The organism is Catellatospora bangladeshensis, assembly GCF_016862575.1.
In the GTDB taxonomy this organism is placed as follows: Bacteria; Actinomycetota; Actinomycetes; order Mycobacteriales; family Micromonosporaceae; genus Catellatospora; species Catellatospora bangladeshensis.
Window position 1 is genome coordinate 1 of record NZ_BONF01000046.1, and the last position, 100,812, is coordinate 100,812.

89 protein-coding genes, 1 tRNA gene and 1 pseudogene are annotated in these 100,812 nt (G+C 72.8%); 32 read left to right on the plus strand and 59 right to left on the minus strand.

The genetic code is table 11. The features are described from left to right. Positions 1–37: 37 nt before the first annotated feature. The gene (locus Cba03nite_RS33170) at positions 38–400 is read right to left on the minus strand and encodes a DUF3499 domain-containing protein (protein WP_203755033.1); all 363 of its coding nucleotides are present in this window, start codon (positions 398–400) and stop codon (positions 38–40) included. A 120-nt stretch (positions 401–520) separates the two neighbouring features. Between Cba03nite_RS33170 and Cba03nite_RS33175 the strand changes: the two genes are divergently transcribed. Next, positions 521–967 carry a metallopeptidase family protein gene (locus Cba03nite_RS33175; RefSeq protein WP_203755036.1) on the plus strand — a complete coding sequence of 149 codons (447 nt, stop codon included), beginning with the start codon at positions 521–523 and terminating at the stop codon, positions 965–967. A gap of 73 nt (positions 968–1,040) precedes the next feature. On the opposite strand, the gene Cba03nite_RS33180 is transcribed toward Cba03nite_RS33175, so the two are convergent. Next, positions 1,041–1,298, minus strand: coding sequence for a WhiB family transcriptional regulator (locus tag Cba03nite_RS33180; protein ID WP_203755039.1), 258 nt, complete (start codon positions 1,296–1,298; stop codon positions 1,041–1,043). A gap of 319 nt (positions 1,299–1,617) precedes the next feature. Beyond that, entirely contained in the window at positions 1,618–4,176 is a 2,559-nt protein-coding gene (locus Cba03nite_RS33185) for a bifunctional FO biosynthesis protein CofGH (protein WP_203755041.1), read from the minus strand. A gap of 58 nt (positions 4,177–4,234) precedes the next feature. Between Cba03nite_RS33185 and cofD the strand changes: the two genes are divergently transcribed. From cofD to Cba03nite_RS33210, 5 genes and pseudogenes are all read left to right on the plus strand, one after another. Beyond that, entirely contained in the window at positions 4,235–5,191 is a 957-nt protein-coding gene (gene cofD, locus Cba03nite_RS33190) for a 2-phospho-L-lactate transferase (protein ID WP_203755043.1), read from the plus strand. Continuing rightward, positions 5,188–5,943 (plus strand): annotated as a pseudogene (locus tag Cba03nite_RS33195) (coenzyme F420-0:L-glutamate ligase); the annotation flags it as partial. The gene cofD and the pseudogene Cba03nite_RS33195, both read left to right, overlap by 4 nt. Positions 5,944–6,219: 276 nt before the next feature. After that, entirely contained in the window at positions 6,220–6,639 is a 420-nt protein-coding gene (locus tag Cba03nite_RS33200; protein WP_203755047.1) for a hypothetical protein, read from the plus strand. Beyond that, positions 6,636–7,883: a hypothetical protein gene (locus Cba03nite_RS33205; RefSeq protein WP_203755049.1), complete on the plus strand. Its 1,248-nt coding sequence runs from the start codon at positions 6,636–6,638 to the stop codon at positions 7,881–7,883. The genes Cba03nite_RS33200 and Cba03nite_RS33205 overlap by 4 nt, the downstream gene beginning before the upstream one ends. Continuing rightward, positions 7,880–8,944, plus strand: a complete 1,065-nt coding sequence (locus tag Cba03nite_RS33210; protein ID WP_203755051.1) for a S8 family serine peptidase — start codon at positions 7,880–7,882, stop codon at positions 8,942–8,944. The genes Cba03nite_RS33205 and Cba03nite_RS33210 overlap by 4 nt, the downstream gene beginning before the upstream one ends. Here Cba03nite_RS33210 and Cba03nite_RS33215 read toward each other — a convergent pair. The 4 genes from Cba03nite_RS33215 to Cba03nite_RS33230 all read right to left on the minus strand — a co-directional run bounded on the left by Cba03nite_RS33215 (position 8,927) and on the right by Cba03nite_RS33230 (position 13,854). After that, a complete protein-coding gene (locus Cba03nite_RS33215; protein WP_203755053.1) occupies positions 8,927–9,925 on the minus strand; it encodes an ArsR/SmtB family transcription factor in 999 nt (332 codons plus the stop codon). The genes Cba03nite_RS33210 and Cba03nite_RS33215 overlap by 18 nt on opposite strands. Before the next feature lie 545 nt (positions 9,926–10,470). Then, positions 10,471–11,499 carry a hypothetical protein gene (locus Cba03nite_RS33220; RefSeq protein WP_203755055.1) on the minus strand — a complete coding sequence of 343 codons (1,029 nt, stop codon included), beginning with the start codon at positions 11,497–11,499 and terminating at the stop codon, positions 10,471–10,473. Between the two features lie 10 nt (positions 11,500–11,509). Beyond that, a complete protein-coding gene (locus Cba03nite_RS33225; RefSeq protein WP_203755057.1) occupies positions 11,510–12,610 on the minus strand; it encodes a mannose-1-phosphate guanylyltransferase in 1,101 nt (366 codons plus the stop codon). A gap of 92 nt (positions 12,611–12,702) precedes the next feature. Next, positions 12,703–13,854: a glycosyltransferase family 4 protein gene (locus tag Cba03nite_RS33230; protein WP_203755059.1), complete on the minus strand. Its 1,152-nt coding sequence runs from the start codon at positions 13,852–13,854 to the stop codon at positions 12,703–12,705. A 157-nt stretch (positions 13,855–14,011) separates the two neighbouring features. Between Cba03nite_RS33230 and Cba03nite_RS33235 the strand changes: the two genes are divergently transcribed. Then, on the plus strand, positions 14,012–14,725 hold the full coding sequence (locus Cba03nite_RS33235; protein ID WP_203755061.1) for a TIGR03089 family protein: 714 nt from the start codon (positions 14,012–14,014) through the stop codon (positions 14,723–14,725). A gap of 66 nt (positions 14,726–14,791) precedes the next feature. Here Cba03nite_RS33235 and Cba03nite_RS33240 read toward each other — a convergent pair whose 3' ends face one another. Both Cba03nite_RS33240 and Cba03nite_RS33245 read right to left on the minus strand, forming a co-directional pair. Continuing rightward, positions 14,792–16,732, minus strand: a complete 1,941-nt coding sequence (locus Cba03nite_RS33240; RefSeq protein WP_203755063.1) for an acetoacetate--CoA ligase — start codon at positions 16,730–16,732, stop codon at positions 14,792–14,794. Positions 16,733–16,881: 149 nt separating this feature from the next. Beyond that, the gene (locus Cba03nite_RS33245) at positions 16,882–17,334 is read right to left on the minus strand and encodes an acyl-CoA thioesterase (RefSeq protein ID WP_239126212.1); all 453 of its coding nucleotides are present in this window, start codon (positions 17,332–17,334) and stop codon (positions 16,882–16,884) included. Positions 17,335–17,464: 130 nt separating this feature from the next. Between Cba03nite_RS33245 and Cba03nite_RS33250 the strand changes: the two genes are divergently transcribed. Continuing rightward, positions 17,465–18,022 carry a hypothetical protein gene (locus Cba03nite_RS33250; protein ID WP_203755067.1) on the plus strand — a complete coding sequence of 186 codons (558 nt, stop codon included), beginning with the start codon at positions 17,465–17,467 and terminating at the stop codon, positions 18,020–18,022. A gap of 10 nt (positions 18,023–18,032) precedes the next feature. Then, on the plus strand, positions 18,033–18,989 hold the full coding sequence (locus tag Cba03nite_RS40445) for a hypothetical protein (RefSeq protein ID WP_203755069.1): 957 nt from the start codon (positions 18,033–18,035) through the stop codon (positions 18,987–18,989). 236 nt (positions 18,990–19,225) lie between these two features. Here Cba03nite_RS40445 and hrpA read toward each other — a convergent pair whose 3' ends face one another. The 4 genes from hrpA to Cba03nite_RS33275 form a co-directional block, all read right to left on the minus strand. Then, on the minus strand, positions 19,226–23,218 hold the full coding sequence (hrpA, locus tag Cba03nite_RS33260) for an ATP-dependent RNA helicase HrpA (protein WP_203755071.1): 3,993 nt from the start codon (positions 23,216–23,218) through the stop codon (positions 19,226–19,228). Between the two features lie 141 nt (positions 23,219–23,359). Beyond that, on the minus strand, positions 23,360–24,778 hold the full coding sequence (locus tag Cba03nite_RS33265; protein WP_203755074.1) for a glycoside hydrolase family 18 protein: 1,419 nt from the start codon (positions 24,776–24,778) through the stop codon (positions 23,360–23,362). Positions 24,779–24,890: 112 nt separating this feature from the next. Then, positions 24,891–25,904: a glycosyltransferase family 2 protein gene (locus Cba03nite_RS33270; RefSeq protein ID WP_203755078.1), complete on the minus strand. Its 1,014-nt coding sequence runs from the start codon at positions 25,902–25,904 to the stop codon at positions 24,891–24,893. Between the two features lie 42 nt (positions 25,905–25,946). Next, complete coding sequence (locus Cba03nite_RS33275) at positions 25,947–26,720, minus strand: VOC family protein (protein ID WP_239126201.1); 774 nt, start codon at positions 26,718–26,720, stop codon at positions 25,947–25,949. Between the two features lie 52 nt (positions 26,721–26,772). On the opposite strand from Cba03nite_RS33275, the gene Cba03nite_RS33280 reads away from it, so the two are divergent. After that, on the plus strand, positions 26,773–27,267 hold the full coding sequence (locus tag Cba03nite_RS33280; RefSeq protein ID WP_203755084.1) for a TspO/MBR family protein: 495 nt from the start codon (positions 26,773–26,775) through the stop codon (positions 27,265–27,267). A 76-nt stretch (positions 27,268–27,343) separates the two neighbouring features. Next, positions 27,344–27,934 (plus strand): Dps family protein, encoded by a 591-nt coding sequence (locus tag Cba03nite_RS33285; RefSeq protein ID WP_203755087.1) that lies wholly within the window; start codon positions 27,344–27,346, stop codon positions 27,932–27,934. Between the two features lie 168 nt (positions 27,935–28,102). Here the strand turns inward: Cba03nite_RS33285 and Cba03nite_RS33290 are convergent, their stop codons facing one another. After that, complete coding sequence (locus tag Cba03nite_RS33290) at positions 28,103–28,597, minus strand: YflT domain-containing protein (protein ID WP_203755090.1); 495 nt, start codon at positions 28,595–28,597, stop codon at positions 28,103–28,105. Positions 28,598–28,678: 81 nt separating this feature from the next. Beyond that, the gene (locus Cba03nite_RS33295; protein ID WP_203755103.1) at positions 28,679–29,128 is read right to left on the minus strand and encodes an SgcJ/EcaC family oxidoreductase; all 450 of its coding nucleotides are present in this window, start codon (positions 29,126–29,128) and stop codon (positions 28,679–28,681) included. A 93-nt stretch (positions 29,129–29,221) separates the two neighbouring features. Between Cba03nite_RS33295 and Cba03nite_RS33300 the strand changes: the two genes are divergently transcribed. Further along, a complete protein-coding gene (locus Cba03nite_RS33300) occupies positions 29,222–29,704 on the plus strand; it encodes a MarR family winged helix-turn-helix transcriptional regulator (RefSeq protein WP_239126202.1) in 483 nt (160 codons plus the stop codon). A gap of 146 nt (positions 29,705–29,850) precedes the next feature. Here the strand turns inward: Cba03nite_RS33300 and Cba03nite_RS33305 are convergent, their stop codons facing one another. Next, positions 29,851–31,005, minus strand: a complete 1,155-nt coding sequence (locus tag Cba03nite_RS33305; protein ID WP_203755115.1) for an acyl-CoA dehydrogenase family protein — start codon at positions 31,003–31,005, stop codon at positions 29,851–29,853. Positions 31,006–31,238: 233 nt separating this feature from the next. On the opposite strand from Cba03nite_RS33305, the gene Cba03nite_RS33310 reads away from it, so the two are divergent. Together Cba03nite_RS33310 and Cba03nite_RS33315 are read left to right on the plus strand one after the other, a co-directional pair. Beyond that, positions 31,239–32,591 (plus strand): UDP-glucose dehydrogenase family protein, encoded by a 1,353-nt coding sequence (locus tag Cba03nite_RS33310; RefSeq protein WP_371821545.1) that lies wholly within the window; start codon positions 31,239–31,241, stop codon positions 32,589–32,591. Between the two features lie 209 nt (positions 32,592–32,800). After that, positions 32,801–37,753 (plus strand): SCO7613 C-terminal domain-containing membrane protein, encoded by a 4,953-nt coding sequence (locus tag Cba03nite_RS33315; RefSeq protein ID WP_203755119.1) that lies wholly within the window; start codon positions 32,801–32,803, stop codon positions 37,751–37,753. Between the two features lie 116 nt (positions 37,754–37,869). On the opposite strand, the gene purE is transcribed toward Cba03nite_RS33315, so the two are convergent. The 9 genes from purE to mca all read right to left on the minus strand — a co-directional run bounded on the left by purE (position 37,870) and on the right by mca (position 50,314). Continuing rightward, complete coding sequence (gene purE, locus Cba03nite_RS33320) at positions 37,870–38,376, minus strand: 5-(carboxyamino)imidazole ribonucleotide mutase (protein WP_203755121.1); 507 nt, start codon at positions 38,374–38,376, stop codon at positions 37,870–37,872. A gap of 70 nt (positions 38,377–38,446) precedes the next feature. Continuing rightward, complete coding sequence (locus Cba03nite_RS33325) at positions 38,447–39,628, minus strand: 5-(carboxyamino)imidazole ribonucleotide synthase (RefSeq protein WP_203755125.1); 1,182 nt, start codon at positions 39,626–39,628, stop codon at positions 38,447–38,449. Between the two features lie 16 nt (positions 39,629–39,644). Further along, a complete protein-coding gene (locus Cba03nite_RS33330; protein ID WP_203755128.1) occupies positions 39,645–41,831 on the minus strand; it encodes an asparagine synthase-related protein in 2,187 nt (728 codons plus the stop codon). 133 nt (positions 41,832–41,964) lie between these two features. Further along, on the minus strand, positions 41,965–43,974 hold the full coding sequence (locus Cba03nite_RS33335) for a thioredoxin domain-containing protein (protein WP_203755131.1): 2,010 nt from the start codon (positions 43,972–43,974) through the stop codon (positions 41,965–41,967). A 156-nt stretch (positions 43,975–44,130) separates the two neighbouring features. Next, a complete protein-coding gene (locus Cba03nite_RS33340; protein ID WP_203755134.1) occupies positions 44,131–44,841 on the minus strand; it encodes a PspA/IM30 family protein in 711 nt (236 codons plus the stop codon). A gap of 18 nt (positions 44,842–44,859) precedes the next feature. Next, the gene (locus Cba03nite_RS33345; RefSeq protein ID WP_203755137.1) at positions 44,860–46,458 is read right to left on the minus strand and encodes a hypothetical protein; all 1,599 of its coding nucleotides are present in this window, start codon (positions 46,456–46,458) and stop codon (positions 44,860–44,862) included. A gap of 84 nt (positions 46,459–46,542) precedes the next feature. Continuing rightward, on the minus strand, positions 46,543–49,089 hold the full coding sequence (locus Cba03nite_RS33350; RefSeq protein ID WP_239126203.1) for a putative bifunctional diguanylate cyclase/phosphodiesterase: 2,547 nt from the start codon (positions 49,087–49,089) through the stop codon (positions 46,543–46,545). A gap of 107 nt (positions 49,090–49,196) precedes the next feature. Beyond that, complete coding sequence (locus tag Cba03nite_RS33355; RefSeq protein ID WP_203755140.1) at positions 49,197–49,418, minus strand: hypothetical protein; 222 nt, start codon at positions 49,416–49,418, stop codon at positions 49,197–49,199. 5 nt (positions 49,419–49,423) lie between these two features. Then, entirely contained in the window at positions 49,424–50,314 is an 891-nt protein-coding gene (mca, locus tag Cba03nite_RS33360; protein ID WP_203755143.1) for a mycothiol conjugate amidase Mca, read from the minus strand. A 79-nt stretch (positions 50,315–50,393) separates the two neighbouring features. Between mca and Cba03nite_RS33365 the strand changes: the two genes are divergently transcribed. Together Cba03nite_RS33365 and greA are read left to right on the plus strand one after the other, a co-directional pair. Next, complete coding sequence (locus tag Cba03nite_RS33365) at positions 50,394–50,837, plus strand: DUF4307 domain-containing protein (RefSeq protein ID WP_346113873.1); 444 nt, start codon at positions 50,394–50,396, stop codon at positions 50,835–50,837. Positions 50,838–50,958: 121 nt separating this feature from the next. Beyond that, complete coding sequence (gene greA / locus Cba03nite_RS33370) at positions 50,959–51,447, plus strand: transcription elongation factor GreA (RefSeq protein WP_203755146.1); 489 nt, start codon at positions 50,959–50,961, stop codon at positions 51,445–51,447. Positions 51,448–51,514: 67 nt separating this feature from the next. Here greA and ilvA read toward each other — a convergent pair whose 3' ends face one another. Beyond that, complete coding sequence (gene ilvA, locus Cba03nite_RS33375) at positions 51,515–52,741, minus strand: threonine ammonia-lyase (protein ID WP_203755148.1); 1,227 nt, start codon at positions 52,739–52,741, stop codon at positions 51,515–51,517. Positions 52,742–52,770: 29 nt separating this feature from the next. Further along, complete coding sequence (locus Cba03nite_RS33380) at positions 52,771–54,144, minus strand: amidase (RefSeq protein WP_203755150.1); 1,374 nt, start codon at positions 54,142–54,144, stop codon at positions 52,771–52,773. Between the two features lie 112 nt (positions 54,145–54,256). Here Cba03nite_RS33380 and Cba03nite_RS33385 point away from each other — a divergent pair, with 112 nt between their 5' ends. Both Cba03nite_RS33385 and Cba03nite_RS33390 read left to right on the plus strand, forming a co-directional pair. Continuing rightward, positions 54,257–54,880 carry a hypothetical protein gene (locus tag Cba03nite_RS33385; RefSeq protein ID WP_203755153.1) on the plus strand — a complete coding sequence of 208 codons (624 nt, stop codon included), beginning with the start codon at positions 54,257–54,259 and terminating at the stop codon, positions 54,878–54,880. Positions 54,881–54,926: 46 nt separating this feature from the next. After that, positions 54,927–55,547 (plus strand): hypothetical protein, encoded by a 621-nt coding sequence (locus tag Cba03nite_RS33390; protein WP_203755156.1) that lies wholly within the window; start codon positions 54,927–54,929, stop codon positions 55,545–55,547. Positions 55,548–55,647: 100 nt separating this feature from the next. Here Cba03nite_RS33390 and Cba03nite_RS33395 read toward each other — a convergent pair whose 3' ends face one another. Then, positions 55,648–56,784 (minus strand): cystathionine gamma-synthase, encoded by a 1,137-nt coding sequence (locus Cba03nite_RS33395; RefSeq protein ID WP_203755159.1) that lies wholly within the window; start codon positions 56,782–56,784, stop codon positions 55,648–55,650. Positions 56,785–56,814: 30 nt separating this feature from the next. Between Cba03nite_RS33395 and msrA the strand changes: the two genes are divergently transcribed. Beyond that, positions 56,815–57,471, plus strand: coding sequence for a peptide-methionine (S)-S-oxide reductase MsrA (msrA, locus tag Cba03nite_RS33400; RefSeq protein WP_203755162.1), 657 nt, complete (start codon positions 56,815–56,817; stop codon positions 57,469–57,471). 98 nt (positions 57,472–57,569) lie between these two features. On the opposite strand, the gene Cba03nite_RS33405 is transcribed toward msrA, so the two are convergent. From Cba03nite_RS33405 to Cba03nite_RS33430, 6 genes are all read right to left on the minus strand, one after another. Next, a complete protein-coding gene (locus Cba03nite_RS33405) occupies positions 57,570–58,199 on the minus strand; it encodes a hypothetical protein (protein WP_203755165.1) in 630 nt (209 codons plus the stop codon). Positions 58,200–58,336: 137 nt separating this feature from the next. Then, positions 58,337–59,110, minus strand: a complete 774-nt coding sequence (locus Cba03nite_RS33410) for a hypothetical protein (RefSeq protein ID WP_203755168.1) — start codon at positions 59,108–59,110, stop codon at positions 58,337–58,339. Then, positions 59,103–59,633, minus strand: a complete 531-nt coding sequence (locus tag Cba03nite_RS33415) for a SigE family RNA polymerase sigma factor (RefSeq protein ID WP_203755171.1) — start codon at positions 59,631–59,633, stop codon at positions 59,103–59,105. Before Cba03nite_RS33415 ends, Cba03nite_RS33410 begins: the two co-directional genes overlap by 8 nt. Before the next feature lie 199 nt (positions 59,634–59,832). Continuing rightward, positions 59,833–60,753: a DUF6807 domain-containing protein gene (locus tag Cba03nite_RS33420; RefSeq protein ID WP_203755174.1), complete on the minus strand. Its 921-nt coding sequence runs from the start codon at positions 60,751–60,753 to the stop codon at positions 59,833–59,835. 73 nt (positions 60,754–60,826) lie between these two features. Beyond that, a complete protein-coding gene (locus Cba03nite_RS33425) occupies positions 60,827–61,948 on the minus strand; it encodes a Gfo/Idh/MocA family protein (RefSeq protein WP_203755177.1) in 1,122 nt (373 codons plus the stop codon). Then, positions 61,935–64,295, minus strand: coding sequence for a beta-xylosidase/alpha-l-arabinosidase (locus tag Cba03nite_RS33430; RefSeq protein WP_203755180.1), 2,361 nt, complete (start codon positions 64,293–64,295; stop codon positions 61,935–61,937). The genes Cba03nite_RS33425 and Cba03nite_RS33430 overlap by 14 nt, the downstream gene beginning before the upstream one ends. 452 nt (positions 64,296–64,747) lie before the next feature. On the opposite strand from Cba03nite_RS33430, the gene Cba03nite_RS33435 reads away from it, so the two are divergent. The 8 genes from Cba03nite_RS33435 to Cba03nite_RS33470 all read left to right on the plus strand — a co-directional run bounded on the left by Cba03nite_RS33435 (position 64,748) and on the right by Cba03nite_RS33470 (position 73,566). Continuing rightward, positions 64,748–65,710, plus strand: coding sequence for an ABC transporter permease (locus Cba03nite_RS33435; RefSeq protein WP_203755183.1), 963 nt, complete (start codon positions 64,748–64,750; stop codon positions 65,708–65,710). Next, on the plus strand, positions 65,707–66,600 hold the full coding sequence (locus Cba03nite_RS33440; protein WP_239126204.1) for a carbohydrate ABC transporter permease: 894 nt from the start codon (positions 65,707–65,709) through the stop codon (positions 66,598–66,600). The genes Cba03nite_RS33435 and Cba03nite_RS33440 overlap by 4 nt, the downstream gene beginning before the upstream one ends. 20 nt (positions 66,601–66,620) lie before the next feature. Beyond that, positions 66,621–68,276, plus strand: a complete 1,656-nt coding sequence (locus tag Cba03nite_RS33445; protein ID WP_203755185.1) for a type 2 periplasmic-binding domain-containing protein — start codon at positions 66,621–66,623, stop codon at positions 68,274–68,276. A 64-nt stretch (positions 68,277–68,340) separates the two neighbouring features. Then, a complete protein-coding gene (locus tag Cba03nite_RS33450) occupies positions 68,341–69,099 on the plus strand; it encodes a cupin domain-containing protein (RefSeq protein WP_203755187.1) in 759 nt (252 codons plus the stop codon). Between the two features lie 101 nt (positions 69,100–69,200). Further along, positions 69,201–70,685 (plus strand): hypothetical protein, encoded by a 1,485-nt coding sequence (locus Cba03nite_RS33455; RefSeq protein WP_203755189.1) that lies wholly within the window; start codon positions 69,201–69,203, stop codon positions 70,683–70,685. Continuing rightward, the gene (locus Cba03nite_RS33460; protein WP_203755191.1) at positions 70,682–71,938 is read left to right on the plus strand and encodes a glycosyltransferase family 2 protein; all 1,257 of its coding nucleotides are present in this window, start codon (positions 70,682–70,684) and stop codon (positions 71,936–71,938) included. Before Cba03nite_RS33455 ends, Cba03nite_RS33460 begins: the two co-directional genes overlap by 4 nt. Before the next feature lie 60 nt (positions 71,939–71,998). After that, positions 71,999–72,526, plus strand: a complete 528-nt coding sequence (locus tag Cba03nite_RS33465; RefSeq protein WP_203755193.1) for a GNAT family N-acetyltransferase — start codon at positions 71,999–72,001, stop codon at positions 72,524–72,526. Between the two features lie 125 nt (positions 72,527–72,651). After that, on the plus strand, positions 72,652–73,566 hold the full coding sequence (locus tag Cba03nite_RS33470; RefSeq protein WP_203755195.1) for a ribonuclease Z: 915 nt from the start codon (positions 72,652–72,654) through the stop codon (positions 73,564–73,566). 331 nt (positions 73,567–73,897) lie between these two features. On the opposite strand, the gene Cba03nite_RS33475 is transcribed toward Cba03nite_RS33470, so the two are convergent. The 4 genes from Cba03nite_RS33475 to Cba03nite_RS33490 all read right to left on the minus strand — a co-directional run bounded on the left by Cba03nite_RS33475 (position 73,898) and on the right by Cba03nite_RS33490 (position 77,246). Further along, positions 73,898–74,233: a hypothetical protein gene (locus Cba03nite_RS33475; RefSeq protein WP_239126205.1), complete on the minus strand. Its 336-nt coding sequence runs from the start codon at positions 74,231–74,233 to the stop codon at positions 73,898–73,900. Positions 74,234–74,334: 101 nt separating this feature from the next. Then, positions 74,335–75,339: a collagen-binding domain-containing protein gene (locus Cba03nite_RS33480; RefSeq protein WP_203755196.1), complete on the minus strand. Its 1,005-nt coding sequence runs from the start codon at positions 75,337–75,339 to the stop codon at positions 74,335–74,337. Positions 75,340–75,475: 136 nt separating this feature from the next. After that, on the minus strand, positions 75,476–76,846 hold the full coding sequence (locus tag Cba03nite_RS33485; RefSeq protein WP_203755198.1) for a cystathionine beta-synthase: 1,371 nt from the start codon (positions 76,844–76,846) through the stop codon (positions 75,476–75,478). A 31-nt stretch (positions 76,847–76,877) separates the two neighbouring features. Continuing rightward, on the minus strand, positions 76,878–77,246 hold the full coding sequence (locus Cba03nite_RS33490) for a DUF1232 domain-containing protein (RefSeq protein WP_203755200.1): 369 nt from the start codon (positions 77,244–77,246) through the stop codon (positions 76,878–76,880). A gap of 140 nt (positions 77,247–77,386) precedes the next feature. Here Cba03nite_RS33490 and Cba03nite_RS33495 point away from each other — a divergent pair, with 140 nt between their 5' ends. The 3 genes from Cba03nite_RS33495 to Cba03nite_RS33505 all read left to right on the plus strand — a co-directional run bounded on the left by Cba03nite_RS33495 (position 77,387) and on the right by Cba03nite_RS33505 (position 80,692). After that, on the plus strand, positions 77,387–78,454 hold the full coding sequence (locus Cba03nite_RS33495) for an SGNH/GDSL hydrolase family protein (RefSeq protein WP_203755202.1): 1,068 nt from the start codon (positions 77,387–77,389) through the stop codon (positions 78,452–78,454). 43 nt (positions 78,455–78,497) lie between these two features. Next, entirely contained in the window at positions 78,498–79,292 is a 795-nt protein-coding gene (locus Cba03nite_RS33500) for an SGNH/GDSL hydrolase family protein (protein WP_203755204.1), read from the plus strand. Between the two features lie 152 nt (positions 79,293–79,444). Then, complete coding sequence (locus Cba03nite_RS33505) at positions 79,445–80,692, plus strand: acetyl-CoA C-acetyltransferase (RefSeq protein WP_203755206.1); 1,248 nt, start codon at positions 79,445–79,447, stop codon at positions 80,690–80,692. Positions 80,693–80,767: 75 nt separating this feature from the next. Here the strand turns inward: Cba03nite_RS33505 and Cba03nite_RS33510 are convergent, their stop codons facing one another. Both Cba03nite_RS33510 and Cba03nite_RS33515 read right to left on the minus strand, forming a co-directional pair. Then, positions 80,768–81,064 (minus strand): hypothetical protein, encoded by a 297-nt coding sequence (locus Cba03nite_RS33510; protein ID WP_203755209.1) that lies wholly within the window; start codon positions 81,062–81,064, stop codon positions 80,768–80,770. A 95-nt stretch (positions 81,065–81,159) separates the two neighbouring features. Next, the gene (locus Cba03nite_RS33515) at positions 81,160–81,975 is read right to left on the minus strand and encodes a Bax inhibitor-1/YccA family protein (RefSeq protein ID WP_203755212.1); all 816 of its coding nucleotides are present in this window, start codon (positions 81,973–81,975) and stop codon (positions 81,160–81,162) included. Positions 81,976–82,102: 127 nt separating this feature from the next. Here Cba03nite_RS33515 and Cba03nite_RS33520 point away from each other — a divergent pair, with 127 nt between their 5' ends. Then, positions 82,103–82,579: a GNAT family N-acetyltransferase gene (locus tag Cba03nite_RS33520; protein ID WP_203755216.1), complete on the plus strand. Its 477-nt coding sequence runs from the start codon at positions 82,103–82,105 to the stop codon at positions 82,577–82,579. A 301-nt stretch (positions 82,580–82,880) separates the two neighbouring features. Here the strand turns inward: Cba03nite_RS33520 and Cba03nite_RS33525 are convergent. After that, positions 82,881–82,961: transfer RNA gene (locus tag Cba03nite_RS33525), tRNA-Leu, on the minus strand. Between the two features lie 195 nt (positions 82,962–83,156). Between Cba03nite_RS33525 and Cba03nite_RS33530 the strand changes: the two genes are divergently transcribed. Next, on the plus strand, positions 83,157–84,974 hold the full coding sequence (locus Cba03nite_RS33530; protein WP_239126206.1) for a hypothetical protein: 1,818 nt from the start codon (positions 83,157–83,159) through the stop codon (positions 84,972–84,974). Between the two features lie 76 nt (positions 84,975–85,050). Here the strand turns inward: Cba03nite_RS33530 and Cba03nite_RS33535 are convergent, their stop codons facing one another. From Cba03nite_RS33535 to Cba03nite_RS33615, 18 genes are all read right to left on the minus strand, one after another. Continuing rightward, the gene (locus Cba03nite_RS33535) at positions 85,051–86,376 is read right to left on the minus strand and encodes an NAD(P)/FAD-dependent oxidoreductase (RefSeq protein ID WP_203755219.1); all 1,326 of its coding nucleotides are present in this window, start codon (positions 86,374–86,376) and stop codon (positions 85,051–85,053) included. 84 nt (positions 86,377–86,460) lie between these two features. Then, a complete protein-coding gene (locus Cba03nite_RS33540) occupies positions 86,461–87,006 on the minus strand; it encodes a hypothetical protein (protein ID WP_203755222.1) in 546 nt (181 codons plus the stop codon). After that, the gene (locus Cba03nite_RS33545) at positions 87,006–88,388 is read right to left on the minus strand and encodes a DUF58 domain-containing protein (protein WP_203755224.1); all 1,383 of its coding nucleotides are present in this window, start codon (positions 88,386–88,388) and stop codon (positions 87,006–87,008) included. Before Cba03nite_RS33545 ends, Cba03nite_RS33540 begins: the two co-directional genes overlap by 1 nt. A 1-nt stretch (position 88,389) precedes the next feature. Continuing rightward, the gene (locus tag Cba03nite_RS33550; protein ID WP_203755225.1) at positions 88,390–89,475 is read right to left on the minus strand and encodes an AAA family ATPase; all 1,086 of its coding nucleotides are present in this window, start codon (positions 89,473–89,475) and stop codon (positions 88,390–88,392) included. 2 nt (positions 89,476–89,477) lie between these two features. Beyond that, complete coding sequence (locus Cba03nite_RS33555; protein ID WP_203755227.1) at positions 89,478–90,074, minus strand: hypothetical protein; 597 nt, start codon at positions 90,072–90,074, stop codon at positions 89,478–89,480. Beyond that, the gene (locus Cba03nite_RS33560) at positions 90,071–90,781 is read right to left on the minus strand and encodes a DUF4129 domain-containing protein (protein ID WP_203755229.1); all 711 of its coding nucleotides are present in this window, start codon (positions 90,779–90,781) and stop codon (positions 90,071–90,073) included. The genes Cba03nite_RS33555 and Cba03nite_RS33560 overlap by 4 nt, the downstream gene beginning before the upstream one ends. Positions 90,782–90,815: 34 nt before the next feature. Then, positions 90,816–91,535 carry a uracil-DNA glycosylase gene (locus Cba03nite_RS33565; RefSeq protein ID WP_239126207.1) on the minus strand — a complete coding sequence of 240 codons (720 nt, stop codon included), beginning with the start codon at positions 91,533–91,535 and terminating at the stop codon, positions 90,816–90,818. After that, positions 91,532–92,212: a dienelactone hydrolase family protein gene (locus tag Cba03nite_RS40120; RefSeq protein WP_239126208.1), complete on the minus strand. Its 681-nt coding sequence runs from the start codon at positions 92,210–92,212 to the stop codon at positions 91,532–91,534. The genes Cba03nite_RS33565 and Cba03nite_RS40120 overlap by 4 nt, the downstream gene beginning before the upstream one ends. 174 nt (positions 92,213–92,386) lie before the next feature. Then, complete coding sequence (locus Cba03nite_RS33570; protein ID WP_203755231.1) at positions 92,387–92,785, minus strand: LppU/SCO3897 family protein; 399 nt, start codon at positions 92,783–92,785, stop codon at positions 92,387–92,389. Between the two features lie 199 nt (positions 92,786–92,984). After that, positions 92,985–94,019, minus strand: coding sequence for an HAAS signaling domain-containing protein (locus Cba03nite_RS33575; RefSeq protein WP_203755233.1), 1,035 nt, complete (start codon positions 94,017–94,019; stop codon positions 92,985–92,987). Further along, positions 94,016–94,339 carry a PadR family transcriptional regulator gene (locus Cba03nite_RS33580; RefSeq protein ID WP_203755236.1) on the minus strand — a complete coding sequence of 108 codons (324 nt, stop codon included), beginning with the start codon at positions 94,337–94,339 and terminating at the stop codon, positions 94,016–94,018. The genes Cba03nite_RS33575 and Cba03nite_RS33580 overlap by 4 nt, the downstream gene beginning before the upstream one ends. A gap of 68 nt (positions 94,340–94,407) precedes the next feature. After that, positions 94,408–95,307 carry a Ppx/GppA phosphatase family protein gene (locus Cba03nite_RS33585; RefSeq protein ID WP_239126209.1) on the minus strand — a complete coding sequence of 300 codons (900 nt, stop codon included), beginning with the start codon at positions 95,305–95,307 and terminating at the stop codon, positions 94,408–94,410. Between the two features lie 9 nt (positions 95,308–95,316). Beyond that, positions 95,317–95,811 (minus strand): amino-acid N-acetyltransferase, encoded by a 495-nt coding sequence (locus Cba03nite_RS33590; protein ID WP_203755260.1) that lies wholly within the window; start codon positions 95,809–95,811, stop codon positions 95,317–95,319. 1 nt (position 95,812) lies between these two features. Continuing rightward, on the minus strand, positions 95,813–96,331 hold the full coding sequence (locus tag Cba03nite_RS33595) for a DUF501 domain-containing protein (RefSeq protein WP_203755238.1): 519 nt from the start codon (positions 96,329–96,331) through the stop codon (positions 95,813–95,815). A gap of 11 nt (positions 96,332–96,342) precedes the next feature. After that, positions 96,343–96,870 carry an FtsB family cell division protein gene (locus tag Cba03nite_RS33600; protein WP_239126211.1) on the minus strand — a complete coding sequence of 176 codons (528 nt, stop codon included), beginning with the start codon at positions 96,868–96,870 and terminating at the stop codon, positions 96,343–96,345. 130 nt (positions 96,871–97,000) lie between these two features. After that, positions 97,001–98,287 (minus strand): phosphopyruvate hydratase, encoded by a 1,287-nt coding sequence (gene eno / locus Cba03nite_RS33605; RefSeq protein ID WP_203755241.1) that lies wholly within the window; start codon positions 98,285–98,287, stop codon positions 97,001–97,003. A gap of 97 nt (positions 98,288–98,384) precedes the next feature. Next, a complete protein-coding gene (locus Cba03nite_RS33610) occupies positions 98,385–99,074 on the minus strand; it encodes a hypothetical protein (RefSeq protein WP_203755243.1) in 690 nt (229 codons plus the stop codon). A 41-nt stretch (positions 99,075–99,115) separates the two neighbouring features. Beyond that, complete coding sequence (locus Cba03nite_RS33615) at positions 99,116–100,732, minus strand: DUF885 domain-containing protein (protein ID WP_346112349.1); 1,617 nt, start codon at positions 100,730–100,732, stop codon at positions 99,116–99,118. Positions 100,733–100,812: the final 80 nt, after the last annotated feature.

A 100,812-nucleotide genomic window follows, 5' to 3' on the forward strand; every position in this document is an offset into this window, starting at 1 on the left:
TCTACGCATAGCGTTAAGAAGGTGCCCTTCCTTCGCCTCAGTTCGGGGGGATCACGCGGAGGTGGCCGCGGCGGCCGGGGGTGGGCGGGCCGGCGTAGGGCGGCGGCTCGGGGGCCTGGCGCGGGGCGGGGCGGGCCGCCTCGCGGACGGCCTCGGCCAGGGCGACCAGGTCGTCGGTGGTGGGCGGCGGCGGCTCGAACTCGCCGTCGTGGCGGACCAGGTCCCAGCCGCGCGGCGCGGTCAGGCTCAGCGCGTGCGGCTCGCACAGGTCGTACGTGTGCGGCTCCTGGTACGCGGCAAGCGGGCCGACCACCGCGGTGGACTCGGCATAGACATAGGTCAGCGTTGCGACCGCCTGCCGGGGGCAGCCGTTACGAGAGCAACGCCGTGGAGACCTCACGGCGTGTGACGTTATCGCCCCGCCGGGCATCGGTGAACCGGAAACGCCGCGACACGCCGAGGGAAGGATCACGCCCCGGTACCGAGGCCCGCGACTGGCGCGCGGGGATACATTGGCGAAGTGACCAGTCCCGCCCGCCGCCGCCCGACACTCGCCCGCCGCCGCCGTGACCGCCACGGCAGGGGGATGCGGGGCCGGTTGGTGCCCGCGAGCGTGCCCCTGGCGCGGACCAAGGCCGAGGTGTTCGACGAGCTGGTGCTGGACACGGTCGAGTCGCTCGAGGCGCGTTTCGCCAACGAGCTGGCCGGGGTCGAGTTCGCCGTCGAGGACGTGCCGCCGGACCTGAACGTGTACGACTCCGACGTGCTGGAGGACGGGCGGGTGCCGCTGGCGCGGCTGCTGCCGGGACGGCCGGGCCGGCACGGGGTGCCGCCGCGGATCGTGGTCTACCGGCGTCCGCTGGAGTTCCGCGCCTCAGATCGGGACGACCTGGGCGAGCTGGTGCGTGACGTGATCGTGGAGCAGGTCGCGAACCTGCTCGGGCTCAACCCCGACGACCTGGCCTGAGCCCTCGGCACAGCCCTGAACCGCGGAAGAGCTGCCGGGCCGTCCCCCAACGGCCCTGGCAGCTTCCACGTCTTCAGACCGCGCGGCGCTTGAGCTTGCGGCGCTCGCGCTCGGACAGTCCACCCCAGATGCCGAAGCGCTCGTCGTGCGAGAGCGCGTACTCCAGGCACTCGGACTTGACCTCGCAGCGCGAGCAGATGCGCTTGGCCTCGCGGGTAGAACCACCCTTCTCAGGGAAGAACGCCTCCGGGTCAGTCTGGGAGCACAGTGCGTGCTCCTGCCACTCGGGCGCGTTGCCCAGCAGATCCGCCACGACGGGGCGACCGTCCATCTCCGCTGCCTCCTTATTGCGCGCCGACACGCGGTCGGCGCAACCCCCCACCTGGGAAGCGTTTGTCCACATAGGCGGTTTTGTGGATGCCGCTACCTCCAGCCCCACGCAAAATTACACGTGTGTCGTACGTGCACCGTCAAGCTGACTCTGGTACACGTCCGGCAGGGCCGTTCGGCTCGGACTTCACCGTCCCGCCACTGCCCTATCGATTCAGACCCGAAACCGGTGACGGCATGTCGGGCGTGTCGCGACGAAATTCTGCTGGCGTGTCGAACTTGACGGACGGCGCTGACGGTCTTCGGACAGGAGTGAACCGCTAGCGGGCGTAACTCGTGGTACGCCGGCGAGCGGGGCGGCCCGCGGCCGCGGCGATGGCCTCCAGTTGCTCCACCGTACGTGCCGAGCCGTGCGCGGATCCGGCCATTCGGGAGATCGTCTCCTCCATGAGGGTGCCGCCGAGGTCGTTGCAGCCGCCGTTCAGCATGGCCACGGTGCCCTCGTCGCCCAGCTTCACCCAGGAGCACTGGATGTTGGGGATGCGCCCGTGCAGCAGCAGCCGGGCCATCGCGTGCACGACCCGGTTCTCCCGCCAGGTGGCCCCGGCACGGGCGATGCCGGCCAGGTAGATCGGCGCGTTGGTGTGCACGAACGGCAGCGCCACGAACTCGGTGAAGCCGCCGGTGCGGTCCTGCACCCCGGCCAGCACCCGGAAGTGGCCCAGCCAGTGCCGCGGGTGGTCGACGTGGCCGTACATCATCGTCGAGCTGGACCGGATGCCCAGCCGGTGCGCCGCCTCGACGGTCTCCACCCAGGCGGAGGTGGGCAGCTTGCCCTTGGTCAGCACCCAGCGCACCTCGTCGTCGAGGATCTCCGCGGCGGTGCCGGGGATGGTGTCCAGCCCCGCCTCCCGCAGCCGGGTCAGCCACTCCACGACGGGCACCCCCGCCTTCGCGGCCGCGGTGACGATCTCCATCGGCGAGAACGCGTGCACGTGCATGCCCGGCACCCGCTCCTTCACGGCGCGGACCAGCTCCGGGTACACCGAGACGGGCAGCTGCGGGTCGATGCCGCCCTGCACGCAGACCTCGGTGGCGCCGTCCCGCCAGGCCTCCTCGGCCCGGTCGGCGACCTGCCCGATGCTCAGCCGGTACGCGTCGGCGTCCCGCTCGCGCTGCGCGAACGCGCAGAACCGGCACCCGACGTAGCACACGTTCGAGAAGTTGATGTTGCGGTTGACCACGTAGGTCACGTCGTCGCCGACCGTGTCCCGGCGCACGTCGTCGGCGATGCGGCACAGCTCGTCCAGCGCCGACCCGTCGGCGTGCAGCAGCGCCAGCGCCGCCTCCTCGTGCACCGGCTCCAGCAGCGCCGCCGGGTTCTCCCGCGCGATCCGCAGCCCGGCCGCGAGCGCCCCGACGCTGACCGCCGGACCCGCCGTCCCGCTCGCGGGACCCGCGCTCGCCGCCGCCGGACCCGCGCCGACCGCCGCGCCCTCAGCCGCCTCGCCGACGGCCGACCAGTCGCCGTACACCGTGTCGAAGTCGCCGCGGCGATCATCGGTGCGGCCGCCGCCGTCTATCTCGCGGTGCAGGTCGACACGGCCCGTGCCGCCCTCGACCTCGGGCTCCTGCCAGGGACGGCCGGTGACGGGCGCGTCGGCGACGGCCATGCCGCTCGCGTCGGCGAGGGCGCGCACGTGCGGGTGCAGCCGCGGGTCGATCCACCGGTCCGCGCCGCGCACGTAGCCCGGATACACCGTCAGCCGCTCGCGCAGCTCGAAGCCCGCCGCCTTCGTCAGGTCCGCCAGCTCGTCCAGGTGCGGCCAGGGGCGCTCCGGGTTCACGTGGTCCGGGGTGAGGGGCGAGACGCCGCCCCAGTCGTCGATCCCGGCCTTGACCAGCAGCTCGAACGACGCGTCGATCAGGTTCGGCGGGGCCTGGATGCGCATGCCCGGCCCGAGCAGCAGCCGGGTCACCGCGACCGTGGCGGCCAGGTCGCGCACCGAGGCGTCGGGAGTGGAGCGCATGGCCGTGTCCGGCTTGGCCCGGAAGTTCTGCACGATCACCTCCTGGAGGTGCCCGTACTCCCGGTGGCTCCGGCGCATCTCGAAGATCGCGTCGACCCGCTCGGCGTGCGTCTCCCCGATGCCGATCAGGATGCCCGTGGTGAACGGCACCCCGACCCGGCCCGCGTCGGCCAGCACCCGCAGCCGCACCGCGGGCTCCTTGTCCGGCGAGCCGTAGTGCGGCCCGCCCGGCTCGGACCACAGCCGCGTCGCGGTCGTCTCCAGCATCATGCCCATGCTCGGCGCCACCGGCCGCAACCGCTGCAGCTCCGCCCAGCTCAGCACGCCCGGGTTGAGGTGCGGCAGCAGGCCGGTCTCCTCCAGCACCGCGATCGCGACCGAGCGCAGGTAGTCCACGGTGGAGCCGTAGCCGCGCGCGTTCAGCCACTCCTGCGCGGCGGGCCAGCGCTCCTCCGGCCGGTCACCCAGCGTGAACAGGGCCTCCTTGCAGCCCAGCGCCGCGCCCTGCCGCGCGATCGCCAGCACCTCGTCGCGGTCCAGGTAGGCCGCGGGCAGCCGGTGCGGCACCGTCGCGAACGTGCAGTAGTGACACCGGTCACGGCACAGCCTGGTCAGCGGGATGAACACCTTCTTCGAGAACGTGATCACACCCGGCCGCCCGGCGTCGCGCAGGCCCGCGTCGCGTACCCCCGAAGCCAGGGAAAGCAACTCGTCGAAGGCCGCACCATGGGCACTGAGCAGGGCGGTCGCCTCCCCGGCGTCCAGTGCCCGCCCGGCCGCGGCGCGCTTCAGCGCGCGCGCCACCTCCGCGTCGGTGACCTTGGACTGGGCGGCGACCTCGCTGGACATGCCCGCCAGCCTACGACCCTGGCCCCGCCGCCCTCCCGCGGTGGGAGAGGATGTCGCCATGCGGATCGTGGTGCTGGCAGGCGGCATCGGCGGGGCGCGCTTCCTGTCGGGGGTACGGGCACACGCCCGCGCCACCGGCGCCGAGGTGACCGCCGTCGTCAACGTGGGCGACGACGTGTGGATGCACGGGCTGCGCATCACCCCCGACCTGGACTCGGTCATGTACACCCTGGGCGGCGGCATCGACCCCGAACGCGGCTGGGGCCGCGCGGGCGAGACCTGGACCGTCAAGGAGGAGCTGGCGAACTACGGCGCCGAACCCACCTGGTTCGGCCTCGGCGACCGCGACATCGCCACCCACCTGGTCCGCACCCGCATGCTCAACGCCGGCTACCCGCTGTCCGCGGTCGTCGCCGCGCTGTGCGACCGCTGGCAGCCCGGCGTCACCCTGCTGCCCGCCACCGACGACCGGGTCGAGACCCACGTCGTCGTCACCGACGCCGACGGCACCCGCGCCATCCACTTCCAGGAATGGTGGGTACGCCACCGCGCCGCGCTGCCCGCCGAGCAGTTCCGCTTCGTCGGCGCCGACACCGCCAAACCCGCGGCCGGGGTGCTCGACGCGCTCGCCGCCGCCGACGTCGTGCTGCTCGCCCCGAGTAACCCCGTCGTGTCCATCGCACCCGTGCTCGCCGTCTCCGCTCTGCGCGAAGCGCTGGTCAGCGGCTCCGCGCCCGTCGTCGGCGTCTCCCCGATCATCGGCGGCAGCCCCGTACGCGGCATGGCCGACAAGTGCCTCGCCGCGATCGACGTCCCGTGCACCGCCGAGGGCGTCGGCCGCCTCTACGGCGCGCGCGCCGCCGGTGGCGTACTCGACGCCTGGCTCGTTGACACCGGCGACGCGGGCACCGACGTGCCCGGCGTACGCGTCGGCGCCGCGCCCCTGTGGATGACCGACGACGACGCCACCGCCGCGATGGTCCGCGCCGCACTGGAACTGGGAGGAGCCGCATGATCGACGGGTTCACCGTGCTCGCCGTCCGGGGCATCCCCGACGTGCGGCCCGGCGACGACCTCGCCAAGCTGATCGTCACCGCCGCCCCGTGGCTCGCCGACGGCGACATCCTCGTGGTCACCAGCAAGATCGTGTCCAAGGCCGAGGGGGCGCTGGCCGACGTGCCCCCCGGCGGCCCCGAACGCGAGCAGGCCCGCGAGCGCATCCTGCGGTCGCAGACCGCCCGCGCCGTCGCCACCCGCGGCCACACCCGCATCGTGCAGACCCACCACGGCTTCGTCATGGCCTCGGCCGGCATCGACAACTCCAACGTGGACCGCACGCAGCTCGTCCTGCTCCCCGAGGACCCCGACCGGTCCGCCCGCGCCCTGCGCCAGACGCTGCGCGACGAGTACGGCCTCGACGTCGCGATCATCGTCAGCGACACCATGGGGCGTCCCTGGCGCAACGGGCTCACCGACGTGGCCCTCGGCTGCGCCGGCATCGAGCCCTTGCGCGACCACCGCGGCGAGACCGACCCCCACGGCAACGAGCTCCAGATCACCCAGATGGCCGTCGTCGACGAGCTCGCCGCCGCCGCCGAGCTGGTCAAGGGGAAGATCGACCGGGTGCCGGTCGCGGTCGTCCGCGGCCTGCTCACCGCCACCCGCGACAGCAACGGCGTCATCCCCACCCTGATCCGCGACGCCGAACACGACCTCTTCTCCCTCGGCACCGCCGAAGCCCGCGCCGAAGGCCGCCGCGAGGCAGCCGACGCCTAGCCCCACCGCTCCCTTGGCGGCGCGCAGCGCCGCCGCCCCGTTCAAGATCACTGTTTCGTGTCCAAAAGTGTGGCTGAGCCGCAGGTTTGGACACGAGATCGCGATCATCGGCGGGTGCGACGAAGGGTTATCCACAGGGGGTGGTGCTAGGGCTGCGCTGAGTAGGGTCGATCCGTTACCCTGCCCGCAGGCGTCCTATCCGGCCGGTGTGTGGACCAGCGGAGTGCCGGGCCGCCATTCGCAGCGCGCTTCTTTGGGGAGGGAAGCATGCCTGAACGACCTGTGCACGGCAGGCTCACCGTCGACCTGGCCGGCCTACGCGAGATCAGCGCCGACCTGCGTCGCGACACCGACGAGGACCTGCGCCCCGGCTTCGCCACCGCCCAGCGGCAGATGCGCTACGGTGCGCGCTTCTGCCTCGCACTCGACTGTGCCGAGGGCCGAGCCGCTCGCCATTCGGTGACCGAGGTGCTCAAACAGCATCATGCGAACGCGGCTTTCCAGCTCCAGATGGCGGAGCAGCTCACGATCGCGTTAGAACAGATCGTCGACAATTACGCCGCCGCCGATGCGAGATCCGCTTCACGCATCGCGGAGGTCGCCGCCGAGCTCAACAGAGTCTTCGAACAGCTGCAACAGCCTGCGCAGCCCACCCAAAGCCCACCGCTGAGAGGGATGCTCCCGTGACCGCAGGGCAGAGCGGAATGCTTGCCGACGAAGGCGGCTACGTCGTCGCTCCCGGCGATGCCCTGAAAAGGTGGCCGACTACGGAGCAGACGAACTGGGTTTCGATCGACCCGCCCCGCGCGTGGGACATGGTTCGTCACGAAGATGACGCCTTGGGCTGGGAGCAGATCGCCGGTCTTCGTCGACTCGCAAGCCTGCTCCTGGCACATGCGGATCAACTCGACAAGCAGCGCACCGCCCTCGCCCAGATCTGGCCTGCGGAGGCAAGCCCAGCCTCCGCCGTCGCATTAGCCAAGATCGGCAAGCTGATCAACGGCATGCGGCTGGAGAGTGAGGCCGCTCTGCAGAATGCCCTAGCGCTTGATGGGATCATGGCAGCAACTGCTAAGGCCAAGCAGGAGATTCGGCAGGTCGTGCAGCAGTGGGAGACCACAACCCATGAGGGCGGCCCCGAATGGTGGGATCGCGAGGCCACCCGGCTGAGTTACGTCACAGAGCAGACGATGACCGCCACCGAACGCACCATTCGAGACCACCGGAGCCGCATAACCCTGCCGATTGACTCTCGCAGTGTTGATGACGGTGCGCAGATCGTGGGTCTGCCCACACCAGCGCCTGATCCAAGTGGGTCGACCAGCACTCGCAAACGCGGACCCAACGGGCCTTTGCCCACGCCACCGCCCATGCCGGGATACCCGCCTCTCGTCAGTCCACTGCCGGGCGAGTCCGGCCCCGATCTTCAAGGCATGACGCCACCCGTTCCCGCTGCGCCAGGCCAGCCCGTGTCTATGTTGCCGATCGCGCCTGGCAACCCTCATGCCCCTTACGGCGGTGCCTACGTCCTCCCCGGCCCCGGCGTGGGGAAGAGCGGCTATGTGGTGTCACTGCCACAGCCGGGCTCCGGAGCTGGACCCGCTGTCACCGCGGCGGCCCGCGGTGGTGGGTCGAGCATGCCCGGAATGATGCCGCTACCGATAGGCGGGCCGACCGGTCAGCCGAACAACCAGGGTGGAGGCGCGGCATATCGACGTCGGCCGGACACTTCATGGGACGTCGCACAGGGAGTGCCTCCCCTGATCGCGCCTGAAGCCGTCAGCCGTTCCTCGGAACCCACATCCGAGCAGATCGAGGAAGACTTCCGCCAGTGGTTCACCCAGACAGCGATGCCCTGGCGGAACGAAGACCACCCCGATGAACCAGCGCCCATCGTGACCATCCGCAGAGGAGGAGTAAAAAACCCGTGAGCCCGCTCGCCACCGTTCGTCTCACCACAATCGCTCTCGTAATGACGGCTGTTCTGCTCGGAGCCGCAAACGGCGCCATCGCTACGGACGATGTGTCCGACGGACAGTGGTTCCACTCCTTCCTGAGCACCGACAAGGCGAACAAGATCACTGATGGCGCTGGCGTCACGGTCGCCGTTATTGACAGTGGCGTCGACGCCTCTCATCCCGATCTTCGGGGATCCGTGCGACCGGGCATCGATCTCGCAGAAGGCGGACACGGGGACGGCCGCACTGATGAAGACGGACACGGCACCGCGATGGCCGGACTGATCGCTGCCCACGGCCGTGTCCGAGGGATTGCCCCGGGTGCGGCGATCGTGCCGGTAAAAGTTTCACCACATCGGCAGATGACAGCAGCGGACATCGTTGAGGGAATCCAGTGGGCAATCTCGCAGAAGGTCGACGTCATCTCAATCTCCCTCGCCGACGATTTCGATGACCCTGCGCTCCGACAAGCGGTCGCGCAGGCTCTCAAGTCGGACATAGTCGTGGTCGCGGGCGCTGGCAACAAGCCTGATCCGACAGTGGGCTTCCCTGCGGCGATTCCCGGTGTCGTAGCTGTGGGTGGCGTAGACAGGCAGGGGGATCACGCGAAGATCTCGGTGACGGGAGCTGCGATCGTCGTCTGCGCACCCAGCGACGAAATCACCAGTACAGGCCTCCAGCATCTCTGGCGGAAGGCCACCGGTACGTCCGACTCAACGGCGATCGTCGCCGGTGCCGCAGCGCTGGTGCGAGCACGGTACCCAGATCTTTCAGCGGCCGAGGTCGTTCATCGCATTACGGCCACCGCGATCGACAAAGGCCCCGCCGGACGCGACCCGCAGTACGGCTACGGCGTGCTCGACATCGTCGCGGCGCTCACCGCAGACGTGCCCCCGCTGGCCTCTGCTTCACCGAGCACACCCGCCGAGCCGGACTCCAACAACCCGTGGCCGCTGGTGATCATCATCGGTACCGTGGTGGTGGCTGGCGTGCTGGTGCTGCTGCTCGTGGTCAGATCACGGCGCAGGGGCTGAGCGGCCCACGAGCATCGCGTACCCCAGCTGCGTCAGCGTGTGGTGAACCGTGTTCCGGTCACGGACGCTGTGCAGCAGTCCCGCACCGCGCAGCACGGCCACGTGCTGGCTCGCGGCGGCCGGCGACACGTCGAGCCGCCGCGCCAGCTCACTGGTCGTGCTCCCCTGCGCCACCAGCTCCAGCACCGCCGCCCGCGTACGCCCCAGCAACGCCGACAGCGCCTCGCCGCCACGCACGACCGCGGCCCGCGCCTCCTGGTGCACGGAGTACACCAGCACCGGCGGCAGCTCCGGGTCGAACAGGGTCACCGGCTTGGTCGGCGTCTTGAAGTACGACGGCACCAGCTGCAGCCCTCGCCCCTCCAGATGCACCTCCCGATGCGACGGGTAGTCCGCCACCTCGAGCACGTTCCCGTCGAAGCGCACGGTCGGGTGCAGGCTGTTCAGCAGCCCCTCCGTCCCGGAGTCGATCATGGTGCGAGCCCGGATCCCCCGGTCCGCGTCGACGGCTGTACGTACCCGGTCCCACATCGGCGCGATGGCCGTCTCGTGATAGCGGCCGATGGCGGTGCCCAGCTCACCGATCGCACCCAGGTGACCGCTGCCGACGTCGTCGACCGGGGCGGGCAGTGACCCCTGCGCGTCGCCGAGCGCGTTGATCTCCTGCCGGAGCCGGTTCTTCGGCGTGGTCAGCACGGCGTCCAGCCCCGCACCGATACCGCCGGACGCCTCGGGCGGGGTGAGGAAGTCGGGGAAGTAGCCGACCGGCGGGTTGAGCGCCAGCAGCAGGCCCACCTCGTCCCGCAGCGGGCCGCCCGGCTTGAGGCCGTTGATCATGCGCTGCTTCCACCCGGCCAGCAGCGGATCGGTGCCGCGCATGCGGAGCAGGTGGATGCTGAGCGCGAGTTCCCACAGCGGATCCGGCACTGACGCGATCCGCGTACGGACCAGGTCGGCACCGGTGAAGTGGATGCGCAGCATGGACTCTCCGGATGAGGGGGTGCCGCTGACTCTACCGGCGGACGTGACCTGCGTCTTTAAGTCACGGCCGAATGTCGTGGACCCGTCACCGTTCGGTGGACGATCCTTGTCGGGCCTGGGGAGCCGGGACGGCGTCACGCGGAGGGTGCCAGTCCCTGGACCGTACGGGGGCGTACGGGGCGATGCGGAAGCGGCTGGTCGGAGTGCCGGGGGGCGGTCTGACCGGCCGCTCCGTGCGTTCGCACCCCACCCGGCCCGCCGTCACTCCCGGACCGGCGCGCACTTTCGGGGAAAGTGCACCCGCCAAGCACCGGATGACCCCACTTTCCCCGAAACCGCACCCCGAACCTGCGGCCGCCCTGAACCCGCGCCCATCCCGAACCCCGCGCCCGCCTCGAACCCGCACCCATCCCGAAACCCGCGCCCCACCCCGAACCTGCGGCCCGCCCCAGACGCGCGCCCGCCCCGAAAAGTGCATCCCGAACGCGCGCCCCATCCCAAACCCGCGCCCACCCCCAACGCGGCCCGGACCGCGCGGGTATGCGTCAGTTGGTGAGCCAGAGGGCGATGCGGTGGTCTTCGTCGGCGACGTAGAGCGGGGTGCCGTCGCGGTCGGACACGCCCTCGATGTGGTGCAGCGGCGCGAGGTCGGCGACCGGTTCGGGCGCGATGAGACCCGGGCCGCCCCCGTCGGGCAGCTGGAACCTCAGGTGGCGGCAGGTGGCGTGCCGGGCGTGCGGGTGGTGCTCCAGCAGGATCGACCCCTTGTCGAGCGCGTCGATCGACCCGACGACCACGTCGAAGCTCCCGTCGGCCCGCGCCGCCAGCGCCCGTACCCCCAGCGGCCCCGCCCCGACCCCGGTCAGCGCGTACACCCCCGCGACCCCGAGCGTGCCACCGCCGAACAGCCCCGGCAGCCCCGTCAGCTCGACCAGGATCGGCTCCCCCGCAGCGGTCACCGGCCAGCGCAGCCCCGCCAGCAGCGTGCCCCGGGCGGTGAACGCCGCCCCCTCGATGTTGATCGGATGGTCCCCGGGCGCGAGCTGCGCGACCCACCCCTTGCCTTTGGCCGTGCCGCGCCGCCGCGCCGCGCCGACGAAGCCGTCGTGTACGGCGAACGCGACCTTCTCCGGCGCCGCCGGGTGCCCGGTGACGGCGAGCGCGGCGAGCGCGTCGTTGACGGCCCGGTGCAGCGCGAACCGATGCCGGATGATCTCCAGGCGCGGCGTCGCGGACTCGCGGAAGCGGGCCACGAAGGCCCGTTTCGGCTGCAGCGGCCCGGCCTTGGAGCCGAAATGGGAGCCGAGCACGTACACCCAGCCGTCGTGGCGGGCGAGCGCCTCGGCGTCCTCGGTGCGCCCGGCGTGCGCGCCGACGTCGGCTTTGACGTGTTCGGCGCGCCACCGCCCGTCGGCGTGCTCGACGAGCAGGGCCAGGCATTCCTCGACCGGTCCCTCGTCGAGCACGGTCCAGTAGGCCCGGCGTGCGCCGAGTTCGCGCAGCAGTGCCTCGTCGTGTACGGGCAGCAGGTCGCTTGCTTCGTTGCCGGCCGCGGTCAGCTCCACCAATCGCATGATTGGCAGATTAGATGCGGCTGTCGCCCCGCTCCTTGAGCTCGTCGACGAGCTTCTTGACGTCCTGGGCCCGGTGGCGCGGGCAGACGAGCACCGCGTCGGGGGTGTCCACCACGATCACGTCGCGCATGCCGAGCGCGGCGACGAGGCGGCCCGACTGGGGCACGAGCACGGTGCCGGCGCAGTCGTGCAGCAGCACCTCGGGCTTGCCGCCGTCGAGGGTGGCGCTGTCGCCGACCACGACGTTGCCGTCGTCGTCGCCGGGCAGCACGTCACCGAGGGTGTGGAAGTCGCCGACGTCGTTCCAGCCGAAGTCGCCGGGCACGGTGGCGACGAGACCGGCGGCGGCCGCGCCCTCCATCACCGCGTAGTCGACGGAGATCTTGGGCAGGGTCGGCCAGATCTCGCCGAGCACCCGGTCGCGGTCGTCGCCGTCCCAGGCGGCGGCGATCCGGATCAGGCCGGCGTGCAGCTCGGGCTGCTGGCGGGCCAGCTCACGGAGGAAGACGTCGACCCGCCACACGAACATGCTGGCGTTCCACAGGTAGCGGCCGGACCGCACGTACTCGGTGGCCACGTCGAGCGACGGCTTCTCCTTGAACTCGTCGACGGTGCGGATCGGGCCGTCGACGACGGCGCCGCACTGCAGGTAGCCGTACCCGGTCTCGGGGTGGGTGGGCGTGATGCCGACGGTCATCAGCAGGCCGCGGCGGGCGCCTGCCTCGGCGTCGCGCAGCACCTGGGTGAATCGCTCGCCGTCGCGGACCAGGTGGTCGGCGGCGAAGGAGCCCATCACGGCCTCCGGGTCGCGCTGCGCGATCACGGCGGCGGCCAGGCCGATCGCGGCGCACGAGTCGCGCGGGCTCGGCTCGATCAGGATGTTGGACTCGGGCAGGTCGGGCAGCTGCCGCGCGATGGCGGCCGCGTGGGCCGTGCCGGTCACCACGTACGTGTCGGCGAGCGCGGCCACCGGAGCGAGCCGGGTGACGGTCGCCTGGATGAGCGTGTCCGCGGTCCCGGTCAGCGGGTGCAGGAACTTGGGGTTCGTGGCGCGCGACAGCGGCCAGAGACGGGTTCCACTTCCACCTGCGGGAATGACGGCGTGCAGCATCCGACCATCATGCCTGACAGATGCGACCTCCCCGCGCACCCCGCCCGTGACACAAGCCGCATTCGCCTGCTAGGGGCGGGGTGCCCGGAAGATCACCGGTAGTGGTGACGGATGGACCGCTGCCACGCGGCGACGTGCGCCTCGGCGCTGGAGTTCCAGCTGAACTCCTTCGCACGGGCGAGTCCCGCCGCGGCCAGCGCGGACCGGCGCGCCTCGTCGTCGAGCAGGGCGGCCAGGTCCTTCGCGATGTGGTCGGCGTCCTGGCCGGTGTAGGCGACGGCGTCGCCGCCGACCTCGGGCAGGGACAGCCGCGGCGTGGTCAGCACCGGGGCCCCGCAGGCCATCGCCTCCAGGATCGGCAGGCCGAAACCCTCCCCATGGCTGGGGTACGCGCACAGCACCGCCCCGCCGAGGAAGCCCGGCAGGTCGGCGTACCGCAGATAACCGGGGCGCAGCAGGCGCAGGTGCGCGGGGACCTCGCCGGCCACCCGGTCGATCTCGTCGTCGTGGCCCTGGCCACCGGCGAGCACCAGCGCGGGCGGGTCGATGCGGTCGCGGACCGCCGCGATCCAGCCCCGGACCAGGTTCGGCACGTTCTTGCGCGGCTCCTTCGCGCCGAGGAACGCGATGTACGACTGCTCGCCCAGGCCGAGCCGGGCCCGCACCCGCGCCTTCTCCTCCTCGCCGGGCACGTGGAACGCGGTGTGGTCGACCCCGTGATACGCCACGTCGATCTTGGTGGGGTCGGCGTCGAGCAGGCGGATCAGCTCGTCGCGGGTCGCCTTGCTGGGCACGATCACGCGCTCGGCGCGGCGCAGCGAGGTCTTGATCGCGGAGCGGAAGAAGGTGCCGCGGGACTTGTCGTAGTGCTCCGGCTCGGTGAAGAACGTCGCGTCGTGCACGGTCACCGTCACCGGACAGCCGGCGCGCAGCGGGCAGGTGTAGAACGGCGAGTGCAGCACCTGCGCGCCGACCTGCTGGGCGAGCAGCGGCAGGCCGGTCTGCTCCCAGGCCAGCCGGGCGGGGCGGTGCGCGACCGCGGCGGGCGCGGCCACGACCTGCGCGTGCGGCAGCGTACGGGCGTAACGCTCCTGGTCGGTGCGCTGGGAGACCACGACCAGGTCGATGTCGGAATGGTCGGCGAGGGCGCCGAGCAGGCCGTCGAGATACCGGCCCACGCCGCCGCGGTCGGCGGGCACGCTGGTGGCATCGACGAGCACCCGGGGAGAGCGATCGATCGTCACGGTGAACACTCCTTGTGGGGGTGTGCAGCGCAGCCCAGTCGACCGCCGCTCTGCGGTTGTGAGACTGTGCGCTGTTTCACAGCAGTCACGCTTCAGACTACGCCCGACATGCCCCGAGGCAAGGTCCACGACGCGGCAGTGTCGGTAGCCTGACCACGTGTCCACTATCGGTCAGCTCTTCGCCGCATCAGTCGCCGCCGATCCGGCAAAACCACTGCTCACCTGGTACGACGACGGCACCGGCGAGCGCACCGAGCTCTCCGGCGCGACGCTGGCGAACTGGGTGTCCAAGACCGCCAACCTGCTGGTCGACGGGTGTGGCCTGGGCTCCGGGGACGTGGCCCGGATCGCGCTGCCGCCGCACTGGCAGACCGCGGCGATCATGCTCGCGTCGTGGACGGCCGGGCTGGCCGTGTCCCACTCCGCCGACCTGCCCGCCGACGTCGCCTTCGTCGAGGCCGGCGTCGAGCCCGCCGCGCCCGACACGTACGCCGTCAGCCTTCACCCGTTCGCGCTGCCGCTGCGCGACCTGCCCGCCGGGGTGTCGGACTGGGTCAGCTCGGCGCGCGCCCACGGCGACTTCTACGGCGGCCCGCCCGCCGACCCGGCCGCGGCCTCGCTGGTCGGCCTGCCCGGCGGCGGGGGCTCGATCAGCCACGCCGACCTGGCCGAGCGCTCGCTGACCCGGGCCAAGGAGCTGGAGATCGGCAAGGGCGACCGGGTGCTCATCGACATCGGCGCCCACCCGCGCCCGCTCGACTGGCTGACCGCCCCCATCGCCGCCGGCGCGAGCCTGGTCCTGTCCTACCGCACCGCTCCGGGCATCCTCGACTCCCGCGCGGCGACCGAACACGCCCGCCTCATCCCCTGACCGGCGACGTTAAGAAGGGCACCTTCTTCTACGCATAGCGTTAAGAAGGTGCCCTTCCTTGCGCGGTCAGCGGGACTTGGCGAGGGTTTCGAAGGCGAGGAGGGACTCGGGGTTGGCGAGGGCGCCCTTGGCGGCGGCTGAGTCGACGGGGGTGCCGGTCAGGATGCGCTTGACCGGGACTTCCAGCTTCTTGCCGGACAGGGTGCGGGGCACGGCGCCGACCTGGTAGATGACGTCGGGGATATGGCGGGGCGAGAGCGCGGTGCGCAGCTCGCGGGCGATCTTGGCCTTGAGGGTGTCGTCGAGGTCCAGGCCGGGCTGGAGCACGACGAAGAGCAGCAGCTCACCGGCGCCGCCTTCGTCGTCCTCCAGGTGTACGACCACGGAGTCGGCGACCTCGGCCATGCCCTCGACGACCGAGTAGAACTCGGCGGTGCCCAGGCGCACCCCGCCCCGGTTGAGGGTGGCGTCGGAGCGGCCGGTGATGACGCAGGTGCCGCGCTCGCTGATGGTGATCCAGTCGCCGTGCCGCCACACGCCCGGGAACACGTCGAAGTACGCCTCGCGGTAGCGCGAGCCGTCCGCGTCGCCCCAGAAGCCGACCGGCATGCTCGGCATCGGCGCGCTGATCACCAGCTCGCCTAGCGCGTGCTCGATCGGGTGACCGGTGGGGTCGTACGCCTCGACCTTCGCGCCCAGGCAGCGGGCCGCGATCTCGCCGGGGTAGACCGGGTTGAGCGGGGTGCCGCCGACGAACCCGGTGCACACGTCGGTGCCGCCGGACAGGGACAGCAGCAGCAGGTCGGGGTCGACGTTCTCGTACACCCACACGAAGCCCTCGGCGGGCAGCGGCGCCCCGGTGGAGCCCAGCCCGCGCAGCTTCGACAGGTCCGCGACCTCGCGCGGGACGACGCCCTCCTTGCGGCAGGCCAGCAGGTAAGGCGCGGAGGTGCCGAAGTAGGTCATGCCCGCCACCTCGGCCAGCCGCCACAGGGCGCTCAGGTCCGGGGCGGCCGGGTTGCCGTCGAACAGCACGATCGCCGCGCCCACGGCCGGGCCGGAGACCAGGTAGTTCCACATCATCCAGCCGGTGGTGGAGAACCAGAAGAAGCGGTCGCCGGGCCCCAGGTCGTGGTGCAGGGCGAGCATCTTGAGGTGCTCCAGCAGGATGCCGCCGTGCCCGTGCACGATCGGCTTCGGCAGGCCGGTGGTGCCGGAGGAGTAGAGCACGTACAGCGGGTGCGCGAACGGGACGGGCGTGAACGCCAGCGGCTCGTCGGTGTCGGCGGCCAGCTCGCCCAGGCCCACCTGGCCCTGGGTGTACGGGAGCAGCACGGTGTGCGCCAGCGACGGCAGCGCGGCCTGGATCGCGGCGACCTCGCCCCTGCGGTCGATCAGCTTCTCGCCGTACACGTAGCCGTCGACGGCGACCAGCACCTTCGGCGAGATCTGCTGCCAGCGGTCGGTGACGCTGCGGGTGCCGAACTCGGGCGCGCACGAGGAGAAGATCGCGCCCAGGCTGGCCGTGGCCAGCATCAGCACCACGGTCTCCGGGATGTTCGGCAGGTACGCCGCGACCCGGTCGCCCTCGCCCACGCCGAGCCGGCGCAGCCCGGCCCGCGCCCGGCGGACCTGCTCGCGCAGCTGCGCGGCGGTCAGGATCACCGGCTCGCGGGTCTGCGAGTAGCCGAGCACCACCGGCTCGTCGTCGCCGACGCCGGGCATGCGCAGCACGTTCTCGGCGTAGTTCAGCGTCGCGCCGGGGAACCACCTCGCGCCCGGCATGGTGGCGTCGGGCAACACATCCGCCGGCTGGTCATGTGCGACGACCTGGAAGTAGTCCCAGATCGAGGACCAGAACGCGGTCAGGTCGGTGGTGCTCCACCGCCACAGCTCGTCGTACGAGGCGAAGGCCAGCCCGCGCTCGCGCTCCAGCCAGCCGAGGTAGTCCCCGATCCGGGAGTGCTGCCTGACATCTGCCGGTGGGGTCCACAGCGCCTCGGTCATCCTGATCCTCTCCCGCGAAACCTCGTCGTACCGCAGTTCGCATCCTGCCGCATGGCACGACGGATCATTCTCCGACCTGGGACGGGTGCCTCGCGGTGGGTTCGGGCACATCAGCGGCGGCCGGGCGGTGGGCCGGGCCGCCACCGGGATCAGGCGCGGTCGGCGCGGTGCTGGTCGATGGCGCGGCGGCGGGCCAGCCGGTGCTCGCGGCGGATCTCCGCCTCGTGGAAGCGGCGCACGTCCTCCGGCGTCTCCGGCAGCACCGGCGGCACCTCGCGCGGGTCGCCCGCGGCGTCCACCCCGACGAACACCAGGTATGCCGTGGCCACGTTGACGGGCTCGCTGCCGGCCTCGTTCCACCGCTCGGCGAACACCGTCACGCCGATCTCCAGCGAGGTCTTGCCGGTCCAGTTGACCTGCGCCTTCGCGTGCACCAGGTCGCCGACCCGCACCGGCACCATCAGCGTGATCTCGTCGATGGCCACCGTGACCGCGTTGAACCCGCAGTGCCGCGCCGCGGCGGCGCCCGCCGCGTCGTCCACGAACTTCATGATCACGCCACCGTGCACGGTGCCGTAGAGGTTCACGTCCTGGTTGGTCATGATGCGGCTCAGGGTGACCCGCGAGAACGCGGTCGGCCGGCCGAGCGGCGGAGTGTCGATCACGCCGTTCACCGTACGCCCATCCGCCGAACGGTTGCGCAACGCCTGGAAATCAGTAAGGTACCGGCCCATGCGCCATGTATGGAGCCTTCTCGCCGGAATTGTCATCGCACCTCTGGCCTGGCTGGTCATCGCATACGGCCAGGCGGTCATCACCGAATCGGAGCAGATCGGCGCCGAACGGCCACTGTGGTTCGGCCTGATCCTGCTCGCCCTCATCGGCCTGGCCCTCGGCACGGTCGGCAGCCTGCGCGTCTCCCCCGCCGGGCCCCTCGTCGTCGCCGCCGGCTACGTCGGCGCCACCGCGTTCCTCATCGCCGCCCCGGACGCGGCGCAGCGGCTGCTGCCCGACGTATGGGTGTTCCTGGGCGAGCTGGTCGTCCCGGCCAGCCCGGTCACCAGCGGCGTGCTCGGCATGCTCGGCACGATGCTGCTGATCGCCGTGCTGAGCCCGCAGCGCTGGCGCAACTGGCCGCGCCGCGACGAGGCGGACGAGCCGGCCTGGTCGGAACCGCTGTCCACCCGCGGCGACGGCCCGGACACCTTCAACGGATTCGCCGACTTGCGGACCCCCGCAGACATGTCTGGTGTCGATACGCCATCCTGGAGCGCGCCAACCAAGGTCTAACCCCGGAGGCATGGTGCGCCACATCGGATCGTTCCTGCTCGCGCTGGTCTTCGCACCAGCGGTGTTCCTGCTGACCGGCACGGGACTAAGCGCCTTCCAGACCAGCTGGGTCGCGGGCGGCGCTCCCGAGGCGGTGCTCGACACGGCCGTCGCGCTCGGCGCGCTGCTGCTCGCGGGCGCCCTCTACGCCGTGCTCACCATGGTGCGCCTGTCGCCGGTGGGCCCGTTCCTGGCCGGGCTCGGCCTGCTCGGCATGAGCGTCTGGGCGATCGCCCACCCGGCGTCCTACGAGGACACGTTCGCGATGCTGAACGTGCACATGGGCGGCGCGGTCGGCCAGACCGGGCTGGGCATCGTGCTCGCGGTGCCGCTGCTGGCCACGGTCGGCAGCCCGCGCCGCTGGAAGAAGCACGACCGGCTGGCCGACGAGACGGTCGCGCTGGCGGCGTACCCGCTGCAGCAGGCCCGGCCCGGCGCGCCCGCCGACGCCACCCGCCAGTTCACGGCGCAGCCCGGCGGCACGGCGTACACCGGCCTGCCGGACGTGCCGCCGCCGTCGCTCCACTACCCGCGGATGACCCCGCAGAGCGTGCCCACGGTCAACGTGCCGCCCGCCCCGCCGGTGTCCGCCGCCCCGACCGTCCAGACCCCGCCGAGCCCGCCCAGCGCCCCCAAGGCGCCCAAGGCTCCGAAGGCGCCGGCCGCGCCCGTGGCGGACGCCCCGCCGCTGCCACGCCGCACCCCTGCGGCGGCACCGGCCATCGCCCAGCAGCCCAGCGCGCCACAGCCGCCGAGTGCGCCGCAGCCGCCCAGCCCGCCGCAGGCGGCCACTCCTCCGGCGCCGCCCGCAGCACCGGCCCCCGCGGCGACGCAGCCGGTCGCACCGCCGCCGCTGCCCGAGGAGCAGACCGTCATGATCCTCGACCCCGCCGACCAGCAGACCATCAAGATCGACAAGAAGGACTGACCGGACCCACCGGCAGCTCCCACAACGAGTCGCGCCCCCACGGATCCCGTGGGGGCGCTTCCCTTTCCGCCGCCTCACCAGATCTTGGAGAGTTGTTGTCGTTGGAGCGACAACAACTCTCCAAGATCTACCCATCCCGTCCAGTGATCATGAAGTTAGGGGTGCGACACGCCGTCGAACACGCCCATAAGTTCATGATCAACGCAGCGGGGCCCGGAGGGCCCGGGGGCGGGCGGTCAGGTGGGGAGGGTGGCTAGGGCGCGGTAGATGCGTTTGTCGGAGACGGGGTAGGGGGTGCCGAGGGACTGGGCGAAGTAGCTGACGCGGAGTTCCTCGATCATCCAGCGGACCTCGGCGAGGGTGTCCCAGCCGGGGGCGCCGGGGCGGATCGAGGCCTTGGCGTCGGCGTACTCCTGCTGGACGTCCTCGATGAGGAGGAGGCGTTCGCGGTCGCGCTGGGGCTGCTCGGGGAGCTTGGCGAGGCGCTGCTCGACGGCGCGGAGGTAGCGGGCCAGGTCCGGTAGGCGGCGCAGGCCGGTGGCGGCCACGAAGCCCGGGTACACCAGGCCGGTGAGCTGGGCGCGGATGTCGGCCACCGAGCGCACCAGGAGCACGTTCGTGATCGACTTGAGCCGCCGGTCGATGTCGTACGCCGACGACAGGATCGGCTCCAGCTGCTGGAGGATCTCGTACATGGTGTCCGGCATGTCCATGCGCGCCTTGAGGACCAGGGCCGCGAACGCGTCGGCGTCCCACGCCGGGCCGCCCGCCTCGATGATGACCTTGTCGACCGCGGTGGTCACCACGTCTTCGAGCAGCTTGTTGACGCTGCCGTGCGGGTTGCGGCTGAGCGCCAGTTTGGCCTGGTTGGTCAGGCGACCCTGGAGTGACTTCAGCGGGGGCGGCGCGCCGAGCAGCACCAGCCGGCGGGTGCCCCGCCACATGGCGGTCCACTGTTCGCCGGGGCTGTCGAACACGCCGACGCCGACGGTCTCGCCCTCGTCGACCAGCGCCGGGTAACCCTTGACGGCGTACCCGCCGCGCTGCCGCTCGACGACCTTGGCCAGCGGGCCGATGGTCCACGCCTTGAGGCCGTGCTGCTCCATGTCGTCGGCGGCGGCCGCGACGGCGGCCTGGGCCTTGTCCCGGAGCTGGCGCTTGAGCGCGGCCAGGTCCTTGCCCTCGGCGAGCCGGGCGCCCTTCTCGTCCTCGACGCGGAACGTCATGCGCAGGTGGTCGGGCACCTTGTCCGGCTCCCACGCCTCGCGGGCCACGACCACGCCGGTCATCGTGCGCAGCTGCCGCTCCAGCAGCCCGAGCAGCGGCTCACCGTCGGGCCTGTGCCCGGCGATGGCCTCGCGTACGTAGTCGGGCACCGGCACGAAGTTGCGCCGGATCGACTTGGGCAGCGAGCGCACCAGCGCCACCGCCAGCTCCTCGCGCAGCCCCGGAATCTGCCAGTCGAACCCGGCCGGGGACACCTGGTTCAGCAGCGGCAGCGGGATGTGCACGGTGACGCCGTCGGCGTCGGCTCCAGGTTCGAACTGATAGGTCAACGGGAACTCGAACTCCCCCTGGCGCCACACGTCCGGGTAGTCGGCCTCGTCGACGCCGCCCGCGGTCTCGTTGACCAGCATCGACTTCTCGAAGTCGAGTAGCTCGGGCGTCTGGTGGCGGGCCTTCTTCCACCAGGTGTCGAAGTGGCGGCCGGAGACCACGTCGGCCGGGATGCGGGCGTCGTAGAAGTCGAACAGGGTGCCGTCGTCGACGAGGATGTCGCGGCGGCGTACCCGGTGCTCCAGCTCCTCGACCTCGGCAAGCAGGTCCCGGTTGGCGTGGAAGAACTTGTGGTGGGTCTCCCAGTCGCCGTCGACCAGCGCGTGCCGGATGAACAGCTCGCGCGACAGCGCCGGGTCGATCCGGCCGAAGTTGACCTTGCGCTTGGCCACGATCGGGATGCCGTAGAGGGTCACCTTCTCGTACGCCAGCACGGCGGCCTGCTTCTTCTCCCAGTGCGGCTCGCTGTACTGCCGCTTCACCAGGTGCTCGGCCAGGCTCTCGGCCCACTCGGGCTCGATCTTCGCGGCGATGCGGCCCCACAGCCGGGACGTCTCGACCAGCTCGGCGACCATCACCCAGCGCGGCGGCTTCTTGAACAGCGCCGAGCCCGGTGAGACGAAGAAGCGGCCGTTGCGGGCGCCGATGAAGTCGCGCTTCTCCGGGTCGTACAGGCCGATGTGCGACAGCAGGCCGGACAGCAGCGACTGGTGCAGCCGCTGCGGCTCGGCGGGCACCGTGTTGAGCGTGAAGCCCATGCCCTTGACCACCTGGCGCAGCTGCGACTCCAGGTCCTGCCACTCCCGGATGCGCAGGTAGTGCAGGAAGTCCGTCTTGCAGGTCCGCCGGAACTGGTTCGAAGACAGCTCTTTCTGCTGCTCCTTGAGCCAGTTCCAGAGATTGAGGTACGCGACGAAGTCGGAGTCCTTGTCCGCGAAGCGGGCGTGCTTCTCGGCCGCGGCCTGCTGCTTGTCCGCCGGGCGCTCGCGTGGGTCCTGGATGGACAGCGCCGCCGTGATGATCAGCACCTCGCGCAGGCAGCCGTTGCGGTCGGCCTCCAGCACCATGCGGCCCAGCCGCGGGTCGACCGGCAGCTGCGCCAGCTTGCGGCCCAGCGGGGTGAGCCGGCCGGGCTCGCCGCGCACCGGCGCCTCCAGCGCGCCCAGCTCGTGCAGCAGGTCGACGCCGTCGGCGATGTTCCGCCGGTCCGGCGGGTCGATGAACGGGAACGCCGCGATGTCGCCCAGCCCCAGCGAGATCATCTGCAGGATGACCGAGGCGAGGTTGGTACGCAGGATCTCCGGCTCGGTGAACTCCGGCCGGTTGACGAAGTCCGTCTCGTCGTAGAGCCGGATCGCGATGCCGTCCGAGGTGCGCCCGCAGCGGCCCTTGCGCTGGTTGGCCGAGGCCTGCGAGACCGCCTCGATGGGCAGCCGCTGCACCTTGAGCCGGTGGCTGTAGCGGGAGATGCGGGCCGTGCCCGGGTCGACCACGTACTTGATGCCCGGCACGGTCAGCGACGTCTCGGCCACGTTGGTGGCGAGCACGATGCGGCGGCCGGTGTGCGGCTGGAAGACCTTGTGCTGCTCGGCGGTGGACAGCCGGGCGTACAGCGGCAGGATCTCGGTATGCCGCAGCCGTTGACTCTGAAGTGCGTGCTTGCGCAGCGCCTCGGCGGTGTCGCGGATCTCGCGCTCGCCGCTGAGGAAGACCAGCACGTCGCCGGGCGCCTCCAGGGCCAGCTCGTCGACCGCGTCGGAGATCGCCTGGATCTGGTCGCGCTCGTCGTCGTTGTCGTCCTCGTCGCCCGCGACGACCAGCGGGCGGTAACGGACCTCGACCGGGTACGTGCGCCCGGACACCTCGACGATCGGGGCCGGGACCGGCTCGCCGCCGCCCGCCGGGACGGTCGCGAAGTGGGCCGCGAAGCGCTCCGGGTCGATCGTCGCCGAAGTGATGATCACCTTGAGGTCGGGGCGGCGCGGCAGCAGCTGCTTCAGGTAGCCGAGGATGAAGTCGATGTTGAGGCTGCGCTCGTGCGCCTCGTCGATGATCAGCGTGTCGTACTGGCTGAGGGTGCGGTCGTGCTGGATCTCGGCGAGCAGGATGCCGTCGGTCATCAGCTTGACCATGGTCTCGTCGCCGACGTGGTCGGTGAACCGGACCTTCCACCCGACCACCCCGCCGAGCGGCGTCTGCAGCTCCTCGGCGATGCGCTCGGCGACCGTACGGGCGGCCAGCCGGCGCGGCTGGGTATGGCCGATCAGCCCGCGCTGCCCGCGCCCGAGTTCGAGACAGATCTTCGGGATCTGGGTGGTCTTGCCGGAGCCGGTCTCGCCCGCGATGATCACGACCTGGTGGTCGCGGATCGCCGCGGCGATGTCGTCGCGCTTCTGGCTGACCGGCAGCTCGTCGGGGTAGGTGACCTGCGGCACGTTGGCGGCCCGCAGGGCGATCCGCTCCTCGGCCTTGGCGACGGCCTCCGTGATCTGCGCCACGGCGGCGTCCAGCGCCTCCCCGGGCTTCATCCGGCGTACGCCGTCGAGGCGCCGGGAGAGCCGACGCTGATCCTGCGCCAACAGCACGTCGACGCGTTTACGCAGCTCTACGAGCTGGCTGGGGTTGCGGGGCGGCCTGTTGCGGCGCGCCGCCGGCTCGGACTGCGATGTCATGACAGCCGCAAGGATAAGCCGCGCCCCCGGCCGGACGACCAGCGGTTTTCCGCACAGCCCGCGGCACCGCCGCCGACCTCCCCGAAAACGGCGGCGGGGCCGGACGCCCGCCGAAGCGGACGCACCGGCCCCGCCGTACGTTCAGCGCAGGACCGGGCCCAGCGCGCCGATCAGCGCGTGGTCGTCGGAGTCCTGGCTCAGCTCCCACGCCATCGCGCCGCGCAGGCCGAGGAGCTTGATCAGCGCGGTGCGCTCGGCGAGCGACTTCGGATCGGTGTAGACGATCGTCGTCGGCGCGGTGACCGTGCCGGACGCCAGCACGTGCTCGGCGGCCGGGTTGACCAGGTACGGCTCGCCCGCGAGCGGGTTCCACTTGCGGGTCCAGCCGCCGGTGGCGGTGCCGTCCGGGCTGAGCACGCCCGCGACGTCGACCAGGTCGTGGTACGACGGCTGGGGCTTCTGATCCCAGATCAGCGAGTCGGGGTTCAGCCCGGTGTTGTCGAACGCGCCGTAGAGCCCGTCGGGGTTGCGGATGTACTGCACGCCGTAGAAGGGCACGCCGACGACGATCTTGTTGGCGGGCACCCCCTGGGCGAGGTAGTAGCCGACCGTGCCGACGGTGTTCCAGGTCCAGTCGCCCGCGTTCGGGTCGCGCGGGTCACGCGTGAACAGGGTGCTCGGGCCCGCGACGGAGCCGCCGGGCACGTTGAAGTCGTAGGTCATGATGTTGACCCAGTCCAGCGACTTCACGAACTCGCGCAGCTCGTAGTACTTGGTGGAGCTCTTGGCGGCCGGGAGCGCGGCGGTCAGCAGGTAGTGCTTGCCGTCGAGCTTGCCCTGCGCGTCGAGCTGGCGGCGGAACTCCTGCGCCAGCAGCGTCGCGTTGTGGCGGTCCTCCGGGCCGTAGTCGACGTTGCTGTCGGCCTTGGCCGTCGGGTACTCCCAGTCGAGGTCGATGCCGTCGAAGATGCCCTTGGCGACGCCGATGCCGCCGGCGTCCTCCGGCCAGCCGCCGGTCGGCAGGTTGCCCTTGATGAAGGTGTCGATGCAGGCCGCGACGAACGCCTGGCGGCGCTCGGCGGTCTTGGACACGCTGGAGAACCAGGTGGACTTCGTCCAGCCGCCCAGCGAGATCTCGATCTTCAGGTGGGGGTTGGCCGCCTTCAGCTTGCGCAGCTGGTTGAAGTTGCCGTAGACGTTCTGGCCGGGATAGGTGTCGGCCACCCCGTCCACGGTGTTCTCCGGACCCCAGTACACCTGCTGGTAGTCGGCCCACGGGTCCAGCACGTCGCAGCCGACGGCCCCGGTCGCCTGGTTGAACGTCGGCACGCCGAAGGCGTACTGGATGACGTTGAGCCTGTCGGCCGGGATGTCCTTGACGAAGTAGCCGCGCCCGTAGACGGACCAGTTCGTGAAGTAGGCGGAGATCACCTTCTTCGGCACGTCCGGCTTGGGGGCACCGCCCCCGGCAGCGGCCGCGGGGCCGGCGGCCAGGAATCCGGCGCCCAGGGCCAGGGCGAGCGCCCCCGCGACACCCGGGCGGAGCAGAGATCTGAGCATATGCACTCCCATCGTTCGTCCAATGCGAACCTTCACGCGGGAGCGCGCAACAGTCAAGAGACCTAACAGTTAGATTTCCTTAGTATCCGGAGCCCGTCCGGATCGAAGCAGGTCAGCCGCGCCTCGCGGCGCCCTGCGCGCGGCGCGGCCGCACCGGCTCCTCCACGAAGTCCGGCTCGTCGGGCTCCGCCGCGTCGGTCAGCGAGTCCGAACCGATGAAGTACGCCGGGCGGCCCTGGATGCCCTGGTAGATGCGGCCGACGTACTCGCCGAGCAGGCCGAGGCAGATGAGCTGGCAGGCGCCGAGGAACAGCACGACCAGCGACAGCGACGTCCAGCCGGGCACGACCGCGCCCTGCCAGTACGCCCACAGCACCTTGACCGCGGCGATCACGCAGGCCAGCGCGCCGACCGCACCCAGCCAGATGGCCAGCCGCAGCGGCGCGGCGGTGAAGCTGATGACGCTGTCCACGGTCAGCTTGATCATCTTGCCGAGCGGGTACTTGCTGGTGCCCGCGGCGCGCTTCTCGCGCACGTAGGTGACCTCGCCGCTGGGGAAGCCGAGCCACGGCACCAGCAGGCGGTAGACCGGCGTCTGCTCGGGCAGGCCGCGCAGCGCGTCGACCATCGCCCGGCTCAGCATGCGGAAGTCGCCCGCGCCGTAGGGCATCTTCTTGCCCACGATGCTGCGCATCAGCCGGTAGTACAGCCCGGCGGTGCCCCGCTTGAACGCGGTGTCGCTGGCCCGGTCGCCGCGTACGCCGTAGACGATGTCGAGGTCGCGCTCCTCGGCCAGGTCGAGCATCTGCGCGATGACCTCGGGCGGGTCCTGCAGGTCGGCGTCGATGGTGACCACGTAGTCGCCGCGCGAGCGGTGCAGGCCCGCGGTGAGCGCAGCCTGGTGGCCGCTGTTGCGGCGCAGCCGGACCAGGCGCAGCTGCGGCCAGTTGGCCCGCATGAGGGTGACCAGGGCCGCGGTGTCGTCCCGGCTGCCGTCGTCGACCGCGAGCACCTCGTAGGTGCGGCCCAGCCCGTCGAGCACCGGCCGCAGCCGGGCCACGAGCAGGGGAAGCACCGCCTCCTCGTTGTACATCGGGATGACGACGGTCAGTCTCGGCTCGGTCACCCCGAAACCATAGCCATCCGGAGCGGTTTGCTTAAGCGCCCGTCAGATGGAGAAGTCTGGATTATTCCTGATCACGGAGAACGTCGCACCCTGCGGATCCTTCAGGATGGCGAAGCGCCCGGCGGGAGAGTCCACGGGCGCCATGACCTTGATCGCACCGAGGTCGAGCGCCTTCGCGTACGCCGCGTCGCAGTCGTCGACGGCGAAGTACACCGACCAGTGCGGCGCCATCGGGCCCCAGGCCGGGTCGATGGGCATGGCCCCGGCGACCGGCCGCCCCTCCGCCTCGAACAGGGTGTACGTCAGCCCCTCGCCCATCGACACGTCGCGCATGGCGAGGCCGAACACCTCCTGGTAGAACACCTTGGCGGCGTCGACGTCGGAGGTCGTCAGCTCGTTCCAGGTGACGCTGCCGGGCTCGTTGGCCAGCTCGAAGCCGCCGAACTCCAGCGCCTGCCACGCGGACAGGAAGGCGCCCTCGGGGTCGGTGAAGACCGCCATCCGGCCCTGGCCCATCACGTCCATCGACGGGGCCACCACCCGGCCGCCGTGCTCCTCAACCTTGATCGAGGTGTACTGCAGGTCCGGGGTGGCGAAGTACGTCGACCAGGTGCTGCCCCGGTCGAGGTCGGTGGCCGGGCCGAGCCCGGCGACCTGGCGGCCGTCCTTGCGCAGGATGCGGTATCCCCCGGCATCGGGCCCCATGTCCTCGGCGGTCCAGCCGAACAGCCCGCCGTAGAACGCGGCCGAGGCGTCCAGGTCCGTGCTGCCGAGATCGACCCAGCACGGGGTGCCCTGCTCGTACGTCTGCGCCATGCCTGCCATCCTCGCCGGTTTCGGCTCGCCGGGGGCTGGTTACCTGGAAGAGATGAGCACTGACGCCGTACGCAGGCCGCCGGGCAGCCCCTGGGCGCTCGCCGGATTCGGATTGGCCGTGCTCGTCACGGCCGGAATCGGCGGGCTCGCCGTGAGCGACGCCGGCGGGCAGTACGCCGAGCTGGCCCGGCCCGCCTGGGCGCCGCCGTCGTGGCTGTTCGGGCCGGTCTGGACCGTGCTGTACGTGATGATCGCGATCGCCGGGTGGCTGGCCTGGCGCCGCGCCGGGTTCGGCCCCGCCCTGCTGGTGTACGCCGCCCAGCTCGTGCTCAACGCGGCATGGACCCCGCTGTTCTTCGGCGCGGGCGCCTACGGCTGGGCGTTCGCCGAGATCACGGTGCTGTGGCTGGCCGTCGGCGCGACGGTGTGGCTGTTCGCCCGGATCTCCCGCCCCGCGGCCTGGCTGCTGGTGCCGTACTGGCTGTGGGTCACCTTCGCGGCCGCGCTCAACTTCACGATCTGGCAGCTCAACAAGGGTGTGTCCTGAAAGACTGGCCCCGGTGTGCCGACCAGAGCCTGCGCTGGACCGCTTCCGCGCGGGCCGCAACGAGAGGAACACATCGATGCCCACCACCAAGTCGCCCGGCAAAACCGCCACCCGCGGCAGCCAGCCCGCCCTGCACCAGAAGGGCGCCCAGATCCAGGAGTTCGGCACCGTACGGCAGCTACCCGTGGGCCTGTCCCACGACGCGCGCATGTACTCGTGCGAGCGCCTCAACCAGTGCCTCGCCGACACCCAGATCCTGTACAGCCTCTACAAGAAGCACCACTGGCTGATGCGCGGCCCGACCTTCTACCAGCTGCACCTGCTGCTGGACAAGCACGCGGGCGAGCAGCTGGAGCTCGTCGACGTGATCGCCGAGCGGATCCAGAGCCTGGGCGGCGTCGCCATCGGCGATCCCCGGCACATCGCCGAGATCACCGTGATCCCCCGCCCGCCGGACGGCGTGGAGGAGGTCCCCGCGATGATCTCCCGCCTGCTCGAGGCCCACGAGACCATCCTCATCGCCGCCCACGACGCGGCCCGCCACGCCGACGAGATGGGCGACGACGGCACCAACGACCTGCTCGTCAGCCAGATCATCCGCACCGGCGAGATGCAGGCCTGGTTCCTCGCCGAACACCTCGTCGACACCCCCCTCGTCGAGGCCTGACCACCCACCCACCCACCCGCCCCGACGCGTTGATCATGAACCTATGGACGTGTTCGGCGGCGTGTCCCGACCCTGCCACCGTGATCACCGAGACGGCCCGGCGAGGCGGCCAGGTGATCACGGCGCGAGGGTCGGGACACGCCGTTCATCACGTCCATAAGTTCATGATCAACGCGAAGGGGTGGGGGTGGGGTCGAGGAGGCGGAGGGCTTCGTCGGCGGCGGAGGCGTCGACGAGGATCTGGTAGCGGTCGGCCTGCATGGCCGAGACCGAGGAGAAGTCGTGGCGGCGGCCGCTGAGGACGTGGCCGGCCAGGCCGAGCAGGGCGCCCGCGACCGCGCCGAACAGCGCGCCGTAGAGGACGAGCAGCAGCAGCGACATCAGCGGGGTGATCCAGTTGAAGAAGCCGAACAGCCAGGCGAACAGGCCGCCCACCAGCGCGCCGTTCAGCGCGCCCTGGCCTGCCGCGCGCCAGCCGGTCATCCGGCCGGTGACCTGCTCGACCAGGCTGAGCCCGCGGCCGGCGATCGCCGTGCGCTCCACCGGGAAGCCCTGGTCGGAGAGGTGGTCGACGGCTCGCTCGGCCTCGGCGTACGTCTCGTAGGTCGCGATCACGACCTGGCCGGTGACCCGGCTGTCCGCGGCCCAATCGGTCTGTGTCATGGGAGCCTTCCTCATCACGGCTGACGTTGCCGACCGGGTACCCGGCGTGCGGTCGGGCCAATCCCGGCGGCCGTTTCGCTGCTAGCGGACGGCGGGCCGGGTGCCGGGCGCGAAGCGGAACTGGATCCGCTCCATCAGCCCGCGGCGGCGGGTGTTGTGGAAGGCCGCGACCCGCCAGCCGCCGGGTTCGCGTACCAGGACATAGGTCTGGATCTTCGACAGGGCGGGGCGGCGGCCCTTGAACGTGTCGCCGCGGCCGACCACGACGGCGGTGTCCGGGCCGAGGAACGTGGTGCCGACCGTCTCGGACGCCATCCGGGTGCCCTTGGTGAACGCCTGGAACAGGACCCGGTGGCTCTCGGTGATGTCAGCCCGGCCCCGGTAGTGGGTGCCGACGAAGGTGACGTACGAGGCGTCGGCGGTGAAGGCGCGGCCGAACGCGTCGGCGTCGGCCGCGTCCCAGGCGCGCACGATGCCGTCCAGGAGCTGCTGGATCGCGGCGAGGTCGGCGGTGCGGTCGGGGTGGGACATGGGCCCTCCTAGCATGGGTACGGGTACACAGATACTGCATAGATGCAATATCTGCACGCATGCAGAGATTAGCGCAGAGGAGCCCGCGCCGCCATGTCCGACGACACGCCACCCAAGGGACTGCCCGCGGGGGCGCACGAGGCGTTCCGGCGCCACCTCGACGCGGTGACCGCGTACACGCAGGCGGCGGCGGACGCGGCCGGGATGCACCCCACCGACTGGGCCGCGCTCAGCGTTCTCAACCTGGCCGGGCGGCTCACTTCGGGCGAGCTGGCCGAGCGCACCGGCCTGACCACCGGCGCGACCACCCGCCTCATCGACCGCCTGGAGCGAGCGGGCCACGTACGCCGCGTTCCCGACCCGGCGGACCGGCGGCGCGTGCTGGTCGAGCCGCTGCCCGCGCTGGACGTGGGCGGCATCGTCGACCCGGCGCGGCAACGGCTGGCCGAGGTGTTCCGGCGCTATCGGCCGGAGGAACTGGCCGTGCTCTTCGACTACTTCGGACACGCCGCAGACGCACTGCTCGCGGCCACCCACGACATGCGCGCCCACGCCACCGGCCGAACCCGCCCCTGAGCGGGCCGACCGGCCGACTCCGCGCGGCCCGGCTTGCGCGTAGACGCAGACCGGGCTGCAGTTTCGGGGAAGGTGTGGCTTCGCCAGGCGAAATTCCTGCACTTCCCCGAAACTGCAGCCCGGTCCGGGCGCGACGACGGGAGGGGTCAGATGATGCCCTTGAGGAGCTGGCGGGCCATGACGATGCGCTGGACCTGGTTGGTGCCCTCGTAGATCTGGGTGATCTTGGCGTCGCGCATCATGCGCTCCAGCGGGAAGTCCTTCGTGTACCCGTACCCGCCGAGCAGCTGGACCGCGTCGGTGGTGATGGCCATGGCGACGTCGGAGGCGAAGCACTTCGCGGCGGCGCCGTAGTAGGTCAGGTCGGCGTCGTCGCGCTCGGAGCGGGCGGCGGCGGCGTAGGTCAGCTCGCGCGCGGCGGTCAGCCGCATGCCCATGTCGGCGAGCATGAACTGCACGCCCTGGAAGTCGGCGATCGGCTTGCCGAACTGGCGGCGCTCCTTGACGTACGCCAGCGACGCGTCCAGCGCCCCCTGCGCGATGCCGATGGCCTGGGCGGCGATGGTGACCCGGGTGTGGTCCAGCGTGCGCATCGCGGTGGCGAAGCCGGTGCCGGGCGCGCCGATCAAACGGTCGGCGGGGATGCGGACGTTGTCGAGGTACACCTCGCGGGTCGGCGAGCCCTTGATGCCGAGTTTGCGCTCGGGGGCGCCGAAGCTGACGCCCGCGTCGGCCTTCTCGACCACGAACGCGGAGATGCCCTTGGCGCCGACGCCGGGCTCGGTGACCGCGAAGACGGTGTAGTACTCGCTCACGCCGGCGTTGGTGATCCAGCGCTTGACCCCGTTGAGCACATAGTGATCTTCGTCACGAACTGCCCGGGTTGTCATGGCTGCGGCGTCACTGCCCGCCTCCGGCTCGGAGAGGCAGTAGGAGAACATGCCCTCGCCGGCCGCGACCTTGGGCAGGTAACGCTGCTTGAGCTCGGCGGACGCGGACAGCAGCAGCGGCATGGTGCCGAGCTTGTTGACCGCGGGGATGAGCGAGGACGAGGCACATGCGCGCGCCACCTCCTCGATGACGATGGCTGTGGCCAGGGCGTCCGCGCCCGCGCCGCCGTACTCCTCGGGGACGTGCGGGGCGTGGAAGTCCGACGCACGCAGCGCGTCGAGGCTGACCTGCGGAAACTCGCCGGTCTCGTCGGCGTGGGCGGCGTTGGGGGCCACCTTGGCGTCGCAGACCTCGCGTACCGCCTCGCGGATCGCCTTGTGCTCCTCGGAGAGCTGGTACAGGTCGAACACCGAGACCTCCTCTGACCAGTGATTCGTACCGGTCGGTAGCTTAACGCTCGCTCAGGTAAGCTCGTCCACCCCCCACGGTAAACTTTCCTCGGGGCTGGACAGGGCGTAGGCTCCTCATCTGCTCAAACCCGTTCACCCCCCAGCCCTTGCGGATTAGGAGACAGCGCGTGACCCTCCCGTACGCGAGCCAGCCCGCCCCCGTCACCCCTCCCTCCGGTGCCGCCCGGCCCCGGCTGACGTTCATCGGCACCGGCTACCTGGGAGCCACGTACGCCATCTGCTACGCCGAGCTCGGCTACGAGGTCATCGGCTTCGACGTGGACGTCGACAAGATCGAGAAGCTCGGCCAGGGCCAGGTGCCCTTCCACGAGCCCGGTCTGGACGAGATGCTGCGCCGCAACCTGGCCGCGGGACGGCTGCGCTTCACCACGTCGTACCAGGAGACCGCCGACTTCGGTGACGTGCACTTCATCTGCGTGGGCACCCCGCAGCGGGCCAACGGCCTGGGCGCCGACCTCACCTATGTCGAGGCGTCGGTCACCAACCTGGCCCAGCACCTGACCCGCAAGGCGCTCATCGTCGGCAAGTCCACCGTGCCGGTGGGCACCGCGGAGTGGGTCGAGCAGCTCGTCGCCAAGCACGCCCGCCCGGAGCTGGCCGTCGAGGTCGCCTGGAGCCCCGAGTTCCTGCAGGAGGGCTTCGCCGTCGACGACGTCATGCGCCCCAACCGCATCGTCGTGGCCACCAAGACCGAGTGGTCGAACTCGCTGCTGCACGCCGCGCACAAGGGCGTCTTCGACCTGGCCGCCACCGAGGACCGCGAGGTGCCGGTGGTCGCCACCGACTTCGCCACCGCCGAGCTGGTCAAGGTCGCCGCGAACTCGTTCCTCGCCACCAAGATCTCGTTCATCAACGCGATGGCCGAGGTCTGCGAGGTGGCCGGTGGCGACGTCACCCAGCTCGCCCGCGCGCTGGGCTACGACCCGCGCATCGGCAACCGCTTCCTGCAGTCGGGCGTCGGCTTCGGCGGCGGCTGCCTGCCCAAGGACATCCGCGCGTTCCAGGCCCGCGCCCAGGAGCTGGGCGCCGGTGAGGCGCTGCGCTTCCTGCACGAGGTCGACCTGATCAACCTGCGCCGCCGCCAGCGCGTGCTGAACCTGGCCGCCGGGCTGCTCGGCCGCCGCTTCGGCCCGGCCGGCCCGGACCTGTCCGGCACCCGGATCGCCGTGCTCGGCGCGACCTTCAAGCCCAACTCCGACGACGTACGCGACGCGCCCGCGCTCGCCGTGGCGGGCATGCTGTCGCGCGCCGGGGCCGACGTGCACGTGTACGACCCGCAGGGCATGGAGAACGCCAAGCGCTCGCTGCCCGAGGTCGAGTACGCCAAGTCCCTGGTGGACGCGGTGGCCGACGCCGACCTGGTGTGCGTGCTGACCGAGTGGGCCGAGTTCCGCAACGCCGATCCGGTGGCGCTGGGCGAGGTCGTCAACACCAAGCTGGTCATCGACGGCCGCAACTGCCTCGACGCCTCGGCGTGGAAGTCGGCCGGCTGGACCCTGCGCGCCCTGGGCCGCCCCACGGTCTGACCGCTGATCTGCCGAAAGAGCCCATCCGCCGCGCGGGTGGGCTCTTTCACATCCCCGGCCGTTCCACGATCTTCGTGGCCGAACGCGTGCGCTGCCGCTACCTGACTGAAATGGGGCTTTTCAAAGGTCACTCCGATCAGACATGCTGCCGGTAATCGATCCACACGCCGCGTCGTCGTCTGGTGACGTGCCGGGAGTCGGAGGTTGCCATGGCTGCGGCCAGCACGTGCTCGATGTGTGGCCGGGAGCGGGAAGACCCCACCGTGCGCTGCCCGCACTGCGGTAACACGCCGGAGCAGCTCGCGGCCGAGGTGGCCCGGCTCAACAAGGCCATCGCCGAGATGAACGCCGAGGACGTGCGGCTGTCCGGCGAGCGCAAGAAGCTCAGCGGCAAGCTGCAGGCGGCGCTCTACCAGCGGGACATCCTCGCCCACGCCGAGGCGCAGCGGCAGAAGAAGGCCGCGCCGAAGCAGCGCCGCTGGATCCCCAAGCCGCCCGGGGCGAAGGACCCGGCCGATACGGCCACCGCCCCGCCCCCGGCCGAGAACGGCGCGGACGTGCCCCGGCAGCCGCCCGGCCCGCCCGGTGACGGGCCCCGGCGGACCGCGCCGCGCACCGCCCCGCGCGTCGCGCCGCTGCCCGAGCACGAGCCGGAGGCGTCGCCGCGTTCGGTGCAGAACATCATGCTGGCGCTGGGCTCGCTGCTGATCGGCATCGCCGCGGTGGTCTTCGCCGCCGTCGCGCTCAGCAACGTGGACCCCGGCATCCGGCTGACCGTGCTCGCCCTGGTCACCGCGGTGCTGCTCGGCATCGCGCCGAGCCTGGTCAAGGGCGGGCTGTCGTCGACCGCCGAGGCGCTGGCCGGGGTCGGCCTGGCCCTGCTGCCCATCGACGGCTACCTGCTGGCGCAGCTCAGCCTGATCGACACCTCGCTGGTGATCGTGGCCGGGCTGGTCTTCGCGGTGACGGCCGCGATCGCGTACCTCTACCACCGCGCCACCGGCCTGACCATCCCGCGCTACGCGGTGGTGCTGGCCATCCAGCCGGTGCTGCCGCTGCTGCTGTACGACCTCATCAACGGGCCCGCGGGGTGGGCCGTGGTGCTGACCGTGGTCGCCGCGCAGAACGCGGTGATCGCGCGGGCCGTCGAGATCGCCAACGCGTCCGGCTCGCGGGCCGCGCTGCCGCACACCCTCGCCGAGTTCATGCGGCGGCCGCCGGCCCGGCCCACCGCCGCCCGCGAGTCCGCGTTCTGGCTGCGCGAGCTGGCCTGGATCCTGCACGGCCTGGCCATCGCGGCGGCCGTCGTGTACGCGGTGGCCGCCCTGCTCACCGCGGACACCGTGCCGTCGGTCGGGCGGGCCGCGGCCAGCCTGCTGCTCGCGGTCACGGTCGCCCTGGTGGGCACGCTGATGCTGCGCCGCGCGCCGCTGAGCGAGCTGGCCGCCGGAGCCATGGTGCTGGCCGTGATCGGCTCGGCGGCACGGGTCGCCGTGGTCGCGCTGCCCGACCGGGCACTGCTGGTGATCGCCGCCGCGGTGGCGGTGACCGGCCTCGGCGTACGCGCCGTGCCGGAGCCGACCCGGCGCGGGCCGCAGCTCGCCTCCACGCTGGCACTGGTGGTGCTGGGGCTGTTCGTCGCGGGCACCGCGCTGCGGGCCGCGCTCGCGCCCGTCGCCGCGGCCTGGCCGGTGGGCTCGGCCGACGTCGACGGCTTCGGCGCCGAGATCGCGCAGCGGGCCGGGCACCCCGGCTGGCCGCTGGTGGCCACGGTCGCGCTGCTCACCGTGGCCGCCGCGCTGGCGCTGCCGGCCGCCTGGCGGCACGAGACCGTGGTCGGCGGCGCCGCGCTCACCGCGCTGGCCGCCCCCGCCTCGCTGCAGCTGAGCTGGGTCGCCACCCAGTGGGTGCTGGCCGTCGCCGCCATCGTGCTGCTCGGGGCCGGGATCGGCGTCGCCGGGCTGGGCGGCGCGGGCAGCGCGCCGTGGGCCGCGACCACGCCCCGGGCCGCCCGCGCGCACCTGATCGCCTCGTTCCTGGTCGGCGGGGTCGCCACGGGCGTCGCGCTGGCCCACACCTGGTCCACGGCCGGGCTGATGGCCGTGTTCACGGTGGCGGGCGTGGTGCTGGCGGGCGCGCAGCGCGTACTGCCCGCACCGGCCGACCAGACCGCCACGCTGTCCATGACGGAGGGTCCGGCGGTGGCCGGGCTGACACCGCCCGCGACGGTGCTGCTCGGGGATGCCGCGGCGGGTGCCGCGGCCTTCGCCGCGCCGATCGCGGTCGGCACCGGGGTGCTGACCCTGTTCCCGGCGGCCGGGGAGCAGGTCGCGCTGGCCACCGCATTCCTCGCCTGCGCCGCCGTGCTGGCGCTGGTCGCGGCGCGGCTGGTGGCGCAGCGGCGCATCGGCACGCCCCTCGCGCTGGGCGCCGGGCTGGGCGCCCTGGTCATCGCCGGGGCCGCGTTCGGGGTGGCGGACACGACCGCGCTCGACGCGGGGCTCGGCGCGCTGCTGCTGATCTCGGCGATCCTGCTGGCGCTGGCCCCCTCGATCGACTCCGGCCGCCGTGCCGACCGCGCGCTGGACGGGGCGGACTTCGCCGCCGCCGCCGTCACCGTCGCGCTGGTCGCCGCGCTGGCCCGCACCGCACACCTGATCGCCCCGCAGTACTGGCTGGTGCTCGCGGCGCTGCTGGTGCTCGCCGTGGGCGGCTGCATCCGGCTGCTGCCCGAGGACCTGCGGCGCGGCCCGGTCGCGGGCAGCGCCGTGGCGGGCGTCGTGCTGATCGCCGTCGCGGGCTACCCGGCGCTGGCCGGCGGGATCAAGGCGCTCGCGCTGCCCGGGGAGCTGTGGGCCGCCGACCTTGCCCCGATCGGCGGGGACGTCGGCTTCGGCTGGCAGGCGCCCGTCGCGCTGATCATCCTGGCCGCGGCCAGCGCGATCACGCTGCCCCCGCCGCGCAGCCACCAGGGCGCCGCGATCGCCGCGATCCTGGCCACCGTCGGCGCCCCGGCCGCGCTCGGCTGGCCTTGGTGGGCCCCGATCGTGCTCGGTTTGACCATCGCGACCGGATACGCCCTGGCCTCGGCCGTCGCGCTCGACGCCCGCGCGGGCTACACCCGGCTGGCCGTGGCGACCGCGGTCGCGCTGCACGCGCTCGGGGCGGCCCTGGTGCGGCCGTGGACCACCGCCGCCGCGCTCGGCATGATCGCGCTGGTCGGCGCGGCGATGGTGCTGATGGCCGTCCTCATGACCCGCCAGGCGCAGCTCGCCGCCGGTGAGCCGGAGCCGGGCGAACCGGCCGCGCTGGACCGGCGCGCCCCCGCCCACCTCGACGTGCTCGGCGGCGCGGGCGTGCTCGCCGTGCTGCTGGCCGGGCCTGCCGCGCTCGCCGCCCTGGCCGCGAGCCTGGACAAGCCCGTCGACATCGTGCTCACCGCGGCGCTCGGCGGCACCAGCATCGGCCTGGCCGCGCTCGCCGCGGCACGCCGCCCCGCCGCGCCCTACCTCGGCTGGGGCACCGTCGGCGTGGCGGTCTCCGGCACGCTGATCGCCCTGCTCGCGCTGCCCACCTCGTATCCGGCCGGGGTGTACGCCGCCGCGGCGGTGCTGCTCGTGGTGCTCGCCGAGCTGCTGCGCACCAGCACCCGCGACCAGCTCGGGCTCACCCCGGAACGGACGGCCGCGCCACCGCCGCGCCGGATCCCCCGGGAGGGGCCGCAGCGCTGGCGCGTCGGCTTCGACGCCCGCCTGGAGCTGATCGAGCGCAGCCGCCGCTGGCCGTCCTACCCGGGCGCGATGGCGGCGGCCGCCGCGGCGGCACCGGCTCTGATCGCGCTGTTCTCGCTGACGTCCGCACTGCACGAGGCGCTCGTCCGGCCGTACGACAGCCTCAACGCCATCTGGCAGGGGCCGCCCACCGCCGCCACCGGACCCGGCGACGTCGCCGCCGTGCTCACCGCGGTGCTGCTCACGGTGGCGGCGGGCATCGCCGCGGTCGGCTTCGGCGGCGGGCCCACCCGGGCCGTTTCGGTGGTGGTGCCCGGCGCGGCCGTCACCCTGCTCATCGCCCCGGCCGGGCTCGGCCTGGCCTGGCCCGCGTCGGTGCTGGCCGGGCTCGGCGTGTTCACCGTCTGCATGCTGAGCGTCGCGCTGACCGAGCCGCCCACCGGCGAGGACACCGACCGCCCGATCCGGCTCGCCCGCGTCGCGGTGCTGGTCCTGGGCCTGGTCGCGGGCGGCGCCGGGCTGGCGGGCGCGCTCGCCACCCCCGGCATGACGATCTTCACCTTCGGCGGGGCCGTCGGCGTCGGGGCCGTCGCCGCGCTCGGCGGCAAGTCGCAGCGGGCCCGCATCCTCGGCTGGCTCGGCGCGGCGCTGGCCGCGCAGCTGTTCGTGCTGACCGTCAGCCTGCGCGTCGGCGCGAAGCCGGAGTGGGCGGCGTTCGGCGTGCTGGCCGTCGGCGCGATCCTGATCGTCGGCGCGGCGCTGCACCCGCGTTTCGCCCGGCCCGAGGCGCTGCGCGAAGCGCAGGCGGTCGAGTGGGCCGGGTACACCGCCGGGGTCATCGCGCTCGGGCTCGCCGTGCGGGCGCCGTCGCAGGCCGCCGCGCTGCTCGTCGGCTGGGGCGCGGTGCTCGGCATCGCGGCCACCCGCGCCGGGCGGCCCGCGGGGCAGCGCCGGGTGCTGTTCTGGGCCGCCGCGGCCAGCGAGATCGCCGCCTGGTGGCTGATCATGCGGACCGCCGACATCGCGCTGCCCGAGGCGTACACGCTGCCGTTCGCGCTGCTCGCGCTCGCGGTCGGCCTGCTGGAGCTACGGCAGCGGCCGCAGCTGGGCAGCTGGGCTGCGTACGGCCCGGCGCTGATCGCGGGCTTCGGCCCGACGGTCGTGGTGGTGCTGGTGACGACCACGAACCCGATCCGCGAGGTCGGGCTGCTGGTCGCCGCGATCATCACGCTGGTGGTCGGCTCCCGCTACGGCCAGCAGGCCCCCGTCGCGGTCGGCGCGGCGGTCACCGTCATCGCCGCCCTGCACGCGCTCACCCTGGTCGGCACGACGTGGCTCGGCGTGCTGATCGGCGGCATCGTCCTCATCGTCCTCGGCGCCAACTCCGAACGCCGCCGCCGCGCCACCGACCGCTACCGCCAATTCCGCTGACCCGCGCCGCCTCCGGGCGGCACGGCCAAGATCGTCCGACTTGCCAGGCACCTGGGCGTATCCGCGTTCAAGATACGCCTGTATGCCAGGCAATTCGGACGGTCAAGACGCGGACGTCAGAGGTTCGCCTGGAGGGCGGCGTCCTTCTGGGCGACCAGTTCGGTGAGGCTGTGGGCGTAGTCGGTGAGGGCGGCGCGGAGGGTGGCGTCGTGGGCGCCGAGGATGCGCGCGGCGAGCAGGCCCGCGTTGCGGCCGCCGGCGATGGAGACGGTGGCGACCGGGATGCCGGCCGGCATCTGCACGATGGACATCAGCGAGTCCATGCCGTCGAGGTACTTCAGCGGCACCGGGACCCCGATCACCGGCAGCGGCGTCACGCTGGCGACCATGCCGGGCAGGTGGGCCGCGCCGCCCGCGCCCGCGATGATGACCTTGAGGCCGCGGTCGGCCGCCGACCGCCCGTAGTCGATCATCAGCTGCGGCGTACGGTGCGCGGACACGACGTGGACCTCGTAGGTCACGCCGAACTCGGCCAGCGCCTCGGCGGCGGGCTTCATCACGGGCCAGTCCGAGTCGGACCCCATGATGATCCCGACCTGCGGTGCCGGGGTCTGGTCAGTCATCGCGTTCTCCTCGCTGCGCTCGCCGGGCGCCCTGCGCCGGCCCGATCCGGTGGTTCGCTGGTGCGGCCGCTCAGGCGGGCGCGGTGCCGTAGGTGAGCCAGTGGGCGGCGCGCGCCGCGCGGCGGCGGCAGTCGGCCAGGTCGGCGCCGAGCGCGGTGACGTGCCCGATCTTGCGGCCGGGCCGGGTCTGCTTGCCGTAGAGGTGCACCTTCACGCCGGGCTCGGCGGCCATCAGGTGGTGCAGCCGCTCGTCGATCGACATGCCGCCCTCGGGGCCGCCCAGCACGTTGACCATGACCACGGCGGGCGCAGCGAGCGAGGTGTCGCCCATGGGGTAGTCCAGGACCGCGCGCAGGTGCTGCTCGAACTGGGAGGTGCGGGCGCCCTCGATGGTCCAGTGCCCGGAGTTGTGCGGCCGCATGGCCAGCTCGTTGATCACGAGCCCCTGCGGCGGGTCGCTCTGCTTGCCGGTTCGAGGCCCGCCTCCGGCGACCTCGAACAGTTCGACGGCCAGCAGTCCGACCACGCCCAGCTCGTTCGCGATCCGGATGGCGAGCTGCTGCGCCCCGATCGCTACGTCCTCCGGCAGGTCCGGAGCGGGCGCGAGCACCTCGACGCAGATGCCGTCCTGCTGCACGGTCTCGACCACCGGATACACCGCGACCTGCCCGTATGGCGACCGCGCGACCTGCACCGCCAGCTCGCGGCGCAGCTCGACCTTCTCCTCGACGATCAGCTCGGCGCCACTGGCCAGCAGATCGATGATCTCCTCGACGTCGTTGACGACGAACACGCCGCGGCCGTCGTACCCGCCGCGGGCCGTCTTCACGATAGCGGGCAGCCCGAACTCGACCAGCTCGGCGGCGGTGGCGATGGGTGCCCAGCGCGGCACGGGCGCGCCCAGCTCGGACAGCCGGCGGCGCATCTGGTGCTTGTCCTGGGCGTAGCGCAGCGCGTCGGCGCCGGGGAAGACCTTGTGCCCCTCGGCGGCCAGGGCGCGGATGTGCTCGCCCGGCACGTGCTCGTGGTCGAAGGTGACCACGTCGCACGACTTGGCGAAGGTGCGCAGGGCGGCCAGGTCGGTGTGGCTGCCGAGCTGGACGTCGGCCGCGACCAGCGCCGCGGACTCGTCGACGTCGTTGGCCAGCACCCGCAGCGACTGGCCGAGGGCGATCGCCGCCTGGTGGGTCATTCGGGCGAGCTGGCCGCCGCCGATCATGCCGACGACAGGGAGGCCGGTGCGTGTGTCCATCGCTTCGGAAGTCTAGTCAGCGCCGCCGGGCCGAGGCCTTCGCGCCCTTGCGGGCGGTGGGCTGGGCCACCCGGCGCGGTGCGGCCAGTGCCAGCACCAGCGGCGTACGCTCGTCGCCCTGCCCGAACGGGTTGTCCGCGCACAGCCGGGCGAGCAGGCCCGCGGGCGGCTCGCCGGGCCGCGACCAGCCCAGCAGCCGCATCCCGGCCTCGTCCGCGCCGACCACGGCGCAGCCTTCGAGCATCGCGTACACGTCGTCGGGCAGGGTCTTGCGCAGCGCCGCGACGATCTCCTCGGCGACCCGGTCCGCGCCGCGCGGCGGCGGCACCACGGCCAGGTGCGCGGGCGGGCAGGCCTGCTCGCGGGGCGGGCAGACGGAGCGGGCCAGCGGCCCGGCGACGCGCTCGGCCCAGTTGAGCCGGCCCAGCCGGGCGCAGAGCGCGGCCAGCCCGAGCCGGGCCGGGCCTGCGTGGCCGAGCGCCACCTGCATGCTCCACGGGTCGGCCAGCCCGAGCGCGGGCCCGGCGAGCCGGACCAGGCCGCGGGCGTACGAGCCAGGCTCGATCTCCCAGATGGCCCTGGCCAGGCCCTGTGCGACGGCGACCGGCTTGGCCGCCACGAGCAGGTGCCACGGCTGGCGCAGCGCCTGCCGGGCGGGCTTGTCGGCGCCGTGCGCGAACTCGGCGACGTACCAGGCGAACTTCTCGGCGACCCGGTCCCCGGCCGTGATGGGCTCGGTGACCAGGGCGTGCGTGACCCACTCGGCGCCCCCGGCGGTGATCGCGGCGGCGCGGGGCCGGGGCGGGGCCTGGCGCGCGGCGGGCACCTCGGGCTGGCGCTCGTACGGCGCGACGACCGTCACCAGCCAGCGCTCCAGCAGGTAGCGCCGCCACAGCCGGGCCACGTCGGCCTCGCTCGCGTCGCTCAGGTGCTGCATGACGGCGAGCCCGGCGTGGTCGGTCGGGCCGTGGTGCGGGTAGAGCAGCGCCCCGATCAGCTCCGCGCGCAGCCGCACCAGGATCTCCCGCAGCGGCGGCTCCAGGGTGGCCGCTGCGGGCGCGGCGACGGCGGCCCGCAGCGACACCGGCGGCAGGGTGCGCTCGGCGAGCACCCGCAGCTCGCCGCGCAGCGCCTCGTCGCCGGTCTCCAGGCCGCGGTAGGGGAAGCGCAGCGCCACGCCGTAGCGGGCGGCGACCCGGTCGGCCAGCCGCGACAGGTGGCCTACCGGCCCGCGCCACCCCGCCGCGCCGAGCAGCGCGTCCACCTCGCCGCCGGTGGACCGGGCGACGGCCCAGGCCAGGTACGCCGACAGGTCCGGCACCGGCTCGCCGACGTCGGCGAGGAAGCCGTCGACGTCGATCTCGTCGGCGAAGAACGGCAGCGCCCGGTGCCGCACGCTGGCATCGGGCAGCGGCCCGAGCAGCGCCGACGCGTACGCCGACGAGTCCATCGGCAGTCCCGGGAAGTTCACCGAGTACACCGGCAGCCCGCGGTGCTGGGGGTGCTCGGCCAGCGCCGCGCCGAGCACGGCCGCGCCGGGCAGGCCGGGACCGAGCAGCACGCCGAGGCGCCCCTCGCCGACCGAGCCGAGCAGCGCCATCCGGCCCGTGATCGCCGTACCCCGGCGGCGGGCCGGCGGATGCGCGCGGACCAGCCAGCCGTCGGTGTGCCCGGCGGAGATCTCGACAACCTGGTCGGGCAGCACCCGGCGGATGCCGTCGAAGAACGTGGCCGCGCCCTCGTCGCAGCCGCCGACGGCGAGGAACCGGGCGACCGTCTCCGGGTCGGGCCGGGCGGGCACCCCCGCCGCGAGCAGCGCGGTCGGCTCGCTGGCGACCAGCACCGAGCCGCGGGTGCGGGCGTAGTAGAGCGGCGGGCCGTCGCCGCTGCGCGCCAGCACCAGCCCTTCCGGATCGGCCATGATCAGCGTGTACGGGTCGGCGCCGCCGACCAGGCCCAGCGGCCCGCGCTCGGCGTACCGGTTGGCCAGGGTGCTCAGCTCGACGATGCCGTCCACGATCAGCGTGGTGGTGTCGAGCCGGTGCACGATCGGCAGCGCGGCCCGGACCAGCAGCTTCGCCGACCCGTTGACGTCGCGGGCCTCCTCGGAGCCGCGCGGGGCGAGCGCCCGGGACAGCGCGGTGAGCGTCTCGGTGGAGCTGCGATCGGAGCCGAAACTCAGCAGGGCGGCGAGACCGGCCACGCGACCATCTCCTCAGGGCAGGCTGGGCGACGGTGGCTTCACCACTGCGGGGGCAGGGGCAGGCACGCCACTGTCGTTCGGGGGAGCTTTCAGCCTAGCCAGGATTGTCCGTTTGGCCGCTCATATCGTGCTATCAGCCGAGAATTGTCGCCAGTTCGACAGTTGTCGTCACGGGACGGTCGCACACGAACCCCCGGCACACGTAGGCCGTGGGCTGCCCGTCGAGCATCGTGCGGCCCGCCAGCAGCGGCACGCCTGGCGCGTCCGGGTGACCCGCCACGATCACCGCGCCGGGTGGCGCGTGCTCGATCGCGGTCAGCACGAGCGGGTCGCCCTCCGGGTCGCCGGTCACGATCGCGATCTCGTACGGCCCCGACAACAGCGCCTCCGCCCCCGCCGCGGCATACCCGGCGAACCGCGGGTGCCGGGCCAGCAGCGGCGCGACCGTGGACAGCGCCCGCTCGGCCATCTCCCGCCAGCGCGGCTCCCCGCTCAGCGCCGCGTAGCTCAGCAGCGCGTTGACCAGCGACGACAGCCCCGACGGGGTGGCGTTGTCGGTCGGGTCGGCGGGCCGGATCACCAGCTGCTCGGCGTCGTCGGCGGTGTCGTGGAACCCGCCCTGCCCGTCCCGGAACCGCTCCCCCGCCACGTCCAGCAGCACTCCCGCCGCGGCAAGCCAGCGCCCGTCCCCGGTGACCTGGTGCAGCGCGCAGAACGCCTCCGCCACGCAGCCGTAGTCCTCCAGCACGCCCGCCGGCCGCCCCACCACGCCGTCCCGCGACACCCGCCGCAGCCTGCCGTCCACCAGGTGGTGCGTCAACAGCAGCTCACCGGCCTCCACCGCGACCGCCCGGAAGTCCACGTCCTCCACCACGGACTCGCCGCCGACCTCGGTGGAGTTGCGCCAGAACTCGCACAGCGCGGTGATCGCCAGCCCGTTCCAGGAGGCCACCACCTTGTCGTCGCGCATCGGCTGCGCCCGGTCGCGGCGGGCCGCCATCATCAGCCCGCGCACCCGCGCCCAGCGCTCCTGCACCTGCGGCGCGGCGTCGTCGATGTCGCGCTTGAGCACGAGCACCGACGTGCCGTGCTCGAACGTGCCCGCATCGGTCACCCCGAACAGGTCCGCAGCGAACTTCGCGTCGTCCTCGCCGAGCACCTCGGTCAGCTGCGCCGGGGTCCACGAGTAGGTGGTGCCCTCCACGCCCTCGGTGTCGGCGTCCAGCGCCGAGGCGAACCCGCCCTCCGGCGTCTGCAGATCATTGACCAGGAACAGCGCCGTCTCGGTGGCGATCCGCTGCGCCAGCGGATCCCCGGTCAGCCGCCAGATCTCGTTGTACGCCCGCAGCAGCAGCGCGTTGTCGTACAGCATCTTCTCGAAGTGCGGCACGGTCCACGTCGCGTCCACGGCGTACCGGTGGAACCCGCCCGCGAGCTGGTCGTAGATGCCGCCCCGGGCCATCGCCTCACCGGTGTGCCGGGCCAGCTCCAGCGACTCGGCGTCCCCGGCGCGCCGGTGGTGGCGCAGCAGGAACAGCATCAGCATGTGCGGCGGGAACTTCGGCGCCCCGCCGAACCCGCCGCGCACCGTGTCGTAGTCGCCGCGCAGCAGCTCCACCGCGTGGTCCAGCAGCTCCTTGGTGATCTCGCCACCACCGCCGAGCGGGTTGCGGGCGATCGCCTCCACCACCGCGTCGCCCTGCTCCAGCACCTGCTGCCGCTGGTCCCGCCACGCGTCCGCGACCGCCCCCAGCAGCCTCGTGAACTGCGCCTTCGGGTAGTACGTGCCGCACAGGAACGGCTTGCCGTCCGGGGCGGCGAAGACCGTCATCGGCCAGCCGCCCTGACCGGTCATCGCCTGCGTCGCCGACATGTAGACCGCGTCCACGTCGGGCCGCTCCTCGCGGTCCACCTTGATCGCCACGAAGTGCTCGTTGACCAGATCGCCGACGACGGCATCCTCGAACGACTCGTGAGCCATCACATGGCACCAATGGCACGCCGCGTACCCCACGGAGATCAGCACCGGCACGTCCCGCCGCTTCGCCTCCGCGAACGCCTCGTCACTCCACGGCCACCAGTGCACCGGATTGTCAGCGTGCTGCAGCAGGTAGGGCGAGGTCGCGTCCCCGAGTCGATTCACGCTCCCACCCTCTCACAACCGCCCACCCCGTCCGGGTTCGTGGCGCGCTTTCCGGGAAAGTGCACGAATACCCGCTCTCCGGCGTGCACTTTCGGGGAAAGTGCACCGGGGAAGCCCTTGGCGATCTTGGGGCGGCCGACGATCCCGCTGCGCCGGTCAGCGGCTGGACTTCATGGCGGCCAGACGGGATTCGATCTCCTGGTCGCGGGAGGCTTTGGAGAGTTCCTCGAACTGGGCGTCGACGGTGGAGGCCTGAAGTTCCTCGTGGCCCTTCAAGCGGGCCTCCTCGCGGCGGACCATCTCCTCGAAGCGGCTGATCTCGGTGGTCGGGTCGAGGGTGTTGATGCTGTTCATCGAGGCCTGGACGCGGCCGCGGGCCTCGGTGACCTTGGCGCGGCCGACCAGCTCGTCGCGCTTGCGCCGCAGCTCGTCGAGCTTCTCGCGCATCTGCGTGACGCCCTGCTTGAGCTGGTCGGTGACCTGCGTCTGCTCGGCGATCATCGGGGCGAAGTTCTTGACGTCGTTCTCGTACGCGATCTGCTTGCCGATGGCGATGCGGGCCAGGTTGTCGAACTTGTCCGCGTCGGCGGCATTGCTAGCGCGCACCTGGTCCGCCTTGGCGCTGGCCGCCTGGGCCTTGACCTGCCACTCCTCGGCGTTCTTCTGCGCCTCGGCCGAGTCGGCCTCCAGCAGGCGCAGGTTGGCGATGGTCTGCGCCACCGCGTTCTCGGCCTCGCCGATGTTCGCCGTGTAGTCGCGCACCATCTGGTCGAGCATCTGCTGCGGGTCCTCGACGTCGTCGAGCATCGCGTGGATGTTGGCGCGGGCCATCTGGGTGATCCGGCCGAGGATCGACTGAGCCGCCATGATCTTGCTCCTCTTCTGCTACTTCTCCGGTCGCGTCCACGTGCTGGGGCCGCCGAAGCGGCCCTGAACCGTCCGCGACCCGGGGGCCGTCGCGTCGTCCTGGCCGGCCTCGCTGGTGAGGCCGATCCGGAAACCGCCCATGCCCCCTCCGCCGAGCATGCTGTCGAGCAGGATGCCGCCGAGGACGGCGCCGCCCATGCGGCCCGCCGCGGCGGTGCCGAAGCCGCCGGGGCCGCCGATGACGACCCGGCCGCCGCCCTGCTGGCCGTACCCGGACGGGAAGGACCAGCGTTCGACGTCGTCCCGGGCGGAGTCGACGGCCTGCGCGGCGAGGTCGTGCGCGCGTTCGGCGGCCGACAGCGCGGCGACCGGGTCGGTGGTGTTCTCGGCGCGGTCGAGCTGCGCGTGCGCCTCGGACAGCCGGGCCCGCGCGGTGGAGCCGACCGCGCCGCGGCGGGTGGTGATGTAGTCGGTCGCCGAGTCCACGGCGGAGCGGGCCGCGTACAGCGCCTGTTCGAGCTGGCGGCGGGCCTGCTGGGAACGGTCGGCGGCGTCACGCATCGAGCCCATGGCCTGGGCCAGTCCGGCCGCGGCGGCCTCCAGGCGGCGCATCATGCCCAGCGGATCGGTCCTCGCGCCGGTCAGGTGTACGCGTACGTCGCCGGTGACCTGGTCGGCGCGGGCGACGGCGGCGGCGAGGTTCATCTGGTCGGCTCCCCCGGCGTCGCCCGCGGCCTGCCGTGCCGCCTTGCCCGCGGCGACCTCGGCCTGCACCTCGTCGAGCAGCCGGGTCACGTTGGCTCCGGCGGCGTCCAGGTCGGCGGCGCCCTTGTCGAGCGCCGCCAGCAGGTTCGACGCCTGGCCGACGGCCTGCTCCGCGCCGCGGATGGCCAGTGCGGCCCGGCCCCGGTCCTTGCCGGCCAGCGCCGTCGCGGCCTCGCGGAGCTGCTCGTCGGCGAAGTCGAGCCGGGCGGCGGCCTCGGTGGCGTTGCCCGCGATCGGGGTGAGCGCGCCCTCGGTGTAGCGGTCGGCCAGGCGGGCCAGCGTGGCCTCGGCGGCGGGCAGCGCGCCGCGCAGCTGTGCGGCGCGGGTGGTGAGGCCCGCGCTCAGCTCCTCGGCGTTGGCCTGCATGGCGCGCAGCTTCTCGAACGCGTCGGCCTCGGCGTCCAGGCGCCGGTCCACCGCGGCGCAGCGGTCCACGATGTCGCGCAGCAGCCGCCGCTGGGTGGGCTCGTCCTCGGGGATCTCGTCGTCGAGCTGGTGCCGGATGCGGAACGCCGCTGCCAGCTCCTCCTTGGCGGCGGCGACCGCGGCGGCGTACGCGGTGACGGCGGCGGCGCCGTACTGCGCCGTGGCGAAGCCGAGTTCCTGCTCGCTGGTGCGCACCGCGTTGTCCACGGCGACGAGCTGCGCGTTGGCGTAGGTGTTGAGCTGCTGCGTGGTGTACGCGGCGTACGGGTCGGCCGGGCCGGTGGGCGGCTTCGGGACGGACTCCGCCCGCCCCTGCCGCTTGCGCCGTCGCCCCAGCATGGTGAACAGCAGCACCACGGCCAGGGCGGCGACGATGAGGCAGCACAGCACCGAGAAGAGGTCGACTTCGCTGCTCTGCACCGGCACGTGATCACGATATCGTCCGGAATGCCCTGCAATCGCACTAATCGATTGCGGCGGATACCCGCGACTGACCAGGGGAAAGAGAGGTCAGGAGGCGGTGCCCGTGCCGGTGCGGGAGCGGACCGAGCGGAGCGGGGCGGCGGCCAGCGCCAGGGCCCGCAGCGACTCGGTGATCTGGTCGGCGGGCAGCGGGCGGGAGAAGTGGAAACCCTGGCCGGCGTCGCAGCCCAGGCGGCGCAGGGCGGTGCGCTGGTCGGCGGTCTCCACGCCCTCGGCCACCACCCGCAGCCCGAGCTGGCGGCCCAGGTCCACCACCGCCTGCACGATGGCGGCGGCCTGCTTGGAGTCGGCCATGCGCGCCACGAAGGTGCGGTCCACCTTCAGCTCGTCGACCGCGATCCGGGTGAGGAAGGTCAGCGAAGAGAAGCCGGTGCCGAAGTCGTCGACGGCGAACCTGACGCCGAGTTCACGCAGCTCGCGCAGCACCTGGTCGGTGACGGGCAGCGGGCTGAGCACGACCGTCTCGGTGATCTCCAGGACCAGCTTCGCGGCGGGCACGCCGTGCCGGCGCAGCAGCTCGGCCACGTCGGCGGGCAGCTGCGGGTCGAGCAGCGAGCGCGGCGAGAGGTTGACGGCGACCGGCACGTCCACGCCCTGCCGCAGCCACTGCGCCGCGAGCGCCAGCGCCTGGTCGAGCACGTGGTGGGTGAACCGGCCGAGCAGATCGCTGGCCTCGACGGCGCGTACGAAGTCCTTCGGGATGAGCAGGCCGCGCCGCGGGTGGTGCCAGCGGATGAGCGCCTCGACCCCGGTCGGCGCGCCGCTGCGCAGGTCCACCGCGGGCTGCATCATGAGGTGCAGCTGGTCGTCGGCGGCCAGTGCGGTGCGCAGCTCGGCCACCAGGGCGAGCCGGTCGGTGCTGGTGCGGTCGCGGTGCGGGTCGTATCCGGTGACCCGCGCCCCCGACTCCTTGGCCTGGTAGAGCGCGATGTCGGCACGGCGCAGCAGCTCCGTCAGGTCGAACTCGCCGGCCGTGGCCACCACCACGCCGACGGACACCTCCGACGACAACGTCACCCCGGCGACCTCGGTCGGGCTGGCCAGGGCGGCGGTCAGCATGCGGGCCCGGCGCTGCGCCACCACGGTGGCCGCGGTCAGCCGGTCCGGCTCGTCGTGGTCCGGGGACAGCCCCGGCAGGTCGGTCACCAGCAGCGCGAACTCGTCGCCGCCGAGGCGGGCCAGCAGTTCGCCGTGGCCGACGTCGGCCGACAGGCGGGTGGCCGCGGTCTGCAGCAGCTCGTCCCCGGCCAGGTGGCCCAGCGTGTCGTTGACCTCTTTGAAGTGGTCCATGTCGAGCAGCAGCAGGGCCACCGGGGTCCGCGCGTCGAGCCCGCGCAGCACCGCATCGCCGCGGTCCATCAGGGCGTCGCGGTTGAGCAGCCGGGTCAGCGGGTCGTGGTGGGACTCGTACATGGTGCGTTCGCGCAGCTCGCGCAGGGCGCTGTGGGTGGCCGCGTCGTGCAGGGCGGCGGACAGCGCGTCGCCGAACACGGCCAGCCGGTGCTGGTCGTTGAGGCCCCAGCCACGCTGGCGCAGCGGGCGCAGGGTGAGCACGCCCACCCGGCCGCCGGCCACCTCCAGCACCCGGGTCAGCGGCGGGATCCGGTCGGGGTCCACGCCGGACGCGGCGGGCGCCGGTTCGATCTGGATCTCGTCGCCGGTCCGGGCGGACCAGCGATAGCGGGTCTGCGAGCCGAGCACGGTCAGCTCGGCGGCGCGCACCGGGAACAGCGAACGGGCCGCGTGCAGGCCCTCCCGGGCCACCGCGACCTCGTCGAGCCGGTGCAGCGAGCGGCTGGCCAGGGCGAACGCGCGCCACGTGCGGCGCTCCTCGTCCTCGTGCACGCGGTGCACGTAGAGCTGGTGCAGCAGCCACAGCAGCGGCGGCAGCACCCAGAGCCAGCTGGTGCCCCACAGCCGTACGGCGACCAGGCCCAGCGCCACGTTGCCGACGATCATCACCGGGGTGCCGCGCAGCGCCTGCCACACCACGCCCACCATGGACTGCCCGTCGCGTACGGCCAGGTGCACCGCGAGCAGGCCCGCACTGGTCAGCAGGTAGGTCAGCGCGGCCAGCACCACCACCACGGCGGCCTGCGCCGTCATCGGCTGCACGGGCACGCCGCTGCCCTGGACGACCAGCGCCGCGAGCCCGGCGGCCAGCGTCAGCGAGGCGGCCGCGCGGACCGTCTCCACCGGACTGGTGCGGTTGCCCGAGACCAGCGACACCACCGGCTTGGCCAGCAGCACGCCGATGCCCGCGGCGGCCGGCACCCAGGACACCGGGACCAGGATGAAGCCCACGATCAGCGCGGCCTCGCCCCAGTCCACATCGATGCCGGTGGAGCCGACCCGCATGCGCAGGCCGAACAGGTGGGCCAGTGTGATCAGGCCGATGAGCAGGCCGAACTGCCGGAGGTCACCCTCGCGTACGCCGAGGAGCAGCCCGAAGCCGCCGACCAGCACGCCGGCGACCACCAGCACGGAGATGACGGCGCGGGCACGAGGCGTCAGCGAAGCGGCGCCGGACCGGCGATACAGCCCGTCCACCGCGCGCGTCAGCCAACTGCCCATCTGGTGCCCCCTGTCCGAGCGCATGCGGCGGAGGGCTGCCGCCTAGGGGAAGGCGACGCTCTCCGGCCTGACGCGACAGGTCCGGGGGCCGGGTCCCTCGATCCGCCTCAGCGAGGGTCCGGCACGGCGGGTGTGTCGGTCGGCGCGCCGTCACTCATGCTCGCCGAATCGAACGTCTCGGGCAACCGCTTCAGCCGTTGATTCATGTTGCGAATCAGGAAAACAGTTGCAGCGGCCAGGAGCAGGATCAACAGCAGCGCCATCGGCCCGGCGAGACCGTCGCCCGACCGGGTGTCGCCGAAGTTGTTGTCGGCCAGGAACTCCAGCATCTGCCTCACCTATCCGTCGCCGCCGGCTCGCGTACACCGGCGAACAGGTCTTCCTCGGGGATCGCGGTCGCCACGGCGGACCGGACCAGCTGGTAGTCCTCGGTCGGCCAGGCGGCCCGCTGCACGGTCAGCGGCGCGCGGAACCAGGGACCGTCCGGGTCGATCTGGGTCGCGTGCGCGCGCAGCGCGTCGTCGCGCAGCTCGAAGTACTCGCCGCAGGGCACCCGGGTGGTGATGCGCGGCGACTTGTCGCCCTGCCAGTCGTCGTTGAGCCGCTCCCCGTACGGCGACTCCAGCCCGGCGGCCAGCATGGCCTCGTGCATCGCGGTGAACTTCACCTTGGTGAAGCTGATGTGGTAGTAGACCTTCGGCACGTCGAACGCGTCGCCGAACTCGGGGAAGCGCGCCGGGTCGGCGGCGGCCTCGATCGCGGCCATCGAGATCAGGTGCGTCTGGATGTGGTCGGGGTGCGGGTAGCCGCCCTCCTCGTCGTAGGTGAGCAGCACCTGCGGCCGGAACTCGCGGATGAGCTTCACCAGCGGCGCGGCCGCCTCCTCGACCGGCACCCGGGCGAAGCAGCCCTCGGGCAGGCCGGACGGGTCGGCCGGGTCGTAGCCCTCGATCCAGCCCGAGTCGACGAAGCCGAGCCAGGCCTGGTCGACGCCGAGGATGTCCCGGGCCGCGGCCATCTCCGCGCGGCGGATCTCGGCGATGTTCTCCCAGACCTCCGGGCGGTCCAGTTTCGGGTTCAGCACGTCGCCGCGCTCGCCGCCGGTACACGTGACGACCAGCACGTCCACGTCCTCCCGGGCGTAACGCGCCATCGTCGCGGCACCCTTGGACGACTCGTCGTCCGGATGCGCGTGCACCGCCATCAGTCGCAGCCGCTGCGTCACCGTGCTCTCCCCACGTGCGAGAATCGACCCCAACAGTGTTCCTCACGCCCCCGACACGCCTAGCGAAGGACCCCCACCGGTGACCGAGACCTCCACCGACACCGCCGCCGGCCAGGTGGCCGAGCGCGCGCCGTGGCCGGCCGGGCGTTACGGACGCCGGCGCGAGCGCCGCGGCGCCTCCCGCCCCGCCGTGCTCGCCCTGGCCCTCGTCGCGGCCCTGGTGTTCACCCTGATCGGGGTGCGCCTTTATCGGGCGTACGGTGACGGAGACTACACAGCCTCGGTGACCGCCTTCGACGAGATCACCGACACACAGGTCGTGGTGACCTTCATGATCCGGCTGCCCGCCGACGGCGAGGCGGTGTGTCTGGTCCGGGCGCGCGACAAGACCGGGACCGAGATCGGTCGGGAAGAGGTCACAGTGCGGCCGGGTCCGGATCCGGAGCGCACCATGGTGAGCCACCGCCTGGTGACCACGGGACGCCCGGTCACCGGAGAGGTTAAGGGCTGCCACCCCGCCTGATCCGCTGGTAGGTTGGTAACTTCGCCCATCGCGCTCAAGGAGGCAGGTACCTCTTTGGCGCAGGCGGTCGAGCACCGCCCGCACGAGTCCGAAAAATCCGTAAGACCTGAGGAGAACGCCCGTGTCCACGACTGATGCCACCTGGCTGTCCCAGGACGCGTACGACAGGCTCCAGGCCGAGCTCAACGAGCTCATCGCCGCCCGCCCCGCCATGGCCGCGGAGATCAACGCCCGCCGCGAGGAGGGCGATCTTCGCGAGAACGGCGGCTACCACGCCGCGCGCGAGGAGCAGGGCAAGGCCGAGGGCCGGATCCGCCAGCTCCAGGAGCTGCTGCGGGTGGCCCGCGTCGGGGAGGCGCCGAAGGGTGACGGCGTGTCCGTCGGCACCGTGGTCACCATCTACTTCGACGACGACACCGACGACACCGAGACGTTCCTGCTGGGCTCGCGCGAGATCGCGGCCACCACGGATCTCACCGTCTACTCACCGGAGTCGGCGCTGGGCCAGGCCATCACAGGCGCCCGCAAGGGCCAGACCGTGACCTACACGGCCCCCAGCGGCCACGACATCAAGGTCACCGTCGTCTCCTTCGAGGCCTTCGCGGGCTGACCCTCCCGTTCTCATGATCAAGGCTCTCCGCGGTCCGCGCGGGGAGCCTTGATCATTTGGTACGCGTTCAGCTGAAGTGCCCGCCCACGTCGACCTGGTAGCCCGCCCCGCGCAGCGCGCTGACGAGCTGGTCGGAGTGCTCCGCGCCGCGGGTCTCCACGCTCAGCTCGACCTCGACCTCGCCCAGGTGCAGGCGCGGGTCGTGGCGCTGGTGTGCCACGTCGAGCACGTTGGCGCGCAGGTCCGCGATCAGGGTGAGCAGCGCGGCGAGCTGGCCCGGCCGGTCCGCGCAGCGGACGTTGACGTGCAGGTAGCGCCCGGCGGCGCTGAGCCCGTGCTCGATCACCCGCAGCATCAGCAGCGGGTCGATGTTGCCGCCCGAGACCACCGCCACGACCGGGGTGCGCACCTGCACCTTGCCCGCGAGCAGCGCCGCCACGCCGACCGAGCCGGCCGGCTCGGCGACCAGCTTGCCCCGCTCCAGCAGCATCAGCAGCGCCCGGGAGATCTCCTCGTCGGTGACCGTGACGACCTCGTCCACCAGCTTGCTGATGTGGGAGAAGGTGAGGTCGCCGCAGCGCCCCACCGCGATGCCGTCGGCGATCGTGGCCACGCTCGGGATGCGCACCGGCCGCCCGGCCCGCAGCGCGGGCGGCACCGCCGCTGCCCCGGCGGCCTGTACGCCGATGACGGTGATATCCGGGCGCAGCGCCTTCGCGGCCACGGCCAGCCCCGAGATGAGCCCGCCGCCGCCGATGCCGGTGATGATGGTCTGCACGTCCGGGCACTGCTCCAGGATCTCCAGCCCGACCGTGCCCTGCCCGGCGATCACGTCCGGGTGGTCGAACGGGTGGATGAAGACCGCGCCGGTACGCTCGGCGAACTCCTGCGCGGCGACCAGCGCCTCGTCGACCGTGCCCCCGCTGAACTCGACGCGCGCGCCGTAGCCCTTGGTCGCGGCGACCTTGGGCAGCGGGGCGCCCACCGGCATGAACACGGTGGCCTTCGTCTTGCACAACCCGGCCGCCAGCGCCACGCCCTGGGCGTGGTTGCCCGCGCTCGCCGCGACCACGCCCCGCGCCCGCTCCTCGTCGCTCAGCCGGGAGATCCGCACGTACGCGCCGCGCACCTTGTAGGAGCCGGCGCGCTGCAGGTTCTCGCACTTCAGCCAGGTCGGGCCGCCGAGCTTCGCGGACAGCGGCCGGCACGGCTCGACCGGGGTGGTGCGTACGACGAAACGCAGGCGCTCGCGCGCCGCCTCGATATCAGCCAGGCTGACCAGCTCAGGTGTCACACGCCGATCGTGCCACCCCGGCGGGCGGCTCAGTTCGGGCGGGGGAAGCCCGGCGCGTGGCGGCGCCACGGCGCGGCCAGCTCCAGCTGACCTGCCACGGCGAGCAGCAGCAGCTCGGTGCCGGGCGGGCCGACCAGCTGCACCGCCGCGGGCAGCCCGTCCGGGCGTACGCCCACCGGCAGCGTGAGCGCCGGGAAGCCGGTGATGTTCCACGGCGCCGCGAACGGGGCGTTGCGCACCTGCGACGCGACGTTGGACAGCCAGCCGCGCCGGTGCCAGGCCGCCGCGCGCAGGGGCGGGCCGGTCAGCACCGGGGTGAGCAGCAGGTCCACCCCGTGCTCGACGAAGAAGCCCAGGCTCCGCTCGCGGAACTCCGTGCGGTCCTGCTCGCGGACCAGGCCGCGCCGCCAGGCCACGCCGCCCGCCGCGATCAGGCGCCGGCTGCGCTTCTGCAGGCTGCGCCGGTCCACCTTCGCCGCCTCCGCGTCCCGGTAGCCAGCCGCGAACCAGGTCGCCAGGCCGCGCAGGCCGAGGGAGGTGGGGTACACCGGGTCGGCGGTCAGGGTGTCGTGGCCGCACTCGGCCAGCAGCCGTGTCGCGTTGCTCACCGCGGCCCGGTTCGCCTCGTCGGCGCTCGCCCCGGCCACCGGCGAGCGCAGCGACACGGCGATGCGCAGCCGGCCCGGCTGGCTCAGCGGCTGCGGCGTACGCCCCGCGAGCACCGCGTGGCCGAGCGCCGCGTCGGCCACCGTGGTCGCCAGCACGCCGTGCTCGACCAGGCCGAACCAGTCGTCGGCACCGAGGTTCACCGGCAGCACGCCGCGGCCCGGCTTCAGGCCGATCAGCCCGCAGCAGGCCGCCGGGATGCGGATCGAGCCCAGGCCGTCGTTGGCGTGCGCGATCGGCACCAGGCCCGCGGCGACCGCCGCCGCCGAGCCGCCGGACGAGCCGCCCGGGGTGCGGTCCAGCGCCCACGGGTTGCGGGTCGTCGCCGAGTCGTCGTCGGTGACCCCCCACAGCCCCATCTCGGACATCCGGGTCGTGCCGATCACCACGGCGCCCGCCCCGCGCAGCCGGCGTACCAGCTCGTGGTCCTCCTCCGCGACGGCCTGCCGGGCGCCCGCCGAGCCGTGCCACGTCGGCAGGCCCGCGACCGGGGTGTTCTCCTTGACCGCGATCGGCACCCCGGCCAGCGGCAGGCTGCCCATGTCGGTCTGGTCGTCGACCTTCTCCGCCTCCGCCGCGGCCTCGGCGGCGCGCACCGTGCGGAACGCCGCCACCACCGGGTCCGTGCTGGTCAGATAGTCGAGATGGTCCGCGACGACCTGCGTGGCCGACGTGTCGCCGCGGCGGACCGCACGCGCGATCTGCTTGGCGGTGGCCCCGACCCAGGTGTCTGCCATCTCTTTCCTCCACCACACGACTGCGAAACCGGGGATCCAGTATGGAGTGCGGTGACGCGATGTGAGCAACAGGAGCCTTGCCGCGACGGATTTCATTGGCGATGCTGAGCGGATGCAGCCGGAGCAGCGTCGCGATTGGACCGTTCCCGTCGTCGTCGGGGTGGTCGCACTGGTGGTGGTGCTGGTGCTGTGCGTGGCCGGCGGCGCCGCGGCGTACCTGCTGGCCCGCGACCGCGGCACCGAGCCGGCGCCCGTGGCGGCCTCACCGAGCCCCAGCCCCGTCGCGGTCGCGCCGTCGCCCAGCCCCGCCTCCCCCGCGAGCTGCCTGGTGGGCCGTTGGAAGGAGACGTCGTACACCGGCAACGCCGAGATCTACGGCGCGACCGTCCAGCTCACCGGCTCCGGGGCGCTGTTCGACTTCCGGCCCGACGGCACCCTGGTCGCGGTGCACAAGACGAGCCGGCGCGGCACCAACAGCGGCGACCGGTACGAGGTGATCCACAACGGCACGATCACCATCAACTACGAGGCCGACGACGAGATGATCCACTACAGCAACGCGCGGGCCACCGGCACCACCACGTGGAAGGTCAACGGCAGCAAGCGGGGCAGCCAGAAGCTGACCTCGACGCTCGACCCCGAGCGCTACACGTGCAAGGGCGACGAGCTGCGGCTGTATGGCGAGGGCTTCGCCGTGGAGGCCCAGCGCATCCTGCCGCCCGGCCGCCCGGTGTGATCAGCGCGGCCTTGCCGTGACCGAGCGCGTTGGCGATGCTGGACCGATGCAGCCGGAGCCGCGTCGCGATTGGACCGTCCCCATTGTCATCGGCGTGGTGGCGCTGGTCGTCGTGCTCGTGCTCTGCCTCACCGGCGGCGCGGCGGCGTACCTGCTGGCCCGCGACCGCGCCCCGGAGCCGTCGCCCACGCCCTCGCCCAGCCCGAGTCCCGTCGCCGCCGCCCCGTCGCCGAGCCCCGTCTCCCCCGCGCGCTGCCTGGTCGGCCGCTGGCAGGAGACCTCCTACACCAGCTACGGCGACATCTACGGCGTGAAGGTGCAGCTCAAGGGCGCGGGTGCGGTGTTCGACTTCCGCGCCGACGGCACGCTGTCGATCGTGCGCAAGACGTCGATGAAGGGCACCGCCAACGGCGACCGCTACGAGGTCGTCTTCAGCGGCACCCACACGATCAACTACACCGCGGACGACAAAGAGATCAACTACAGCAACCCGCGCTCGACCGGCACCACGACCTGGAAGATCAACGGCAAGGTGCGGGACCGGGAGAAGCTGGTCTGGATCACCACCCCCGACCGCTACACCTGCACCCCCACCGAGCTGCGCGTCTACGGCGACACCTACGCCGAGGAGTTCACCCGCATCCAGCCCCCGGGCCGCCCGGTCTGACGCGCCCGGCCTCCGCCGGTCGATGATCGCGACTTCGTGTCAGAAAGTGGGGTCAGGCCGCACTTTCTGACACGAAGTCGCGATCATGGCAGGTAACCGATCAGCCCAGCGCCGCCGCGAGGTCGCCCAGCAGGTCGTCGATGGTCTCGATGCCGACGGAGAGGCGGACCAGGTCGGCCGGGACCTCCAGCTCCGAGCCCGCGACGCTGGCGTGCGTCATCTTCCCCGGGTGCTCGATCAGCGACTCGATGCCGCCCAGCGACTCGGCCAGCGTGAACACCTTCGTCGTGTTGCAGACCCGCTCGGCCGCCGCCGCGTCGCCCATCCGGAAGCTGATCATGCCGCCGTACCGGCGCATCTGCTTGGCGGCCAGCTCGTGGCCGGGGTGCTCGGGCAGGCCCGGGTAGAGCACCTGCGTCACCTTCGGGTGGTGGGTCAGGAACTCGGCCACCTTCTCCGCGTTGTCGCAGTGCCGCTCCATGCGCACGGCCAGCGTCTTCACGCCGCGCAGGGTCAGCCAGGCGTCGAACGGCCCGTTGACCGCGCCCATCGCGTTCTGGTGGAACTTCAGCTCGTCGGCGAGCCCCGCGTCGTTCAGCACCAGCGCCCCGCCGACCACGTCCGAGTGCCCGCCCACGTACTTCGTGGTCGAATGCACCACCACGTCCGCCCCCAGCGCCAGCGGCTGCTGCAGGTACGGGCTGGCGAACGTGTTGTCGACCACCAGCAGCGCGTGCGCGTCCCGGGCCACCGCGGCCAGGCCGGCGATGTCGGCGATGCTCAGCAGCGGGTTGGTCGGCGTCTCCACCCAGATCATCTTCGTGTTCGGGGTGACCTTGCGCCGTACGTCGTCGACGTCGGAGATCCGGGCCGCCGTCCAGGACAGCCCCCACCGCTGCGCCACCTTCGCGAACAGGCGGAACGTGCCGCCGTACGCGTCGTCGGGAATGATCACGTGGTCGCCGGGCTTGCAAACGGTGCGGATCAGCGTGTCCTCGGCGGCCAGCCCGCTGGCGAACGTGAGCCCGCGCGCGCCGCCCTCCAGCGCCGCGAGGCACTCCTGGAGGGAGTCGCGGGTCGGATTGCCGGACCGGGCGTACTCGTAGCCCAGCCGCGGCGACCCGACGGCGTCCTGCTTGAAGGTCGACGTCTGGAAGATCGGCGGGATCACCGCACCGGTGCGCTCGTCCGGCTCCTGGCCCGCGTGGATGGCGAGCGTTTCAAACCCGTAAGACATTCCCCCAGCGTAGAGGAGCAGACTGGAACCATGTTCCTTCGCCACAAGAAGCTCGATGTCGTCACCGCCGCCGAGGCCCTGCCCGGTCGCGACACCGCGATCGAGGTGCCCGCGAAGCACTTCGTGCTCGGCACCCCGATGAAGGGCCCCTGGCCCGACGGGCTGCAGACGGCCGTGATCGGCATGGGCTGCTTCTGGGGCGCCGAGCGCCTCTTCTGGAAGCTGGACGGCGTCTACTCGACCTCCGTCGGGTACGCCGGCGGCCTCACCCCGAACCCGACCTATCAGGAGGTCTGCTCGGGTTACACCGGGCACACCGAGGCCGTCGAGATCGTCTTCGACCCGAAGGTGATCTCGTACGGCGAGATCCTGCGGGTGTTCTGGGAGAACCACGACCCGACCCAGGGCATGCGGCAGGGCAACGACATCGGCACCCAGTACCGGTCGGCGATCTACACCACCAGCGAGGAGCAGCTCAAGGAGGCGCTCGCCTCGCGCGACGCGTTCCAGCCGGTGGTGAACGCCAACGGCTACGGCCAGATCACCACGGAGATCGCGCCGCTGTCGCACTACTACTACGCCGAGGACTACCACCAGCAGTACCTGGCCAAGAACCCCGACGGCTACTGCGGCATCGGTCCCAACGGCATGTCCTGCCCCATCGGCGTCGCCAAGACCGACGCCTGACGCCGCTCCCACGCGGCATGATCGCGGGTTCGTGTCACAAAGTGTGGTCTAGCTGCACTTTCTGACACGAACCCGCGATCTTCACCCGGCAGCGGGACTCACTCGTAGCAGTCCTGATTCTTGAGCTGGAGGGAGATGCTGCGGACCTTGCCCTGGAAGACGTCGATGCGGTAGTGCGCCTTGGCGTTGCCGGGCACGTCGACCACGCCGTGGCCCTCCTTGCCACCGCCGTCGCCCGTCGCCGACACCCAGTTCGGGTAGATGCGCTTCACCTCCGCGTAGGTCGCGCCCTCGACCAGCCCCTCCGCCGTGCGCACCCCCGAGTAGGCGTGGATCGCGACCATGCCGAGCCTGTCGGAGAAGGTGACCCCGCTCGACTCGACCTCGGCGGCAGGTGCGGCCTTCAGCTCGACCGGACCGCAGCCGCCGCTGCCGTCGACCCCGCCGATCTCGCCGGTCGCCAGCGCCTCCGGCCGGGTCTGGCCGAGGCGGAGCCGGCCGAGGCCGTAGGGGCCGAGGACCGGCCCGGCGAGCGCCGTCGCCGTCGGGGCAGCCGTCGCCGGGACGGACGCGGAGGGCGCGGCGCCGGCCGGGGCGCTCGCCGCCGGGGTGGCCGAGCCGACGGGCGCCGCCTCCGGTCTGCCGGCGCCGGTGCAGGCGGCAAGCAGTGCGAGCGTGACCAGGGCGGTCACGGTGGTGGCGGTGCGGCGGACGCGGTTCGTGGGCATGGCGGGTTCCCCGTTTCGGTGATCGTGCGGATCTTTCGCAACGTCCACACGTCGCAGGGCGGCACCCGGTTGCGGGTGATCTGGATCACCCACCGGGGGCCGCCCCGCGATCGCCGGTCCGATGAGGACCGGACCGGTCACTCGTAGCAGCCCCGGTGGCGCGAGCCGAGCGACAGTGACACGACCTTGCCGTCCCGCACGTCGATGCGATACCTCGCATCGCTGTTGCCGCGCACCGCGGCGGGGCCGTGGCCCTCGGCTTCCCCGCTGACCGGCTCCCACTCCGGGTACGCCCGGCGCAGCTCAGCGAGGCTGCTGCCGATTCGGATGCCCTCCGGCGTGGACATCCCGGGAGTGGCCCAGATGACCGCCACCCGGCCGCCGTCGAACCACACCCGGCCCGGGTATCCGAAGGACTCCGGATACCTGGTGCCACGCAGGTACACCTCGGCGTTGCAGTCGGCGACAGCGGGAATCGCCGTGGTCATGCCGGTGGCGCGGGCCTGCGCGCCGGTCATGTCGAGCCGCAGCGGGCCGTACCCCTTCGGCCCGAGCGTGTAGCGGGCGGTGCTCTGCCTGGACGGCGGCGCCGACGGGCTCGGCGAGGCCGGGGCCGAAGGCGACGGGCTGGGGAAGGGCGACGGCGACGGCTCCGCGAGGCTCGGCGACGGGGTGCCGGGAGCGGTCGCGACGACCACGGGCGGGCCGTCGCGGTCGGGTCCGAGCGCCGCGTACGCCGTGACCGGCGCGACGATCAGCACCGCGAGCACGCTGAGCGCGGCGGTGCGCACCCGGCGGCGGCGGCGCACGGTGTGCCGCGCGGCGTCCATGCCCGGCGAGACGATCCGCGGCACACCCGCCCGGAAGCCCTCGAACTCGGCGTTCAGCTCTTCGACGTCGTACTCAGACATGACGGTGGTCCTTCCTCAGGTCGGCCAGTTCGCTGGCGAGGGCGGCGCGGCCGCGGTGCAGCCAGACGCGGACCGTCCCTTCGGCGACGTGCTCGGTGCGGGCGATCTCGGCGACCGGCACGTCGGCCAGGTGGTGCAGCACGACGACGCGGCGATGGCTCGCGGGCAGCTTGGACAGGGCCCTGGCCAGCACGACCCGGTCGGGGCCGGGGCCGGGCACGTGCTCCTCGCGCTGGGTGCGGGCGAACGCGAGCGCGCTGCGCACCCGCCGCCACCGGCTGTTGGCGAGGTTGAACGCGACGCGCCGGACCCAGGCCAGCGGGTCGTCGTACGCGGCGAGCTGCGACCAGCGCGGGATGGCCCGGCAGAACGCCTCCTGGACGAACTCCTGCGCGAGGCCGAGGTCGCCGGTGTACGCGTACAGCTGGATCGTGAGCGGCTGGAAGTTGACGGCGTAGAACTCGTCGATGTCGTGCGCCGGCGGTGACGCCTCGTCCTGTTCGATCGTGCGGTGAGTCCTCATGGGCTGGTGCCCCTCCCCGTGGTGAGCCGCCTGCCGGCTCGCACCCGTCAGACGCCTGGGGGTGCCGGGACGTTACACCGCCTGCGCCGCCGCTTTCGCGACACCGCGAACGACCGTCCACACGCGATCGGCGGCGATGACAGAAGCTCCCGCCATGCTGCCGGGACAGCCTGGCGGGAGCTTCGCGCGCGATCGAGCGTCAGTCGTCCTCGGGGGCTTTGAGGGCGGCGTGACCCAGGGCGGCGAGGTCGGCCGCACCGGTGAGGCCGGGGTCGCCGTCGGCGATGACGACCGCGTAGCGCAGGGACACGGTCGCGCCGGGTGCGACCGGGACCTCGGTGGCGAAGAAGGGCGCCGGGCACAGGCAGGCGAACGGCTCCGAGCGGACGAACCACTGCACCGGGTGATCAGGGTTGTCCTCGGCGTCCACGAAGACGAGCGTCGACCAGCGGCCGTGGCCGTCGTGGCGGCCGGTGAAGCCCATCCACGGCGCGCGTACGCCCATCAGCTCGTCGCCGCCCTCGCGGTCGCCGCAGTAGACGCGCCCGCCGGTGAACGAACGCGGGCCGCGCCAGAACAGGCCGCCGTACCCGGCGTTGTCCCGGCCCTCGGTGGTCGGGCTGCCGATGACGATCTCCCGGTCGCTGACGTTGGTCAGCTCGGTGCCGAAGGTGAGGGTCCAGGCGCCCTGGTCGGCCGCGACGGTCACGCCTAGCCGGCGCTGCTCGCGGAACCAGGTCTCGCCCGGCTCGGTGAGCCAGTGCAGCCGCTCGGTGACGCCGACCGCGTCGGCCTGCGCGTCGAGCCGGGTGAAGACGTGGTGACGCTGGCTGCCGTTGTTGGGCAGCTGCACGTAGCCCTGGGCGCGGGTGTAGGTGACCCCGCCCCAGAAGTTGGCCGGGCCGACGTTGGGCAGCGAGAACGCGATGCCCCGGTGCCAGACGTGGTCGTGCGGCCGGAACAGGCTGACCGGGTCGCCGCCGAGCGTGTGCAGGGGGTAGAGGTAGGGCCGCGGCGACTCCAGCTGCGGGTCGTCGGGCTGGTACACGTACCGCAGCAGCGGCTGCCCGCCGAAGGCGACGTCCAGCGCGCCGGGCTGCTTGTCGAGCCGCAGGGTCATGACCTCTCCTCGCTTGGCTGTGCGGCGGTGCGGACGACGCCGGTGCGGCCCGGCGGTGCGGGGGCCGGTGAGCTCATGCGGCGGCACCTGTGCGCACGGCGGGCCAGGGCGCGCCAGGTCCCTCCATCCGCTCGTAGAACGGCGAGCCGGGCCCGATCTCGCCGCAGCCGACGGGGCGGCGGGTGAAGGCGGAGGCGTAGATCGCGGCGACTAGTTCCATGGTGTCCCGCGCCTCGGCGGTGCCGACGGGCGGCGTCCGGCCCGCGTCGAGCGCGTCGAGGACCGCGCTGAGCTGGGCGCCGTGCCCGCTCGGCCGGCCGGTGGGGCCCTCGGCCCAGGCCTCGGCGACCTCCTGCTCGTGGCCGGGTGCGGCGGTGACGGTCCAGTCGCCGTCGCCGTATCCGTAGAGATGGGTCAGCTCGACCGAGGCGTGGTCGAGGTCGAACCGCAGGTGGCTGGTCTCGCGCGGGGACAGCAGGCTGTTGACGACGCTGGCCACGGCACCGGAGGCGAAGGTGACGAGCGCGCCGGACAGGTCCTCGGTGTCGGTGGGGCGGGCCCGGCGCGCGGCTACCGCGACCACCTCTCGCCACGGCCCGAGGATCGACAGCAGCAGGTCCATCTGGTGGATGCCGTGGCCCATGGTCGGGCCGCCGCCCTCCACGTCCCACCGCCCGCGCCACGGCACGGCGAAGTACGCGTCCGGCCGATACCACAGCGTGTGGCACACGGCGGTCAGCGGATCGCCGAGCCGCGGGTCGCCGACCAGGCGGCGCAGGTTGGCCGCGCCGCTGCCGAAACGGTGCTGGAACACGGTCGCGAAGCGGCCCCCGCCGGCCGCCTCGGCGGCCGCGATGCGGTCGAACTCGGCCAGGCTCAGCGCGGGCGGCTTCTCGCACAGCACGGTCAAGCCCCGGGTCAGGCAGGCGATCGCCTGCGGGGCGTGCAGGCCGGGCGGGGTGCACAGGTCGACCAGGTCGGGGCGGCGCTCGGCGAGCAGGCTGTCCAGGTCGGGGTAGCCCTGCGGCTCGGGCAGGCCCAGCTCGGCCAGGCGGGCGGTGAAGGCGCGCAGCCGGTCGGGGTCCACGTCGACCACGGCGCCGATGCGGGCGCGGCCGCCCAGCCGGGCGACGTCGGCGGCGTGCACCGCGGCGATGCCGCCGGTGCCGACGATCGCCAGGTCATACGTCCGCAACGGACACCTCCGAGGTCATCGCGCGCCGGAAGCCGGCCGTCCGCTCGGGGCCGTGCAGCCGCACGGGCACGGTGTGCCGGATGTCCGCGCTGGACGCACCCAGGCGCAGTTCGAGGTCGCCCGGCTCGACGATGCGGCGGCCCTCTCGGCCGGTGTACGCGGCGAGGTCGGCGGGCACCGTGAACTCGACCCGTTTCGCCCGGCCGGGCTCCAGCGGCACGCGGGCGTACCCGATGAGCCGGATCACCGGCCGGGTCACCTGGGCCACCGGGTCGTGCAGGTAGAGCTGCACCACCTCGGTGCCGGGCCGGTCGCCCGCGTTGCGCACGGTGACCGCGACCCGCACCGAGCCGTCGGTCGAGCAGCTCAGCGGCTCGGCCGCGGTCTCGCCGGCCCAGTCGAAGCGGGTGTACGCCAGCCCGTGGCCGAACGGGAACAGCGGCGTCGGGTCGACGGTGCTCACCTCGGTGACGTGGCCGAGCGGCGGCGACAGGTAGGGCGCGGGCTGCCCGCCGGGGTGCCGCGGGACGCCCACCGGCAGCCGCCCGGACGGCTCGACGCGCCCGCCGAGCACCCCGGCCACGGCCGCCCCGCCCTCCTGGCCGGGGAAGAACGCCTGCACGATCGCGCCGAGCCGGTCCGCGAAGCCGCCGAGCGCGTACGGCCGCCCGCTGAGCAGCACCGCGACCACCGGTGTGCCGGTGTCGGCGACGGCGGCCAGCAGCTGCTCCTGCACCCCGGGCAGGCGCAGCTCGGCGACGTCGCAGCCCTCGCCGGAGGTGCCCTTGCCGAACAGCCCGGCCCGGTCGCCGAGCACCACCACGCACACGTCGGCGTCCCGGGCCAGCGCCACGGCCTCGGCGAACCCGGTGGTGTCCGTGCCGTCCACGGTCGCGCCAAGGGCATGGCTGAGCTGCGCCTTCGGCAGCTCGGCCCGCAGCGACTCCAGCAGCGTCGGCGCGGCGACGCCCAGCGGCAGGCCGGGGTGGTGCAGGCCGACGTGGCGCGGGAACGTGTAGCAGCCGAACAGGCCCTCGGGGTCGTCGGCCAGCGGCCCGACCACGGCGATCGACGCGTCCGGCCGCAGCGGCAGCACCCCGTCGTTGGCCAGCAGCGTCACCGACTCCTCGGCGACCTGGCGGGCCAGCTCCCGGGCGGCGGGCGGGTCGAGGTCGACCGCCGTGTCCCGCGACGGCGTCCAGTCCGGGTCGAGCAGGCCCAGCTCGCACTTCTGCCGCAGCACCCGGCGCAGCGCGCGGTCGACCAGCGCGGGCGAGACGGTCCCGGCGGCGAGCGCGTCGCGCAGCGGGCGGCCGAAGCAGCGCACGATGGGCAGCTCCACATCGACCCCGGCGGCCAGCGCCTGCCCGGCGGCGTCACCGTGATCGGCGGCGACGCCGTGCAGCGAGTGCAGGAAGGTGACCCCGAAGTAGTCGGCGACCACGGTGCCGTCGAAGCCCCAGGCGCCGCGCAGCAGGTCGGTGAGCAGGCGCCGGTCCGCCGCGGCGGGCACGCCGTCGATCTCGGCGTACGAGTGCATCACCGAGCGCGCGCCGCCGTCGCGTACCGCCAGCTCGAACGGGGGCAGCACCACATCGGACAGCTCGCGCGGGCCCATCGCGACGGGGCCGAAGTTGCGGCCCGCGCGGGAGGCGGCGTACCCGGCGAAGTGCTTGAGCGTGGCGATGATCCCGGCCGACTGGAGACCGCGCACGTACGCGGTGCCCACGGTCGCCACCAGGTACGGGTCCTCGCCGATGGTCTCCTCCGTGCGCCCCCAGCGGGGGTCGCGTGTCACGTCCAGCACCGGCGCGAGCCCCTGGTGCACGCCGACCGCGCGCATGCCCTGCCCGATCTGGGCGGCCATCCGCTCGATCAGGGCCGGGTCGAAGGTGGCGCCCCAGGCCAGCGCGGTCGGGAAGATCGTCGCGCCGTGCGTGGTGAACCCGGTCAGGCACTCCTCGTGCACCAGCGCCGGGATGCCGAAGCGCCCGGCCGAGACGATCTCCTGCTGCAGCTGGGCCAGCCGGGCCATGCCCTCGGCGGGGGTGACCGGCGCGGTGCCGAACGGCCGGGTGAGCTGGCCGAGGCCGTCGGCGACCAGCCGCCGCCAGTCGAAGCCGTCGTCGACCATGTCCTGCTGGAACGGCGCGACGTCCTCACCGGCCGCGCCCGCGCCGGGCCAGACGCTGTAGAGCTGCGCGATCTTCTCGGCGAGGGTGAGGCGGCGCATCAGGTCGTCGACCCGCTGCTCCACCGGCAGCGCCGGGTCGCGCCAGGGCTGGGGTCCGGGATCGCCGTCCTCGCTGACGGATCCGGTCGGGGTGGCGTCCTCGTGGATCGGCATCGCCCTGCCTGTCTTCCGGTATTTTCCGGTACACGTTTCCGAGCCGCCGGCACGCCGGCCAACGCACCCTAACACCGCCTGCCCGCAATAAGACAAGGGTTGCGCGCGATTTCGTAGGGACGTCCGTCGTATTCGGAGACCCGGCCGCATTCCCGAAACTTTCGGAGTCCTGTGCCGGATCACGATGGTGCATCTATCTGCGGAGGCAGCTTTCCGCGCCACAGGAAAGCCGTGCTACCCACGTATACCAGGACCTGCGAGTCCGTGACCATCGACGAGTGCCGGTGTGCTTGATCGCGCACTGTCCGGGAGCGACTTCGGAAGTTTCGGTGGAGTTGGCCCGCTATCGGGGGTTGACGGTCCGAGGGGCCGTCCCTACCGTCTCAAAGGACTTACGGAAGTGTTCCGGAACTGTTTCGGACACTCGGCGTCATCATCGAGAGGATCGTCTGATGACGGCTCACCATCCGGTGGCAGTAGAGGCCGCCGCCGCGCCGCGCCGCCGGATGCGCTGGCACCAGCGGCTGCTGCGCGATCGCGTGCTCGTGCTGGTGGCGCTGCCCGGTGTGCTGTCGCTGCTGGTCTTCCACTACCTGCCCTGGCTGGGCAACGTCATCGCGTTCAAGGACTACCAGCCCTACATCGGCATCCTGGAGAGCCCGTGGGTGGGGCTGAACAACTTCCGGGTGATCTGGGAAGGCGACCCGGGCTTCCTCAACGCCCTGTCCAACACCCTGATCATCACGCTGCTCCAGGTGCTGATCGTGTTCCCGGCGCCGATCGCGCTCGCGCTGCTGCTGGACAGCCTGATCTCGCAGCGGCTCAAGAAGGTCGTGCAGAGCATCCTCTACCTGCCGCACTTCCTGTCCTGGGTGATCGTGGTCGCGGTGTTCCAGCAGATGTTCGGCAACGCGGGCCTGCTCAACAGCTTCCTGCGCACGCACGACCTGGCGACCGTCTCCATCATCACCAACCCGGAGCTGTTCAAGCTGCTGGTGACCAGCCAGGTGCTGTGGAAGGACGCGGGCTGGGCCACCATCCTGTTCCTGGCCGCGCTGGCCCGCATCGACGTCGAGCTGTACGAGGCGTCGGCCGTCGACGGCGCGGGACGCTGGCGGCAGCTCTGGCACGTCACCCTGCCCGGCCTGCGCAGCCTCATCGTGCTGCTGCTCATCCTGCGCCTGGGCGACTCGCTGACCGTCGGCTTCGAACAGATCATCCTCCAGGAACCGGCCGTCGGACGGCAGGTCAGCGAGGTGCTGGACACGTACGTCTTCAACCACGCCATCCTGGCCGCCGACTGGGGCCAGGGCGCCGCCGTGGGCCTGGTCAAGGGTCTGGTCGGGGTGCTGCTGGTGCTGGGCGCGAACCGGCTCGCGCACCGTCTCGGGGAGCGGGGGATCTACTCGCGATGAGCAGGCAGTCGATGATCACCGCCATGGGCCGGCCGTCGCCGCTCGCCCGCGCCGCGAAGGGGCTCGTGCTGGCGCTGTGCTGCGCCGCGGTGGTGGTGCCGTTCGTCGGCATCGTCTCCACCAGCCTGGCCACCCGCGAGGAGGTGACCCGCTCCGGCGGCTTCGTGCTGCTCCCCGGCGAGATCAGCTTCGCCGCGTACGAGGCGATCCTGAGCGGCGGCGTGGTCACCCGGGCCACGCTGGTCAGCCTGTTCGTCACGGCCGCCGGCACGGCGCTGAGCCTGGTCGCCACCACGCTGCTGGCATACGGGCTGAGCCGGCCCGGCTCGTTCGCGCACCGGCCGCTGCTGCTGACCGTGCTCTTCGCCATCCTGTTCGGACCCGGCCTGATCCCGAGCTACCTCGTGGTCAAGAGCCTGGGCCTGGTCGACACCTACTGGGCGCTGCTGCTCCCTCCGATGATCAACGCGTTCAACGTCATCATCCTGCGCGCCTTCTTCCAGGAGCTGCCGCCGGAGGTGCTGGAGAGCGCCCGTATCGACGGCGCGGGCGACCTCGCCATCCTGTGGCGCATCGTGCTGCCGCTGAGCAAGGCGGCGCTGGCGGTGATCGGCCTGTTCTACGGCGTCGGGTACTGGAACGCGTTCTTCGGGGCGCTGCTCTACCTCAACGACTCCGGCATGTGGCCGCTGCAGCTGGTGCTGCGCACCTACGTGGTCAACCAGACGCAGCTCGGCATCGACCAGCTCGGCGGGGGCGCGGCGCTGCCGCCCCAGGAGGCCGTCCAGATGGCGATCCTCGTGCTCTCCATCGTCCCGATCCTGCTGGTCTACCCCTTCGTCCAGCGGCACTTCAGCAAGGGCGTGCTCATCGGCGCCGTCAAGGGTTAACCGTCCCTGAGGAGTCAGGCATGACATCACCGCGTCCCATCGGGCGCCGGAGGTTCCTCTCCGGCGCCGTCACCGCGGCGGCCGCCACCGCCGCCGGCCCCGCCCTGCTGGCGGGCTGCACCAGCGAGACCGCCGCACCGAACACGGGCGCGAACAACGCGAACGTCACGCTGCCCGCGTACAAGCCGTTCGCCGGGGTCACGCCCGATTTCCCCGGCAACGCCGACGGGCTGCTCGACGCGTTCAGCGGCTACCCGGCCAACCCGGTCAAGGTGTTCTCGGCCCCGCCCGGCAAGGGCGGTGACGTGTCGGCGTTCGTGCTGACCGGCTCGCCGGTGCCGCCCGCGGCCGACCAGAACCCGTTCTGGCAGGAGCTGAACAAGCGGCTCGGGGTCAACCTGAAGCTCACCATCACGCCGAGCGCCGACCACGCCACCAAGTTCGCCGCCCTGGTCGCGGGCGACGACCTGCCCGACTTCATCGTGCCGGCCATGTTCACCCCGGCCGGGCAGGGCGCGGGCATCGGCAACCTGCCCGCCTGGCTGGCGGCCAAGTGCCAGGACCTCACGGAGTTCCTGTCCGGCGATGCCGTGCTGGAGTATCCGCACCTGGCGAACCTGCCCACGGCGGCGTGGCGGCAGTGCGTGTACAACGGCGGCATCTACGGCCTGCCCGTGCCGCGCGGCGTCGGCGGCACCCTGCTGTTCCGCCGCGACGACCTGTTCGCACAGCTCAAGGCCAATCCGGACCCGGCCTCGTTCGCCGAGTTCAAGGAGGTCTGCAAGCAGGTCACCGACGCCCGCGCCAGCCGCTGGGCGGCGACCGAGGGCGGCCTGATGTTCTTCGTGCAGCAGATGCTCGGGGTGCCCAACCGCTGGCGGTACGAGGGCGGCAAGCTGACCCACGCCTGCGAGACCGAGGAGTTCCGCCGCGCGCTGGGCGAGGTCGTGCAGCTGGTCAAGGACGGTTACGCGCACCCGGACAGCGCCATCGCCAACGCCCCGGTCAAGAAGTGGTTCAACGCCGGCAACATCGTGCTCAACCCGGACCGCTACACGGCCTGGCCGCAGTACTACGCCGACAACGTGGCCGGGCCCGGCTTCAAGATCAGCGGTATGCGCCCGCCGAAGTTCGACGGGGGCGGGTTCGCCGGCACCTGGCAGTCCGACCCGACCAACAACTTCACCGCGTTCAAGAAGGCCGACAAGGGCCGGATCAAGGACCTGCTGGTCATCGCGAACTGGCTGGCCACGCCGTTCGGCACGGACGAGTGGCTGTTCCGGCGGTTCGGCATGGCGGGGCAGCACTACGCCATGAGCAACGGCGGGCCGGTGCAGACGCAGGCGGGGGTCACCCAGACGGTGCTGGGCATCCGGTACATCGTGGACGCGCCCGACGCGATCTTCGTGCCGGGCGACGCCGAGGCGACGCGCGCGTCGTACGAGTACCAGAAGTCGATCATCCCGAGTTCGGTGAAGGACCCGACGCTGGGCTACTTCTCCGACGCGTGGTCGCGCAAGCGCCCCGCGCTGGACAATGTGATCAACACGTACCAGGGGGACGTCCTGGCCGGGCGCAAGCCGCTGTCGGCCTGGGACGACGCGGTCAAGGAGTGGCGCGCGGCCGGCGGCGACGAGGTGCGCGGCCAGTACGAGGAGCAGCTCGGCAAGGCCTGAGCACCCGGTGCGGGCGCTCCGGCCTACCCCCGGAGCGCCCGCCTTCTCTTGGAGAGGGACGGACATGGACTGGTTCCCCGGCGCCACCGCCGTTTCCGCGCTGCGGGTGTACGGCTGGCCCGCCGCCGACGGCCGCCGCGGCGGCTCCCCGCACCTGCACACCGCCTCCGCCGAGGGTTACGTGGTGACCGCGGGCACCGGCGCCCTGGAGACGCTGAGCGGCGACGGGTACGCCGAGCACCCGCTCGCGCCGGGCACGGTGCTGTGGTTCACCCCCGGCACGGTGCACCGCCTGGTCACCGACGGCGACCTGGAGCTGCTGGTGGTGATGCAGAACGCGGGCCTGCCCGAGGCGGGCGACGCGGTGCTCACGTTCCCGCCCGAGGTGCTCGCCGATCCGGCGGCGTACGCGGCCGCCGCCTCGCTCGCCCCACCCGCCGAGATCGAGGCCGGCCCGCAGTCCGGGGCGGACCTGGACCTGGCCGCCCGGCGCCGCCGCGACCTGGCCCTGGAGGGCTACCTGCGGCTGCGCGAGGACGTGCTGGCCCGGGGCCCGGCAGCGCTCGCGCCGCTGCATCAGGCCGCGGCGGCACTGGTCCGCGAGCGCGCCCCCGGCTGGGCCGGCCTGTGGCGGGAGCGGGCCCTGGCGCAGGCCGAGCGCACCGGCGAGCAGCTGCGCGAGCTGGCTGCCGGGCGCGCCGGGCACCTGGCCGAGGCGGCCGTGCACCACGCCGTGCCCACCCCGCCGCCGCGCCGCCACGGCATGTGCGGACACCTGCAGACCTGGGACTTCACCGGCGGATCCGGCGCCCCGCGGAACTGACGCGTTTCCGACAGCGTCCGTTCACTGATCGATTTCTGTGGCGCATGGGTGGCTACCTATGCTGACCGCTGATTCGGCAGGCGCGGAAGGGGCCCCGCTCGATGGTTCGATCCGCGCTGCTCACCGCACCGGCGAGCCCCGCGCCTGAGCAGCCGCCGCCCGCACGGGCCGGGTGGCGCGGGCACCTGCCGGTCATCGTCCTGCTCGGACTCGGGGTGCTGGTGCGGGCCGCCGCCTGCGTGGCATACCGGCCCGCGTTCTGGTTCCAGGGCGACAGCGGGACCTACCTGGCCCGCGCGATCGACCTGGACCCGGCCGCCGCCGCCGAGAAGGCCAACAGCATCGGGTACGCCGTCTTCCTCGCCCTGCTGCGGTGGACCGATTCGACCGTCGTGGTCGTGCTCGGGCAGCACCTGCTCGGGCTCGGGATCGCCGTGCCGGCGTACGCCCTGCTGCGGCGGCGCGGGGTGCCCTCCTGGCTGTCCGCGCTGGGCGTCGCGCCGCTGGTGCTGGACGCCCGGCTGCTGGTGCTGGAGCACTACATCCTGTCGGACGCGCTGTTCCTGGCGCTGACCGTGGGCGCGGTGGCGCTGCTGCTGTGGCGGGAGCGGCCCGGCCCGGTCGCCGTCGCGGGCGCGGGCCTGCTGCTCGGCGCGTCGGTGCTGGTGCGCACGGCCGGGATCGCCGCCGTCGCGGCCTGCCTGGTGTTCCTCGCGGTGCGCCGGATCGGCTGGGCGCGCGCCGCCGCCTGGGCCGTGGGCGCGGTGCTGCCGCTGGTCGCGTACGCGGCCTGGTCGGTGCCCGCCACCGGCTCGTTCGCGCTGAGCAACGCCGGGGACCGCTACCTCTACTCGCGCACCGCGGGCATCGCCGACTGCGGCCGGCTCGCCCTCACCGCGCCGCAGCGCGAGCTGTGCCCGGCGCAGCCGCTCGGCGCCCGGCCGGAACGCGGCGACTGGTACCTGTGGAACGACCCGAACCTGCTGCGGCGCGGCCCGGAGCAGGACGAGCTGATCGGGAGCTTCGCCCGCGCCGTGATCACGCAGCAGCCGGGCGACTACGCGGCGCTGGTCGCCCGGGACACCGCCCGCTTCCTCGGGCCGGGCCGCCCGGTCGACGCGGCGACCCGGTGCCTGTTCGGCTGGTGGGACTTCCCGGCCACGCTGCCGGACACGGCACGCAACACCGCCCGCTGCAAGCCGCTGCTGGCCGCCGGGACCTTCGCGCCCGAGCCGGTGAACCCGGTGCGCGACGAGCACACCGGGCTGCGGTCCGCGCTGGCCTGGTACTCCCGTCACATCACGGTGCCGCCGCTGGTCGTGGGGCTCTGCCTGCTGCTGTGCCTGGCCGCGCCGCTGCGTCCGCGCGGCGCCCCGGCCCGCTGGGACGCCGCGTTGCCCGCCGCGATCGGCCTCGGCCTGATCGTGCTCTCGATGGCCACCTCGATGTACGAGATCCGCTACGGCCTCACCTCGATCGCCCTGCTGGGCGTGGGCGGCGCGCTCGCCGCCCACCAGCTCGCGGCCGCGGTCCGCGCCGCCCGTGCCACCCCTCCCCTGCCGGCCTCCGGAACGGACGACCGATGACCGACCTGCTCGTGACCGTGCTGCTGCCCTGCCTCAACGAGGCGGAGACCCTCGCCACCTGCGTCGACAAGGCCCGGCGCGGGCTGGCCGAACTGGGCGTGCCGGGCGAGGTGCTGGTGTCCGACAACGGCAGCACCGACGGCTCGCCCGAGATCGCCCGCGCGCACGGCGCCCGGGTGATCCACGCCCCGATCCGCGGCTACGGCGGGGCGCTGATGGCCGGGATCGAGCAGGCCCGGGGCAAGTACGTGATCATGGGCGACGCCGACGACTCGTACGACCTGGGCAACCTCGGCCCGTTCGTCGAGGGCCTGCGGCAGGGCCACGACGTGGTGATGGGCAACCGGTTCCGGGGCGGCATCGACCCGGGCGCGATGCCGTTCCTGCACCGCTACCTGGGCAACCCCGTGCTGAGCTGGCTCGGGCGGCGGCTGTTCGGGCTGCCCCGGGTCGGCGACTTCCACTGCGGGCTGCGCGGCTTCGACCGGGACCGGATCCAGGCGCTCGGGCTGCGCATGCCCGGCATGGAGTTCGCCTCCGAGCTGGTGGTGCGGGCGGCGCTGGCCGGTTACGACATCGCCGAGGTGCCCACCCGGCTGCGCAAGGACGGCCGCTCCCGCCCGCCGCACCTGCGCACCTGGCGCGACGGCTGGCGGCACCTGCGCTTCCTGCTGGTCTTCGCGCCGGGCAAGACCCTGGTCGCGCCCGGCCTGCTGCTCGGCGCGCTGGGCCTGGCCGCCACCGCCGCGCTGGAGACGAGCCCCGTGTCGATCGGCTCGGTGCGCTTCGACCTGTCCGCGCTGCTGTACGCCTGCCTGGCCGTGCTGGTCGGCCTGCAGCTGCTGCTGCTCGGCGGCTGCGCGACGGTGTTCGGGCAGTCCAGCGGCCTGAGTGACGGGCGGCCCCGGCGCGCGCTGACCGCGTTCATGCGGCTGGAGGTGCTCATGCTGGTGGGGCTGCTGCTGGCCGGAGCGGGCCTGGCCGGCACCGCGTACGCCGTGTCCAGCTGGGGTGCGGCCGGCTTCGGCGACCTGCAACCCGAGCGCATCCTGCGCATCGTCATGCCGTCGGCGACCGCGATCGCGGCGGGCACCGTGTGCCTGTTCTCGGGTCTGCTGGCGAGCCTGCTGAGCAGGGGTGAGCAGGCCGAGGCGGCACCCCGGCCGCCGCTGGTGGCGCCCCGCCGGCCCGGCGACGACGAGCCCGCCGACCGCACCGGGGACGTCCGGGAGCCCGCCGGACGCCGCCGGTAGCGCCGGACGCGGGCGACAGCGCCCGGTAACGTGCCGGACGCAGCCGGTAGCGTGCCCCGCATGACCCTGCTCATCCGGCCCGGCGGCACACACGAGGACGTCGCCGCCGTCGCCCACCTGCATACGCTCAGCCGCCGGGACGCCTATCGCGGCCTGCTCACGCCCGCCGAGCTGGCCCGGATCACGGTCGAGCGGCAGCGGGCGAGCTGGGCTGAGCGGTGGGCGGCCGAGTCCGGCACGCACCGCCTGCACCTGGCCGAACGCGGCGGCGCCGTGGTCGGCTTCTGCTACCTCGGCCCCGCCGACCCCGCCGCGGAGCAGTCGCCACCGCACACCGGGATGCTCAACGCGATCCACGTCCACCCGGACGCCGTCGGCACCGGGGTCGGCCTGGCCCTGATGCGCACCTGCCTGGCCGGGTTCGCCGAGCTGGGCCACGCCCTGGCCCTGCTGTACGTGGTCCGCGGCAACGACCGGGCGCGCCGCTTCTACGAGCGCGGCGGCTGGGCCGCCGACGGGGTGGAGCGGACGACCGACATCGGCGCGGCGGCCGTGCCGGTGCTCCGCTACGCCCGCCCCATCCCCTGACCGAAAGGAAGGGCACCTTCTTATCGCTATCCGTAGTAGAAGGTGCCCTTCCTAACTTGGTGGTTCGGGCCGAGCGGGGGCCGGTAGCCTCCGGGGGTGACGATGATCTCCGAGGTGGGGGCGCGATGAGCCGGGAGCTGATCGTGCTCGGCACCGCCAGCCAGGTGCCCACCCGCCAGCGCGCCCACAACGGCTACCTGCTGCGCTGGGACGACCAGGGCCTCCTGTTCGACCCGGGCGAGGGCTGCCAGCGGCAGCTGCTGCTGGCCGGGGCCGCCGCGAGCGACATCACCCGGATCTGCGTCACCCACTTCCACGGCGACCACTGCCTCGGCCTGCCCGGCATCGTGCAGCGGCTGTCGCTGGACCGGGTGCCGCACGAGGTGCCGGTGCACTTCCCGGGCTCGGGTGCGGAGTTCCTGGCCCGGCTGCGCCACGCCAGCCACTTCCACGACCAGGCGCACCTGGCCGAGTGCCCGGTGGACGGGGACGGCGTCATCGCGACCGGCCCGTTCGGCACGCTCACCGCGCGGCGGCTGAACCACCCCGTCGAGTCGTACGGCTACCGCCTGGCCGAGCCGGACGGCCGCCGGATGCTACCCGAGCGCCTCGCCGAGCTGGGCGTACGCGGGCCGGACGTGGGCCTGCTGCAGCGCGCCGGCTCGGTGGTGGCGGACGGGCGGCTGGTCGGCCTGGACGAGGTCAGCGCGCCGCGGCCGGGCCAGGTGTTCGCGTTCGTCATGGACACCGGCTGGTGCGAGGCCGCGATCCGGCTCGCCGAGGGCGCGGACCTGCTGGTCATCGAGTCGACGTTCCTGGAGTCGGAGGCCGCGCTGGCCGCCGAGGCGGGACACCTCACCGCCGCCCAGGCAGCCCGGATCGCCGCCGAGGCGGGCGTACGCAAGCTGGTGCTCACCCACTTCTCGCAGCGCCACCCGGACGCGTCGGTGTTCGGCGAGGAGGCGGCCGCCCACTTCGGCGGCGAGATCGTGGTCGCCGAGGAGCTGGCCCGCGTCGCCGTGCCGCCGCGGCGGGACTGACCTGAGGAAGGAATCGGGGCGAGGGTACGCAACCGGACTGCGGGGAACCGGAGATCACGTACCCTCGCCCACTGACGCACCCGCACGGCCGGGGAGAACGCCTGGCCGGAGGCGCCGGAACCGACGGAGGCATGTCGGCTCTCGAACGGCCGTGCTGGTGCTGTGCGGGACGCCTACGCTGGCGGAGCGTTGACGGCGTCGCCGCGAGGTCGGGCGTTCACCGGGCATCCGCCGGGGGCCGCTGGTGGGGAGTCGTCGGTGGTCCGCCGTTTCAGGCGGGCCGCCGGGACGAGTCACCAGCGGAGGCGGAGCCGGGTCGCACCCGGGTTGGCTAGTCGAAGTGGCTCCTGCGGGTGCCGTTTCGCATGATGGAGCCGCCCCGCTCGCCAAGGTCTGCACGCCAGCCGGGCAGCGTGCGCAGCCCGTTGAGGTCATGCCGCACGGTCCAGGCCTCCCGCCAGTGCCGGCTGGCCGCGTCTGCGCGCTCGGCGAGCCGTCGTGGCGGGCACGGCCAGTGCTGACCGCACCAGGTGCAGTGCTCGTGTTCGTCAGGTCTGTCATGCCGGCCGAGCAGCCGCTGGGCATCGCGCCAGAGCAGCCGGTCGGAGATGTCGGTCGGTTCGGTGTGGCTGGTGTCGGTGGACAGTTCGAGGTCGACGCTGACCACGTCCCACCTTCCCTTCGGTAGCGCTCGGCTTCCGTACGCTTAGTCAACACTCGCGGCAAGCCCGACAGTCGGACAGGCTGTGCGATAACCGCCCGCACGGGTTAGAAATTGCGGCGAAAGGCCCTACGGCCTGCGGTTATCCACACCAGCAGGGCGAGCCCGGCCAGCAGCAGCGCCACCCCGAACCACGTCACTGGGCGTAACGCCAGCGCGGCCAGGTGGGCGCTCACCGTCTCCGGCGTGGGGCTCGCCTCCGGGCCCGGGACGGTCCCGCCCGGGGCGTGCGCCGACGGTTCGGCGGGTGGGCTCGCCGATGGGCTCGGCACGGCGGATGGGGACGGGCCACAGCTCAGCTCGACCGGAAACCGGACGGCGGGCACGGAGGCGCCGGCGAGGTGCGCCAGCAGGACGGCGTGGTCCGGCCCGCCGGTACGGGCGGCGCCCGCGGCCTGATGCCGTCGCGGTGCGAGGCGCGCCGGTGTCCAGCCCGGTGGCAGCCCGCCCGGCAGCCCCGGGGTCGCGCCACCGGCCGGCGGCGACACTGACGGGGCAGGGCTCGGCACGGGAGACGGCGAGGGTGGCACGGGTGACGGGCTCGGCGGCGGGCTGGGCGCGATGCGTACGTCGGCGCCCGGCGCGAAGATGACGCCCGGCGGGCGGGGGCCGAGCAGCAGCACCCGCTCGGCGGTCGGGAAGTGCCACATCAGCTCGCCGGGCAGGCCGCCGCCGATGCTGCGCACCTGCGGCACGAACCAGGTGAACCGGTCGTCGAGCAGGGCCGTGTCCACATTGATCAGCAATGGTGCGGTCTCGGTGGCGGGCGCGCTCAGCACCAGCTCCACCGCGCGGTTGAGGTCGTGCGCGCCGAGGGCCAGCACGTTCGGCCGATCGGCCTGGATCTCGATGAGCAGCCGCGTACCGCGCGGCAGTGGCCGGGCCAGCGGGCGGCCCTCCGTGTCGTACAGGTCCACCGTGGCGGGGCAGGCGGCCAGCGCGGCCGAGCGCGCGGCGTCCCACGGGGCGGGGCTGGGCGCGGCGGCACCGGCCGGCGCGGCGGTCAGCCCCACCAGCAGCAGGGCGACCAGCACACCGAACGGCCCGCGCATAGCGGCAGGGTAGCCCCGTCCCGCTCATCGATCATGGACTTGGCGTTCCCGACACACCCGCCTTTTCGCCCCATTCATGATCGAAGCTCCCGCCTTGTCGAGGGCACGACACGGCGGGAGCTTCGATCGCGGCAGCTCAGCCGAGCTGGGCGAGCAGGTCCTGGCGGGTGAGCACGCCGCGCGGCTTGCCGTCGATGAGCACCATCGCGGCGTCGGCCTTCTCCAGCAGCGCCACGATCTCCGCCACGGGCTGCCCGCCGCCGATCATCGGCAGCGCCGGGCCGACGTGCCGGTCCAGCGGGTCGTGCAGCGCCGCCGCGCCGGTGAACAGCGCGTCCAGCAGGTCCTTCTCCGCCACGGCACCGGCCACCTCACCGGTCACCACCGGCGGCTCGGCCTTGAGCACGGGCAGCTGCGAGACGCCGTACTCGCGCATGATGTCGATGGCGTCGCGGACCGTCTCGGTCGGGTGCACGTGGATCAGCTCGGGCAGGCCCTTGTGGCTGGCCTTGGCGTTGAGGATGTCGCCGACCGTCGCGCCGTGCTCGTCGGTGCGCAGGAAGCCGTAGCGCGCCATCCAGTCGTCGTTGAAGAGCTTGGAGAGGTAACCCCGGCCGCCGTCGGGCAGCAGCACGACGACAACGTCGCCCGGCTCGGCCCGCTGCGCCACCTTCAGCGCCGCCACCGCGGCCATCCCGCAGGAGCCGCCGACCAGCAGGCCCTCCTCGCGGGCCAGCCGCCGGGTCATCGCGAAGGACTCCTTGTCGGTGACCTCGATGATCTCGTCGCAGACGGTGCGGTCGTACGTCTCCGGCCAGAAGTCCTCGCCGACGCCCTCGACCAGGTACGGCCGGCCGGTGCCGCCGGAGTACACCGAGCCCTCCGGGTCCGCCCCGATGATCTTCACGCGGCCCTGGGAGACCTCCTTGAGGTAGCGGCCGATGCCGCTGATGGTGCCGCCGGTGCCGACGCCCGCCACGAAGTGGGTGATCCGGCCGTCGGTCTGCTCCCACAGCTCCGGGCCCGTCTGCTCGTAGTGCGAGAGCGGGTTGTTCGGGTTCGAGTACTGGTTGGGCTTCCAGGCGCCCGGGATCTCCCGCGCCAGCCGGTCGGAGACGTTGTAGTAGGAGCGCGGGTCCTCCGGGGCGACGGCGGTCGGGCACACCACGACCTCGGCGCCGTAGGCGCGCAGCACGTTCTGCTTGTCCTCGCTGACCTTGTCAGGGCAGACGAAGACGCACTTGTACCCCTTCAGCTGGGCCACCAGGGCCAGGCCGACACCCGTGTTGCCGCTGGTCGGCTCGACGATGGTGCCGCCCTGCTTGAGCAGCCCGTCGCGCTCGGCGGCCTCGACCATACGCAGGGCGATGCGGTCCTTGACCGAGCCGCCCGGGTTCAGGTACTCGACCTTGGCCAGCACGGTGGGACCGGCCGGGTCGGTGACATTCCTGAGCTTGACCAGCGGGGTGTTCCCGATCAGCTCGACGACGTTCTCGTAGTAGCGCACGCGTCAAGCCTAATGCGGCCTTGAACTACCGTTAAACGACCTCGCCGTCGAGGATCGTGCCGCTCACCGGGGCCTTTCCGCCGTTCTCCCACATCAGGTAACGATCCGTCTCGCTGAGCAGCGCCCCCGCGATCCAGCTCACGATGATCACGTCATCGGCGAGCCCGAACAGCAGGAAGAAAGCCTCCGGCACCATGTCGACCGGCGACATCACGTAAACGGTGGCCGCCGAGATCATCAGGAGCCGGCCCAGGCCGTCGTACTTGCCGCGCAGCGTGTTGCCGACCATCCGCGGCATCGCGGACAGCCGCTGCACGAAGCTCGTGTCGTTGCCGCTGCCCGTGATCAGCGCTTTCCAGAGCGCCGTGAACGCCGCGGTCCGACGCAATGTGCGTCCCATCTCGCCTCCATCCGAGCGCTGCCGGAGAGCGCTACCGTCTTCGCTATGAGCGAGCGTTACCAGCGCGCGAGTCGCTGGGTACGTAGGAGCCTCAGAGAGGGTGCCCGGAGACCGGGCCTCCAGAGTGAGGCGGGTTCACTATGAGCGAGCGTACTTCGCCGGGGACCACGGCGGCACGTCGTAGCGGCAGGGACCTGGCCAGGCTGGCCGTGTACGGCGGCGGCGCGCTGACCGCGCTGGGCCTGGCCGGGCTCGGCGTGCTGCTGGGCCAGGTCGAGGCGGCCCGGCGCACCATCCCCATCGCGCAGGCCCCGCCGCCGCGCTCCGACGGCCTCTACGGCAGCCGGTACGGCGGGCACCCGCTGCGCATGGTCATGCTCGGCGACTCCTCCGCCGCCGGGTTCGGCGCGCTGCGCGCCCGGCAGACCCCGGCCGCGCTGATCGCCACCGGCCTGTCCCGCCGGCTGGAGCGGCCGATCCGGCTGACCAGCCTGGCCGTCGTCGGCGCCACCTCCAGCATGCTGGTACACCAGGTGGACGAGGCGCTGGAGGCCGAGCCCGAGCTGGCGGTGATCCTGATCGGAATCAACGACATCACCCACCGGGCCGGGCAGGCCGCCTCGGTGCGCCACCTGGCCGACTCGGTGCGCCGGCTGCGCCAGGCGGGCGTCACGGTCGTGGTCGGCACCTGCCCCGATCTCGGTGCGGTGCAGCCGATCCGGCCCCCGCTGCGCTGGATCGCCCGCAGCTGGAGCCGCCAGCTCGCCGCCGCGCAGACCGTCGCCGTGGTCGAGGCCGGCGGGCGCACCGTGTCGCTCGGCGAGCTGCTCGGGCCCACCTTCTCGGCCCAGCCGCACCGCCTCTTCGCGCGCGACCGGTTCCACCCGTCCGCCGAGGGGTACGCCCTGGCCGCGTCCGTGCTGCTGCCCACCGTGGTGGCCGCGGTGCGCAGCCCGGCGGGCCCGCAGCGGGTGGAAGCGGGCCCACAGACGGCCGCGGACGGGGTACGGTCGCTGCCACAGGCCGCGGTCGAGGCGGCACGCCACGCCGGCACCGAGGTGAGCGGCGTACGCGTGGACGGCCGGGATCGCGGTCCGGCCGGCCGGTGGGCGCAGCTGCGCCGCCGGATGTGGGAGGTGGTCCGCCAGGCCGAGGCCCCCGCCCCGCCCGGCACGATGAACCCGGCGAACGTAGTGGAGCAGGCATGAGGATCACCGGTCCCCGGCCCGCTCGGGCAGTCGAGGAGCAGGCATGACCTCTATGGCGCGGAAGATCGGCAAGGCGGCGGCGATCACGCTGGTCGCGGGCACGGTCGGCGGTGCCGCCCTGCTCGCGGCGGAGGCTGTGCTGGCGCGCAGCCGCCGCTACGCGAAGCCCGAGCTGGGGCTCGCACTGCGCACCACCATCGGCGCGGACACGGCTCCCCCGCTGCGGCTGGTCATGCTCGGCGACTCGGCCGCCCTCGGCGTGGGCGTGGACCGGGTCGCCGACACGGTCGGCGGCCAGCTCGCCGCGCTGCTGTCCGGCGGCGACGCCGCGCACGGCCGTCCGGTGGCCCTGTCCAGCGTGGGCGTGGCCGGCTCGCGCTCCTCCGACCTGGCCACGCAGGTGGCCCGCTGCCTGCTCGGCGACCGGCCGGACGTGGCCGTGATCCTGGTCGGCGGCAACGACGCGATCACGCTGCGCCGCCCGGCGGACGCGGCGGCCTACCTCGGCGCCGCGGTGCGCCGGCTGCGCGAGGCCGGGGTCGAGGTCGTCGTGGGCACCTGCCCGGACCTGGGCGCCACCCGTGCCATCGCCCCGCCGCTGCGGCAGGTCGTCGGCTTCCTGGGCCGCCGGGTGGCCCGCGCCCAGGTGCGCGCGGTGCACTCGGCCGGGGGCGCGGTGGTCGACCTGGCCGCCGAGACGGGCGCCGTGTTCCGCGCCGACCCGAACACCCTCTCCCCCGACCGCTACCACCCCTCGGCGGACGGCTACCGCGTCTGGGCGTACGCCCTGCTCCCCGCCGTCGCCCACGCCGCCGGCGTCACCCCCCGCCTCCCCTGACCCCTGAAGATCATCCGACTTGCCAGGCACCTGGGCGTATCTTGAGCGCTCATTCGCCCAGGTGCCCGGCAAGTCGCGCGATCTTGGCGGGTGGCGTGACGACTTTCTCACGTCGTCTGGTGGGGAGGTTACCGGCGAGTTAACGTTCGTTCATGTCTGATGCTGTCATCGTCGCCACCGCCCGCTCGCCCATCGGGCGGGCCGGCAAGGGCTCTCTGAAGGACCTGCGCGCGGACGATCTCACCGCCACCATCGTGCGGGCCGCCCTGGACAAGGTGCCCGCCCTGGACCCGGCCGAGATCGACGACCTCTACCTGGGCTGCGGCCTGCCCGGCGGCGAGCAGGGCTTCAACATGGGCAAGGTGGTCTCCACCCTGCTCGGGCTGGACTCGCTGCCGGCCGCCACGATCACCCGCTACTGCGCGTCCTCGCTGCAGACCACCCGGATGGCGTTCCACGCGATCAAGGCGGGCGAGGGCGACGTGTTCATCTCCGCCGGTGTCGAGATGGTGTCCCGGTACGCCCGCGGCAACTCCGACTGGCTGCCCCCGGACGCGGCCGCCGCGGTCGGCGGGAGCTGGAACAACCCGCGCTTCGACGCCGCGCAGGCCCGCTCCGCGCAGCGCGCCGGCGAGGGCGCCCCGGTCTGGACCGACCCGCGCGAGGCCGGCGAGCTGCCCGACATCTACCTGACCATGGGCCAGACCGCCGAGAACCTGGCCCAGGTGCACGGCGTGACCCGCGAGGACATGGACGCGTTCGGCGTACGGTCGCAGAACCTGGCCGAGCAGGCGATCAAGGACGGCTTCTGGGCCCGCGAGATCACCCCGGTGACGCTGCCCGACGGCACCGTGGTCAGCACCGACGACGGCCCGCGCCCCGGCATCACGCTGGAGGGCACCGCCACGCTCAAGCCGGTGTTCCGCCCCGACGGCCGGATCACGGCCGGCAACTGCTGCCCGCTGAACGACGGCGCCGCCGCCGTGGTCGTCATGAGCGACACCCGCGCCCGGGAGCTGGGCCTCACCCCGCTGGCCCGGATCATCTCCACCGGCGTGACCGCGATGAGCCCCGAGATCATGGGCATCGGCCCGGTCGAGGCCACCCGCCAGGCGCTCAAGCGGGCCGGGATGGGCATCGGCGACATCGACCTCGCGGAGATCAACGAGGCGTTCGCGGCGCAGGTCATCCCGTCCTACCGCGAGCTGGGCCTGCCGCTGGAGAAGGTCAACGTGATGGGCGGCGCGATCGCGGTCGGCCACCCGTTCGGCATGACCGGCGCCCGCATCACCGGCACGCTGATCAACAACCTGCAGTGGCACGACAAGAGCATCGGCCTGGAGACGATGTGCGTCGGCGGCGGCCAGGGCATGGCGATGATCATCGAGCGCCTGAGCTGATCGCGCCCACTGCCACCAGGCAGGGGTTAAGAAGGGCACCTTCTTCTACGGATTCCGATAAGAAGGTGCCCTTCCTTATGTCAGGAGGGTGCGGAGGGCGGCGAGGTCCGCGGCGGCCGCGGCGGTCTGCGCGGGGGTGGGGCCCGCGGCGATGAGGTCGGCGGTGACCACGCGGAGCTGATCGGGCAGGGCCAGATCGGACAGGCGCGGCACGGGGCGGCGCGGCGTGCTCGCCAGGTCCGCGGACTGGTCGGCGAAGGACTGGACCAGGCGGTGCACCGGCTCGCCACGGTCGCGCCACCGCTCGGGCGTCCAGTGTCCGACCTGGTTGACCAGTAGCTCCACGGCGCGCATCAGCTGCTCGGTGCTCACACCTGAAGATTGTCCCGGCCCGGAAACGGGCCGACGCCCCGGGGCTGGCCCGGGGCGTCGGTCGTCGTATCCGTCCTGGTGTGACCAGGCCGCGGTCAGTCCTCCGAGAAGTACGACAGCAGGCGCAGGAACTCCAGGTACATCCAGACCAGCTCGACGAGGATGCCGAACGCGCCCAGCCAGCCGTACTTGCGCGGCAGGCCGGCGGCGATGCCGTCCTCGATCTGCTTGAAGTTGACCACGAACATCAGCGCGGCGACCACGATGCACACCAGGCTGAAGCCGATGGCGATCGGGCTGCCGTCCCGCAGCGGGCTGGTCACTCCCGTGACGAAGTAGAGCAGCAGGTTGACCAGCATCACCACGCCGAGACCGGCGGCGACGCCGATGACGACCCGCATGAACTTCGGCGTCGCCCGGATGATCTTCGCCTTGTACAGCACGGCCATGGTGAGGAACACGCCGAGCGTCGCGATGACCGCCTGCAGCACGATGCCGTCGAACAGGTAGTCGTAGACCTTGCTGACCACGCCGAGGAAGATGCCCTCGATCACGGCGTAACCGATGATCACGGCGGCGTTCGTGATCTGCGCGAACGAGATCGCCAGACCGACGATCACGCCCAGGAACATCGAGCCGTACCAGACGGGCTTGATGACCTCCAGCGGCACCACGGCCCACGAGATCGCCGCGAACACCGCGGTGATCGCGAGCAGCGACACCGTCTTGACCACGACGTCGTCGATGGTCATCCGGTCGGCCTGTCCGGTCTGGACCACCTCGGGGTAGCCGTAGCCCTGGCCGTCAGCCTGCGGGTAGCCCGCCGGGGCGCCCTGGCCCGGCACGCTGTACCGCGGCTGCTGAGCAGCCGCCGCGCTGATGCGGCCGAGCACCGGGTTCGAACTCTTCACAGCGGGTCTCGCCTCCTCCACATGGGTTGTGCCCGACAGAGTAGCGGATTAACGCACCTGCGGTGATCGACGTTTTACTGCATGATCGCTCCCGGCGGAAGACGCCCCGCGGACCTGGGAGTGGAGCATGACGATCACGGTGCGCCGGCTGGCCGGCGACGATTGGCAGACCCTGCGTGAGCTGCGGCTGAACGCGTTGCAGGAGGCGCCGTACGCGTTCGGCTCGACGTTCGAGCGGGAGCGGGACCGGACGGAGCAGGAGTGGCGGGCCCGGCTGGACAATCCCGCCTCGGCCAGCTTCGCGGCGCTGCTCGACGGCGTCCCGGCGGGCCTGGCGGGGGGCTACCTGCCGGAGGGTGAGCAGGACGCCGCCGAGCTGTTCTCCATGTGGGTGTCCCCGGCGGCACGCGGGCGGCGGATCGCCGAGCAGCTCGTCGGCGCGGTGGCCGGCTGGGCCCGTGACCTGGGCCGTGCCGAGGTGGTGCTGGAGGTCACCGCCGGGAACGACACCGCTGCTCGGGTGTACGAGCGCTGCGGGTTCGCGCCCCGCGCCGGGGTGCCCCACACGCCCGGCGGCGCACTCATGCGGCTGCCGTTAGGTTGACGCCAATCGACACGCCGCATCTTTACGGAACCTTAATTAATTGACGGCGAATTACGTCGCACGAACCGGTTGCCGGGGCATGGCCGAACGTCGGCGAATTTGTGCCTTAAAGCGGGCGGCCGAGGGGTGACAGACCGCCGGAGGCTCGCTATGCTCGTCCCCAACGCGCTCCAATCGCCCGCTTCCCCCGTGGCAGGCGATCGGAGCGCGTCACTTTTTGCAAGACTTTCCAGTGCGCCATTCGGCACGCCTTTCGTGCGCTGCCGCGCCGCCATTCCGGCGTACGCCGCCACACTGCCGGTGCCCGGGGCGGGGGTCGAACCCGCACGCCTTTCGGCAGTCGCTTTTAAGGCAACCGTGTCTGCCGTTCCACCACCCGGGCGCTGCACGACCATGCGTGCCCTGTCACCGTAGCGGGTGGACCGGGTTCGGGGCACGCCCGTTGTCGCCCAGCGGCGAACGGACACGTAGCGCAGCGGAGAGTCCGCCGAGCCGCCACAGCGAGCACAGCGGCGAACGGACACGTAGCGCAATGGTCGTGGGGCGGTCAGGCAGCCGAAGCGCTAGGGTCAAGCGCGTGACGAGCACCGCGCCCGCCCTCACCACCACCGCCGAACCCGTAGTTCCCGGGCAGCGGGGTGCATCGGGGGCACCCGCGCCCGTGTCAGCGCCGCGGCGGCGGTGGCCGCTCGACGTCCTGGCCTGCGCGGGCTTCCTCGCGCTGGCGGGCTGGCTCACCCTCGGCCTGTGGCCCGACCCGGACACCCGCACGCTCGCGCTCAACCCGCCGGACCAGATCCTCTACGAGTGGTTCCTGGCCCACGACACGATGCTGTGGAGCGGCGACTTCTCGCTCGTCAGCGACCGCCTGAACGCCCCGTACGGCGTCAACCTGCTGGCCAACACCACGGTGATCCTGCTCGGCGGGCTGTTCGCCCCGGTCACCCTCGCCTACGGCGCCGCGACCACGTTCTCGCTGCTGGTGGCTCTGAACCTGGCCGGCACCGCCATCGCCTGGTACTTCCTCCTGCACCGGACGCTGGGCGCGCACCGGATCGCCGCCGCGGTGGGCGCCGCGTTCTGCGGGTTCGCCCCGGGCATGGTGTCGCAGTCGAACAGCCACCTGCACATGACCGCGCAGTGGCTGATCCCGCCCATGCTGTGGTGCGTCGTCGCGCTGGCCCGCGCCGCCCGCTCGGAACAGACCCACCCCCGCCGGCTGCTCCTGCTCGGCGCCCTGTTCGGCCTGCTGGTCAGCCTCCAGGTGTTCATCGGCGAGGAGACCCTGTTCCTCACCGCGCTCACGCTGGCCGTGGTGACCGTCGTGTACGTCGCGCTCACCCGCCCGGCCCGGCTCGTGCTGGCCCGCTTCGCGGCCGGGCTGTTCGTCGCCGTGGGCACGGCGGTGGTGCTGCTGGCGTACCCGCTGTGGGTGCAGTTCAAGGGCCCGCAGTCGGTGGCCGACGGCGTGTTCAGCCCGTTCTACTTCTCGGCCGACCTGGCGAGCTTCACCGCGTTCTCGCCGCTGACGCTGGCCGGGGACGAGTCGGCGGCGCGGCTGACCACCGGCCCGGCGGAGTACAACACCTTCCTCGGCTGGCCGCTGGTGCTGCTGTCGCTGGGCCTGCTGGTCTGGCTGCGGCGCAACCCGCTGGCGGTGGCCGTCGGCGTGGGCGCGCTGGCCATGAGCGCGCTGGCGCTGGGACCGCAGATCATGCTCGACGGGCGGCGGACGCCGCTGCCCGGCCCGTACCGGCTGCTCATGCACGTGCCGGTGGTCGACGGCGCGCTGCCGATGCGCTTCGCGCTGGCCGCCATCCCGCTGGTGGCGGTGCTGCTGGTGGTGGCGCTGACCGAGGCCGCCCGGTCGGCCCGCCGCCCGCTGCGGATCGGCGTCCCGGTGCTGGTCGGGGCTGCGCTGCTGCCGCTGTTCCCGACGCCGCTGCCGACCGCCGACCGCCCGGCCGTGCCCGCCTTCTTCGCCGACGGCCTGTGGCGCCGCTGCGCCGGGGACGGTGACGTGATCATGACGGTGCCGCTGCCCACCCCGGAGAAACCCCTGCCGATGCGGTACGCGACCGCGGCGCAGACGGCGTTCGGGCTGCCCGAGGGCTTCTTCATCGGCCCGCACGGCTCCGGCGGCAAGGCCACCATGGGCATCGGCCGCCGCCCGACCTCGTGGGTCCTGTCCGAGGTGGCCCGCACCGGCACCGTGCCCGCGATCAACGACGACCACCGCCTGGACGCCCGCAAGGACCTCACCAAGTGGAACGCGTCCTGCGTGGTGCTCACCCCCGAACACCCGCGCCACGGTGAGCTGCTGCGCACCCTGGAGGCGCTGCTCGGCCCCGGCACCCCCGCCGCCGACGTCGTCTACTGGCCCCGCACCTGGTAACGCTCCACTCCACCCGTACAAGATCGAAGGCCCCCGCCGTGCCGTTCAGCATGGCGGGGGCCTTCGATCTTGAAGATTACGGCTGCTGCGTCGGCTGGGTGACCTGGGCGAAGGGGTCCATGGGCTGGTGGAGGGCGCCCAGGGAGACCACCTCCCGCTTGAGGAACAGGGCCAGGGTCCAGTCGGCGATCACCCGGACCTTGCGGTTCAGCGACGGGATGCGGCTCATGTGGTACGTGCGGTGCATGAACCAGGCGACCAGGCCCTTGGCCTTGAAGCCGTACACGTGTGCCACGCCCTTGTGCAGGCCGAGGCTGGCCACCGAGCCCACGTGCTTGTGCCGGTACTCCCGGATGCCGCGGCCGCGCACCGTGGCGATGAGGTTGTCCGCCAGGCGGCGGGCCTGCCGCACCGCGTGCTGCGCGCTCGGCGAGCACATCTCGCCCGCGGCGGCGGTGAGGTCGGGCACCGCGGCGCAGTCGCCGGCGCTCCACGCGCCCTCGACCAGCTGGTCGCCGTCCACCACGCGCAGCGTCGCGTCGCAGGTCAGCTTGCCCTGCGCGTTACGCGGCAGGTCGGTCGCGGCGATCATCGGGTGCGCCTTGACCCCGGCCGTCCACACGATCGTGTCCGCGGCGAACTCGCCGCCGTCCGACAGCTTCACCACGCCGTCGACGCAGGACTCCAGCCGGGTGCCCAGGCGCAGGTCCATGTTGCGCTTGAGCAGCGCCTCCACGGTGTACGCGCCCATCTGCGGGCCGACCTCGGGCAGCACCCGCTGGGTGGCCTCGACCAGCACCCAGTGCATGTCGTCGGCCTTGAGCTCCGGGTAGTAGCGCAGCGCGTCGCGGGCCATGTCCTCCATCTCGCCGAGCGCCTCGACGCCGGCGAAGCCGGCCCCGACGACCACGAACGTCAGCGCCCGCCTGCGGGTCTGCTCGTCGGTGGTGGCGGCGGCGATGTCGAGGCACTCCAGCACGTGGTTACGCAGCCAGATGGCCTCGCCGATGGTCTTGAACCCGACCGCGTGCTCGCGCAGCCCGGGGATCGGCAGGGTGCGCGACACGCTGCCCGGCGCGACGATGATGTGGTCGTACGGGATCTCCCGGGACGGGCCCACCACCGGCTGCACGATCGCGGTCTTGCGGGAGTGCTCGACCTTGGTCACGGAGCCGTGCACGACCTTGCAGTCGCGCAGCTCCCGGCGCAGCGGCACGACGGTGTGCCGGGGGGAGATGTTGCCGGCCGCCGCCTCGGGGAGGAACGGCTGGTACGTCATGTGCGGCTGCGGGTCGACGACCGTGACCTCGGCCTCGCTCGCGCGCAACTTGCCCGTCAGGCGGAGGGCGGCGTAGAGGCCGACATGGCCCGCGCCCACCACCAGGATCCGTACTGGCTTCACGACTTCACGCTACGCCCGTAGCACGCCGCTGATCAGCGCTGACGCCTGTGATCCCGGACAGCGACGGCCGTCACGCCGCCCCGATCAGGGCCGCCTGCCCAGCCTGGTGAGCAACGCCACGGCTCCCGCCACCACGGCCAGGCCGATCACCAGGGCGACGGTCGGGGTGGTGATGTACAGCCCCGGCAGCACGTTGACCAGCAGCAGGGTGAGCACGCCGGTCGCGGCGAGCACCAGCGCCGCCCGGCCCGCCCAGCGCAGCAGCACCTGGTTGTCCACGATCGCGTCGTACGGCAGCACCGCCGCCAGCGCCGCGCCGGAGTGCAGCAGGTAGAGGGCGGCGGCCGTGCCCAGCAGCCGCCCCAGCGAGGGCTGTGCCAGGAACAGCAGCGTGTCGGCCAGCCAGAGGCAGATCGTGGCGAGCATCACCACCAGCGGCGCCGCCCCGCCCGGCAGCAGCGCCGGGTAGACGGCCAGCACGAAGAAGCCGAGCAGCGCCTGCGACGGCATGCCGGACGGTGCGGCCAGCAGCAGCCCGGCGAAGGCCGCCAGGAACACCGTCCCGCGCACCAGCAGCGGCGCGCCGGTGACCCGGCCCAGCTCGCGTACCTGCTGCATCAGCTGCTTCATCAGCGCACCGCCTTCGGCGCGGCGGCCAGCCGCGACACGTCCCGGAGCACGGCGTCCAGGCTGCCCGCGCCCGCCCAGGCGACCACGGGCACCCCGTGCTCGCCCAGCTGGCCCATGGTGTTCTCCCGCTCCGCGCGCCACAGCCGGTGCGACAGGTCGGTCCAGCTGTTGACGGTGGGTGACGTCAGGTCCGAGGGCAGCGTGTCCACCGCGACCACGAAACGGCCCGAGCGGGACAGGCCCGCCAGCATCGCCGCCGAGCGGGCGTCCAGCAGCGGCGTCAGCACCACGACCAGCGCCGCGGACGAGATGCCCGCCGCGAGCTGCGCCCCGCCCCGCTCCTGCGCGGTCGGGCTGGGATGCGCGTCCAGCAGCCACTCCAGCACGGTCAGGTACTGGCGGCGGCCGCTGGCCGGGCGCAGGCGGCGGGCCTGGGCGCCGTACTCCAGCACGGACACCCGGTCGCCGCGGTGCAGGTAGTGCTCGGCGATCGCGGCCGCCGCGCGCACGGAGCGGTCCAGCACGGACGCCGTGCCGCCGACCCCCTCGGAGCGGCCCGCGTCGGCCAGCAGGTCCAGCAGCACCACGACCTCGGCGTCGCGGTCGGACAGCGTCGCGGCCACGTGCAGCCGCTCGGTGCGCAGCGACACCCGCCAGTCGACGCGGCGCAGCCGGTCACCGGGCGCGAACTGGCGTACGCCCGCCAGCTCGCCGCCCTCGCCGGGGCGGCGGGAGCGGTGCTGGCCGACCAGCCCGGCCGCGCGCGGCATCGCCTCGTCGGCCTTGAACGGATCGGTCAGCGGGTACACCTTCACGCCCAGCGCGCCGGTGACCACGGCCCGGCTGACCAGCAGCCCGTCCGCGGCGACGGCGTGCGCGGAGGCGGGGCCGAGCCAGTGCCGCCCCCAGCGCACCGCCGGACCGGCCAGCTCGACCGCGGTGGCGACACCGCGCGGCACGAACGTCACGTACGGCCGGTTGCCGCCGCGCGGGCCGCGCCGGGGCGCGTTCGGGTCGGCGCCGCCCTCCAGCCGCAGCCAGGGCGAGTGCTGCAGCTGCACCACGGTCAGGTCGTAGCCGACCGTGTCGCGGTTCTCCACCTCGACCGTCGCACCCAGGTCGCCGCCCTCCACCGGGAACGACTCCACCGTGGACAGGCGCAGGCCGGGCAGCGTACGCGGCCGCTTGCCCAGCGCGAACGCCACGCTCAGCGCCAGCGGGGCGGCCAGGATCACCAGCTCGGTGCGGCCCAGCAGCACGGCGGCCACCAGCAGCAGGCCGGCCAGGAGCACCGCCCGGCCGAGCGCCCGGGTGGGCGCCCAGTTGTCGCCGGTGTCGGTGGAGGCCACGGGCTCCAGGTCGCCCTCGGCGGGCTGGGCCATCTCAGCCCCGCAGCCCGGTCGACCGGTACGGCGGCTCGCCCAGCAGGTCGTCCTCCAGGTCGGCCAGGCGGCCGCTGCGGACCGGGCTCGGCCGCTGGCCCGGGGCGCCGCCCGCGTGGCTCGGCAGCGCACCGCTGACCGGCGCGGGCGTGGCCGCCAGCACCTCGGCGACCACGGAGACCGGGTCGATGCGCTTGAGCCACATCTCCGGCCGCAGCGTGATCCGGTGCGCCAGCGCGGGCAGGGTCACCGCCTTGACATCCTCGGGGATGACGTAGTCCCGCCCGGCCAGCGCGGCACGCGCCCGCGACAGCAGCAGCAGCGCCAGCGAGCCGCGCGGCGACGACCCGACCAGCACGGCCGGGTGCTCGCGGGTGGCCGCGGCCAGCGCCACCAGGTAGCGGCAGATCGAGTCCTCGACCTCGATCTCCTCCAGCCCGGCCTGCATGCGCAGCAGCGTCTTGGCGTCCACCACCGGCTCGACCTCGGACTCCTCGCGGCGGCGCACCATGCGGCGGCGCAGCACGTTCAGCTCCTCGTCGGCCTCCGGGTAGCCGAAGGACACGCGCAGCATGAAGCGGTCCAGCTGCGCCTCGGGCAGCGGGTAGGTGCCCTCGTACTCGATCGGGTTGGCGGTGGCGAGCACGTGGAACGGCGCCTCCAGGCGGTAGGTCACGCCCTCGACGGAGACCTGCTTCTCCTGCATCGCCTCCAGCAGCGCCGCCTGCGTCTTGGGCGGCGTGCGGTTGATCTCGTCGGCGAGCAGCAGGTTGGTGAACACCGGTCCGGCCCGGAAGGTGAAGTCGTGGCTGCGCTGGTCGTACAGGAACGAGCCGGTGACGTCGGCGGGCAGCAGGTCCGGGGTGAACTGCAGGCGGCGGAAGTCCAGGCCGAGCGCCTGCGCGAAGGTGCGCGCGGTCAGCGTCTTGCCCAGGCCGGGCAGGTCCTCCAGCAGCACGTGGCCGCCGGCCAGGATGCCCGCCAGCACCAGCTCCAGGGAGTCCCGCTTGCCCACCATCACGGTGCCGACCCGGTCGAGCACCTGCTGGGCGAGGCGTCCCACCTCAGCCGCGGGGATCGGTTGCATGCTCACAGTCTCTCCAAGGCATTGACGATCACATCGAGTTCGCGAGGGCTGGGCGGGCGCTTGGACGGCACCGTGAGGAACGTCCAGAGCGGATCACCGAGCAGCCTACGCGCGCGCTCGGGCTCGGTGGCACGGTTGACGCCGTGGCGCTGGCGCAGCCGCTCGTCCACCAGCTCGGCCAGGCGCGGCTGCACCCGGCGCTGGAAGCGGGCCCCGTCGGTGTGGCTCCACTCCAGGATGGTCTCCCAGCGGGCGACGGCCAGGCGCAGCCCGTCGGTCACCTCGGACTGGTCCTCGGCGGTGCTGCGGCCCGCGCGCCGGGGCGGCAGCGGGGCCTTGAGCGAGCGGGCCATCCGCCATACCCCGACCAGGGTCAGCGCCACCGCGAAGACCAGCGGCAGCGGCATGGTCAGGCTGGACACCTCGAGCACGATCCAGCCCACGGCGGTCCAGCCGGCCGTGAAGGCGGCGAAGCTCAGCCAGCGGGTGGAGGCGGTGCGCGGCGCGCGCGCCACCACCGGCCGCTCCGGACCGGCGCTGAACCCGCCCAGCAGATCGTGCAGCGAGGTGTCGTCGAGATCGTTCCGATGCTCGGTCATGCTCCCACCTCGCTGCGGGCGCCGGCGGTCAGCTCGTCGCGCAGCCGGTGCAGCGAGCCCCGGGCCTGCAGGCGCATGTCGTCGTCGACGCGGTGGGTGGCGTAGCGGGCGCGCCGGTACACGTCGGCGAACGCGTTGAGCAGGCCCGCGTCCAGGTGCCGCCGGGCGAGCATGCGCACCACCAGGTCGGTGGCGGTGTCGCCGGGCAGGCGCGGCACCCCGGCGGCGGCCGCGGCCTGCTCCAGGCGTACCCAGCAGGCGATCACGGCGGTGCGCGGATCGGCCGCGTCGTCGTCGAGGTCGAGCAGGCCCGCGTCGAGCGCCGCGACGACCTCCTCCTCGTCGGTGAGCTGCGCGATGCGGGTGACCGGCCGCTCCCGGATGGCGCGGCGGCGGAACTTCGTGGTGGACCGGGCCGCCGCGCCGAGCAGCGCGACCAGCACCGCGACCCCGATGGCCAGCAGCACGCCGATCGCGACGACGCCCAGCCAGCCCGAGTCGCCGGCGTCCTGGGCCACCTCGGACGGTGACGGGGTGGGGGTACGCGGAGGCGGTGACGCGGTGGCGGTCGGGGACGGGGCCGGGGTCGCCGACTGCTCCGGCAGCGCCCGCCCGACGGGCAGCACGGACACCGACGCCGTCGCGGCCGCCGCCATCAGCAGCGCGGCCACGGCCAGCAGCGGCCACCAGCGACGCAACGCTCCCATGGCTTCCCCGCTCCGAATGCTCTGCTAGCCCGCCTCAGTCGAGACCGGCCAGGTTTTTCGCCTGGCTCAGCACGCCGTCCAGCATCGCGGGCGTGAGCCGCCCGGTAAAGGTGTTCTGCTGGCTGACATGGTACGAGCCGAGCAACGCCGGACCGCGTACCGGATCCGGCGGCCCGCCCTGCGGGAGCACCAGGGCCCCGTGCCCGAAGGCGGGACGCGGCACCGGCGGCTTGATCCCGTACACCGTGGACAGCGTAGGCCACCAGGCCGCCCAGGCGAACGCGCCGAGCGCGAGCACCACCCGCAGGGTCGGGCGGATCAGCGCGACCTCGCGGTGCAGCCACGGCGCGCAGGTGTCCCGCTCCACCGGGGTGGGCTTGTTCTCCGGCGGTGCGCAGCGGACGGACGCCGCGATGCGCACGTCGTCCAGCCGTAGCCCGTCGTCGCGCCACACGCTGGTGGGCTGGTTGGCCAGGCCCACCCGGTGCAGCGCGGCGAAGAGCACGTCACCGCTGCGGTCGCCGGTGAAGATGCGCCCGGTCCGGTTGCCGCCGTGCGCGGCCGGAGCCAGCCCGAGGATGAGGATGCGGGCGTCGGCCGCGCCGAAGCCGGGGACGGGGCGCCCCCAGTACTCCTGGTCGCGGAACGCCGCCCGCTTCGTCGCGGCGACCTCCTCCCGCCAGGCCACCAGCCGGGGGCACTTGCGGCAGCCGGAGATCGCCTCGTCGAGCCGGGCCAGCTCCTCCGCGGTCACAGGTGGGTGCGCAGCAGCTCTACGGTGCGGGCCCAGGCGCTGGCGGCGGCCGCGGCGTTGTAGACCTCGGGCCGGTCGTCGTTGACGAACGCGTGCCGGGTGCCCGGGTAGTCGTGCACGATGCAGGTGCCGCCGGCCTCCTCGATCGCGGCGCGGGCGGCCTTGATGCCCTCGGCCGCGGAGGTGCCGTCCTCCTCGCTGCAGTGGATCAGCGCGGTCTTGCCCTCATAGTTCGACCACTGCGGGGACATGCGCTCCCACGGCACGGCGGGGTAGAAGCCCACCGCGGCGGTGATCCGGTCGCTGAACGTCGCGGACCACAGGGCCAGGCTGCCGCCCATGCAGAAGCCGACCGCGCCGACGGAGCCGGTGGTCTCCGGCCGTCCGGCCAGGTATTCCGCGGCGCCCGCGATGTCCTTGGCGGCCTGGTCCATGGCCAGGCCCATCATCAGCCGGCCGGCCTCGTCGGGCTCGGTGGTCTGCGCACCGTGGTAGAGGTCGGGCGCGAGCGCGACGAAGCCCGCGTCGGCGAACCGGTCCGCCAGCGAGGTGATGTGCGGGACCAGCCCCCACCACTCCTGGATCACGATGACCGCAGGTCCGCTGCCTGATTTGGGCAGTGCGAGGTAACCCTCGCTGGTGCCGCCGTTGCTCGGGTAGATGACCGTTTCACCCATCGGTCGTCCTCCTGTCGGTCAGTCATCATTGGCTGGTCGCACAGTCGTGGTGTTCCGGGTAGCCAACCACACCGGACGGTACCGGGGAAGACAGCGGCGGCGTGGCGAAAGTTACGACTTATGGTCGCAACTCACCACGCCGCCGCACCGGCCTCAGCCGGACGTGAGCTCAGCTCAGGCCACGGGGCCCAGGCAGAGGAACTTGCCCTTGGTCTTGCCGACCTCCATGATCGAGAAGAGGTCGGTGGTGGCCGGCCACTGGCCGCAGCCCGTGTCGGAGTCGGCCTCGGTCTGGGTCACGTCCTCCAGGACGCCCAGCACCTTGTACTTGGCGTCGGGCTTGTCGCAGCCGACGACCTTCATGTCGTCCGCGCTGGCGGCCTCGGTGATGCAGTCGCCGGCCTTGGCGATGTCGGTGTCACCGCTCAGGTACTTCCAGGCCAGACCGCCACCGAAGATGATCGCGGCACCCAGGGCGTAGCCCAGGATCTTCTTGCCGATACCGCCCGCGACGGACGACTTCTTCTCCGGCTCCGTGGTCTCGGGGACCGCGGGCGTTACCTGCTCGCTCATTTGCTCTGTTCCTTCCGAGGGGTTGCCCTCGTCCGGATCGAACCGCCGTGACGAAGGCCTGTCGTCCCGCGAAGCGTCACGCGAGACCGCGTCACCTTAACGGTTGCTGTGAATCCGCGCGACCCCGCAGGTGGGCGTGCTCATTTGCGTAATCCGGCGGCGACGGGGACACTGCCGCCGCCGGGACGCGGCCGTCCGTTCAGGAACCGGGGCTGACCTGCGCAGACGGTGTCAGCGAGGGCTTCGCCGAGGGCGCGGCGGCGGAAGGGCTCGCGGTGGCCGGGTCCGCTGACGGCGAGGGGATCACTCCACCGGGCGACGGGCTCGCCCAGGGCAGCGGGGCGGGCGAGGCCGGTGCCCACGGCAGCTGCGGCGGCGTGACGTCCGGGCAGGCCGGGTACACGATGCGCCACTCCCAGTTCGCGTCGAACGCGTTGTGGTTGCTCTGCGCGCACCAGCCGATCAGAACCGGGTTGCCGGTCTGGTCCACGATCCGCGCGCCCGGGATGACCTGGCCGTCCGCCCCGAGCACGAACACGTCGCTGACCTGGTCGTACGGGTTGACGACGTACCCGCCGGCGGTCTCCCAGTAGCCCCGCGCGGCGCGGTCGTCGGCCTCGACCACGAGCACCAGCCCGAACACCGCCAGCACCGCCGTGGCGCCGCCGAGCGCGAGCCGGGCCGACCGGCGGGCCGGCGGGCGCGCGAGCGTGCGGCGACCGAACCAGATCGAGCCGATCACGGCACCGGCGGTCAGGAACAGGCCGAGCAGCGTGCTGCCCTCCAGCCGGGGCAGCAGGCCCGGCCCGTCGCCGTCCCGCCACAGCTGCGCGACCAGCATCGCGGCCAGCCAGCCGCGCACCACCCACCACGCCGGGCGCAGCAGGGCCAGGAAGTCGCCGAGGCGCTCGTACCCGATGACGGGGCCGAGCCCGCGGTCCACCCCCCGCCACCGCTGCTGCACGCGGCCCACGGCCCGGCCGACCAGGGCGGCGGTGCGGCTGGGACCCCCCGTGTGGCCCAGCGTGGCGCGCAGCTCGGCGGCATACGCGCTCGGCGGCCCGAGCCGGTCGGCCAGGGTCGCGCCGGCGCCCTCGGCGCGCAGCTCGGCCGCGACCTCGGCCAGGTGCGCCGGCAGGTCCTCCAGCAGGTCGTTGCGCACCTGCTCGGGCAGGTCGGACAGGGCGGCCCCGACCTGCGCCGCGTACTGTGCGATGTCACTCTGTTCGCTCATGCCCGCTCCCGCAGCAGTGTGTTCATGGTGGACGCGAACTCGCCCCAGACCTCGGCGCCCTGCTTGAGCTGGGTGCGGCCGGCGGCGTTGAGGGCGTAGTACTTGCGGTGCGGCCCCTCCTCGGAGGGGACCACGTAGGTGGTCAGGTAGCCGGCGGCGAACAGCCGGCGCAGGGTCCCGTAGACCGAGGCGTCCCCGATCTCGGACAGCCCCGCGGTCCGCAGGCGGCGGAGGATGTCGTACCCGTAGCCGTCGTCGTCGCGCAGCACGGCGAGCACGGCCAGGTCGAGCACCCCCTTGAGGAGCTGAGAGGTATCCACGCGAAGCACGGTACTGTTTAAAGCATACTACTGCAACAAGCGCCACACCGTGCCAAGAAAATGCCTGCTCAGCGCAGGATCGAGGCGGCGATCCCGTCGAGGATGTCGTGTTCGGAGACGGTGATCTCGGCGAAGCCGGTCTGCCGCATGATCTCCTGGAGGATCAGCGCGCCCGCGATGATGACGTCCACCCGCCCCGGGTGCATCACCGGGATCGCCGCCCGCGCGTCGTGGTCCAGCGCGGCCAGCCGCACGGCCAGCTCCGCCACCGCCGCGGCGGGCAGCACCGAGTGGTGGATCCGGGCGGAGTCGTAGCGGTCCAGGCCGAGGGCGATGCCCGCCAGCGTGGTCGCCGTGCCGGCCACCCCGACCAGCGTCGCCGGACCGGCGCCCACGTGCGCCAGCGCCCGCGCCACCTGCCCGTCGACGTCGCGCACCACCGCGGCCAGCTGCTCCGGCGTGGGCGGGTCGGTGGGCAGGTGCCGCTCGGTCATGCGTACGCAGCCCATGTCCATGCTGATCGCGCGGTCCACCGTATTGCCGCCCCGGACGAACTCCGTCGAGCCGCCGCCGATGTCCACCACCAGGTACGGTCCCTCGCCGCCGAGCCCGGACACGGCCCCGGCGAAGGAGAGCGCGGCCTCCTCCGTACCGCTGATGATCTCGGCGGGCTGCCCCAGTGTCACCCGCACCATGCCGTGGAAGTCGGCGGCGTTGGCGGCGTCGCGGCTGGCGCTCGTGGCCACCATCCGGATCCGGCTCACCCCGAACGCCTCGATGACCTCGCGATACTCGGCCAGCGCGACCCGGGTGCGCTCGATCGCGGCCGGATCCAGCCGCCCGGTCCGGTCGACCCCGGCGCCGAGACGCACGATGCGCATCCGGCGGTCCAGGTCACGCTCGCCGTCGGTCACCAGCAGGCGGATCGAATTGGTGCCGCAGTCGATCGCGGCTACGGCATCTCCCACGATCTCACCCTAGAGATGCAGGAGCATGCGGGTGTTGCCGAGGGTGTTGGGCTTGACGCGTTCCAGGCCGAGGAATTCGGCGACGCCCTCGTCGTAGGAGCGCAGGAGCTGCTCGTACACCGGCGGCGGCACGGGGGCGCCGTCGATCTCGGCGAAGCCGAACGAGCCGAAGAAGCGCGTCTCGAAGGTCAGCACGAACACCCGGCGCACGCCGATCTCGCGCGCGTCGTCCAGCAGCGCCTCGACGATCTGGTGGCCCACCCGGCGCCCGCGCCAGCCCGCGTCCACGGCCACCGTGCGGATCTCCGCCAGGTCCTCCCACAGCACGTGCAGCGCGCCGCAGCCGACCACCACGCCCTCGTCGTCCACCGCCACCCGGAACTCCGGCACGTCCTCGTATATCGCGACGGTGGCCTTGCTGAGCAGCCGCCGCTCGCCGCTGTACGTGTCGATCAGGCGCCGGATGCCGCGTACGTCGCCGGTGCGTGCCTTGCGGACGGTCAGCTCACTCAACGCAGGGACCCGCCGTCCACCACGGCTCCACCAGGGAGATCACCTCGTCGCCGAACGGGTTGACCCCCGGCCCGACCGCCAGCGCGTGGCCCAGGTGCACGTGCAGGCACTTCACCCGGTCCGGCATGCCGCCCGCCGAGACGTGCTCGATCTCCGGCACGTGGCCGACGGCCTCGCGCCGGGTCAGGTAGTCCTCGTGCGCCTTCAGGTACGCCGCGCGCAGCTCGGGGTCCTCGCGGAGCTGGGCGGCCATCTCCTTCATCAGGCCGGCCGACTCCAGGCGGCTGCACTCCGCGGTGGCCCGCGGGCAGGTCAGGTAGAACAGCGTCGGGAAGGGAGTGCCGTCGGGCAGCCGGGGCACCGTCTCCACCACGTCCGGCTTGCCGCACGGGCAGCGGTGCGCCACCGCGCGGGTGCCGCGCGTGGGCCGGCCGAGCTGCGCCCGGACCGCGGCGAGATCCTCCTCGGTCGCCTCCTGCCGCACCGGTGCCGGCACGAGGTCGCGATCCATGTGCTGCTCCTTCAGTTCTTGCTTTCGGGCTCCGGCTCCAGGCGGGTCCAGAGCTTGCCGTACCAGCTGTCCGGCGGGGGCGGAGCGGCCGGCTCGGCGCCGAGCTCCTTGTCGGTCTGCTTCTCCGGGTCCCAGATCGGCACCAGCGGGGTCTGTCCCGGATAGACCCAGTAGAAGCGGCGGCGGACCTGAGCCTTGATGTACTCGTCGTCCTTCCACTTCTCGGCCTGCCGCTCCAGCCCGGCGATGCGCTCCTGCTGGGCCAGCTGCGACTGGCGCAGCGCCTCGATCTCGGCGAGCTGGGTCAGGTAGACCCGCACCGGGTAGGCGTAGCCCAGGGCCAGCGCGGCCAGGATGACCAGCAGCACGGTCGCGCGGCCGGTGAGGCCGTTCGGGTTCGGGGCGGTGGTGCGCTTCGCGGCGCCCGCCGCGGCGGCCCGCCGCGCGGCGGCCGGGCGGCTCGCCGAGCGCTCGCCGTCACGGGCGCGCGTGCCGCCGGTGCCACGGGTGCCACGGCCCCCGTCGCGGGAGCGACGCACCGGCCCCTGCCCACCAGGCTGTCGCCGCTGCATCACCCCTCCCCTCCGTGGTGATCGAAGCCCCCTCCATGTCGTACCGACCGCATGGAAGGAGCTTCGATCACATGCTAGGCCTTACGGCCTTACACCGTCACTTTCCCGCGCTGTACCGCGGGAAGGCGGCCGCGCCGGCGTAGCGGGCCGCGTCGGCCAGCTCCTCCTCGATGCGCAGCAGCTGGTTGTACTTGGCGACGCGGTCCGAGCGGGCCGGGGCGCCGGTCTTGATCTGGCCACAGCCCATCGCGACGGCGAGGTCGGCGATGGTGGTGTCCTCGGTCTCGCCCGAGCGGTGGCTCATCATGGTGCGGAAGCCGCTGCGGTGGGCCAGCTCGACGGCGTCGAAGGTCTCCGTCAGCGAGCCGATCTGGTTCACCTTGACCAGCACCGCGTTGGCCGCGCCCTCGGCGATGCCGCGGGCGATGCGGGTCGGGTTGGTGACGAACAGGTCGTCGCCGACGATCTGCAGCTTGCCGCCGAGCTGCTGGGTCATCGCGGTCCAGCCGGCCCAGTCGTCCTCGGCCAGCGGGTCCTCGATCGATACGATCGGGTACGACTCCGCCAGCTTGGCGTAGTACGCGATCATCTCGTCACGCGACTTCGCGGCGCCCTCGAACTGGTAGGCGCCGTCGGAGTAGAACTCGGTCGCCGCCACGTCCAGCGCCAGCACGATGTCGGTGCCCAGGCTGTAGCCCGCGGCCTGCACGGCCTCGGCGATCAGGTCCAGCGCCGCCGCGTTGGTCGGCAGGCTCGGCGCGAAGCCGCCCTCGTCGCCCAGGCCGGTGGACAGGCCCTTCTTCTTCAGCACGCTCTTGAGCGCGTGGTACACCTCGGCGCCGGAGCGCAGCGCCTCACGGAAGCTCGGCGCACCGATCGGAGCGATCATGAACTCCTGGATGTCCACGTTGGAGTCCGCGTGCGCGCCGCCGTTGAGGATGTTCAGCATCGGCACCGGCAGCAGGTGCGCGTTCGGGCCGCCCAGGTAGCGGAACAGGCTCAGCTCCGCGCTCTTGGCGGCCGCCTTCGCCACCGCCAGCGAGACGCCCAGGATGGCGTTGGCGCCCAGCACCGACTTGTCCGGGGTGCCGTCCAGCTCCAGCATCTTCGCGTCGATCAGGCGCTGCTCGCTGGCCTCGTACCCGATCAGCTGGTCGACGATCTGGTCCTCGATGTTCGTGACGGCCTTCTCGACGCCCTTGCCCAGGTAGCGGCTCTTGTCGCCGTCGCGCAGCTCCAGCGCCTCGTAGGCGCCGGTGGAGGCGCCGGACGGCACCGCGGCACGGGCGATGGTGCCGTCGTCGAGACCGACCTCGACCTCGACGGTCGGATTGCCGCGGGAGTCGAGGATCTCCCGCGCTACGAAGCCTTCAATGGTGGCCACGTGTGCTCCCTCGTTCGTTGCGCTCACAGTGGTGGTCGTCGGCAGTGACAGCCCTGACCGGAGCGGCAGGTGCGTACCTGGGCAGCCTATCGAGCCGTCACGGCGCCGGGGTCCGCGGCCGGTGGTCCGTCACCCGCGCGCCGTCGGGCAGGTCGAACGCCGACGCCGGGGGCGCCCCGGTGACCCCCAGCAGCGACTGGTCCACGCTGACCCCGCCGACCACGCCGGAGAAGCTCGCGAGCACGCCCTCGGCCGTCACGCAGACGGTGAAGCCGCCCGCGTCGGCGTCGGTCAGCCCGGACACCTCCAGGCAGGTGGCCTGGCGCCCGGCCAGCGTCGCGTCGAACGCCTCCACATCGGCCTGCGACTGCAGCTGCGCCGCCTGCAGCAGGCCCGTCACCACCGGCGCGGTGACCAGGCCGTGCTTGGTGACCTCGGTGTAGCCGGTCAGCTCGGCCGGGCCGGCGCTGGGCAGCGGCCGGATCTGGCAGCGCGCCGGGCGCACCGCGGTCACGCACGAGGTGTGCCCGCCGGAGTCCACCACGAGCCGGCCGCCCGGGTACGCGAAGACGGTGCGGGCCGGGCCCGTCTGCTGCGAGATGGCGCCCTTGGCACCGCCCGCCAGCAGGTATTCCGCGTGGTAGCGGTACGAGGCGGCCCGCTGGAGCTGCGCGGTCATGTCGGCGATGAGGCGCGCGCGGTCGGGCGCGACCCCGTCGTCGGTGATGACCTGGCACCCGGTGAGAGCGAGCAGCGCACTCAGCAGAGGGGCCAACGTGACACGCATGGCCGACAGCCTCTCCCATCGGCCCCGCGCGGCGCAAACCCTCATAGACCGAGCAGGGTGCGCAGGTGACGCGGCGGCGGCGAGCCGAACGACAGCATCCGGTCGTGCCACTCGCGCACCGTCACCCCGGCCGGGCGCTGCCGCGCCAGCTCGGCCACCTCCGCCCAGCCGACGAAGTACGTCGACAGCTGTGCCGAGGAGAGCAGGCTCCGGCGCCACTTGCCCGCCGCCTCGCCCTCCTCCTGGAAGCCGCGGTCCAGCATCAGCGCCATGCCGTCGGCCTCGCTCAGGTCCTCGCAGTGCACCAGCTGGTCCAGGATCGCGTTGATGCTCATCCGCAGCTGCATCTTCAGCTGCGTGGCGCGCACCGGCAGGCCGCCGTAACCGCGGTCGACCATCGCCTGCTCCGCGTAGACGGCCCAGCCCTCCACGAACGGCCCCGAGTGGCCCAGCGCCCGCACCCGGGTGCTGCCCCGGTAGCGGCGGGCGTGCGCCAGCTGGAGGAAGTGGCCCGGCATCGCCTCGTGCACCGTCAGGTTGCGCACCGCGTGGTCGTTGTACTCCCGGTAGAACGACTCGACCCGCTGCGCGGGCCAGCCCGCCGGGGTCGGCGCGATGCAGTAGAACGTGGGCACCGCGGCCGTCTCCAGCGCGCCCGGCGGGTCGCAGTAGGCGACCGCCACGCCGCGCGAGAACTCGGGCATCTCCTCGATCACCAGCGGGTCGTCGATGAGGGTGACCAGGTCGTGCTCGCGCACGAACGCGGTGGTCTCCTCCGTCGCGTGGTGGGCCAGGCTCACGATGGTGGCGTCGTCGGGGTGCTCGGCGGCGATCAGGTCCAGCGCCCGGCGCACCGTGGCGTCGTCGGCCGGGCCGCCCACCAGCTCCGAGGCCACCTCCCGCAGCTCGGCGGTGACCCGCTCCAGGTTCTCCTGAGCCCGTTTGAGCACCTCGGCGGCGCTCAGCTCGGTGTCGAGGGTGTGCCACAGCTTCGCCTCCCACAACCGGCGGCCCAGCCGCGGATCGCGGCCCTCGCCACGTCCGGCCTGCTCGGCACACCAGGCCGAGAAGTCGTCCAGGGCCAGCACCGCGGCGGCCGCGATCGGCTGGATCTGCTCGGCCAGCCCCGGCTCCTGCACCAGCAGCCCCGGCAGCTCACCGCGTACCAGGGCGGCGGTGCCCGCGAACTGGCCCGCGGCCGTCTCCAGGTGGATCCGCGGCGCGTCCCGCAGCACGGACCGCGCCGTGGCCAGCGCGTCCGGCAGCTGCGTCAGCCGCCCGGCCAGCGCGTGCAGCCGCTGCTCCACCGGCGCGAACGGACGCGCGATCAGGTTGTGCAGCAGCCCGCCCGGGTTGTGCCGCAGCGGATTCCACTGGTACGACCGGACCTGGGTCAGCTCGAACAGCTGCCGGTCCACCAGGGCGCTGAGGATCGCGTGGTCCACCCGCTCGGCGTCGTCGAGATCGTCGGCGTCCACCTGGGACAGCGCGCCCGCCGCGTCGTTCAGCATGCCGATGTCGGCGGTGATCCCGTCCGGGGACAGGTCGGGCAGCCGGTCGTCGAACCGGTGGTCCCCGGCCGACGCCGCCAGCTCGGGCGACGACTCCAGGAGCGCGTCGCAGATGTGCTCGGCCAGTGGTGCGAACTCCAGCGTCACGGCCCCAACCTACCCGCCGCGTACGCCCTCCGTCGGCCAGCCCGCCCTCGATCATCCGATTTGCCTGGCAGATGGGCGTA

Excerpts from the sequence above, each read along its gene's own strand:
- Cba03nite_RS33180 (WP_203755039.1), bottom strand. The coding sequence starts at position 1,298 with ATGGACGGTCGCCCCGTCGTGGCGGATCTGCTGGGCAACGCGCCCGAG.
- Cba03nite_RS33185 (WP_203755041.1), bottom strand. The coding sequence starts at position 4,176 with ATGTCCAGCGAGGTCGCCGCCCAGTCCAAGGTCACCGACGCGGAGGTG.
- cofD (WP_203755043.1), top strand. The coding sequence starts at position 4,235 with ATGCGGATCGTGGTGCTGGCAGGCGGCATCGGCGGGGCGCGCTTCCTG.
- Cba03nite_RS33200 (WP_203755047.1), top strand. The coding sequence starts at position 6,220 with ATGCCTGAACGACCTGTGCACGGCAGGCTCACCGTCGACCTGGCCGGC.
- Cba03nite_RS33215 (WP_203755053.1), bottom strand. The coding sequence starts at position 9,925 with ATGCTGCGCATCCACTTCACCGGTGCCGACCTGGTCCGTACGCGGATC.
- Cba03nite_RS33220 (WP_203755055.1), bottom strand. The coding sequence starts at position 11,499 with ATGCGATTGGTGGAGCTGACCGCGGCCGGCAACGAAGCAAGCGACCTG.
- Cba03nite_RS33225 (WP_203755057.1), bottom strand. The coding sequence starts at position 12,610 with ATGCTGCACGCCGTCATTCCCGCAGGTGGAAGTGGAACCCGTCTCTGG.
- Cba03nite_RS33240 (WP_203755063.1), bottom strand. The coding sequence starts at position 16,732 with ATGACCGAGGCGCTGTGGACCCCACCGGCAGATGTCAGGCAGCACTCC.
- Cba03nite_RS33245 (WP_239126212.1), bottom strand. The coding sequence starts at position 17,334 with ATGACCAACCAGGACGTGAACCTCTACGGCACCGTGCACGGTGGCGTG.
- Cba03nite_RS33250 (WP_203755067.1), top strand. The coding sequence starts at position 17,465 with ATGCGCCATGTATGGAGCCTTCTCGCCGGAATTGTCATCGCACCTCTG.
- Cba03nite_RS40445 (WP_203755069.1), top strand. The coding sequence starts at position 18,033 with ATGGTGCGCCACATCGGATCGTTCCTGCTCGCGCTGGTCTTCGCACCA.
- hrpA (WP_203755071.1), bottom strand. The coding sequence starts at position 23,218 with ATGACATCGCAGTCCGAGCCGGCGGCGCGCCGCAACAGGCCGCCCCGC.
- Cba03nite_RS33265 (WP_203755074.1), bottom strand. The coding sequence starts at position 24,778 with ATGCTCAGATCTCTGCTCCGCCCGGGTGTCGCGGGGGCGCTCGCCCTG.
- Cba03nite_RS33275 (WP_239126201.1), bottom strand. The coding sequence starts at position 26,720 with ATGGCGCAGACGTACGAGCAGGGCACCCCGTGCTGGGTCGATCTCGGC.
- Cba03nite_RS33280 (WP_203755084.1), top strand. The coding sequence starts at position 26,773 with ATGAGCACTGACGCCGTACGCAGGCCGCCGGGCAGCCCCTGGGCGCTC.
- Cba03nite_RS33285 (WP_203755087.1), top strand. The coding sequence starts at position 27,344 with ATGCCCACCACCAAGTCGCCCGGCAAAACCGCCACCCGCGGCAGCCAG.
- Cba03nite_RS33290 (WP_203755090.1), bottom strand. The coding sequence starts at position 28,597 with ATGACACAGACCGATTGGGCCGCGGACAGCCGGGTCACCGGCCAGGTC.
- Cba03nite_RS33295 (WP_203755103.1), bottom strand. The coding sequence starts at position 29,128 with ATGTCCCACCCCGACCGCACCGCCGACCTCGCCGCGATCCAGCAGCTC.
- Cba03nite_RS33300 (WP_239126202.1), top strand. The coding sequence starts at position 29,222 with ATGTCCGACGACACGCCACCCAAGGGACTGCCCGCGGGGGCGCACGAG.
- Cba03nite_RS33315 (WP_203755119.1), top strand. The coding sequence starts at position 32,801 with ATGGCTGCGGCCAGCACGTGCTCGATGTGTGGCCGGGAGCGGGAAGAC.
- purE (WP_203755121.1), bottom strand. The coding sequence starts at position 38,376 with ATGACTGACCAGACCCCGGCACCGCAGGTCGGGATCATCATGGGGTCC.
- Cba03nite_RS33325 (WP_203755125.1), bottom strand. The coding sequence starts at position 39,628 with ATGGACACACGCACCGGCCTCCCTGTCGTCGGCATGATCGGCGGCGGC.
- Cba03nite_RS33340 (WP_203755134.1), bottom strand. The coding sequence starts at position 44,841 with ATGGCGGCTCAGTCGATCCTCGGCCGGATCACCCAGATGGCCCGCGCC.
- Cba03nite_RS33350 (WP_239126203.1), bottom strand. The coding sequence starts at position 49,089 with ATGGGCAGTTGGCTGACGCGCGCGGTGGACGGGCTGTATCGCCGGTCC.
- Cba03nite_RS33355 (WP_203755140.1), bottom strand. The coding sequence starts at position 49,418 with ATGCTGGAGTTCCTGGCCGACAACAACTTCGGCGACACCCGGTCGGGC.
- Cba03nite_RS33380 (WP_203755150.1), bottom strand. The coding sequence starts at position 54,144 with ATGGCAGACACCTGGGTCGGGGCCACCGCCAAGCAGATCGCGCGTGCG.
- Cba03nite_RS33385 (WP_203755153.1), top strand. The coding sequence starts at position 54,257 with ATGCAGCCGGAGCAGCGTCGCGATTGGACCGTTCCCGTCGTCGTCGGG.
- Cba03nite_RS33390 (WP_203755156.1), top strand. The coding sequence starts at position 54,927 with ATGCAGCCGGAGCCGCGTCGCGATTGGACCGTCCCCATTGTCATCGGC.
- Cba03nite_RS33395 (WP_203755159.1), bottom strand. The coding sequence starts at position 56,784 with ATGTCTTACGGGTTTGAAACGCTCGCCATCCACGCGGGCCAGGAGCCG.
- msrA (WP_203755162.1), top strand. The coding sequence starts at position 56,815 with ATGTTCCTTCGCCACAAGAAGCTCGATGTCGTCACCGCCGCCGAGGCC.
- Cba03nite_RS33405 (WP_203755165.1), bottom strand. The coding sequence starts at position 58,199 with ATGCCCACGAACCGCGTCCGCCGCACCGCCACCACCGTGACCGCCCTG.
- Cba03nite_RS33410 (WP_203755168.1), bottom strand. The coding sequence starts at position 59,110 with ATGTCTGAGTACGACGTCGAAGAGCTGAACGCCGAGTTCGAGGGCTTC.
- Cba03nite_RS33415 (WP_203755171.1), bottom strand. The coding sequence starts at position 59,633 with ATGAGGACTCACCGCACGATCGAACAGGACGAGGCGTCACCGCCGGCG.
- Cba03nite_RS33420 (WP_203755174.1), bottom strand. The coding sequence starts at position 60,753 with ATGACCCTGCGGCTCGACAAGCAGCCCGGCGCGCTGGACGTCGCCTTC.
- Cba03nite_RS33430 (WP_203755180.1), bottom strand. The coding sequence starts at position 64,295 with ATGCCGATCCACGAGGACGCCACCCCGACCGGATCCGTCAGCGAGGAC.
- Cba03nite_RS33435 (WP_203755183.1), top strand. The coding sequence starts at position 64,748 with ATGACGGCTCACCATCCGGTGGCAGTAGAGGCCGCCGCCGCGCCGCGC.
- Cba03nite_RS33440 (WP_239126204.1), top strand. The coding sequence starts at position 65,707 with ATGAGCAGGCAGTCGATGATCACCGCCATGGGCCGGCCGTCGCCGCTC.
- Cba03nite_RS33445 (WP_203755185.1), top strand. The coding sequence starts at position 66,621 with ATGACATCACCGCGTCCCATCGGGCGCCGGAGGTTCCTCTCCGGCGCC.
- Cba03nite_RS33450 (WP_203755187.1), top strand. The coding sequence starts at position 68,341 with ATGGACTGGTTCCCCGGCGCCACCGCCGTTTCCGCGCTGCGGGTGTAC.
- Cba03nite_RS33455 (WP_203755189.1), top strand. The coding sequence starts at position 69,201 with ATGGTTCGATCCGCGCTGCTCACCGCACCGGCGAGCCCCGCGCCTGAG.
- Cba03nite_RS33460 (WP_203755191.1), top strand. The coding sequence starts at position 70,682 with ATGACCGACCTGCTCGTGACCGTGCTGCTGCCCTGCCTCAACGAGGCG.
- Cba03nite_RS33465 (WP_203755193.1), top strand. The coding sequence starts at position 71,999 with ATGACCCTGCTCATCCGGCCCGGCGGCACACACGAGGACGTCGCCGCC.
- Cba03nite_RS33470 (WP_203755195.1), top strand. The coding sequence starts at position 72,652 with ATGAGCCGGGAGCTGATCGTGCTCGGCACCGCCAGCCAGGTGCCCACC.
- Cba03nite_RS33480 (WP_203755196.1), bottom strand. The coding sequence starts at position 75,339 with ATGCGCGGGCCGTTCGGTGTGCTGGTCGCCCTGCTGCTGGTGGGGCTG.
- Cba03nite_RS33490 (WP_203755200.1), bottom strand. The coding sequence starts at position 77,246 with ATGGGACGCACATTGCGTCGGACCGCGGCGTTCACGGCGCTCTGGAAA.
- Cba03nite_RS33495 (WP_203755202.1), top strand. The coding sequence starts at position 77,387 with ATGAGCGAGCGTACTTCGCCGGGGACCACGGCGGCACGTCGTAGCGGC.
- Cba03nite_RS33500 (WP_203755204.1), top strand. The coding sequence starts at position 78,498 with ATGACCTCTATGGCGCGGAAGATCGGCAAGGCGGCGGCGATCACGCTG.
- Cba03nite_RS33505 (WP_203755206.1), top strand. The coding sequence starts at position 79,445 with ATGTCTGATGCTGTCATCGTCGCCACCGCCCGCTCGCCCATCGGGCGG.
- Cba03nite_RS33520 (WP_203755216.1), top strand. The coding sequence starts at position 82,103 with ATGACGATCACGGTGCGCCGGCTGGCCGGCGACGATTGGCAGACCCTG.
- Cba03nite_RS33540 (WP_203755222.1), bottom strand. The coding sequence starts at position 87,006 with ATGAAGCAGCTGATGCAGCAGGTACGCGAGCTGGGCCGGGTCACCGGC.
- Cba03nite_RS33545 (WP_203755224.1), bottom strand. The coding sequence starts at position 88,388 with ATGGCCCAGCCCGCCGAGGGCGACCTGGAGCCCGTGGCCTCCACCGAC.
- Cba03nite_RS33550 (WP_203755225.1), bottom strand. The coding sequence starts at position 89,475 with ATGCAACCGATCCCCGCGGCTGAGGTGGGACGCCTCGCCCAGCAGGTG.
- Cba03nite_RS33555 (WP_203755227.1), bottom strand. The coding sequence starts at position 90,074 with ATGACCGAGCATCGGAACGATCTCGACGACACCTCGCTGCACGATCTG.
- Cba03nite_RS33560 (WP_203755229.1), bottom strand. The coding sequence starts at position 90,781 with ATGGGAGCGTTGCGTCGCTGGTGGCCGCTGCTGGCCGTGGCCGCGCTG.
- Cba03nite_RS40120 (WP_239126208.1), bottom strand. The coding sequence starts at position 92,212 with ATGGGTGAAACGGTCATCTACCCGAGCAACGGCGGCACCAGCGAGGGT.
- Cba03nite_RS33570 (WP_203755231.1), bottom strand. The coding sequence starts at position 92,785 with ATGAGCGAGCAGGTAACGCCCGCGGTCCCCGAGACCACGGAGCCGGAG.
- Cba03nite_RS33575 (WP_203755233.1), bottom strand. The coding sequence starts at position 94,019 with ATGAGCGAACAGAGTGACATCGCACAGTACGCGGCGCAGGTCGGGGCC.
- Cba03nite_RS33595 (WP_203755238.1), bottom strand. The coding sequence starts at position 96,331 with ATGGATCGCGACCTCGTGCCGGCACCGGTGCGGCAGGAGGCGACCGAG.
- Cba03nite_RS33610 (WP_203755243.1), bottom strand. The coding sequence starts at position 99,074 with ATGCGTGTCACGTTGGCCCCTCTGCTGAGTGCGCTGCTCGCTCTCACC.